This is a genomic window from Flavobacterium sp. LS1R10 (assembly GCF_003968825.1).
In the GTDB taxonomy this organism is placed as follows: domain Bacteria; phylum Bacteroidota; class Bacteroidia; order Flavobacteriales; family Flavobacteriaceae; genus Flavobacterium.
On the sequence record NZ_RYDH01000006.1, the window covers coordinates 57,672 to 173,014 of the forward strand.

96 protein-coding genes, 3 tRNA genes and 5 pseudogenes (1 of these 104 only partly in view) are annotated in these 115,343 nt (G+C 34.6%); 62 read left to right on the plus strand and 42 right to left on the minus strand.

The window, feature by feature from the left end:
* The first annotated feature begins 19 nt into the window (after positions 1 to 19).
* The 31 genes and pseudogenes from EKL96_RS11250 to EKL96_RS11395 all read left to right on the plus strand — a co-directional run bounded on the left by EKL96_RS11250 (position 20) and on the right by EKL96_RS11395 (position 28,930).
* The gene (locus EKL96_RS11250; protein WP_126462288.1) at positions 20 to 784 is read left to right on the plus strand and encodes a TIGR02757 family protein; all 765 of its coding nucleotides are present in this window, start codon (positions 20 to 22) and stop codon (positions 782 to 784) included.
* Positions 785 to 1,142: 358 nt separating this feature from the next.
* Positions 1,143 to 1,582: pseudogene (locus EKL96_RS11255) on the plus strand (IS1595 family transposase); the annotation flags it as partial.
* A 370-nt stretch (positions 1,583 to 1,952) separates the two neighbouring features.
* The gene (locus EKL96_RS11260; RefSeq protein WP_126462291.1) at positions 1,953 to 2,321 is read left to right on the plus strand and encodes a response regulator transcription factor; all 369 of its coding nucleotides are present in this window, start codon (positions 1,953 to 1,955) and stop codon (positions 2,319 to 2,321) included.
* Positions 2,322 to 2,353: 32 nt separating this feature from the next.
* Entirely contained in the window at positions 2,354 to 3,457 is a 1,104-nt protein-coding gene (locus EKL96_RS11265; protein WP_126462294.1) for a hypothetical protein, read from the plus strand.
* A 2-nt stretch (positions 3,458 to 3,459) separates the two neighbouring features.
* A complete protein-coding gene (locus EKL96_RS11270; RefSeq protein ID WP_126462297.1) occupies positions 3,460 to 4,896 on the plus strand; it encodes a glycosyltransferase family 2 protein in 1,437 nt (478 codons plus the stop codon).
* A 6-nt stretch (positions 4,897 to 4,902) separates the two neighbouring features.
* On the plus strand, positions 4,903 to 7,293 hold the full coding sequence (locus EKL96_RS11275; protein ID WP_126462300.1) for an LTA synthase family protein: 2,391 nt from the start codon (positions 4,903 to 4,905) through the stop codon (positions 7,291 to 7,293).
* Complete coding sequence (locus EKL96_RS11280) at positions 7,290 to 8,555, plus strand: YaiO family outer membrane beta-barrel protein (protein WP_126462303.1); 1,266 nt, start codon at positions 7,290 to 7,292, stop codon at positions 8,553 to 8,555. Before EKL96_RS11275 ends, EKL96_RS11280 begins: the two co-directional genes overlap by 4 nt.
* An 810-nt stretch (positions 8,556 to 9,365) precedes the next feature.
* A complete protein-coding gene (locus EKL96_RS11285; RefSeq protein ID WP_158615228.1) occupies positions 9,366 to 10,847 on the plus strand; it encodes a PAS domain S-box protein in 1,482 nt (493 codons plus the stop codon).
* 2 nt (positions 10,848 to 10,849) lie between these two features.
* On the plus strand, positions 10,850 to 12,241 hold the full coding sequence (locus EKL96_RS11290) for a sigma-54-dependent transcriptional regulator (RefSeq protein ID WP_126462309.1): 1,392 nt from the start codon (positions 10,850 to 10,852) through the stop codon (positions 12,239 to 12,241).
* A 649-nt stretch (positions 12,242 to 12,890) separates the two neighbouring features.
* The gene (gvpA, locus tag EKL96_RS11295) at positions 12,891 to 13,097 is read left to right on the plus strand and encodes a gas vesicle structural protein GvpA (protein ID WP_126462316.1); all 207 of its coding nucleotides are present in this window, start codon (positions 12,891 to 12,893) and stop codon (positions 13,095 to 13,097) included.
* Positions 13,098 to 13,227: 130 nt separating this feature from the next.
* The gene (locus EKL96_RS11300; RefSeq protein ID WP_126462319.1) at positions 13,228 to 13,857 is read left to right on the plus strand and encodes a hypothetical protein; all 630 of its coding nucleotides are present in this window, start codon (positions 13,228 to 13,230) and stop codon (positions 13,855 to 13,857) included.
* Positions 13,858 to 13,908: 51 nt separating this feature from the next.
* Positions 13,909 to 14,976: a hypothetical protein gene (locus tag EKL96_RS11305; protein WP_126462322.1), complete on the plus strand. Its 1,068-nt coding sequence runs from the start codon at positions 13,909 to 13,911 to the stop codon at positions 14,974 to 14,976.
* Positions 14,977 to 15,051: 75 nt separating this feature from the next.
* Positions 15,052 to 15,369 carry a hypothetical protein gene (locus EKL96_RS14225; RefSeq protein WP_158614853.1) on the plus strand — a complete coding sequence of 106 codons (318 nt, stop codon included), beginning with the start codon at positions 15,052 to 15,054 and terminating at the stop codon, positions 15,367 to 15,369.
* A gap of 56 nt (positions 15,370 to 15,425) precedes the next feature.
* Positions 15,426 to 15,551 (plus strand): hypothetical protein, encoded by a 126-nt coding sequence (locus tag EKL96_RS14590; protein ID WP_255416378.1) that lies wholly within the window; start codon positions 15,426 to 15,428, stop codon positions 15,549 to 15,551.
* Between the two features lie 22 nt (positions 15,552 to 15,573).
* Positions 15,574 to 16,500: a gas vesicle protein GvpN gene (gene gvpN, locus EKL96_RS11315; RefSeq protein WP_233579299.1), complete on the plus strand. Its 927-nt coding sequence runs from the start codon at positions 15,574 to 15,576 to the stop codon at positions 16,498 to 16,500.
* A 26-nt stretch (positions 16,501 to 16,526) separates the two neighbouring features.
* Entirely contained in the window at positions 16,527 to 16,841 is a 315-nt protein-coding gene (locus EKL96_RS11320; RefSeq protein ID WP_126462325.1) for a hypothetical protein, read from the plus strand.
* 16 nt (positions 16,842 to 16,857) lie between these two features.
* The gene (locus EKL96_RS11325) at positions 16,858 to 17,163 is read left to right on the plus strand and encodes a gas vesicle protein (protein WP_126462327.1); all 306 of its coding nucleotides are present in this window, start codon (positions 16,858 to 16,860) and stop codon (positions 17,161 to 17,163) included.
* 29 nt (positions 17,164 to 17,192) lie between these two features.
* A complete protein-coding gene (locus EKL96_RS11330) occupies positions 17,193 to 17,711 on the plus strand; it encodes an Hsp20/alpha crystallin family protein (RefSeq protein WP_126462330.1) in 519 nt (172 codons plus the stop codon).
* A 4-nt stretch (positions 17,712 to 17,715) separates the two neighbouring features.
* Entirely contained in the window at positions 17,716 to 18,651 is a 936-nt protein-coding gene (locus tag EKL96_RS11335; protein ID WP_126462333.1) for an ArsA family ATPase, read from the plus strand.
* 166 nt (positions 18,652 to 18,817) lie between these two features.
* Entirely contained in the window at positions 18,818 to 21,001 is a 2,184-nt protein-coding gene (locus EKL96_RS11340; RefSeq protein ID WP_126462337.1) for a CDC48 family AAA ATPase, read from the plus strand.
* Positions 21,002 to 21,102: 101 nt separating this feature from the next.
* Positions 21,103 to 22,143 carry a GvpL/GvpF family gas vesicle protein gene (locus tag EKL96_RS11345; RefSeq protein WP_126462340.1) on the plus strand — a complete coding sequence of 347 codons (1,041 nt, stop codon included), beginning with the start codon at positions 21,103 to 21,105 and terminating at the stop codon, positions 22,141 to 22,143.
* 1 nt (position 22,144) lies between these two features.
* A complete protein-coding gene (locus EKL96_RS11350) occupies positions 22,145 to 22,918 on the plus strand; it encodes a GvpL/GvpF family gas vesicle protein (protein ID WP_126462343.1) in 774 nt (257 codons plus the stop codon).
* Positions 22,919 to 22,985: 67 nt separating this feature from the next.
* On the plus strand, positions 22,986 to 23,768 hold the full coding sequence (locus EKL96_RS11355) for a GvpL/GvpF family gas vesicle protein (RefSeq protein ID WP_126462346.1): 783 nt from the start codon (positions 22,986 to 22,988) through the stop codon (positions 23,766 to 23,768).
* Between the two features lies 1 nt (position 23,769).
* Positions 23,770 to 23,997 (plus strand): gas vesicle protein GvpG, encoded by a 228-nt coding sequence (locus EKL96_RS11360; protein ID WP_126462349.1) that lies wholly within the window; start codon positions 23,770 to 23,772, stop codon positions 23,995 to 23,997.
* A gap of 12 nt (positions 23,998 to 24,009) precedes the next feature.
* Complete coding sequence (locus EKL96_RS11365; RefSeq protein ID WP_126462352.1) at positions 24,010 to 24,291, plus strand: gas vesicle protein GvpO; 282 nt, start codon at positions 24,010 to 24,012, stop codon at positions 24,289 to 24,291.
* A 12-nt stretch (positions 24,292 to 24,303) separates the two neighbouring features.
* Positions 24,304 to 25,098, plus strand: coding sequence for a GvpL/GvpF family gas vesicle protein (locus EKL96_RS11370; RefSeq protein ID WP_126462354.1), 795 nt, complete (start codon positions 24,304 to 24,306; stop codon positions 25,096 to 25,098).
* Positions 25,099 to 25,136: 38 nt separating this feature from the next.
* Positions 25,137 to 25,301, plus strand: coding sequence for a gas vesicle protein (locus EKL96_RS11375; RefSeq protein ID WP_231507445.1), 165 nt, complete (start codon positions 25,137 to 25,139; stop codon positions 25,299 to 25,301).
* A gap of 2 nt (positions 25,302 to 25,303) precedes the next feature.
* Positions 25,304 to 26,062, plus strand: a complete 759-nt coding sequence (locus tag EKL96_RS11380) for a GvpL/GvpF family gas vesicle protein (protein ID WP_126462360.1) — start codon at positions 25,304 to 25,306, stop codon at positions 26,060 to 26,062.
* Positions 26,063 to 26,067: 5 nt separating this feature from the next.
* On the plus strand, positions 26,068 to 26,415 hold the full coding sequence (locus tag EKL96_RS11385) for a gas vesicle protein K (protein ID WP_231507434.1): 348 nt from the start codon (positions 26,068 to 26,070) through the stop codon (positions 26,413 to 26,415).
* A 4-nt stretch (positions 26,416 to 26,419) separates the two neighbouring features.
* The gene (gene dnaK / locus EKL96_RS11390) at positions 26,420 to 28,225 is read left to right on the plus strand and encodes a molecular chaperone DnaK (RefSeq protein ID WP_126462363.1); all 1,806 of its coding nucleotides are present in this window, start codon (positions 26,420 to 26,422) and stop codon (positions 28,223 to 28,225) included.
* Between the two features lie 12 nt (positions 28,226 to 28,237).
* A complete protein-coding gene (locus EKL96_RS11395; protein ID WP_233579300.1) occupies positions 28,238 to 28,930 on the plus strand; it encodes a hypothetical protein in 693 nt (230 codons plus the stop codon).
* Between the two features lie 366 nt (positions 28,931 to 29,296).
* On the opposite strand, the gene EKL96_RS11400 is transcribed toward EKL96_RS11395, so the two are convergent.
* The 16 genes and pseudogenes from EKL96_RS11400 to sufB form a co-directional block, all read right to left on the minus strand.
* Positions 29,297 to 29,719 (minus strand): SufE family protein, encoded by a 423-nt coding sequence (locus EKL96_RS11400; RefSeq protein WP_126462366.1) that lies wholly within the window; start codon positions 29,717 to 29,719, stop codon positions 29,297 to 29,299.
* A 5-nt stretch (positions 29,720 to 29,724) separates the two neighbouring features.
* Entirely contained in the window at positions 29,725 to 30,981 is a 1,257-nt protein-coding gene (locus EKL96_RS11405) for an aminotransferase class V-fold PLP-dependent enzyme (RefSeq protein ID WP_126462369.1), read from the minus strand.
* Complete coding sequence (locus tag EKL96_RS11410) at positions 30,978 to 32,156, minus strand: stage 0 sporulation family protein (protein ID WP_126462372.1); 1,179 nt, start codon at positions 32,154 to 32,156, stop codon at positions 30,978 to 30,980. Before EKL96_RS11410 ends, EKL96_RS11405 begins: the two co-directional genes overlap by 4 nt.
* Before the next feature lie 5 nt (positions 32,157 to 32,161).
* Positions 32,162 to 32,314: a hypothetical protein gene (locus tag EKL96_RS14320; protein ID WP_197037242.1), complete on the minus strand. Its 153-nt coding sequence runs from the start codon at positions 32,312 to 32,314 to the stop codon at positions 32,162 to 32,164.
* Between the two features lie 21 nt (positions 32,315 to 32,335).
* Positions 32,336 to 32,881, minus strand: a pseudogene (locus EKL96_RS14695) (protein adenylyltransferase SelO family protein).
* 220 nt (positions 32,882 to 33,101) lie between these two features.
* Complete coding sequence (locus EKL96_RS11425; RefSeq protein ID WP_126462374.1) at positions 33,102 to 33,323, minus strand: CDGSH iron-sulfur domain-containing protein; 222 nt, start codon at positions 33,321 to 33,323, stop codon at positions 33,102 to 33,104.
* A gap of 41 nt (positions 33,324 to 33,364) precedes the next feature.
* Positions 33,365 to 34,234 (minus strand): lipoyl synthase, encoded by an 870-nt coding sequence (lipA, locus tag EKL96_RS11430; RefSeq protein ID WP_126462377.1) that lies wholly within the window; start codon positions 34,232 to 34,234, stop codon positions 33,365 to 33,367.
* Between the two features lie 36 nt (positions 34,235 to 34,270).
* Positions 34,271 to 35,212: a WD40 repeat domain-containing protein gene (locus EKL96_RS11435; protein WP_126462380.1), complete on the minus strand. Its 942-nt coding sequence runs from the start codon at positions 35,210 to 35,212 to the stop codon at positions 34,271 to 34,273.
* Entirely contained in the window at positions 35,209 to 35,562 is a 354-nt protein-coding gene (locus EKL96_RS11440) for a 4Fe-4S binding protein (protein WP_126462383.1), read from the minus strand. Before EKL96_RS11440 ends, EKL96_RS11435 begins: the two co-directional genes overlap by 4 nt.
* Before the next feature lie 38 nt (positions 35,563 to 35,600).
* Positions 35,601 to 36,065, minus strand: a complete 465-nt coding sequence (locus EKL96_RS11445; RefSeq protein WP_126462386.1) for an RrF2 family transcriptional regulator — start codon at positions 36,063 to 36,065, stop codon at positions 35,601 to 35,603.
* A gap of 127 nt (positions 36,066 to 36,192) precedes the next feature.
* Positions 36,193 to 36,744: a BrxA/BrxB family bacilliredoxin gene (locus EKL96_RS11450; protein ID WP_126462389.1), complete on the minus strand. Its 552-nt coding sequence runs from the start codon at positions 36,742 to 36,744 to the stop codon at positions 36,193 to 36,195.
* Between the two features lie 32 nt (positions 36,745 to 36,776).
* Positions 36,777 to 37,097, minus strand: coding sequence for an iron-sulfur cluster assembly protein (locus EKL96_RS11455; RefSeq protein ID WP_126462392.1), 321 nt, complete (start codon positions 37,095 to 37,097; stop codon positions 36,777 to 36,779).
* A gap of 10 nt (positions 37,098 to 37,107) precedes the next feature.
* A complete protein-coding gene (locus EKL96_RS11460) occupies positions 37,108 to 38,196 on the minus strand; it encodes an Mrp/NBP35 family ATP-binding protein (RefSeq protein ID WP_126462395.1) in 1,089 nt (362 codons plus the stop codon).
* Between the two features lie 20 nt (positions 38,197 to 38,216).
* Positions 38,217 to 39,581, minus strand: a complete 1,365-nt coding sequence (sufD, locus tag EKL96_RS11465; RefSeq protein WP_126462398.1) for a Fe-S cluster assembly protein SufD — start codon at positions 39,579 to 39,581, stop codon at positions 38,217 to 38,219.
* A 10-nt stretch (positions 39,582 to 39,591) separates the two neighbouring features.
* Positions 39,592 to 40,356, minus strand: coding sequence for a Fe-S cluster assembly ATPase SufC (gene sufC, locus EKL96_RS11470; protein WP_126462401.1), 765 nt, complete (start codon positions 40,354 to 40,356; stop codon positions 39,592 to 39,594).
* Positions 40,357 to 40,382: 26 nt separating this feature from the next.
* A complete protein-coding gene (gene sufB / locus EKL96_RS11475) occupies positions 40,383 to 41,834 on the minus strand; it encodes a Fe-S cluster assembly protein SufB (protein WP_126462404.1) in 1,452 nt (483 codons plus the stop codon).
* A gap of 444 nt (positions 41,835 to 42,278) precedes the next feature.
* Between sufB and EKL96_RS11480 the strand changes: the two genes are divergently transcribed.
* Positions 42,279 to 43,253 (plus strand): hypothetical protein, encoded by a 975-nt coding sequence (locus EKL96_RS11480; RefSeq protein WP_126462408.1) that lies wholly within the window; start codon positions 42,279 to 42,281, stop codon positions 43,251 to 43,253.
* Between the two features lie 146 nt (positions 43,254 to 43,399).
* Here the strand turns inward: EKL96_RS11480 and EKL96_RS11485 are convergent, their stop codons facing one another.
* From EKL96_RS11485 to EKL96_RS11545, 13 genes are all read right to left on the minus strand, one after another.
* Complete coding sequence (locus EKL96_RS11485) at positions 43,400 to 45,811, minus strand: outer membrane beta-barrel protein (protein ID WP_126462410.1); 2,412 nt, start codon at positions 45,809 to 45,811, stop codon at positions 43,400 to 43,402.
* Between the two features lie 65 nt (positions 45,812 to 45,876).
* The gene (locus EKL96_RS11490) at positions 45,877 to 47,145 is read right to left on the minus strand and encodes a sensor histidine kinase (RefSeq protein WP_126462413.1); all 1,269 of its coding nucleotides are present in this window, start codon (positions 47,143 to 47,145) and stop codon (positions 45,877 to 45,879) included.
* Positions 47,138 to 47,815 carry a response regulator transcription factor gene (locus EKL96_RS11495; RefSeq protein ID WP_126462416.1) on the minus strand — a complete coding sequence of 226 codons (678 nt, stop codon included), beginning with the start codon at positions 47,813 to 47,815 and terminating at the stop codon, positions 47,138 to 47,140. The genes EKL96_RS11490 and EKL96_RS11495 overlap by 8 nt, the downstream gene beginning before the upstream one ends.
* A 177-nt stretch (positions 47,816 to 47,992) precedes the next feature.
* Positions 47,993 to 49,120 (minus strand): efflux RND transporter periplasmic adaptor subunit, encoded by a 1,128-nt coding sequence (locus EKL96_RS11500; RefSeq protein WP_126462419.1) that lies wholly within the window; start codon positions 49,118 to 49,120, stop codon positions 47,993 to 47,995.
* Between the two features lie 182 nt (positions 49,121 to 49,302).
* Positions 49,303 to 53,643, minus strand: coding sequence for a CusA/CzcA family heavy metal efflux RND transporter (locus EKL96_RS11505; protein WP_126462422.1), 4,341 nt, complete (start codon positions 53,641 to 53,643; stop codon positions 49,303 to 49,305).
* A 29-nt stretch (positions 53,644 to 53,672) separates the two neighbouring features.
* Positions 53,673 to 54,296 carry a hypothetical protein gene (locus tag EKL96_RS11510; RefSeq protein WP_126462425.1) on the minus strand — a complete coding sequence of 208 codons (624 nt, stop codon included), beginning with the start codon at positions 54,294 to 54,296 and terminating at the stop codon, positions 53,673 to 53,675.
* A gap of 10 nt (positions 54,297 to 54,306) precedes the next feature.
* Complete coding sequence (locus tag EKL96_RS11515) at positions 54,307 to 54,990, minus strand: HupE/UreJ family protein (RefSeq protein WP_126462428.1); 684 nt, start codon at positions 54,988 to 54,990, stop codon at positions 54,307 to 54,309.
* A 71-nt stretch (positions 54,991 to 55,061) separates the two neighbouring features.
* Positions 55,062 to 55,277: a hypothetical protein gene (locus EKL96_RS11520; RefSeq protein ID WP_126462431.1), complete on the minus strand. Its 216-nt coding sequence runs from the start codon at positions 55,275 to 55,277 to the stop codon at positions 55,062 to 55,064.
* 38 nt (positions 55,278 to 55,315) lie between these two features.
* Positions 55,316 to 55,744: a hypothetical protein gene (locus EKL96_RS11525; protein ID WP_126462434.1), complete on the minus strand. Its 429-nt coding sequence runs from the start codon at positions 55,742 to 55,744 to the stop codon at positions 55,316 to 55,318.
* A gap of 967 nt (positions 55,745 to 56,711) precedes the next feature.
* A complete protein-coding gene (locus tag EKL96_RS14595; RefSeq protein ID WP_255416379.1) occupies positions 56,712 to 56,819 on the minus strand; it encodes a heavy metal-binding domain-containing protein in 108 nt (35 codons plus the stop codon).
* A gap of 320 nt (positions 56,820 to 57,139) precedes the next feature.
* Positions 57,140 to 57,213 (minus strand) — tRNA-Arg (locus tag EKL96_RS11535).
* A 20-nt stretch (positions 57,214 to 57,233) separates the two neighbouring features.
* A tRNA-Pro gene (locus EKL96_RS11540) sits at positions 57,234 to 57,308 on the minus strand.
* A 14-nt stretch (positions 57,309 to 57,322) separates the two neighbouring features.
* A tRNA-Ser gene (locus EKL96_RS11545) sits at positions 57,323 to 57,406 on the minus strand.
* 230 nt (positions 57,407 to 57,636) lie between these two features.
* Here EKL96_RS11545 and EKL96_RS11550 point away from each other — a divergent pair.
* Positions 57,637 to 58,815 (plus strand): acetyl-CoA C-acyltransferase, encoded by a 1,179-nt coding sequence (locus EKL96_RS11550; protein WP_126462440.1) that lies wholly within the window; start codon positions 57,637 to 57,639, stop codon positions 58,813 to 58,815.
* Between the two features lie 71 nt (positions 58,816 to 58,886).
* Complete coding sequence (locus tag EKL96_RS11555; RefSeq protein WP_126456224.1) at positions 58,887 to 59,648, plus strand: C40 family peptidase; 762 nt, start codon at positions 58,887 to 58,889, stop codon at positions 59,646 to 59,648.
* Between the two features lie 61 nt (positions 59,649 to 59,709).
* Here the strand turns inward: EKL96_RS11555 and EKL96_RS11560 are convergent, their stop codons facing one another.
* Positions 59,710 to 60,978, minus strand: coding sequence for a tetratricopeptide repeat protein (locus tag EKL96_RS11560; protein WP_126462443.1), 1,269 nt, complete (start codon positions 60,976 to 60,978; stop codon positions 59,710 to 59,712).
* Positions 60,979 to 61,085: 107 nt separating this feature from the next.
* Positions 61,086 to 63,707 carry a DNA gyrase subunit A gene (gyrA, locus tag EKL96_RS11565; RefSeq protein WP_126462446.1) on the minus strand — a complete coding sequence of 874 codons (2,622 nt, stop codon included), beginning with the start codon at positions 63,705 to 63,707 and terminating at the stop codon, positions 61,086 to 61,088.
* A 256-nt stretch (positions 63,708 to 63,963) separates the two neighbouring features.
* Between gyrA and EKL96_RS11570 the strand changes: the two genes are divergently transcribed.
* The 3 genes from EKL96_RS11570 to EKL96_RS11580 all read left to right on the plus strand — a co-directional run bounded on the left by EKL96_RS11570 (position 63,964) and on the right by EKL96_RS11580 (position 68,594).
* Positions 63,964 to 66,510, plus strand: coding sequence for an ATP-dependent Clp protease ATP-binding subunit (locus EKL96_RS11570; protein WP_126462449.1), 2,547 nt, complete (start codon positions 63,964 to 63,966; stop codon positions 66,508 to 66,510).
* 138 nt (positions 66,511 to 66,648) lie between these two features.
* Positions 66,649 to 68,019 carry a 30S ribosomal protein S6--L-glutamate ligase gene (gene rimK / locus EKL96_RS11575; RefSeq protein ID WP_126462452.1) on the plus strand — a complete coding sequence of 457 codons (1,371 nt, stop codon included), beginning with the start codon at positions 66,649 to 66,651 and terminating at the stop codon, positions 68,017 to 68,019.
* Positions 68,020 to 68,078: 59 nt separating this feature from the next.
* Positions 68,079 to 68,594, plus strand: a complete 516-nt coding sequence (locus EKL96_RS11580; protein ID WP_126462455.1) for a DUF421 domain-containing protein — start codon at positions 68,079 to 68,081, stop codon at positions 68,592 to 68,594.
* A gap of 229 nt (positions 68,595 to 68,823) precedes the next feature.
* Here EKL96_RS11580 and EKL96_RS11585 read toward each other — a convergent pair whose 3' ends face one another.
* From EKL96_RS11585 to hutH, 3 genes are read right to left on the minus strand one after another with little or no spacing between them, the layout of a single operon-like run.
* Positions 68,824 to 70,110: an inorganic phosphate transporter gene (locus EKL96_RS11585; RefSeq protein WP_126462458.1), complete on the minus strand. Its 1,287-nt coding sequence runs from the start codon at positions 70,108 to 70,110 to the stop codon at positions 68,824 to 68,826.
* 29 nt (positions 70,111 to 70,139) lie between these two features.
* On the minus strand, positions 70,140 to 70,784 hold the full coding sequence (locus EKL96_RS11590) for a DUF47 domain-containing protein (protein WP_126462461.1): 645 nt from the start codon (positions 70,782 to 70,784) through the stop codon (positions 70,140 to 70,142).
* Between the two features lie 49 nt (positions 70,785 to 70,833).
* Positions 70,834 to 72,348 (minus strand): histidine ammonia-lyase, encoded by a 1,515-nt coding sequence (gene hutH / locus EKL96_RS11595; RefSeq protein WP_126462464.1) that lies wholly within the window; start codon positions 72,346 to 72,348, stop codon positions 70,834 to 70,836.
* Positions 72,349 to 73,266: 918 nt separating this feature from the next.
* On the opposite strand from hutH, the gene thrA reads away from it, so the two are divergent.
* The 4 genes from thrA to EKL96_RS11615 all read left to right on the plus strand — a co-directional run bounded on the left by thrA (position 73,267) and on the right by EKL96_RS11615 (position 80,237).
* The gene (gene thrA / locus EKL96_RS11600) at positions 73,267 to 75,714 is read left to right on the plus strand and encodes a bifunctional aspartate kinase/homoserine dehydrogenase I (RefSeq protein ID WP_126462467.1); all 2,448 of its coding nucleotides are present in this window, start codon (positions 73,267 to 73,269) and stop codon (positions 75,712 to 75,714) included.
* Between the two features lie 107 nt (positions 75,715 to 75,821).
* Positions 75,822 to 76,748, plus strand: coding sequence for a homoserine kinase (locus EKL96_RS11605; RefSeq protein ID WP_126462470.1), 927 nt, complete (start codon positions 75,822 to 75,824; stop codon positions 76,746 to 76,748).
* Positions 76,749 to 76,874: 126 nt separating this feature from the next.
* Entirely contained in the window at positions 76,875 to 78,164 is a 1,290-nt protein-coding gene (gene thrC, locus EKL96_RS11610; protein WP_126462473.1) for a threonine synthase, read from the plus strand.
* A 663-nt stretch (positions 78,165 to 78,827) separates the two neighbouring features.
* Positions 78,828 to 80,237 carry a hypothetical protein gene (locus EKL96_RS11615; RefSeq protein ID WP_126462476.1) on the plus strand — a complete coding sequence of 470 codons (1,410 nt, stop codon included), beginning with the start codon at positions 78,828 to 78,830 and terminating at the stop codon, positions 80,235 to 80,237.
* A 102-nt stretch (positions 80,238 to 80,339) separates the two neighbouring features.
* Here the strand turns inward: EKL96_RS11615 and EKL96_RS11620 are convergent, their stop codons facing one another.
* On the minus strand, positions 80,340 to 81,248 hold the full coding sequence (locus tag EKL96_RS11620) for an SH3 domain-containing protein (RefSeq protein WP_126462479.1): 909 nt from the start codon (positions 81,246 to 81,248) through the stop codon (positions 80,340 to 80,342).
* 343 nt (positions 81,249 to 81,591) lie between these two features.
* Between EKL96_RS11620 and EKL96_RS14700 the strand changes: the two are divergent.
* The 7 genes and pseudogenes from EKL96_RS14700 to EKL96_RS11650 form a co-directional block, all read left to right on the plus strand.
* Positions 81,592 to 81,765: pseudogene (locus EKL96_RS14700) on the plus strand (IS3 family transposase); the annotation flags it as partial.
* Positions 81,766 to 82,275: 510 nt separating this feature from the next.
* A complete protein-coding gene (locus EKL96_RS11625; RefSeq protein ID WP_126462483.1) occupies positions 82,276 to 82,884 on the plus strand; it encodes an RNA polymerase sigma factor in 609 nt (202 codons plus the stop codon).
* Positions 82,885 to 83,071: 187 nt separating this feature from the next.
* Complete coding sequence (locus EKL96_RS11630) at positions 83,072 to 84,070, plus strand: FecR family protein (RefSeq protein ID WP_231507438.1); 999 nt, start codon at positions 83,072 to 83,074, stop codon at positions 84,068 to 84,070.
* A gap of 143 nt (positions 84,071 to 84,213) precedes the next feature.
* Positions 84,214 to 87,777, plus strand: a complete 3,564-nt coding sequence (locus EKL96_RS11635; protein WP_233579302.1) for a SusC/RagA family TonB-linked outer membrane protein — start codon at positions 84,214 to 84,216, stop codon at positions 87,775 to 87,777.
* A gap of 10 nt (positions 87,778 to 87,787) precedes the next feature.
* Positions 87,788 to 89,218 carry a SusD/RagB family nutrient-binding outer membrane lipoprotein gene (locus tag EKL96_RS11640; RefSeq protein ID WP_126462489.1) on the plus strand — a complete coding sequence of 477 codons (1,431 nt, stop codon included), beginning with the start codon at positions 87,788 to 87,790 and terminating at the stop codon, positions 89,216 to 89,218.
* A 16-nt stretch (positions 89,219 to 89,234) separates the two neighbouring features.
* Positions 89,235 to 90,917 (plus strand): gamma-glutamyltransferase, encoded by a 1,683-nt coding sequence (ggt, locus tag EKL96_RS11645; protein ID WP_126462492.1) that lies wholly within the window; start codon positions 89,235 to 89,237, stop codon positions 90,915 to 90,917.
* Between the two features lie 131 nt (positions 90,918 to 91,048).
* Positions 91,049 to 92,140, plus strand: a complete 1,092-nt coding sequence (locus EKL96_RS11650; RefSeq protein WP_126462497.1) for an alpha/beta fold hydrolase — start codon at positions 91,049 to 91,051, stop codon at positions 92,138 to 92,140.
* 231 nt (positions 92,141 to 92,371) lie between these two features.
* Here EKL96_RS11650 and EKL96_RS11655 read toward each other — a convergent pair whose 3' ends face one another.
* Positions 92,372 to 92,512, minus strand: coding sequence for a transposase (locus EKL96_RS11655; RefSeq protein WP_126462499.1), 141 nt, complete (start codon positions 92,510 to 92,512; stop codon positions 92,372 to 92,374).
* Between the two features lie 253 nt (positions 92,513 to 92,765).
* Positions 92,766 to 93,809, minus strand: a complete 1,044-nt coding sequence (locus EKL96_RS11660; protein ID WP_126462502.1) for an NAD(P)-dependent alcohol dehydrogenase — start codon at positions 93,807 to 93,809, stop codon at positions 92,766 to 92,768.
* A gap of 183 nt (positions 93,810 to 93,992) precedes the next feature.
* Between EKL96_RS11660 and EKL96_RS14480 the strand changes: the two are divergent.
* Both EKL96_RS14480 and EKL96_RS11670 read left to right on the plus strand, forming a co-directional pair.
* Positions 93,993 to 94,425, plus strand: a pseudogene (locus EKL96_RS14480) (DUF6526 family protein).
* Between the two features lie 101 nt (positions 94,426 to 94,526).
* Positions 94,527 to 95,096 carry a pentapeptide repeat-containing protein gene (locus EKL96_RS11670; RefSeq protein ID WP_126462505.1) on the plus strand — a complete coding sequence of 190 codons (570 nt, stop codon included), beginning with the start codon at positions 94,527 to 94,529 and terminating at the stop codon, positions 95,094 to 95,096.
* Here EKL96_RS11670 and EKL96_RS14640 read toward each other — a convergent pair.
* Positions 95,046 to 95,222 (minus strand): ATP-binding cassette domain-containing protein, encoded by a 177-nt coding sequence (locus EKL96_RS14640; protein ID WP_317125144.1) that lies wholly within the window; start codon positions 95,220 to 95,222, stop codon positions 95,046 to 95,048. The genes EKL96_RS11670 and EKL96_RS14640 overlap by 51 nt on opposite strands.
* 202 nt (positions 95,223 to 95,424) lie before the next feature.
* Positions 95,425 to 95,835, minus strand: a complete 411-nt coding sequence (locus tag EKL96_RS11680) for an OsmC family protein (protein ID WP_126462508.1) — start codon at positions 95,833 to 95,835, stop codon at positions 95,425 to 95,427.
* A gap of 241 nt (positions 95,836 to 96,076) precedes the next feature.
* Here EKL96_RS11680 and EKL96_RS11685 point away from each other — a divergent pair, with 241 nt between their 5' ends.
* Genes EKL96_RS11685 through EKL96_RS11695 form a run of 3 tightly spaced genes read left to right on the plus strand, consistent with a single transcriptional unit; the run spans position 96,077 to position 97,612 of the window.
* Positions 96,077 to 96,697 carry a hypothetical protein gene (locus EKL96_RS11685; RefSeq protein WP_126462510.1) on the plus strand — a complete coding sequence of 207 codons (621 nt, stop codon included), beginning with the start codon at positions 96,077 to 96,079 and terminating at the stop codon, positions 96,695 to 96,697.
* Between the two features lie 49 nt (positions 96,698 to 96,746).
* Positions 96,747 to 97,130, plus strand: coding sequence for a hypothetical protein (locus EKL96_RS11690; protein WP_126462513.1), 384 nt, complete (start codon positions 96,747 to 96,749; stop codon positions 97,128 to 97,130).
* A gap of 14 nt (positions 97,131 to 97,144) precedes the next feature.
* The gene (locus EKL96_RS11695; RefSeq protein WP_126462516.1) at positions 97,145 to 97,612 is read left to right on the plus strand and encodes a PEGA domain-containing protein; all 468 of its coding nucleotides are present in this window, start codon (positions 97,145 to 97,147) and stop codon (positions 97,610 to 97,612) included.
* A gap of 248 nt (positions 97,613 to 97,860) precedes the next feature.
* On the opposite strand, the gene EKL96_RS11700 is transcribed toward EKL96_RS11695, so the two are convergent.
* Entirely contained in the window at positions 97,861 to 98,919 is a 1,059-nt protein-coding gene (locus tag EKL96_RS11700) for a sensor histidine kinase (RefSeq protein ID WP_126462519.1), read from the minus strand.
* Between the two features lie 635 nt (positions 98,920 to 99,554).
* Here EKL96_RS11700 and panB point away from each other — a divergent pair.
* The 9 genes and pseudogenes from panB (at position 99,555) to EKL96_RS11750 (ending at position 111,280) form a co-directional block, all read left to right on the plus strand.
* Positions 99,555 to 100,373, plus strand: a complete 819-nt coding sequence (gene panB, locus EKL96_RS11710; protein ID WP_126462522.1) for a 3-methyl-2-oxobutanoate hydroxymethyltransferase — start codon at positions 99,555 to 99,557, stop codon at positions 100,371 to 100,373.
* Positions 100,374 to 100,464: 91 nt separating this feature from the next.
* Positions 100,465 to 101,154: an RluA family pseudouridine synthase gene (locus EKL96_RS11715; protein WP_197037243.1), complete on the plus strand. Its 690-nt coding sequence runs from the start codon at positions 100,465 to 100,467 to the stop codon at positions 101,152 to 101,154.
* Positions 101,155 to 101,225: 71 nt separating this feature from the next.
* Complete coding sequence (locus EKL96_RS11720; RefSeq protein ID WP_233579303.1) at positions 101,226 to 102,566, plus strand: hypothetical protein; 1,341 nt, start codon at positions 101,226 to 101,228, stop codon at positions 102,564 to 102,566.
* Between the two features lie 26 nt (positions 102,567 to 102,592).
* Positions 102,593 to 103,921: an aldehyde dehydrogenase gene (locus tag EKL96_RS11725; protein ID WP_126462528.1), complete on the plus strand. Its 1,329-nt coding sequence runs from the start codon at positions 102,593 to 102,595 to the stop codon at positions 103,919 to 103,921.
* 263 nt (positions 103,922 to 104,184) lie between these two features.
* The gene (locus EKL96_RS14485) at positions 104,185 to 104,439 is read left to right on the plus strand and encodes a nitroreductase family protein (RefSeq protein ID WP_255416381.1); all 255 of its coding nucleotides are present in this window, start codon (positions 104,185 to 104,187) and stop codon (positions 104,437 to 104,439) included.
* Between the two features lie 32 nt (positions 104,440 to 104,471).
* Positions 104,472 to 105,254 (plus strand): hypothetical protein, encoded by a 783-nt coding sequence (locus EKL96_RS11735; protein WP_233579304.1) that lies wholly within the window; start codon positions 104,472 to 104,474, stop codon positions 105,252 to 105,254.
* A gap of 751 nt (positions 105,255 to 106,005) precedes the next feature.
* Positions 106,006 to 109,386: a PAS domain S-box protein gene (locus tag EKL96_RS11740; protein ID WP_233579305.1), complete on the plus strand. Its 3,381-nt coding sequence runs from the start codon at positions 106,006 to 106,008 to the stop codon at positions 109,384 to 109,386.
* A 126-nt stretch (positions 109,387 to 109,512) separates the two neighbouring features.
* A pseudogene (locus tag EKL96_RS11745) lies at positions 109,513 to 109,773 on the plus strand (neutral zinc metallopeptidase); the annotation flags it as partial.
* A 226-nt stretch (positions 109,774 to 109,999) separates the two neighbouring features.
* Positions 110,000 to 111,280: a DEAD/DEAH box helicase gene (locus tag EKL96_RS11750; protein WP_126462534.1), complete on the plus strand. Its 1,281-nt coding sequence runs from the start codon at positions 110,000 to 110,002 to the stop codon at positions 111,278 to 111,280.
* A 627-nt stretch (positions 111,281 to 111,907) separates the two neighbouring features.
* Here EKL96_RS11750 and EKL96_RS11755 read toward each other — a convergent pair.
* Together EKL96_RS11755 and EKL96_RS11760 are read right to left on the minus strand one after the other, a co-directional pair.
* The gene (locus EKL96_RS11755) at positions 111,908 to 113,263 is read right to left on the minus strand and encodes a RagB/SusD family nutrient uptake outer membrane protein (protein WP_126462537.1); all 1,356 of its coding nucleotides are present in this window, start codon (positions 113,261 to 113,263) and stop codon (positions 111,908 to 111,910) included.
* Between the two features lie 11 nt (positions 113,264 to 113,274).
* Positions 113,275 to 115,343 carry the 3' portion of a SusC/RagA family TonB-linked outer membrane protein gene (locus tag EKL96_RS11760; protein ID WP_126462541.1) on the minus strand. It continues 952 nt past the right edge of the window, so only the last 2,069 of its 3,021 coding nucleotides appear in the window; the start codon falls outside the window, past its right edge; it ends in the stop codon at positions 113,275 to 113,277.

Here is a 115,343-nt window from a genome sequence, read left to right on the forward strand (position 1 = left end):
TCCAAAGTCATCCTCTATAATGAATCCATCAGAACTTAAAGATTTCCTCGACGAAAAAGTCCTACAATACAACACACTCGATTTCATAGAAAGTGATCCGGTACAAATCCCGCATTTGTTTTCACAAAAAGAAGACATTGAAATTGCCGGTTTTCTCAGCGCTACCATTGCTTGGGGAAACCGTAAGATGATTATCAAAAATTCACATCGCATGATGGGTTTAATGGGAAATGCACCGTATGATTTTGTCATGTCACATACAGAAAATGATTTGGAACAATTGGAATTGTTTGTACACCGCACTTTCAACGGACAGGATTTTGCTAGTTTCATCAGAAGTTTGCAGCACGTTTATGCCAATCATGGTGGTTTAGAAGTAGTTTTCAGCAAACATCAGGAAACTCATTCGATGCAAAAAAGCATCCATGAATTCAAGAAAATATTTTTTGAAATTCCGCATCCGCACAGGACCCAAAAGCACATCTCCGATCCGCTGAACAATTCAGCAGCAAAGAGAATTAACATGTACCTCAGGTGGATGATTCGTCAAGATAATAAGGGAGTCGATTTAGGAATCTGGAAAAGCATTTCTCCCGCTTCATTATCTTGTCCCTTGGATGTACATTCCGGTAATGTAGCCCGAAAATTAGGTCTCTTGACACGCAAACAAAATGATGGAAAAGCCTTGTCTGAATTAGATACAAACCTTCGTAAATTAGATGGTATAGATCCTGTTAAATATGATTTTGCTTTGTTTGGACTGGGGGTTTTCGAGGGATTTTAGCAGGGGTAAAAGTTAATTTAATTTTAGGGGATTTTTTTTCTATGGTGTAAAATAGTTTACATTAAAATAACCCGAAAATTTCATCTGTCATAAATAGTCTTAGAAAAATCGAACTTAAACTTGATGAAAACCTACTTGCGTATCTTCGCTTAAAATATTTATCCTTTACAATTGTGTTTTTAAAATTCTATTTATTGGATCTTGAAAGCCACCTATTCTTTTGTCTTCTTTTCGATTAAAATGATGGCTCCAAACCAAAAATTTTGACTTTAAAAAAAACAAAAAATTTGTTTGGATAAAAAAGTATTGAGGTCAGTATTAAATTTCATATATTTAAAGTCTATAAAAGACCGATAAAATGGTAATTCCCAAAGGTCAAAACCTTATAGAGTTTGCTGAACGCTTTAATAGTGATTAAATTTGTAGATAATACCTTTTAAAAATAAAATGCTCAGAGAAGTATGTTTGTAGAAACTGTAGTCATACTAAAAGTCAAATTCGCAAAGACTATACAAGAACCGAAAACATTTGTAATGATACTGAATAAACTATGGCTAATACGCTATTCCATAAAGTAAAATTTGGATTAAGAAAAGCATTTTTCATTTGCTTTGAAATGGCTACAACCACAAAAAGTTTTTCTGCATCTCAAATGGCTGTTCAATTTGGAGTTCAAAAAAAAATAGCAAGAATGTTTATGTAAAAAGTTCGAGAAGCAATGAAATCAAGTGAAGATTTTCCATGAAAGGGATTATAAATGTAGATGAATCCGTTGTTGGTGGTTTGGGGAAAGGTAGATAATATTTGTCATAAAGAAATAATATGCGGTTAGATACCGACCTCAAGAAACTAATTCATTAAAAATAAAAACTATTCAATATGCGATTGCGTATATAAGTAATAGGAACGATATATTGTTGCGTATTATAATGTCAAACCTATAATAAAGACTGAGGTTGAGTTAAAAACAAATACAACATTATTTTAATCTCATTACTTAATTAAATATTAATAATAATTTTAATTTAGATTTTCCAAATATAATCCATGAAACAAAAATTTATAACAGTACAAAAACTAAATAAAATGGACGAACTTATACTGTTTTTCCCCTTAAAAATAAAAGACAAAAACCGTACTTTATTCCCAAAATTAAAAACAGTAGACAATGAGTGATTTGAAAAAAATCGTCTTGGCTGAAGATAATTCTATTTTTTTATTATTATTAAAGTTTCGATTGGAAAAAGAGGGCTATAAAATCCTGACAGCTGTAAATGGAAAAGAAGCACTTGAAATAATAGAAGAACACAATCCTGACTTAATTTTGACTGATATCATGATGCCTTTTATTAGTGGTTTAGAAGTTATCAGCTATGTAAGAAATAAATTGAACCTACAAATCCCAATCATCGTTTTTTCATCGGCGGGACAAGAGGAAATTGTTCTTAAAGCATTTGATTTAGGCGCTACTGATTTTATGAGTAAGCCTTTAAGTCCTAACGAACTAGTGATTAGAGTAAAAAGATTATTGCGCTAACAAGTCCCTATAAAGAACCCTGGGGTTGCTATATGAATACAAATTATTACTTACTTGACTATTTCAATGGGTCACCACTTATCATTCAAGTGGCATGGATGATAAGTGGTCTTTTTATTCTTATTCTTCTTCCTCTAATACTATACTTGAAATATTTGAGAAGCCATCTGAGAAAAAAAGAACGGATTACGGCTGAATATGAAAGCAAATATGAAACGCTTCTAATCCGATATCTATATTCTGGAGATGAAGAACAAGAGATCAGTCCGGAACAGCAAGTGATAATAGATGAATTAAAAGACTCTCTAACGGATCTATTCAAACGAAAAATTTTAATTGCTGTTTTGCTAAAGTTAAAAAATGAGGTTTCAGGAGAAATTGATGAATCTATTCAAAAACTCTATTTTCAAACTGGTCTTATCAACTACACTTTATCGCGATTAAAGCATAAAAAATGGTATATTATTGCCAAAGTAATCCGGGAATTAAAGCAATTTAAGGTAAAGGAAGCACATGATGAAGTGATTGTTCACATAAACCATCCCCGAAGAGAGGTTCGAAAAGAAATGCAATTGTATATGGTCAATTTATTTTATTTTGAAGGACTGAATTTTTTAGACATTTTAGAAACACAACTGTCTGAATGGGATCAGATTCAATTATTAGAAGTCCTACAAAGACTGGAAAATCAGAATATCTCTAATATTAAATCCTGGTTGGGTTCCCCTAATGATTCAGTAGTCATATTTTCTTTGAAACTAGCAAAAACGTACAATCAGTTTGAAGCAAAAGAGGAACTAATCTATTTGTTGTACCACATTAATAAAAAAATAAGACTAGAGTCCATTCAAGTATTGAGTTATTTAAATGCCTCAGAAGCCAAAGAAATTTTGAAAATCAATATAGAGCAACGCAGTCCGGAGGAACAAATTGCTTTTTTTAAAATGATGGAAAATTTATATGAAACCAGTGACGAATTGTTTCTGATGCAATACATACATTATACAATTTTTGAAATTAAGGTTTCCTCATTAAAAATTTTAAAAATCCTTAATACCGAAAAATTTAATCTGCTTAAATTAGAATCTTCTGATCCACAATTTTTGAAAATTGTTAATTTTATTGAAAACAATTAAGTATGGGAAACAGTACCGAACAAATTATATTTGAAACAATCCATTATTTGTTTTTTATTTATAGCATGACGGCTATAGTGTCTTATCTCATACTTGCCGCCATTTCTGCTGTAGAAACAATAGAATACAAACGAAAAAACAGTTTTGTGAATTACATAGAAATATTATCTTCAAATAGCTCCCCTTCCATTTCAATTATAGCTCCAGCCTATAATGAAAGTTTAAATATCGTTGAAAACGTACGCTCTTTATTGTCAAACCACTACGTAAATTATGATGTAATTATAGTAAATGACGGTAGCAAAGATGACAGTTTAGAAAAACTCATTCTGGTGTATGAACTAGTGCCCGTATCCTTGCTTATTAACGAACAAATCCCAACCAGACCGCTCAGAAAAGGAATTTACAAATCAACAAATCCTGCATTTGAAAAATTAATTGTTGTTGACAAAGAAAACGGAGGAAAAGCAGATGCTTTGAATATGGGCCTTAATATAAGCAACAGTAAGTATGTTGCCTGCATAGACGTCGATTGTTTATTGCTTGAAGATTCACTCCAAAAAATGATTAAACCCTTTCTTGAAACTACTGACAGAAGAGTTATTGCTGCTGGAGGAGTCATTAGAATTTCGAATTCATGCATTGTCAAAGAAGGCAAGTTGCAAGATATCAATTTTCCTAAAAAATTACTAGAGCAAGGCCAGATCCTAGAATACATTCGTGCTTTTTTATTAGGAAGAATGGCCTGGAGCAGACTTAATGGGTTGTTAGTGATTTCCGGCGCTTTTGGCCTGTTTGACAAAAAAATTGCGATCAGGGTAGGCGGTTATGACATCCGTACGGTAGGAGAAGACATGGAACTTGTAGTACGAATGAGAGGCTACATGGAAGAACAGAAAAAAAAATACAAAGTTGCCTATATTCCTGATCCGCTGTGTTGGACGGAAGCACCTGATAATTATAAAACATTTATTTCACAAAGAAACAGATGGACTCGCGGAACTATTGAAACTTTGAGAAGACATCGAAAAGTTGGATTTAATCCAAAATACAAGGCGCTGGGAATGCTGAGTTATCCCTATTGGTTTTTTTTCGAAAGAATGGCTCCTATCATAGAAGTGGCAGGTCTGCTCTATTTTGGAATTCTTATTGTGTTTAATCAAGTACGCTGGGATTATTCACTTGCCTTTTTACTTTTAGCCTATTTATTTACCGTTTTTTTTTCTTTAATATCCTTAATTACAGAAGAACTCACCTATCATCAGTATAAAAAGAAAGGAACAGGCGTTCACTTATTGCTAATTGCTTTTTTAGAACCATTTGTCAATCATCCCTTTATTTTATATGCAGCGATTCAAGGGAATAGCGATTACTATTTTAATAAAAAGAAAAAATGGGGAGAAATGACCCGAAAAGGAATGACTAAAGCATCTAATTAAACGCAAATGAAAACGAAATTTACTTATAAAAAAAGTTTAGAATATATTTACGCTACGGTTTCGTTGATCCTTATATTTTGTCTGTTGAGTTTCATTGATGTATTCAAAAATTTTGAATTACTGTCATTTATTTATAAAGTATTTAATGATTTTTTTACGGGAATACTCCTCGGAATATTATTTTTTCCACTGTATTTAGGATTAGAATATATAAAAAATACTATTGGAATACTGGTTATCAGAATACTATTCTCCAGTATCGTACTCATCCAAGTTGGATTAACGGGATACAGCCTTACCACTCATATCAATCTTGGAGCAGACCTTCTAGGTTATTCATTGAGTGATATGTACACCACTGTTTCTGCATCTTTATCCTTATCCTTGCTGACATTTTTACCTTTTGTAGTTATACCTGCAATGTATTGGGGACTGAACTGGTTGTTCCATTTATTTGGACATAAAATCAACACAAAAATTTTACTTCTAGTGGTATTCTTTTTTGGAAGTTTGAATTTATTAATTGCCAATAGCAATAAAACTGCTTCTCAAAACAAATTAAATTTTTTGTTGAGTGATATTCTAAGAGCTAAAAATGACATCGCTTTAGCGTCTCAAGGCGACTTCTCTTTTAAGAAAGAATACCCATTAGAACGAGCCTCTGAAGAAACTAAAGATGTCCTGGCTTCGTTTTTTAACATTCAAAAAGAGAAACCAAACGTGGTTTTTATAATTGTTGAAGGACTTGGTAGCGATTTTACTAACAATGGCGATTATAAAGGTTTCACGCCTTACCTTGACGCCTTGGTATCAAAATCGCTTTACTGGGAGAATTTCGTGAGCAATGCAGGTCGAACATTTGGCGCACTCCCTTCATTAATAGGTTCGTTGCCGTTTGGAAAAAATGGCTTTATGGAATTGAATCCCTTACCCAAGCACAATTCACTAATCAGTATTTTGAAATCAAATGGATACACTACCAATTATTTTTGTGGTGATGACTCCAGTTTTGACAAAAAAAGTAATTTCCTGGAATACAATGGTATCGATAAAATTGTAGATATCGATAAATTTGGCCCAGGATATACAAAAACAAAGAAAAATGCAGGCGGTTTTTCCTGGGGCTATCCTGATGCGGAGATTTTTCGTAAAACATTATCTGAATTAAAAGATACTAAACAACCTCGCCTGGATATCATCATGACGCTTACCAATCACGAACCCTTTAATTTTCCTTCTAAAAAAGCGTATTTAGAAAAAGTAGAACGCATTTTAGAAACCAAATCATATTTTGAAAAAGACAAATGGAACGATTACAAAGATATTTTTGCGTGTTTGTTGTACACAGACAATGCGATACAGAATTTCATGCAAGCCTATGCTAAAAGACCCGAGTATGCAAACACCATTTTTATTATTACGGGGGATCACAGGTTAATTCCAGTTCCTCAAAAAGATAATTTATCCCGTTTTCATGTTCCTTTTTACATTTACAGCCCCATGTTGAAGAAAACGGCAACATTCAAATCTATTTCTTCCCATAGCGATGTTACTCCAAGTTTAATTTCTTTTTTGACAAATAATTATGAATTTAATCCATTAGAAAAAACGACCTGGCTTGGTCAGGGACTCGACACCGTGCGAGAATTCAGAAATATCCATAGCATTCCGCTGATGCGATACAAAGGAAGCATCAATGATTATATTTATAAGGACTATTTCTATTCTGATGGGACTGTATTTAAGATTGATAAAAATTTAAATCTTAGTGAAGCAAATAACGACATGACTGAAACGATAAGCAATTTTTTTACTGATTTCAAAAAATTAAATGCTTATTTAACTACAAAGAATAAAATCACAAAGGCTGCTACAAGCTTTAAGAAACCTGCTTATACGTTTACTGCTGAAGAATTTTTGACCATTAAAAAATTAACAAAAGGATTGAATCGTGATCAGGTTTTCTTTTTAGCCAGAGAATTAGCATTTACAAAAGAGCGTGAAAAATCCCGATTATTATGTGATTACATCTTGAATGAACTTCCTAATTATGGCGAAGTAAGAACACTCAAAGGCCGAACGTTAGCTTGGGATGGCGATTATAAAAACGCCGAAAAAGAATTATTGGAAGTTATCAACAGAACCCCTTTTTATAGCGATGCCTATTTAGCACTGATGGATGTGTATTGGTGGTTAGGGCAAAACAATAAAGGGGTCGCAATTGGCAAGCTAGCATTGGGTAATCAAATAAATGATGCAGAATTGGGTTATAAACTGGCACAAGCATACTATAGAATTCACAATCTAAAAAATTCAAACACACTGATTGATAGCCTATTGATACTATATCCTAAAAATAAAGAATACTCTAATTTTAAAAAAAATCTGAAAAAATGATTTCAAAAATAATGCTAAAACTACTTTTTCTAGCCCTGTTTTTTGGCGGCTTTCAAATGTCCGCACAAGAAACTAAATTTGAGGGAGATCCTGATGCTTCTTTTGAAATTGCTCGCAATTTAGCTTTTAATCAACAACGCAAGCAGGCACAAGACACCTTGTTATTCATTTTGACAACATATCCTAATTACCATGATATCCGCTCTTTTTTAGCGACAACCTATTCTTGGGACGGCGACTATAAAAAAGCAAGAAAAGAATTTAATTATGTCCTCGAAAAAGACATTGAGAATAAAACTACCTGGATTGCTGCCATAAAAAATGAATTGTGGGGAGATTTGCCATTTGCCGCATTAGAAATGACAAATAATGCTTTAAAAATATTTCCAAAAGACACTGAACTATTGTATTTGAAGGCGAGCGCACAAGAAAACAGCAATAATACATTAGAAGCATTAAGCACGATTCAGCTCCTATTAGATACAAATCCGGAGGATCAGAAAGCCAAAGACTACAAGGCGAATTTAAACAATGGCTTGAGCCAAAATGCCATAGGAATAACTTCCTCCGTAGACCTTTATTCCGATGTTTTTGATCCAATGCAATACCATGCGCTAATGTACAGGCGGCAAACGAAATACGGAAGCATCATAGGAAGAGTAAATTTCAACAGGAGATTCAACGAAAATGGAGTGCAATATGAAGTAGATTTATACCCAAAAATTACAAAAGGACTATATGCCTATGTGAATTTTGGCATCGCCAGTACTTTTTTGTTTCCAGATATAAAATATGGTGCTGAATTATTTAAATCACTACCTAAAAGCTTTGAAATTTCCCTAGGATTCCGCACCTTGAAATACAATACTACCACCAATATTTATACTGGATCTCTGGGCTGGTATACCGGAAACAGTTATTTATCTTTCCGTCCTTACTTTACTCCCGGAGTAACAGGAACCAGTATATCCGGGACTTTTACCTATAGAAAATACCGAAGTGACGCTGATAATTATTTAGGAGTAGCCGTTAGTATGGGTTTCTCTCCGGAAATTAATCAGTTCGCTATTGATGAAAATGCAGCTAAATTTGTCGCCTTAGAAGCCCAAAGAATTAATCTTGGGTATTATTTTACCTCATCTAATAAGCAAAATGCCTGGGGAACACAATTAGCGGTTACACACCAAGAAATAATATTTGACCAAGGAAATTTCTTTTGGATTTATTCTCTAGTACTTTCATGGGAATTAAAATTCAAATAACCGATTCCCATTTCTAATTTAATTTTCCAAATCTTTTTTTGCTTCAAAAGAAGGATTCTTCATGTATAAAAAATCGAACTCACTGTTTCTAAAAACCAATAAAACAAATGCTGAAAAACTGCTTTTTGTTAAAAACGATTCTGCTTTTTTAAGATTATGTGTTTTGAAGCATTTTAATGCAATACATCAAAAATATTTTTTTTTGATGTATTTTATATGTTATATTATAGTGCAAAATATTAATAATTAAATACCTATTAAAAAAAATTCCACTTGACAAACATTAATTTAAGTAAATGATTGAAAATAGTATGATTCGCTTTAAACGCAGTTTAAAAGGAAAAACATCCGAGCAAATCAATATTTTTTATCAAGCACTATAACTTGATAAATATTCAGCTGGTTTAATTCTTCATTTCAGAAGCTTTTACAGATGCCAAAATTTTTATCTTTATCCAATTTGTTATTGAGTAAAGTCGAAATAAATAGTATAAACGATATTCAGGATTAATTTAAATGTATAGATTTGCAGTAGGATTTTTAATCAATAAGTGTATTTTTTTTTCAGGACGAGACACGGCTATGTAAGAAAAGAACTTTTAATACAATTAGTTCTCATGATTCATCCGCCCAAACGCTGCGATGAAATAGACGGAATTGCTTGTGAAATATTAAACGGAGCGCCAGATTTTTGTTCTGTACCATTTATTGTAAAGTCCGGCATACAATTTTTTGTGGAAACTAAGGTATCACAGAGTGTTTGGCATGGTAAACGGATCATTTTCAGAGTCAGCTAAAGATATATCTCAAATGAAACTATCAGAAAAAAAATTTTTAAAAAAATTTTATCTCAATCCATCTGCTTGTAGTTTAAGCGATTTGGTTACAGGAGAATATATTGAAGTGAATGACGCATTTTGCAATTTGCTCGGATTTGATAAAAATGAAGTCATAGGTAAAGCACCTGTGGAATTTGGTATTTTAACACTTGAAAGTCTAAATACCCTATACCTGAAGATAGATACCAATCAAAAAATATCTAACCTGGAAGCAAATCTGATAGCGAAGAATGGAGATGTGAAGCATGTGCTGTTATCGGCAGATAATGTATATATCCGGAATAAAAAATGCCGTTTTACTGTTGTCCATGACATTACCAATCACATACAGGCCAAGCAGGCGCTGGAAGTAAGCGAAGGAAAATACAAAACCTTGCTAAATGCATCTCCCGATGGTATTTTATTAATCAATATGAAAGGAGTCATTACTGAGGTTTCTGAAATCGGGCTTGAATTATTTGGCACCGATACCAAAGATGATTTGGTAGGCAAAAAAATTTTCCGATTCATTCCATTTGATGAAAAAAATACGATAAGAAAAATCATTGAAAAGACAATGAATGAAGGACTATCACAAAATATTGAATTAAAAATTAGAAAGCTAAATCAATCGTTATTTGCCGGTGAAACGAGTGTCACTTTAATACAGGACCCGGATGGGGTGTCCTTATCATTCATGATCATCATCCGTGATATTTCACAACGTAAGAAGATAGAGGCAAAACAACTTCATGCCGACCGGATGGCCAACCTTGGAGAAATGGCTACAGGTATTGCACATGAGATCAACCAGCCATTAAATATCATTTCTATGGTAATGGATAAGATTTTATTTGAGTCTGCCAAAACCGAAACTATCAACATTGAATTCCTTGAAAATAAATCCAGCAAAATTTTTGAAAATATAATCCGGATCAGGAACATTATAGATCATATCAGGGCATTTTCAAGAAACGACAGCGATTACATATTGACAGCTTTCGATATTAATTCAAGCATCGAAAATGCCGTTACTATATCAATAGAACAGTTGAAACACCTTGGAATCAACCTGAACCTCCAACTTGATAAACAAATTCCTCATATAGTTGGCAATACCTACAAATTTGAGCAGGTTATTATTAATCTGCTGGCCAATGCCAAAGATGCAATAGAAGAAAAGCAAAGCATACAGGAAGATTATTTTGAAACACTCATTGGGATCAGAACGTATCAGCAGAATCAATTTCTAATCGTAGAAGTTACAGATAATGGTATTGGCATTGGAAATAACGATATCAATAATATTTTACTTCCTTTTTATACTACAAAAGATGAAGGAAAGGGAACCGGAGTTGGATTATCAATCTGTTATCAGATAATCAAGGAAATGAACGGAACCATAGACATAACGAGCGATCATTTTTATGGAACGAAAATAAAACTAGTTTTGGATACTCAAAAGAAAAAGTAAAAATGGAAAAAAAAGAGAAAATAAAAATCTTGATCATTGATGATGAGAAGCAATTCACAGAAGAATTGATTGGTTTTTTTCTGGATTCAGACTTTGAATTTTATGAGGCCAACACAGCCGCAGAAGGGAAAAAAGTATTAAAAAATAATAAAATTGATCTTTTAATCCTTGACGTGCGGTTGCCTGGTGTGAATGGGCTTGATATTCTGAAAGAGGTAAAAATCCAATACGCTGAGATGGAAGTCATCGTCATTTCGGCTCATGGCGATATGGATACGGTGATCAAAGCCATGCGATTTGGGGCATTCGATTATTTGCGCAAACCTTTCCGGTTTATTGACATTCAGATTGCGATTGAGCGTACCCGAAAATATCTTCAGATGCAACGAAGGCTGAAGCAGATGGAAGAAAAGAACTCATTAATATCCAAAACCCTCGAAGATAAAATCAACCGACAGTTTATCGGAGTCAGCCCACAGATTTTGAATGTATTTGAACAAGCCATCATCGCCGCAAATTATCCCGATGCTAATGTGCTGATAACCGGCGAAAGTGGAACCGGAAAAGAAAATATTGCCAGAATCATACATTATTCGAGCGAAAAGAAGGATCCTGTTTTTTGTGCCGTTAATAGTAGTGCCATTACAGAATCACTTTTGGAAAGCGAATTTTTTGGCCATAAAAAGGGATCGTTTACCGGTGCCATCTCCGATAAAATGGGTTACTTTGAAGTGTGTAACGGCGGTACCCTATTTCTTGACGAAATCGCAGATATGCCATTAAATCTACAGGCGAAAATTCTGCGTGCCACGGAAGAAAAGGTAATCACCCGGGTGGGGGATACAAACCCGATACATACTGACTTCCGGATTATTTCTGCCACCAATCATGATATTTATAAAAAAGTGGAGCAAAAAAAATTCAGGCTCGATCTGCTTCACCGGCTCAATACACTGCATATACATATTCCGCCCCTTAGGGAAAGGCCAGAAGATATCAAACCTCTGTTGATCCATTATGTTGATGACTATGCAACGAAATTTAAAAAACCAAACATTCATATCTCCAAAGAGGTTTTTGATGCGCTCCTAAAATATGATTTTCCTGGAAATGTCAGAGAATTGAGAAATATGACCGAAAGGGCCCTCATTCTTTGCAAAGGCAACCTGCTCGGGATAAATGACTTCCCTGTAAAATCGCAAAAAATATCCTCATCGGAAGCTCATTCTGATTCAGTCAATCTGAGAACCCACGAAATTAAAATGGTACGTAAAGCTCTACAAAATTGTAAATGCAATCAGACGGCTGCAGCTGATATGCTGGGAATTACCCGCGATGCTCTCTTGCGAAAAATGAAAAAGTACAATATATCTGTTAATAAAAACGAAGAGTAAAAAACGATAACCAACAATACTTCTGATATAAAAAGTATCGTTCTATTCAGGAGATCTCAGATCAGGTCCGGGAAGGCTCAATGTCATTATCAGATTCGGGAAGGACGGTCGGGTTAGGAATGCTCCTTGACTCAGGAAGTCTCGGACTTACAAATTTACCTATCCGTTTTGTAAGTTGAATTCGTTAACCTTTTTGTGGATAATGTAACTGACGAAGTTAATTGCACTTAACCATTTGTTGAGAGCCTGCCTACCAGATGAAGTTCTCCCATTTCCGCACATGTGTGCGATAATTTCAATTATTATCCATTTTTACTAATCTTTTCGTAAAAAATATATTAATATAATTTATTTTTTTTATAAAAAATCACAATTAATTAATGATATTGAAATAATGTCTTGTTTGTTTTTAACTCAACCCCAGTCTTTACTGAAGGTTTGACATTATAATATGCAACAATATATCGTTCCTATTACTTATATAAACACCTATATACCTCAATTACAGCATACTGTACTGTATAATACAATGCAATATTCCTGTTTACTTACTTTTCGGCACACTACTTGTAATACGCTCAGGACAAGAGGTAAGCCGTCCCTCTAATTTGTAAAGCACGGTTTTATTAATAACTTAATTTAATAAAAAATGGCAGTAGAAAAAACAATTGGATCATCTAGCCTCGTAGAGGTTATTGATCGTATCTTGGACAAGGGTGTTGTAGTTGATGCCTGGGTAAGAGTTTCGTTGGTAGGTATTGAGTTACTTGCTATTGAAGCAAGAATCGTTGTTGCCTCAGTTGAAACATACTTAAAGTATGCAGAAGCAATTGGATTAACTGCTAAAGCCGCTTAGGCATTTGTAGTTAAAAAATAGGTGTTCTTGCTAAATCATCCTTACGGATTAATGCTCGGAAGCATGATTTACCAAGAATTTCTATTTCAAACTCATCAATCCCTATTTTTCATCAACCTATTCAACCACAATGAATACTCAACCTGAATTAAATATAGATGGTTTTTTCGACAATATTATAACATCTTATGAAAGCCGGATTCAAAAAATTCAAACTGTCTTTCAATCATCCGAAAATATTACAGAATCATCTTATTCCTTGTTCGGGAATGTCAATAATTCTCTAAACGAACTTACAAAGGAAATAGAGATATTAAATTCCAGACTTAGCGAAACTCTGGCAAAAAATGGCTCCCTGCGAAAAAAAGATTACAATACAATAATGTCGTGTATTTTTGATATAATCGATGAAAAGAGAAGCGAAGCCGAAAGCCAGTTTTTGAATTTTGTTGAAACCCAGAAAGAAACTGCCCAATCGCTTAAGAATGGTCTGTTAGGTCTTAAAGACATTACCTCACCAGATGCGCTGGAAAGAATAAGCATCATCAAAGAGCAGCTTTCTCAAATCCCCAAACTACAGGAAATGAGAAAGGAAAAGGTAATGAAAACATTCTTGAATTTTCAGAAAATACATAACAGTATGATAGAATGCCTTGAAAACTTACTTAAAAAAGGCGATAATATTCTGGTAAAGGATATAAAAAAAGTTAAAGATCAAATAATTAAAGAGAATCAAGGCCTTATGTCAAGTATCCAATAGGGTAAATAACCATAGGGAATTAAATATTCATTAATAATTAAAAAATAAAAAATGAGACTATCATCAGAAATGAAAAATTTAAGCGAAGACATACTTGCTTCATTCAAAAAAAGAAACAAGGAAAATGAAGAGCTTGTAATTGAAGTACAAAAAACCCTTGATGGATTTCAAAAGGATCATCAAGAGATGTCAGTGGCTTTAAATGCCAATGCTGTAGCTTTAAGAGTAAAACTTGAAAAGGACGAACAAAAACGGTTAAAAGATTCAGATATTTCCTTGAAAAAAATTAGTAAAGAAAATAAGAATATGGCAACAGCTCTAAGAGCAGGGTTAAATGAGGGTGAAAAAAATAGAATGAAAGAATTTGTTGCTCTTATGAAAAGTATCAACAATAAGATTTCAGAGATTTTTACTTACACGGATAATTTGCTTGAAACTAACGAAACAGAAAGGCTCAAGGAATTTGCTAGTCTTATGAAAAACATAAATACAGAAGTTTCAGATATTTTTACATATACCCATAGTTTGCTTGAGAAAAGCGAAACGGACAGGCTTGAAGAATTTTCCATCCTTATGAAAGGTATAAATGGAGAGATTTTAAGGATTTTCACATATACTCATAATTTGCTTTCTAACGGCGAAATAGCAAGGCTTAAGGAATTTGATGTAGTAATGAAAGGGATCCAAAATGATGTAAAAAACCTTAAAAAAGCAATTAAAGCGCTACTTGGTGATTATGCGAAAGACAGAGGTGATGCATCAGCATCATGGAAAAAAATGTCGGAAATTCTTACTCAATTACGAAATAAAGTTGTTGCTCAGCCTAAGGAAGTAGCTAAAAAAATTGAAAAAAAAGAAGTTAAAATAGAAACTCCAGTTAAAGAAGTAAAGGTAATTCAGGTTGAAGTACAGCAAAAAGTGGAAACCAAAGCAGTAATCCCAATAACTTTGGAAGAGAAAGTAACGGATTATATCAACAACCATCCACAAGGTGTAAGAATTTCAGAAATGGAAGAGCCACTGGGAGAAACACGCATGAAGCTTGGGTTTGTAGCTAAAAATTTATTAGATGAGGGGAAAGTTCAAAAAGTTGAAAATATTTACTTCCCGATAAAATAATATCCTGTACTGAGCAAGAGTTGTGGGGCATTTTCTTCAACTCAGCATTTTTAATTTATAATTGATATAAAAACCATGTCAAAAACAATCAGTTGCACATTTTGTAATGGTCTTGGAAAGGATCCTTATGATTTACTCTCACCAATGTCGGGTTGTCAGGTTTGTAAAGGAACTGGACAGGTTGAAGTGGAGAATCCTGCAATAGCCTGTGTTTTTTGTTCGGGTACAGGTAAAAATCCGCTGGGAGCCAGAGTCCCTTGTATTGTATGTGGTGGAAAGGGAAGTAATTATTGCCAAAGCAATACAAAATGTTCGCAATGTAAGGGTACAGGAAAATCAAATGACGGCTTGCCTTGTACACGTTGTAAAGGCAAAGGATATGAAGGTAATTAATAATGAACAATACCAGCAACACAATAAGGAAAGGTCTTACGAAAAGATTAGAGGCCATGGCTAAGCATTATGCCCGCAAGGAAGAATTTGTAAAAACAAGGGCAAGAATGATACAAGACATTGAAGAGGCGAGGAACATTTGGAAATTGACTCTGGAACAATTACCTAAACAGGAGTTTTAATCAAATAATAAAGGTGAAAATTATGGAGAATAAAATAATGAACAATGAAACTAACACGGTCCTTGAACCTAAGCCCATGTCGGATTTTGTTGAGACAGCGTACATTAAAGATATTACAGAGCGTAGTCTTACCTACATAAAAGCAGGATTTCCAGTACATTTCAGAGGCCCATCTGGAACTGGAAAAACAACTGTGGCTATGCATTTAGCAAGTAAAATTGGAAGACCAGTAGTCATTATTCATGGCGATGCGGAGTATAAAACATCCGATCTGGTTGGTAGCGAGTCTGGATATAGATTTAAAAAATTAGACGATAGATTTATACATAGTGTTCACAAAGTTGAGGAAGACATGGAAAAAAAATGGGTGAATAATCGTTTAACAATAGCAGTTAAAAATGGTTTCACACTTATTTATGATGAATTTACCCGCTCACGTGCCGAAGCAAATAATATATTACTGCCCATCCTTCAGGAAAAAATGATGAGCACCTCGGCAGGAAAAGAAGAGGATTATTATATGAAAGTACATCCAGAATTTCGTGCCATCTTTACTTCAAATCCTGAAGAATATGCGGGTGTTAACCGGACTCAGGACGCATTGCGCGACAGGATGGTAACCATGGATCTCGATCATTTTGATTACGAAACTGAGTTACAGATTACCAGGGCTAAATCAAACCTTACATTGGACGATGCTGAAAAAATCATAAAGATTGTGAGAGGCTTACGCGAATCTGGGAAAACAGAATTTGACCCAACCGTTCGTGGCTCTATTATGATTGCAAAAACTTTGGCAACCATAAATGCAACTCCTTCTAAAAACAACGAAATGTTTAGATTAATATGTCAGGATATACTTACTTCTGAAACCAGCAGGGTTGGCTCAAAAACCAATCAGGAAAAGGTTAGATTAATTGTTAATGAACTGATCGAAAAAAATTGCTAATTACCCATCAACTAATATAATATATTATGCCAACTTCAAATGCAGTAAAAGGGATTGGAAGTATCAAAACAATGTACAATACAAAAAAATCAGCCATTTCAAATAATGAAGGTTCTGATTTTTTAAAAATGTATATGCTTGAAAAGGAAAGAACTCGTTTGCGAAGCGAAGAAATATTGATTTCGCGAAGACTTAATATCATTCAAATTAGGCTAAACGAAATTCAAGAGTTTTATAATGGACAATCTATACTGCTCCAAAATCCAGATAGGACAGAAAGCTATCAAACAAACAAAGATGAGGAGAAACCGAATTTTAAAACCATGTCGATAGACTATTAAAAACAATACGCTTATTATGTCACAAACACAACCCACCCATTCAATTAATGCGACTGGCCTTGCTGATATTCTTGAAAGAGTACTCGATAAAGGGATTGTAATAGCAGGTGATATTAAGATACAAATAGCTGATATTGATTTACTTACTATAAAAATCAGACTACTGGTTTGTTCAGTTGACAAGGCCATGGAGATGGGTATCAACTGGTGGCAGGAAGATACTTACCTGTCCACTAAAGCTAGAGAAAAAGAGCTGATGCAACAACATGAAACTTTAGAGGCTCGTCTGGAAAAGCTTGAAGCTATTAGTAAACCATTATAATTTACAGAACCTAATAAATTATCAATAAAATGGAAAACGATAAAAATAAAGGAAAAAGAGACGAAGCTGATTTTGAAATTTTCGGGCTTGGCGGTTTGTTCAAAGGCATCGAAAAATTGGTTGACCTTGCGGGAAAGCTCGAAGAAAAGGCCGGAATAAGTAAGGAAGGGGAGATCAATTTTGATCATATCAAAAAAGGCATGAAAGGCGTTTATGGCTTTACCATCAACACGGCAGGTGGTGGTACCCCAAAAGTGGAAACTTTCGGGAACATAAAAAAAACACCCGAAGGGCCTAAAGTAGATGAAGAGCGGGAACCGATAACAGACATCTTTGATGAAGAGAATGAAATTGTTGTCATTGCCGAAATGCCTGGAATAGAGGAAAATGACCTTATAATCGACTTGAAGGAAGACATTCTTGAAATTTCTGCGATCAGCAAAAGCCGAACATACCGAAAAGAATTACTGCTTCCGGTAAAAGTCATTAAAGAAAATTTAAGTCACAAATTCATCAACGGTATCCTTGAAATCAATATTAAAAAATAAAATCATGGCACTTGAGTGCTTAGAAAACAAGGACTTAAAACTCATTATTTTCGGAGGAAAAGGTGGTGTTGGAAAAAGTGTTTGTGCCATAGCTACTGCCCTGGCATTATCTAAAAATTTTAAAACGCTACTTATATCTACCGATCCGGCTCATTCCGTATCGGATTGTCTCGAACAAGAAATTGGTTTTAAAGTAGTAAATGTTGACGGTACAGCTAACATGTCGGCCCTTGAAGTAGATGCCGACAAAGCACTTTCCAATTTTAAAACAGAACACCGGAATGAGCTGAAAAAACTTTTTGATACCTCTACAAATCTTGACAGCGAGGACATCGATGAAATGCTGGACTTATCAATACCCGGCATTGATGAGATGATGAGTTTTAAAACCATCATTGATTTTATTGAAGAAGGTGGATACGATAAATATGTGGTGGATACAGCACCCACCGGGCATGCATTGCGATTGATTTCATCTCCAAAGTTATTGGATGATTGGATAAAAGTTGCAGCCAGAATGAGATGGAAATACCGCTATATGGTTACCAGTTTTTCGGGGTCCTATCAACAGGATGAGGTGGACGCATTGTTATTCAGCCTGAAAAAAATAGTAAAAAGAATCCAAAACCTGTTGCGGGATAAAACCAAATGTGAATTTATTCCTGTATGTATCCCCGAAGCGATGGCTACCATGGAAACAGACAGACTGCTTGCTGATCTTAGCGCATCCGGAATAATTGCGAGGCAGATTATCGTGAACAATGTAATGGTTTCGGATGATGGTGATTTTTGCAAAAGAGTAAAGGCTAATCAATTACCTTATTTACAAGAGATTAAAAAAACGTTTAGCAATTTAAATATAGTTCAAGTGCCAAAATTTGCTGAAGAAATTAAAGGACTGGAAGCGTTGGATAAATTGAGACAAGTATTGACAAGTTAATAAAGCGGTTGAAGAGTTTATGAAATGTCCCTTTGAAAATTTTGAAGTTTGGAAAACGCCAATGAAACTGGTAAATATCGAGCAAATAAACTTATAAATCAATAAACCTATCAACAAATAAATAACCCAACATATTAACTTTTTCACCAACCTTTTATCAACGAAAATGAAAGACGAAATAATATTACGTGTAAAAGAAGCCCCGGTAAAGGATGTTGGAAGGGCAATTGCTAGGATTGACCCAAAAGACATGAAGTTGATGGGTTTGGAAAGTGGCGATGTGATTGTTATAGAAGGCAAACGTGCCACGCCTGTTAAGATTATGCCTTGTTTTCCAGAAGACAGGGACAAACGTATTATTCAGATTGATGGCATTACCAGAGAAAATGCTCAGGCTGGGATTGATGAAAAAGTGAAGATCATTAAAACTACCTGCCGCCAGGCTTCAAAGATAAAACTCAAACCTGATACAAACTCTGGTTCTTTATTTAAGGCCGATGACGCAAAATATATTGGTTCGCTCATCAATGGTCTTTCGGTAACAAAAGGAGATAAAGTGAGAGCCACCCTTTTTGGTTCCCGTGCGGTTAATTATACCGTAACCGGCACCAACCCTGATGGGGTGGTACTGATACACCCAAATACCACGTTTCAGCTTGAATTGACCAAGCAAGAAGGGGAAAATAAAAGTAAGGTTTCGTACGAAGACATCGGCGGACTTGGAAATCAGGTACAGCGCATTCGGGAGATGATAGAACTGCCCTTGAAGTATCCTGAAATTTTTGAACGTCTTGGTGTTCAGGCTCCCAAAGGTGTATTTCTGTATGGCCCTCCTGGAACAGGGAAAACGCTCATCGTTAGAGCGGTGGCTCATGAAACAGATGCTTATTTTATCAACATCTCCGGTCCGGAGATCATGGGGAAATTTTATGGGGAAAGCGAAGGCCGGATAAGGAAAATTTTTGAAGAGGCTCAGGCACATGCACCATCCATCATTTTTATTGATGAAATTGATGCTATTGCGCCCAAGCGGGAAGATATGGGTGGCGAAAAACAGGTTGAAAAGCGTGTTGTAGCCCAACTATTATCACTTATGGACGGATTGGAATCAAGGGGGAAGGTCATTGTAATTGGCGCAACCAACATTCCTAATTCCATTGATCCGGCATTGAGAAGGCCGGGACGTTTTGATCGCGAAATTTCTATCTCTATTCCCGATAAAATAGGCAGGCTGGAAATTCTTCACATCCATACTAGGGGAATTCCTTTGTCGCTGGATGTAGATATGGAAAAACTAGCAGAAATTACCCATGGTTTTGTGGGTGCTGATTTGGAAGCTTTAGCCAGGGAAGCCGCCATGACTGCTTTGCGGAAAATACTCCCACAAATCGATTTCGAGATGGCCGAAATCCCTTACGAACTTTTGATGTCGCTCGAAGTAACCATGGATAACTTTTTTGACGCGATGAAAGAAGTAGAGCCTTCGGCCATAAGGGAGGTTTTTGTGGAGGTACCCAATGTGAAATGGGATGATGTTGGCGGCCTCGATGAAATAAAAGAGGCTTTAAAGGAAACCGTAGAGTGGCCACTGATATATGACGACCTGTTTAAAAAAGCCGATACCAAACCTCCCAAGGGAATTATCCTTCACGGGAAACCTGGCACAGGTAAAACCTACCTGGCAAAAGCGCTGGCAAGCGAGAGCGGAGTTAATTTTATCTCTGTAAAAGGGCCACAAATTTTAAGCCGCTACATCGGTGAATCGGAAAAAGGGGTAAGAGAATTATTCAGGATGGCAAAACAGGCATCGCCTTGTATCTTGTTTCTGGATGAAATAGATAGCCTAACCCCCAGACGCAGTAGTGACGGTTCAGGTTCCGGGGTAATCGAAAGAGTGATTGGCCAGTTCCTTACCGAAATGGATGGTATTGAAGACCTGAAAGGAGTGATTGTGCTGGCCGCTACCAACAGAATCGATTTAATTGATCCAGCTTTGCTAAGAAGTGGCCGGTTCGATCTGATATTTGAATTGCCGTTCCCAGATGTAAAAACAAGGGAAAAAATATTCGGTATTCATACCCGGAATAAACCACTTGGAAAAAAAGTAAGCCTAAATAAACTGGCCCTGAAAACAGAAAGCCTCACCGGATCAGATATCGAATTTATTTGTCGTAAAGCGGCCATGCTTGCTATTCGCGAATTGATTGATAAAAGCAAAGGAAAATCGAAGGAAGTTACCGGAGAAATCATCATCATGGAGAATCATTTCGAAGAAGCGATCGGGCTGGTATTACAACAAAATTCAACAAAATTCAACGAAAAAAGGTTGATAGAAAAGTTGATAAGTTAAGTCGTTTATGAAATATTCATTTGAAAATATGGAAGTTTGGCAAACGTCAAGGAAACTAGTTAATATCAACAAATAAACCAATCAACCAATAAACTAATAAAATGACAACAAAAGGAATATACATCTATGGAATAGTGCCGAATTTTTACAGTACGGATATATTTAAATCATTTGAAAATTCAGGGATTTATGCCATCCCCTTGCAAAATATATCTGCCATTGTTTCCGACAGGGAGAGTGCACACATTGATTATTTAGATAGGGAAAGCTTGGGATACTTGCTGGTTCATCATCAAAAAACCATAGAAGAACTCATGGAGAAAGGATTCAACATGCTTATCCCTATGCGGCTCGGTACGATTGTAAACTCAAAGGAAGAGGTTATTAAAATACTTGCAAATGGCCATGATTTAGTTATTGATACCCTAAATAAAATTGAAACCCTGACAGAAATTGACTTAGTGGTTACTTGGGCTGATTTTTCTAATACCCTCATAGAGATTGGAAACCACCCCGAGATCATCGCAATAAGAGATGATATTCTAAAAAAGACAGATACGCTTTCACAAATCGACCAGATAAAAATAGGGATGCTAGTTCAGGAAAAAGTAAAAGCTAAAAACACAAAGGTTGAAACGAATATTTTGGATTCGCTGTCATCAATCAGTCTCGATATAAAATCACATGAGGTGATGAATGACGAAATGGTGACCAACTCTGCTTTTCTCATTAACAGGAATAAAAAAGAAAAATTTGAACAGATAATTGACCAACTTGATGAAGAATACAAAGGCTTGTTGAACTTCAAATTGGTTGGACCCTTGCCCTGCTATAGTTTTTATACTATTGAAGTTAAAGAATTAAATCAGGAGAATGTGGCACAGGCAAAAATAGAACTTGGCTTAACAATAGAAACTTCTGACTCTGAAATAAAAAGGGCATATCAAGAAAAAGCAAAAAAATTTCATCCCGATGCAAATCAGAATAATCATAATAAGGAAAATTTCAATAGGATTAATAAAGCCTATCATACATTGCTCGAATATTCAGAAGCGGAAAGGCAATCTTCAAAAGAGAGTTTAACCTTTAAGGGAAAACAAAAAGTGAATGAAAATTTGATTTTGATAAAAATAAAGGAATAATATGCAACGTGACGGGAAATATATTTATTGCATCATTGCAACGGATTACGACATCAATCTGGGTCCGATAGGAATAGGCGGACGCGGCGACCTAGTCTCCACTATCAGTTTCGATGGCTTGTGTATGGTGGTGAGTGATCATCCCCTTAACACGGTAGTGGCTAATCCAGAAAACATGCTTGCACACCAAAAGGTTATAGAAGTGGTGATGCAGGAATTTAAGAGCATACTTCCCATTAGGTTTGGCACCATTGCGGCAACTCCTAACGAAATACGAAATCTACTTAACCGGCGATACAACGAATTTATGGAATTGCTCAAACAGTTTGAAAATAAAGTGGAGCTTAATGTGAGAGGAACATGGAAAAACATGCGAATGATATACAAAGAGATCGACAAGGAACACGTTGAGCTACAAAAAATAATGACCGAAATTGAAAAACTACATGATCAGGAAAGGAAGAACATGGAAATTGCAGATGCCGGAAATCTAGTAGCAGATGCACTGATTGAAAAGAAAGTAGAGGAAACTGAAACGATTATCGATGCTTTGCGCAGATCAGCATTCGAGTATAAACATAACAAAACAAATGGTGATGCCATGTTTATGAATACTGCATTCTTGGTGAATAGTGGCAGGGAGATCGAATTTGACCACATAATGGCCGACCTTGGTGCCAGATACGAGGACCGAAGTGATTTTGTATATACAGCTGCCTTACCTATTTATAATTTTATTGACCTGAAAATATTTCCAGAGAAATGGGAATTGTAATAGAAAAACAAAACGCTGATGACGCAGATTAATTAATAAAATAGTAACAACATATCTGAAGGATTTTATGGAAAAAGAAGTTGATATACCGAAAGAAGGAAAATATATTTATGGGATTATCAGGCATTCAGATCCATTAGACTATGGTCCGATTGGTATGGGTAAACGGGCGGACCTGGTTTATGGGATAAATTTTAAAGATATTAGTGCTATCGTCAGTAATTCGCCGATCATCGAATACGAAGTCCGTAGAATAAACATGATCACTCACGAAAGAGTACTTGAAGAGGTTATGAAACAATTTACGGTTCTTCCTGTTCGGTTTTCAACTATTTCCGAACATAACGATGACTCTGGTATCCTGAGAATTCTTGAGAAAGATTACAAAAAATTTGATGACTTACTTACTAAAATGGAAGGCAAGAAAGAACTGGGTCTCAAAGTACTGACAAAGGAAGCTGTGATATATGAAAGTATCATTGAAAAATATGACGAAATTAGGTTACTCAGGGGAAAATTGATGAGTCTTCCGGCCGATAAAAGCCATTACCAGCGCATGAAAATAGGCGAAATGGTAGCAGAAGCACTCAAAAAGGAGACGGAAAATTACAAAAATAGCATTCTCGATATTTTAAATCCACTTTCTGTTGATGTAAAAATAAACAATAGCTACGGAGAAATGATGATTATCAATGTTGCCTTTCTTGTTAAAAACTTAGCTGAATCTGCATTTGATAAAGCTGTGAATGATTTAGAGGAGAAATTTGGCCGCTTTATGACCTTCAAATATGTAGGAACATTACCACTCTATAATTTTGTCACCCTTGTAATAAACACTAAAGGAATATAATATGTTTTTAATCGATAGCATACTGTTAGCACCCCTAAAAGGAGTAGTTTTTATCGCTAATAAAATCAATGAGATTGTTGAGAAAGAAACGTCGGATGAAGGCTCCGTCAAAGAAAAACTGATGCGACTACAGTTGAAATTTGAATTGGATGAAATTGATGAAGAAGAATATGACAGAAGAGAAGATGAATTGTTGAAATTACTGGAAAATATAAGGAAAGATAAATAAGGAGTGAAAAATATGAGCAACATTATTGAAGTTAAAAAAGTAGTGATTAAGTTCCTGAGAGAGAACATCAAAAGTTATGATGTAACGGTCATAAAAATTGAAAAAGTGAAAGAAATCTGGAATGCTGTGGCAGAGGTATATGAAGACGATTCATTTCTAAAATCAATGGATCTTCCGTCAAAAAAAGTGCGGCTTTTCTATGCGGTCAAACTGGATGAAAATCTTGAAATTACATCCTTCGAACGGCATGGTTCCTTGGAAGGAATAGATAGCACTGACGAATATATTAATTAACAAATTTCTGTCATGATAAATGATCTGATATATGTTTATTGCATATCACGTACTCCTCCCCGGCTTATACCGGGCATGGGGTATAGTACAGTGGAATCACTTATGTTCGATGATTTTCACGTGATCGTTAAATATGTTTCCAAAAGTGAATTCTCTGAAGAAAATTTCAAAAAGAATTTATCAGATATTCAGTGGGCGGAATTAAACGCACGGAATCATATCAGGGTAATCAGCATGATTATGGAACAGAGTACTGTGATTCCTTTTAAATTTGGCACCATCTATCATACTAAAGCCAGTTTGAAAACCTTCATTATTGATTATGCTGACTCATTGATTGAAAGCTTCAATCATATCGAGGGAAAGGAAGAATGGTCGATTAAAATTTATTGCGATCGTAAAACACTGTGCGAGCAAATTGACGAATTAAGCGAGGAAGCTGCTGCGCTTGAAAAGCAGATTATGGAAAGTTCGCCTGGGAAAGCCTTTTTGCTGGGAAGAAAAAAAACTGACCTAATCGAAAATGAGATGGACAGAATTTGTAAGAACTACGGACAGAAATATTATGATGAATTTAAAAAACTGAGCGAATCAACCAGCCTCAACAATCTACTCCCGAAAGCGTTTACCGGAAGAGAAGAGACCATGATCCTCAATACCACCTTTCTTGTAAGTAAAAACAAAGTTGCTGATTTTATAAGTACAGTTGAAACATTGAAAAAAAAAGAAGGGGATTCCGGCTTTATTATTGAAGCAACCGGTCCCTGGCCACCATTTAGTTTTATTTCCATTAAAGAAAAACAATAATGCACAATAATGTAATCGACCGGTCTAAAGACATTACCATGCTTGAATTGCTTGACAGAGTATTGAACAAAGGGGTTATCCTCAGTGGGGATATTATAATTTCAGTAGCAGATATCGACCTGGTATATGTAGGAGTGAAATTGCTTCTAAGCTCTGTTGAAACCATGGAGCAGTTAAAGTCTGGAAAGCCAATAATTTTGTAGAAATGAAAAAAATGATTTATTCCATATTATCCGTAAAAAGAAATCCAGAGAAGTTAAATGCTCTGCTGGTTGGGATGAAGGGCATTTCTGGTTCTGACTTATGTGCTGTTTCTTTTGGTGAAATTACTGCTGTAGTAAGCGATGTAAAAAGAGCTGAATTAATTGCAGATAGATCCAATGCTATTGAATATGCAGGTGTGATCGAAAACCTTGCGCAACAATTTACAGTTCTTCCCATGCGATATGGCTCAATAATGGAATCAGCCGAATTAATTAATAAAATGCTCGAAAGAAACTACCATGAATTTCAACAAAATCTCCAGGAAGTTGAAAATAAGTATGAATTTGGGCTAAAGATTTTTTGTGATTCCGAAAAATTAAAATCAGAACTGAAGATAAAATCAGAGGCAGATACCCAAACAACCGAGAATTCTGCGACGGAAATCAAAAATTCAGTTTACAAGGATTATCTGGATAAAAAACTTAAAGAGCACAGGCTTGAGGAATTGATGCTAACTTATGTTAATTCGGTCATTGAAATGATCACTGGATACCTTTTCCGGTTAAACACCGTCAATAAATTCAAAAAAAGGGCAATAACAACAACAGCTATCATTGATGCCGTTTTCTTACTTGATATGGAGCGGAAAGATGGACTAATTCATGTAATTGGGGATTTGCAAAACCAATATCCAAGGCTTAACTTTGTCCTGACTGGACCTTGGCCTCCGTATAATTTTGTTGAAATCGCCATAAAATAATCGGTATGATAAGTGAAAATAAAATACTGTTTAATACCGGATCGCTTGATGAGCTTTCGGAGGAGATCGGGAAACTAACAAACAATGAAGAATCCAGGCTAAAGCTAGGCCCAGACAATGCTGATTCCGGCTTGGCAAAACTGGTACTAACCCTGGTTGAACTCATTCGTAAACTGGTTGAAAAGCAAGCTATGCGCAGAGTTGACGGGGGATCATTGACTGAAGATGAGATTGAACGGCTTGGTGAAACCCTTATGAAACTTGAACTAAAAATGGAAGAGCTGAAAAAGCACTTTAATCTTACCGACAGGGATTTAAACATCAATCTTGGCCCATTAGGCAATTTAATGTAATATAATGAGTAAAATTTTAGGTATAGATTTAGGAACCACAAATTCCTGTATAGCTGTTATGGAAGGTAATGAACCGGTCGTAATCCTTAACAGTGAAGGTAACAGAACAACGCCTTCTGTAGTAGGATTTACTGACAGTGGTGAGCGTAAAGTTGGTGACCCGGCAAAACGTCAGGCCATTAGCAATCCAGTAAACACGATTTTTTCCATTAAACGGTTTATTGGTGAATCATACGATCTGGTTGAGAAAGAGATTAGCAGATTGCCATATCAGGTTTCAAAAGGCGAAAATAATACACCCCGTGTAAACATTTCCGGGGAACTGTATTCGGCTCAGGAGATTTCGGCTATGATTCTTCAGAAAATGAAAAAAACAGCTGAAGACTACCTTGGACAAGAGATCAAGGAGGCGGTGATTACCGTTCCTGCCTATTTCAGCGATTCACAGCGGCAGGCAACCAAAGAGGCTGGTGAGATTGCAGGGTTTACAGTCAGACGTATTATTAACGAACCTACGGCGGCAGCTCTTGCCTATGGATTGGATAAAAGGCATACAGATATTAAGGTTGCAGTATATGACCTTGGTGGCGGAACTTTCGATATTTCGATACTCGAACTCGGAAATGGTATTTTTGAAGTGAAATCTACCAACGGGAACACTCACCTTGGTGGCGATGATTTTAATCAGCTGATCATTGACTGGTTGGTTGATGAATTCAGAAAAGACGAAGGTATAGATCTCCTTAGAGATTCTATGGTACTTCTGCGGTTGAAAGAGGCGGCCGAAAACGCAAAGATCGAATTGTCTGGATTGATGGAAACTGAAATTAACCTACCCTATATTATGCTGGTTCAAGGCATACCCAAGCACTTGGTAAAGAAGCTTACCCGTGCCAAATTTGAACAGTTGGTTGATAACCTGTTGCAGTCAACTATTCTATCTTGTCAGCAGGCACTTAAGAATGCCCGATTGAAGGTCTCCGATTTAGATGAAATCATCCTCGTTGGCGGATCAACCAGAATACCTGCTGTTCAAAAAATTGTGCGTGACTTTTTCGAGAAAGAACCTTCCAAAGGTGTTAACCCAGATGAAGTTGTCGCTATTGGCGCTGCCATCCAGGGTGGAGTTCTTGCTGGCGAAGTAAAAGATGTATTGCTACTTGATGTTACACCGCTTTCATTAGGTATCGAAACCCGGGGTGGTGTGATGACACGGCTGATCGAAGCCAATACAACCATTCCTACTCAGCAATCAGAAGTCTTTTCTACGGCTGCTGATAGCCAACCCTCTGTAGAAATACACATATTACAAGGAGAACGGCCAATGGCTAACCATAACAAGAGCATCGGGAGGTTTCATTTTGATGGAATTCCGCCATTCCATAGGGGTATTCCTAAAATCGAAGTTACCTTTGATATTGATGCTAATGGCATTCTTCATGTGACTGCCAAAGATCAGTTAACTGACAAATCGCAGCAGATTCGCATTGAGGCCTCTACCGGACTTTCGCATGAGGATATTCACCGGATGAAGGAGGAAGCCAGGCAACACGCTGTTTCGGATAGAGAGACAAAAGAAAAGGTGGTTCAAAGTAATCAAGCCGACACTCAGATCTTCCAAACGGAAAAACAGTTAAAGGAATTTGGGGATACAATTCCAGGTAACAAAAAGGCTGCTATTGAAAATGCACTTGAAGAGTTGAAATCCGCGATTAAAAACCGAAGTTTTACCGATATTGAACAGGCTATGGAAACTCTGAGTACCGTATGCCAATTGGCTAGTGAAGAGTTGAGTATAGATCAAAGCTAAAAACCTTTCACAATGAAGACACTAATATATGTTCCCATCATTCATACAAGTGCCGACATGGGATCCATGGCAGCCGAGCTAACCCAGAAGGGTATTGATGAATTTGGGAGAGAATTTTGGGAAACACATGTTGATACCGTTAACAAATACTGGGAGATAATAAGCCAATATTGTGATACTATTGGGCTTGGCGGAAAAGTTGTAAAAATATACCAGGATGGAATGGTTGCGGATGGAGAGATCGCAATAAAAATCATGGAAGATAGCATAAAGGCCGGAAGTAAGAACTATGAAATTATTTCAAGACTGGTCAAACGGGGAGCTATTATCGTGCAAACCGAGGATATTTCGATGGTTAAAAAAGAATTGGAAATGCTAAAATTGATACCCTCTTCCGGCCCATTAATCATGAAACTGATCAGGATTATTAGGTTTAAAATTAGCCGATCCAAACTGTTGAATCAACGGGATGAGTATATTGCTGGCAGGATTTCGGCAACACTCGGCCCAAATGAAACGGGTATAATCTTTCTTGGGGCTTATCATAATATTTTAGATAAACTGCCGAAAGATATAAGAATAAATGAACAAAAAGAAATCCATAAAGTAAGGGAATACCAAAAACTCCTTCCGTTCTATGCTATAAAAAAACAACGTTTTGAAGAACTCTCTCAGTACCTCATAAAACCTATAGTGAGCAAGTGACAGCAGGGTATTAACAAAGCCCTTATTTAGTATCTGATGGTGGAGAGAACAAATCAAAATTCTGGGTTTGGCTCTCCACTTTTTTATCAATAGTTATTACATTTATTTGTTATGTTGTATAAATAACCTTTATTTACCCAAGGTTGTTGCACTAAATTGTATGTTGTTCCTGATGTTGGGTTTGAAGCTCCTACCCCATCTTGTCATTCCGTCCACATATTCCAAGTATCTAAAGCTACTCCAACAAAAGGTTATCCTTTTCCCTAAGATGAAAAATATTATACTACACCAATACTTCCTACAAAACTTTTTGTTTCCAATAATTTCAGGATTTAATTCAATTCTTTATTAGGTTAAGAAAGTAGCTCAATCCTTGGCTTTGTAAACCACCGCATCAAGTTTCATTTGCTTTATCATGCTCTCCAATCCTCCGGCACGTTTCATCGAAAGCATGCTTTTAAATCCTATCCTTTCAATAAAATTAAGCGGGGCTTTAATAATTTCATCAGGTGTATGCCCCGAAAGTACATGAATCAACATGGCAACAAGCCCTTTAGCATAATCGGCATTTGCATCTGCATAAAAAATAATTTTACCATCTTTTAATTCACTATATAACCACACATGTGCCTGGCATCCTTTTATCATACAGTTATCCGTTTTCAATGAAACGTCTAATGGTTTTAGATTTTTACCTAAATCAATCAGGTATCCGAATTTATCAAACAGGTCCTCAAACTCCGAGAATTCTTCCACGAGTTCCTGCTCTATATTTTCTATTGTTTTCATCTCTATCATTTTTGGTTTATTCGTTTAATTGATTTCACAATTGCGTTTGCAAAAACATCTATTTCCTCCTTTGTATTATAAAATGAAAAACTTGCACGCACAGTCCCCGGAATTTGATAATGTGCCATTAGTGGTTGCGTACAGTGGTGCCCTGTTCGTACTGCTATTCCCTGCGCATCCAGGAGCATGCCTAAGTCAAGCGGATGGATCCCATCCACAACAAACGAAATTACACTTGCTTTTTCTTTTGCCGTGCCGATAATTCGCAAATTATCAATCGCTGAAAGTTTTTCTGTAGCATACCCAAGCAGTTCGTGTTCATAAGTAGCAATATTTTCAAGACCGAGTACGTTGATGTAGTCCAGTGCCACTGCAAGACCAATTCCTCCTTCGATATTCGGAGTTCCTGCCTCAAATCGAAGAGGGGATTCTGCGTATTCTGATTTATCGAATGAAACTGTTTTAATGGTTCCGCCACCTACTTGATAATTCGGGAGTTTATTAAGCCATTCTTCTTTTCCGTAAAGTATTCCTACTCCTGTGGGAGCATAAACTTTGTGCCCGCTAAAACAATAAAAATCAGCATCTAAATCTTGCACATCCACTTTTATATGAGGGATTGATTGGGCTCCATCCACAAGCACAGGAATATTTTTCGAGTGAGCGATAGCAATCATCTCTTTTACGGGATTTACCGTACCAAGTGTGTTTGATACGTGTGTAATGGCGATCAGTTTTGTTTTTGCAGAAAGTAGTTTTTTATATTCGTCCATACACAATTCTCCGCTATCAGTGATTGGGATAACTTTAAGTACTGCATTTTTTTCTTCGCATAACTGTTGCCAAGGAAGAATATTACTGTGATGCTCCATCTCACTAACAACAATCTCGTCTCCGGAATTCACATACTTTTTCCCAAACACAGTGGCTATAAAGTTGATGCTATCAGTAGTTCCGCTTGTAAAAATTATTTCGTGTTCCTGTTTAGCACCTATATGTTTTTGAACAGTAATTCGGGCATTCTCATATTCATCAGTTACATCCTGACTCATTCGATGAACTCCACGGTGAATGTTAGCGTTCTGCACCGTGTAATATTTTATGAGGGCATCAATCACTTGTTGCGATTTCTGTGTAGTAGCACCGTTATCAAAATAAATCAATGGCTTATTATTCACCATCCTTGAAAGGATAGGGAAATCTTTTCGGATTTTATGAACATCAAAAAGAATTACTTTTTCTAAGTTTTTTGGCAGTTTCATTTATTCCTTTTTATATGTTTATTTGTTCTTTTTTTTTCGAATCTTGTTAGACTATCTTGACCTACAACATTTACATAACCCAAGAAGTTATCAATAGCCGGTTCCTCAATTATGATTTCTATCTCTTCCTTTAAATCTTTCAGAATCATGCCTTCTTTAATTAGTGTTTGAATTTCTTTAACCCTTGAGATTTTTATAGGTATTAAATCATCTTCATTCGGGTAACTAAACCACATTATATTTTTTTCAATATCTGTTTTTTGACGGCTGGCGATACCTTTAAGCGTTTTAATTCTATTGAGATCATTGTCCTTCAAAGAAGATTTGTTGTTTTCTCGATCTTCTATTAAGCAACATTTGAATTCAGTCCATTGTTTATCTTTATTCCTGCCGTATAATGTAGCCCTAGTATTAAAATCTGTTAACCAGGCAGTATGACAAAACTCTCTTCCACAAGTACCGATACCACCTAAACGGGCGGCTTCCTCGAACAGGCTAATCTGACGCATTACTATTTTGATATGAAACGCTGTAGCCATTACCAGAATTAGTTCCCGGAAATCTACCCGTCCTTCAGCGGTATAATAGAAGGTGGCACTTGACTTATCCCCTTGATAATCAACATCACATATTTTCATCTTCAAGTCCAAATCTTTAGCTAAAATTCGGGCTTTATACATCGTTTCAGATTCCAAACCCTTCGCTGTTTTCCATTTTTCAATATCAGCTGATGTTGCCTTTCTATAGATTTTTTTAATGACTTCTTCCGTCTGGATATTGTGTTTTTTTAATTGCAACCTAACCAGTTCTCCTGTTAATGAAACATGACCTGTATCGTGTCCTCCAATGGTTTCAACAACTACTATATCTGTTTGTTTAAGAGATATATTTTCATGCTTCAAATAAAAATCTTTACGCCCTCCTTTAAATTTTACTTCAACAATGTTGAATGTTTGTTGATTGGGTGGCAATGGTATATCGGCAAGCCAATCATATATATTTAATTGACTATAACCACTGATTAGGGATGGTACATCATTTTTGTGTTTTGTAGTAGTATCCATAGCTATTGTATAAATTCCTTTTTCATGTTTGTCAATATATACTGTTTTGTTCCTTTTGCTGAGCATATTAAACTTTAATTTTTTATCTAAAATTAATTCACCTTTGCTCAATTACTTTAATAAACCGGTTCAACAATTATCTCTGTTAAAACCGAATTGGCTATAAAACATTCCCGGTGAGCACGGTGGTGCATTGCATTAATTATTGTTTTATCGGGTATATTATCTCCTTTGTTTTTCCAGTTTAAATAAACTTTATGTTCTGACATGTTTTTATGTTTTAAATTATTTTACACTATTTTATTTTTTTGCAAGAACTTAAGATGAACAGGAAACACTATAATTTTCTTTTCTGTAGGCGTTGGTTTTGAATACGATTCATATTCTGGATGTTCGGCAAATGGCGAATACAAAATTTCTAACCATTTTTTTAATTTTTCATTCCCTCCTTTTTCTACCTCCTCAATTATTTCCTGAGCAATATAATTTCTTAATACATACTTTGGATTTACGCGTTTCATTTCCATCTGGCGTTTCATTTCGTCAGATAATTCTCTTTTCAATCTTTGGTCATAAAGTGAAAGCCATAGTATCACTCTTGAGGCAGGAATTCCTAAACCGTACATGGTTTCTAAGCAAAGATATTCTCTGACTGATGAACGAATTACGGCTTTGCCATCTCCCATTCTGGAAAAAGAAGTTTTGCCTGATCCTTTAGTTTGTATTTCCCATCGCTTTCCATCAGAAGTTAAAATTTCGCACTAGGAAATTGCCCTGCCATCGCCTAACTGTCCGGCATAGCTCCCAAATTGATGACCGGTATAACGGGTAGCAATTCTCTACTCATTACTAATCTTGATTTAGCCATTTAACCATTTTTGTAAAATGGAATCACTAAGTGAATCAAGACCAAGTTCTTTTTTTAACACCGTTACATGAATAAGAGTAGGATCTTTTAATGGGGTAAGCGCAACATGTTCATGCAAAAATGCAGGAAGTTTTTGGAAAGAATTATCAAATTAATAGCAACGTCGAACATGATGTTTGTTTAATATATTATTTTTTTGGAGGCAATCCAAATGCAACAGCCTCATGTTCAAAGTGCCCGTTATGAGCACCATCACAAAAAGGTTTATTTTTAGAAAGACCACAACGGCAAAGTGAAAGCATCTCTCGTCCTGCTAAATCATATACATTCCCATTTTTATCTACAATCTCAAAGTCATTTTCTATTCTCAGGGAACCATTATTGTTTACTGTAATTTTTGTTTTAGCCATAATTATTTTTGTGAGCGTAAATATTAAATCTATTTTATTTATTAAAACAAGTGTCTTTCTGCATGATAAGATGATCTTATTAATGGTCCGCTTTCAACAAAACGAAAACCCTTGTTCATGCCTATTTCTTTATACTTTGCAAATATTTCTGGCTTAATAAATTCTATAACGAGTAAATGGTTTTTAGTAGGCTGCATATACTGGCCAATAGTTAATATATCAACACCAACGCTTCTCAAGTCGTCCATAGTTTCATATATTTCTTCTTCTGTTTCACCTAAACCCAACATGATACCTGATTTAGTTTTCATCCCTGCTTCCTTTAATCTTTTGAGAACCTCTAGGCTTCTGTCATACTTTGCCTGTACCCTAACTTCTTTCGTTAATCTGCGTACGGTTTCAAGATTATGTGAAACTATTTCGGGATGCGCATTAATAATTCGTTGGAGATTTTCCCATTTACCCTGAAAATCCCCAATAAGCGTTTCCATGGTAATTCCCGGGCATGCTTTTCTTACTTCATTTACGGTTTCTTCCCATATCATAGAACCACCATCTTTCAAGTCATCTCTATCAACCGAAGTTATTACGGCATGTTTCAACTTCATTAGGCGAATAGATTCGGCTACCATTTTAGGTTCCTCCGGATCAGCAGGCAGAGGTTTACCAGTATGTACATTACAAAATCCGCAGGATCTTGTACAGGTATTCCCCAATATCATAAAGGTAGCCGTTCCATTTCCCCAACATTCGCCCATGTTAGGACAACTGCCGCTTTCACATATCGTATGTAGTTTATGTTCGGATACTATTTGTCTTACTTCGGCATATTCTTTTCCTGTGGGTAGTTTTACACGAAGCCAATCTGGTTTTTTAGTATATTTACTTTCTTCTTCAATTATTTCTGACATAATCTAAATTTTAACCAATATTAATTTTTTATTTTATTACATTGGTATTATAATTCCCCATAGCATGATAGTTTTATCATCACCAGTTGAAATCAAATAATTATTAAAATCACTCCATAAAAGTTTATTTACCGAATGGGTATGGCCTCCGTGTTGAGACTTATCTATTCGATAGGGTAGTTCAAAGTTTTCTGCATCCCATATTTTAATTGTTTTATCTCTGCTACCCGTAGCAAAAAACTTTTTATCAGGACTGAAAACGATGCTGTAAATAGCGTAATTATGGGCAGGAATATGATGGATCAACGCATAATTGTTTTCAATATCCCATACATTCAAATAGGCATCTCTAGAACCAGACAAAAGGTATTTCCCGTTTGGATGATAGCGTACTGTATTTACCGAAAAATCATCAAGATGCCCCTTAAGGATTTTCTTTTCTTCATAGGTTTCAAAATCAAAAATTCGAATAGACCCATCACCGCATCCAATAGCTGCTTCTTTCAAAATAATATTAAAATCGATGCTACGGATATTTTTATCACAAAGTTTTAGAGCTGTTATCAATGAGAAATCATTGATTGACCAAACTGAAAGTGTACCGTCACCAGCTAAAACCCAAAAGCATTCTGTTTCTGGTAAATATTGGATATCAAAAATGTATTCCTTATGAAGCTGTAATAGTTTTATTTCCTTATTTTCTTTTAAGTCAATAACATGAATACCTCCTAATGACTGACCGATAAGTAATATATTTCTATCGGGAACATATTTCAATGCCATGGCTTTGGCAGGTAATTTCGCAACAACTTTGTTTTGTTCCTGGTCTTTCATATTCCATTCTACCACAAGGTTATCACTGCTGCCAGAGTAAAAAAGATGAGCTTCATGAGCAAATTCTAATGTGTAAATAGCACCTCCGTGTCCATTAAATTGACCTGTTTTTTCTATTTGTATTTTTGTAAGTGCAGTTATCATATAAGATGCATAAATTCTTTTTTGTGTAGTAATTCTTCTATTGTTTCTCTGTAATCCGGATCATCTACGCAGCAATCTACCGGACAAACTGCGGCACATTGTGGTTCATCATGAAAACCGACACACTCGGTACATTTATCAGTTACGATATAATAAAAATCCATAGAAACAGGCGTATTGGGAGTATCAACATCAACGGTATTACCTGAATTTTGTCCTGTGTAAAAGCCTTTGAGTGCGGTGCCGTCTGCATATCTCCATTCATCACCACCTTCATAAATTGCATTATTGGGGCATTCAGGCTCGCATGCTCCACAATTTATACACTCCTCTGTTATCATTATTGCCATAGTAATGAATTTTAGTAATCAAGATTTAATTTAATAATTTATTTAGCGCTTCCTTCTATAATATTTTGTAACACTCCAGAAACATCTTTTTCATTTTTCATCATGTCTGCCATAGTTACCTTATCTAGTAATTTATCCAGTGTAGCCTGCATCATTGACCAAAGCGAACGGATGGAACAATCTACAGAATTAGTGCATAACGCAAGTATTCCTGCATGACTATCACAGAATTTTTTATCGAAAAACCTTCCACCCAAAGCTTTCAATGTATCATTTATTGTTATGGAAGCAGCAGGTTTTGCGAGTACATATCCGCCCATGTGGCCTCTTGTACTGTTAATTAATCCCTTTATGCGAAGTAGTCGGGTTAATTTAGCAACATAGTTAATAGATAATCCTTCTGCTTCACTTAGCTGACGAATGCTTAGTCCTTTCTCATCTGTGCATCGGGTTATCCTTACCATTATTCTTAATCCATATTCTACCTGAGCTGTTATTTTCATAATTGTATTATTTAATTAGTTTGTGTATTTAATTTACTATTACAGACAAAGTTCGCAAATAAAAAAGTAGCTTACTATTGCAAATTTATTATAAACCATAAACACAAACTAAATAGACACAAACTATTTAGTTTTTATCCTTACCTAAATCAGTATAACAACCGTATTTGCCTTGAGTAATATTTTCAAAATCTTTTGCAGAAATTGACGGCCCTGTATTACTGCATTCGTTGTTAAAAATAACTACCAATTGGCTGGCAATACTTTCTGCTGTATGTCCGTCAATATCGGAACGTTTAAAAATTGCAACTGGCTCACCATTTCTAAAAAGGGCAATGTGGGGTGAAGAGGTGTGATGATTTGCAAGATATTTATTCCTGTACCAGTCAATTGCATCTTTTTCCATTCCACCAAACAGCGTGTAAAGCTCATCAGGGATAATACTATTTTGCAACGCCATCATTACTCCTGGTCGTCCACTACCTGCCGAACAACCGCATACAGAGTTGATTACAACAAGTATCGTTTTGTCATCATTTCTGTCTAATGCCTTATCTACATCTTCTGGGGTTAATAATTCTTTGCAACCTACAGCTGTTAGTTCCTCTCTCATGGGCTGAACATAAACGGCATCATAGCTGGGTTGTTGCGTGATTTTGGTTAAATTAGATTGTTCCATTTTTTTAATGATTAATTTTGTTATTGTTTAATTTACATCATTCCAGTTTCAAATTTAGCCGTCTCGCTCATCATGTCTTTTGACCAAGCGGGATCCCAAGTTACTTCTACATTAGAGCTGCTAACTCCAGGAATATTCCTAATCTTTTCTTCCACTTCTGGAGGAAGTGTTCCCGCTACCGGACATGAAGGGGAGGTTAGTGTCATTATGGTATGCACATTGGCTTCATCATCAATGTTGATTCCATATACCAATCCTAAATCATAAATATTGGTAGGTATTTCTGGGTCGAAACAGGTTGTTAGAACCTCTATGACTTTTATTTCCAATGCTATTTTAGCTGCTATTTCCATTTTTTAATTGTTAGTTGTTAGTCTTTACAGCTTTAATGTCTTTTACGCATTCCATTACTTTTAGGGCTAAGTCTTTAAATATTTTGCTTTCAATCGTATTTTCATTTAATGCTGCTGGCGCTCCAACATCTCCTGCTTCCCGTATTCTTGTTATTAAAGGGATTTGACCCAATAGTGGAACATTCATTTCATCCGCCAATTTTTTTGCACCATCCTTTCCAAATATGTACTCTTTTTTATCAGGATTACCTTCCGGTATATAGTATGCCATATTTTCAACCAATCCAAGCACCGGAACATTAACCATTGGCATCCTGAACATATCGATACCTTTTCTGGCATCAGCCAAAGCTACTTCCTGTGGTGTACTAACTACAATAGCACCTGTAAGCGGAATTTTATCTACCAGCGTAAGATGAATATCACCTGTGCCTGGCGGAAGATCCACAAGCAGATAATCTAAATTACCCCAATCGGCGTCCTGAAATAATTGAATAAGAGCTTTGGAAACCATAGGTCCACGCCATGGAAGTGCCTGCGATGCTTCCGTAAAAAAACCAATAGATAAAACTCCTATTCCATGAGATACAATTGGTTCTATTAGATTTCGACCAGAATCATTAGAAACTACAGGCTTTCTATTCACTAAGTCAAACATAAGTGGCATTGATGGCCCATAAATATCGGCATCTAATAAGCCCACTTTTGCACCTAATTGGCTTAATCCCACTGCAAGATTGGCGGAAACGGTAGATTTACCTACACCGCCTTTCCCGGAGGCAATAGCAATAATATGTTTAACACCAGGCAATATTGTTCTAAGTTCAGGAGCTCTATCCTTAAAACCAGGTAGGGCTTGCATATCTATATCCACCTTAATATCCGTACCTAATGCTTGCAAAAGGCTATCCATACAAGCCTCTTTTACTATCTTTTTACTATTCATAGTAGGGCTGCTAATCTTAACGATAAAGCTGATGATGTTCCCTTCAACATGAATATCATTCACTAATCCTAATTCAACAATACTTCTCTTGAGGTCAGGCTCAACGACGTTAGTCAGTATTTTTAGAATATCCTCTTTAGTTATTTCAGGCATGTCATTTATCAATTTAATAGTTAATTGTTTGTTTCCGTAAATTGCTTAAATTTATCAACAAGCAGCTGTTCTACTTTTCCCCTTACAGGTTCAATTTTAATTAACTCCGTTATTTCTGTTAAAAAAGCTTGTTTTAAAACTGATATAGCTTCTTTTTCAGATAAGCCTCTGGAACGCATATAATATAATGCCTCTTTATTTAATTGTCCAATGGTTGCCCCGTGACTGCATTTAACATCATCCGCAAAAATTTCCAACTGGGGTTTGCTATTCATCGAGGCGGTTTTTGATAATACAAGGCTATGGTTTTTCTGAAAAGCATTTGTTTTTTGAGCATCGGGTCGTACTATTATTTTACCATTAAATACTCCTTTAGCTTTATCTGCAAGAATTCCTTTGTACAATTCGTTGCTGTTACAATTCGGATACGCATGGTCTATAAAAGTTTGGTTGTCTATATGCTGCTTATTTATACCAACATAAAGTCCATAAAAATTAGTCATTGTTCCACTATCCTTTAAAATGGAGCTTAGGTTGTTCCTTACTAATTTTCCACCCAAATCAACTACATAAGAGCTGTAGGTACTATCACGCATCTGCTCAACTTCTGTATTATTGATAAAAAATGCATTCTCACCTTCATCTTGAATTCTATAATGATCAACAATCGCATTTCTTTTTAGAACCAACTGTGTAACCGTATTCGTGAAATACGTTTGTTGGGAATTAGTGAGATGATGATACGTTTCAATAACCGTTAATTTACTATTTTCTCCGGCTACGATTATTTTTTGCGGACTGATAACTGTTGGCTCTTCTTCTGTATGTGCTATATTTAGTATATGAACAGGGCGATCCAGCACTAATCCATCAGGCACATAAATATAAATTCCATTGTGAGCGAAGGCAGTATTTAATACAACGAAGGAATTCATTTCTTTAATTGCCCATTTCGACAGGTATTCAGAAACCGTTTCTTTTGTAAGCCTATCTTCTCTCAAACTAGAAGGAATATCCTGCACTATGATTTTTTGCGATAATTCATCTTTTGATGAAAGTAATTTATTGTATTTACCGTTCACAAAAACTAGCAGGTATGCATCCAACCCTTCAAAAAGAAAAGGCTTAATATCTTCTGTTGTAATGTCAACCAGTTTTGGCTGCTGGTATGTTGGCTGAAGTAACTCGGCAACATTGGTATATTTCCAATCCTCATTTCTTCTGGTTGGAAAATCTACGTTATTGCCAAATCGTTGAATAGCAACTTTCTGGAGACTATGCATTACATTATTTTTCTGTCCATTTAATGAATTTTCATAAAGACGGAATAGTTCAATAAACTTCCCCCTGTTATCATTTTTATCTGGTGTATTTTGAATTTTCATGCTTATCTTTTTAAGATATTGTTAATGTTGCTACTTCTTCTTTAATCCAGTCGTAACCCTTTTCTTCCAGCTGTAATGCTAAATTTTTGTCGCCCGATTTAACGATTTGTCCATTGTATAACACATGCACAAAATCAGGGATAATGTAATCGAGTAAACGTTGGTAGTGTGTAATTACTATAAAAGCATTGTCCTTTGTTTTTAGTTGATTAACACCATTGGCAACTATTTTAAGCGCATCAATATCAAGCCCTGAATCAGTTTCATCCAACACGGCAAGTCTTGGTTCTAAAACAGCCATTTGTAAAATTTCATTGCGCTTTTTTTCTCCGCCCGAAAATCCCTGATTTAGAGAACGGCTTAAAAAACCATCTTCCATCTCCACCATTTTTGCCTTCTCTTTAATATATTTTAGCATTTCGGTTGCACTCAAATCCGTCTTTTCTTGATGTTTTCTAACAGCATTAATGGTATGTTTAAGAAAGTTTGCAGTGCTTACACCCGGTATTTCTATCGGGTATTGAAATGCCTGAAATATACCTTCCTTGGCACGTTCATCAACTGATAATTCGAGGAGGTCTTTTCCCATATAGGTAACACTGCCCTCAGTGATTTCATACCCTTCTCGACCTGCTAAAACGTGTGCCAGCGTACTTTTACCACCACCGTTTGGTCCCATTATAGCGTGTACTTCGCCAGCATTTATTTGAAGGTTAATACCATTCAATATTTTTTTTCCTTCAATTTCTGCGTGTAAATTTTTTATTATTAACATGAGTTCTGTTTTTTTATTTAATTATTTTATCCAACACTACCTTCTAAACTTACAGCAAGCAATTTTTGTGCTTCCACTGCAAATTCCATTGGTAATTCTTTAAACACATCCTTGCAATACCCATTAACAATAAGATTAATGGCATCCTCCATTTTTAATCCTCTTTGCATACAGTAATAAAGTTGATCTTCACCTACTTTAGAAGTTGTGGCTTCGTGTTCAATTTGAGCTGTATCATTGTCAATTTCGAGATAAGGGAAAGTATGCGCACCACATTTATCTCCCATTAATAAGGAATCACATTGTGAAAAATTCTTGGCATTTTCCGCATTTTTTCCTACTTTAACCAAACCTCTGTACGAGTTATTGCTTTGACCTGCTGAGATACCTTTGGAAATAATAGTACTGCTGGTGTTTTTACCAATATGCCACATCTTAGTTCCTGTATCCGCTTGTTGTAAATTATTTGTAACTGCAACAGAATAAAACTCACCCGTTGAATAGTCACCTTTTAAAATGCAACTTGGATATTTCCAAGTAATGGAAGAACCTGCTTCTACTTGTGTCCAACTGATTTTTGATCTTACACCTGCGCACAATCCTCTTTTAGTTACGAAGTTATAAATGCCTCCTTTTCCGTCTTTATCTCCCGGATACCAGTTTTGGATAGTGGAATATTTGATTTGAGCATCGTCAAACGCTATGAGTTCAACCACTGCAGCATGCAATTGATTTTCATCTCTTGTAGGAGCAGTGCATCCTTCCAAATAGCTAACATAACTGCCTGCTTCGGCCACAATTAATGTTCTTTCAAATTGGCCTGATCCCTCGGCATTGATACGGAAGTAAGTTGAAAGTTCCATCGGACACCTAACGCCTTTTGGAATGTAACAAAACGAACCGTCAGTAAACACCGCTGAATTAAGTGCAGCATAAAAATTATCAGTAGAAGGAACAACCATTCCTAAATATTTTTTTATTAGCTCAGGATGTTCTTTTACGGCATCACCAAACGAGCAAAAGATAATTCCTAATTTGGATAATTCTTCTTTGAAGGTAGTTATCACAGATACACTGTCAATTACGATATCAACGGCAACACCTGTTAATCGTTTTTGTTCTCCTATTGAAATACCTAATTTCTCAAACGTTTTCAATAATTCAGGATCTGCCTCATCCAAGCTGTTGAGTATTTTTTTTTGTTTTGGAGCAGCATAATAAATGATGTCCTGATAATTTACTGGTGGATATTTCACTTTCGGCCATTTGGGTTCTGTCAGGGTCTCCCAATGCCTAAATGCTTCTAAACGCCAGTCAAGTAGCCATTGCGGCTCCTCTTTTTTAAAAGATATTAATCGAATAGTATCTTCATTTAAACCTTTTGGAATAAGTTCAGTATCAATATTACTGGTAAATCCATATTTGTAATCACTCTTGGTGTAATCTTCAAGAGTTTCTGTGGACGCTTCTTTGCTCATGATTTTAGCTATTAAATTTAAATCTTCTCTGCAAAGATAAACGAAGTTATTTATTATGTACTAAAAAGTATAAATTAATTTATACTAAAAAGTATAATAATATATTACATGACTATAAATATGAGTTTATTAGGTTTTTAGGTAACATAAGAATAGCTACTTTATTTGAACATTCAACCGTTTTTTGGTATAAACAAAAAATATATGAAGGAGTGTGATTTGGATTTCAAAATGGATATATTGCAGCCTTACCTATTTTAGGAAAAGCTGGACTGAAAACTCTGGGTCGTAATAATCAACATTGTTAAAACCTGCATTTAAACGAAGGTTTTACGGTACTGTCCAAAATTTGAGATTTTTCATTCTATAATAAATTAGGCAAAGAAAATAATAATTTATGGCTACATTTGGAAAAAAATTAAAACTTAATATTTCTGAATATTGATGACACATACGCTTTTTAATCCTTTTAAGGATTTAAATTTTGACGAACATTTTTGCTTCCTTTCAGGAGCTTTGACAAATGAAAACATGACCGTTTTTCCAGTATGGCTGATGGATCATTTTAAATTAGGTAATGAAAGAATTGAGATGATGGATAAAACCAAATCTTATAATTATTCAGATCTTAAATTACCGTGTTCTTCCGAAGTGAAAACAGCTTTTGAGGAGCTGGATGTAAAAGTTGAGGCTGCGTATAAAAAAGGTTTTGAAGGCATGGCGTCACTCGATCAAGAGTTGCTTTTTCAATGGACAGGCAGAATGGTCTATGGTATGCTATACTACGAAATGCTTTATGAAAGAGACAGGCTGCTAAGGCAAGGTGAAGATTTTGAGCTTTCCGTCACTCTCAGGAAACGCTTTGGTTACTTCCATTTAATGCTACAATCCTTAATAGAACCGATTTCCTTCGTTGGAAAAAAACCATGGAGCATCGCCGTATTTCCACTTAAATATTCTGCCGATATTTTTAGCTATCGCAACGATGCAGTTAATTTAATGTTCTCATTTGGAGTCAATGAATTTGGTTTTATTGCATGTTTACAAGATAACGGGGTAATTGGGGAGAAGCAAAAAGAGATCCTCGATAAAATGGAAGGTCATGTTTTACATCCCATCCAGTTTGAAGAGTTGTACGCTAGGTTTCATTATTCAGATTATATATTACAGTACAAACCTGAATACAAAATTGAAAACCAAGACAATGGGATTGCTATAGAAGTTGAAACGGCTGGTAAGCAACCTCATTTCGGATTTTGGGATGAGGATATATATGCCCAATTGCTATCCAATTATTGGCAGGTTTACGGTATTGAAAAAGAGGATATTCTTAAATTTCAAATGCCGCCACTTAGCTTTCTTGAAAATCCGTATACCAAAGATTTTATTAATCCAGAATCTATTGACTTACCATTTTAACGGCTTAACAGCAAAAATTAGTTGCCAACGCATAACCAATATTTAATGCCATTAAAAGTAAGTTTTCAGCTGTTTCTCTAAAGTAGTTGCACAAATTCTCATTATCTAAAATACAATCGGGATTTCCGGTAATTTTTTTATTTGAGTTAAAATTTATAATTATAACCTAATCGAACTACCTGTGTTTCATTATAGTCAGTGCTGTTATAATTAAAATTCAGACCTTGAATTTGTTTCCTGATTACTAATGTATTTAAAATGTCGGTTGCATTTAGAAAGAATTCACCTTTGCCATTTTGGACTGATTTTTTAATCCCTAAATCAATTGAAAATCGAGAAGCAATTTTTCCTTGCGGAATAATATCTGGCGCCAAATATATAGCGGTTACTTGAGCATCCACTTTTTTGGATAAGTGCAAGATATTGTTCCATTTAATATTTCCAGAAAAGATGCCTTGCTTCTCTGCCGAAAAAGTATTGGGAATTGGATATTTATTTTCAACAGCAAAAGCATTAATTTGATTGTGATACGCAATTAAGTTGAAGTTAAACGAGTACCATTTTGCAATCTCTTGTGAAAAGATCATTTCAATCCCTGTATTGAAACTTTTATTTGCATTTTGGAAAATAGCATAGATTAAATTGCTGTCTGGAACTGTCGATGCTATTCGAGTAATGGTAGCATTTGCAAAACGGTGGTACACGGCCGAATAGAAATATCCTTTTTTTAAGTTCGTTTTATAACCCAGTTCTAACAAATTGGTGAACTGCGGACGAAGTGCAGGATTCCCAACCTTTATTATTTCTGCATCATCGTATTTTGGAAATATTCTAATATCGACTTCATTTGGCCTGTCTACTCTACGATTGTAAAATAATGATATTTTATTGCTGTCATCAATTTTGTATGCCAATCGCACATTTGGAAAAGGTTGGGTATAGTTGTACCCGTCACTTTTATAGGTATTATGATCTGGATTGATATTGTATTGCAAATCGACATATTCTACTCGCAAACCCAGTTCTGCCTCAATTTTATTGTTTTCAAAAATATAATTTCCGTACACGGCCGGAATAATTTCTTTGTAAGTTGCTTGACCGCCAGCACCGCTATCTATGGGAGAATTTGCGCCGGGAAAGAACTGCATATTAGTTGGAATATCCCTTTTTCTGAATTTAAAACCGGTTTCAAATCTTCCGTATTTTAAGGGTTTGATATAATCAATATTAAAGTCGGCTACTTTCTCCTCTGATAACAATTTGAAAGCATCTTTTCCGGTGTAGGTTGGCAGAATATTGTCAAAAAAATATTTTTCATCCTCTCTGTGAAAAGTATAATTTAAACCAATATTTAATAACCGTCCTGCTTCTTTAAACTTGTGCTGGTATGCCGCAGTAGCCATAGCGGTGGTTTTTAATTCATCTTCCAAAAATTGCCAAAGTCGCAATCGTTCCGAATAATTTTCATTGAAAAAGGGCTGATCTCCATTGTCAATGATTTTTTCGGTTCCAAACAGACCAGAAACGGTTAATGAATTTCGGTCATTAATATTCCAGTCAATTCCAGTTTTTAAAGTAGTAAAGTGCGTATTCCGATTTCTTTTGGTTTGTTGATTAATAATAGTTCCATCAGTGTAGGTTCGCATTACAAACTCATTTTTATTGAGTGTTTCTGTATAAAGATAATCACCCTGAAAAAAAGCATTGATTTTGTTTTTACGATAATTAAGTGATAACGTCGGATTAATTTTTGGTGTTAATGAGTATTGCGGACGAATAGTTGGTAAATTTTCTTTTCTTTCCCACAGCGCACCTAATCCAGAGGTAAAACCCACTTTTCCGTTGAATCCCTCTTTTTTATTTTTCTTGTAAATAATATTGATAATTCCAGCGTTTCCGTTGGCATCGTATTTTGCAGAAGGATTGTTAATGATTTCAATTTTTTCTATCGCAGATGCGGGTATATTATCTAAGCCCGATTGGTTTCCAAATCCTGTTAATGCAGTTTGTTTTCCATCAATTAAAACGGTGACTTTATCATTGCCTCTAATTTGTACTTTCCCGTCTTGCACAGAAACACCAGGCAAATTTTGCATTGTTTGTAAAACAGAACCACCACTCTGACTGATATTATCTGCGACAGAGAAGGTTTTTTTGTCCATTTTCTGATTAATAAGTTCTTCCTTTGAAACGACCACAACTTCATTTAAAATAGTAGCATTATCCTCCAATTCAATGCTTCCCTCATCTAGAAATTCAGAAAGTGAACCTACATAAATAGGTTGGTTTTTTGTTTTGTATCCATCAAGTGTAAACTCTAGAAAGTAATTTCCAGGAACTACATTCGAAAATGAAAACCTACCCTCTTCATTGGTAACAGTTCCCGTAATCAAAACGTTATCCTTTGTGTTTTTCAAGAGTACATTTACATAAAGCAAAGTCTCTTTTGAGGTTTTATCTTTTGTAATTCCGGATAGTGTGACCGCTTTGTTTTGTCCTAATAAATCTGAAATTGATAGTATTAGAAATGATACTAATAATATTGTTTTTATTGGCATATCTTAATTTTTATTCTTTATTTAAACGACAAAATTGCGATTGGAGTTTGAAGAAATATTGAATTTTAGAATTGAATTTCGAAAATGTGTAACTTATCTTTGTAACTATAAATAACTTCCCAATTGTTGTTCTCTACAATTTTATTAATTATTGATAAACCCAAACCGTTCCCTTTCGAGGATGGATTTACTTTAGAAAAACGTTCAAATAATTTATCTGTTTCGAGCGATTTTAATATACCCGTATTGGAAAAAACTAAAGCATTCTTATGCAATACAACATTTATGCTTCCATTAGCCACATTATGATTAATTGCATTCAGAAACAAATTACTGATCAAAACTTCAGATAAAAACATGTTCGTTTGAACGAATGTATCCGCTTCTAAATCTGTGTTGATGCTTATATTTTTTGCTAATGCCTGTTCGTTAAAAAAATCTAATTGATTTGTGATAACCTCATTCAAAAGAACCTCTTCAGGAATGTTATATTGTTTGCTTTCTATTTTTGATAAAAGCAACAGGTTTTTATTTAATCGGTTGAGCCTTGTTGTTGTATCATTTAATTTATCCAGTATTTCAAATTGTTCTTCCGATACATCGTCTCTTTGCAATAATGTTTCCAATTTTCCTTTAAAAATAGCAATTGGTGTTTGCAATTCGTGTGCCGCGTTCTCAATAAATTCTTTTTGGCTTTTATAAATGCGTGTGTTTTTTTCAATCAATTTATTTATTGCCTGATTGAGTCGATTGAATTCCTCAATAGTATTTACAACTAATTTTGGATGGGAACTTTTATCGATTTCAAATTTCTCAATTTGCTCGAGAGTGTCATAAAATGGTTTCCAAAGCCTAAGAGATAGCCTTTTAGTAATGATAAATAATCCAAATAAAAGAATTAAAATAATGATGGTAAACACCATTAAAATACTGACAATAAAATCCTTATTGTCAACTAGGTTTATTCTGGCAGAAAAAAGGTAGTGTTTATTATTAATTGTAACTGGAGCATTTAGCACCCGATAGGGTTCGTTTTCTTTATCCAAATTATTATAATAACTATTGCTGAATAGTGTGTCTCTAGAAATTATTTTCTGAACTTTCTCTATTTTTATATCCCTATTCCATTTATTCCAAACTGCAACATCCTTGTCTTGTAATTGCGGCGCATACAATAACTCGAATTCCTCTTTTTGAAGTAGCAAGGCTTCATCTGTTTCATGTAGATACAGTAATTGAGTTATATAAAAGAATAATGGAGCTGCTGAAAGCATCACTATTAAAGAAAATAAAACATAATATTTTAGAGTAGTATGTAATAATTTTTTATTCATTGTTCCATTTGTAACCAATTCCGTAAACTGATTTTATGTAATCATTGCTTCCGGCATCGTTTAGCTTTTTTTTCAAATTCTTGATGTGGGCATAAACAAAATCATGATTGTCCAGCATGTCCGCCATATCACCCGAAAGGTGTTCAGCTATGGCACTTTTAGACAAAACCTTGTTTTTATTTCCAATTAAAAACAATAATAAATCAATTTCTTTCTTGGTGCATTCTATTTTCTTCTCTCCAATTTTTACCGATTTTGCTAAAGTATCAATTTCTATTTCATTGAATTCAATTTTATTGTTTCCGTCGTATTTTTTTCTTCTAACCAAGGCCTGAATTCTGACCAACAACTCTGAAAGATGAAAGGGTTTCGTCAAATAATCATCTGCGCCAAGATTGAATCCCTCGATTTTGGTCTCTAACGTTTCTTTAGCCGAAATTATAATAATCCCCTCTGATTTGTTTAGTATTTTCAATTTCTTCAAAATGCTAAATCCATCACCATCCGGAAGCATTAGATCTACTAAAATACAATCATAATCATACATAATAATTTTGTCTAAAGCCGTTTGATACTTGCTTGCGGTTTCGCAATGAATATCATTTGTTTTTAGATAACTTTTTATGCTATTAGCAATATCGATTTCGTCTTCGATGATTAGAATTTTCATATTGCAAATTAACAATTCAATTTTGAATGAAATTTGAATTTAGGTATTAAATTGTTTTTTCTAAATTTAACTGAGTTATTCACTTATAAAATTCTGACAACTAATGCAACTACCTAAATATGACAGCGTGATTGATTTTAAAAATTATTTTCTGTCATTACTGTAAATTTATGTTTTTTATTCTTCTACATTTTTCATTTTCATCAAAAGGGAATAAGAACCTTTAATCACAATAGTTGCCTCTTTTAAATCGTCTGAAAGAATTTCAGTGAATTCATTTTCTGTCGCTCCTATTGTGACTTCTTTCATTTCAAATTGTTTATTTTGTTTGGCAACAAAAATATAATTCTTGTTTTCATAATTTACAATAGCATCAGATGGCAGTACATTTGATTGCTGACTTTTTAATTCTATTTCGGCATTCATATACATGCCCGGTAAAAGTGTTTTATCATAATTTATAAAATGGCAGTGTATTTCAGTGCTGCGGTTTTCTGAAAAATCTTTACCTATCAAAATAATTTGGCAAGGATATTTTTTCTCGGGATCGGTATTAGTATAAGCCAATACCGATTGACCAATAGCCAATTTATTGATGTCTTTTTCAAATACGGTTAAGGCCAAATGAATATCCGATGGATTTACAATCTCGAATAAAACATCGCTCGGGTTTACATACTTGCCAATATTTACATTTACCTTAGCTACATAACCACTTATTGGCGAGTATACATTGATGCTTTTTGAAATGTTTTTTGTTGAAACATTATTCGGATTTATCCCTGCAAATTTTAATTTCTCGCCATACGATTGCACCATTACAAATAGTGAGTTGTATTCTGATTGTGCTTGTTGATACACTTTATCGCTGCTGGCTTTGCTTTGGTTGAGTTCTTTTTGTCTTTCAAATTCGGCTTTTGCATACCCAATTTTTGCTTTCGCCAAAAGGTAATCTTCCTGCAGTTGAATGTATTGTTGGTCTTCTACAACGCACAAAACCTGCCCTTTGGTAACATGCATTCCTTCTAACAATTTGGTGTATTTTAAATAACCGCCCATTGGAACACTAATGGAAACTAAGCTTTGAGGCGGCACATCTATTTTACCATTTAATTTTAAGGTAGATGAAATTTGTTTTTGTGTGATTTTTCCAGTTTCAATACCTGCATTTTTTATTTGTGCATCGGTAAGAGTTGTCGTGTTTTCGATAGTTGGATTAGCTTCGGTTTCGCTTTCCGTTTTCTTGTTTCCACAAGAAGAAAGGAATACTATTGCCAATATTGTAATAATTGTATTTTTAATCATGATAGTATTTTTATTTTGGTATTTGTGAATTTTCGATTCTTTTTCATAATTTAAAATTAAGGTTTTTATTCTTAACTTTTTATGCGGGTAAAGTTAGCAAGTCCAGTCATATGTAATTCGCATATCATCATTGGCGCTTGCGACCCTAATTACGATCATGCTCCTTTCATAATTAAACTATTTTAATTAGTTAAAGCATTGATTTCAATAACAGCGGTGTTTAATTTTTTAACTGCTTCGATGTATCTGCTTTGAATTTCGGTACCTTGATTAATAAGCATTACCCATTCCATATAATTAATGTCACCATTGATAAATTTATCATTAGCAGCTTTAGTTACTAAATCAACATTTTTTAAAGCTTGACTCTCGTAATAGGCGATAGTTTCTTTGTGTTTTTTATATTCCTGGACTAATTCCTGATTCTTGCTTTCCAGTTTTAGTTTTTCATTATTTAAATTATTTTCGGCTATTTGCGTATTTATCTCTAAAGCCTTTTTCCTGTTATTTATTGCTGTATTAAATAATGGAAGCGCCACTCCTAATTGTCCGTAAACACCATTATTACTGTCTTGAAATACAGTATTTGTTTTGAAAGTCTGGTAATAAACACCACCAATTAATTCCGGTAATTTTTTAGATTTTTCAAGTGAAACTTCTGCTTTACTGCTATTCACTTCTTGCTCAAATAATTTCACACTGGGTTGATTGCTAATAGCATTTGTATCTGAATTTTTGATGAAATCCATTTTAAATTTATTTGAAACTGGGACAAAGTCTTTATCCGTATTAAGTAAATACTTGAATTGTGATTGAATTATTTTGTAATCACTTTGTAATTCCAAAAGTTGAATTTTTATTTGTCCGGATTGGTTTTCAGCGGTTGCTTTTTCTAATATATTGCTTTCGCCTTTAACAAAACGAAGTGTTGAGATCCGTAAAAAATCAGAATATATACTATCGCTTTTTAGCAACAGCTTTTCCTTTTCTTTTAAATACAACATTTCGTAAAACACGATTGTTACCTGTCTGGTCAATTGCTTTCTTTGCAAAGCTTCGTTCCATTGTCCTTTTTTGGCTTCTTCTATTAAAAGTTGTTTCTGTCTTTTATAAACGGTTGGGAATTTTATGCTTTGCGAAATACCAATTTTCACATCATTTACAGTGCTGTTAAACTGACCATATTCGCTTATAATTCCCGTGTTGGAAATATCATAACCTGTGTTTTCCATTTTTTGCAAGTACTCTGAATTCAGTTTTTCATTTTTAATTTTGATATTGTTTAAAAGAGCTGTTTCAATCGCGCGCTCTATTGAAATTTTTTCCTGAGCATTGGCACTTTGGAAAGAAAAGAACAATCCCAATACCAGGATAGTCGTAATTGATTTTATCTTTTTTGGTTTTAATTTAATTCCTTTTTCAAACATTATATATAAAATTGGTAAAACAAATAGAGTTAAAAATGTTGCAACCAACAGACCTCCGATGACAACAGTTGCCAATGGTTTTTGTACTTCTGCACCAGAACCATTGCTCAATGCCATGGGTAAAAAACCTAATGATGCTACAAATGCAGTCATTAAAACGGGGCGTAATCGTATTCTAGTTCCTTGCAAAACAATCGCTTTTAAATCGGTTTCCCCCGATTTTCGAATGCTGTTGAATTCTGCAATTAACACCAATCCATTCAGAACCGCTACACCAAATAAGGCTATAAAACCAACTCCGGCACTGATACTAAACGGCATTCCTCGCAATGCTAAAAAGAAAATACCTCCAATTGCCGATAGTGGAATTGCCGAATAAATCAACAGTCCTTGTCTTACGGAATTGAACGCAAAATAGAGCAAAATAAATATTAATAGTAATGAAACTGGAACCGCAATCATCAAACGATTTTTGGCTTCGTTTAAGTTTTCAAAAGCACCGCCATACGTAGGATAGTAACCCGCAGGAAATTTTATTTGAGCTTCGACTTTACCTTGCAGTTCTTTTACAATACTTTGTACATCACGGCCTCGTACATTAAATCCAACTACAATTCTACGTTTGGCATCTTCCCTTTGTATTTGATTCGGTCCTTCGATAATTTCAACTTTAGCTAATTGAGATAAAGGAATTTGCAAACCAGTTGCCGTTGGAATTAATAAATTTTGAACATCTGCCAAATCCTGACGTTTTTCGCCTTCTAAGCGAACTACTAAATCAAATCGTTTTTCACCTTCATAAACAACCCCTGTGCTTTGTCCTGCAAATGCGGTATTTACAACTCGATTAATATCCTGAATGTTTAATCCGTATTGTGCAATGGAAGCTCTGTTGTAGTCAATTACTACTTGTGGCATTCCGGTAACGGTTTCTACATAAAGATCTGAAGTTCCTTCAACTGTATTTACAATTTTACCTAATTTATTGGCGTATAACGCCAACGTATCTAAGTTTTCTCCAAATATTTTACAGACCACATCTTGCCTAGCACCAGTCATCAATTCATTAAAACGCATTTGAACCGGATATTGAAAACCAAAGGAAACTCCAGGAACAGCTTCCAATTCCTTGGCCATTTTTGCTGATAATTCGTCAAAAGTTGTGGCAGAAGTCCATTCACTTTTGTTCTTTAAAATGATCATCATATCGCTTGCATCAATTGGCATTGGATCGGTAGGCACTTCGCTACTTCCTGTTTTGCCTACAATTTTCTCCACTTCGGGAAATTTTTCTATTAATATTTTTGCACCTTGTGAAATAGCTGTCATTGAAGTTTGCAAATTACTTCCCGGCAAAACCCTAGTTTCTACTGCAAAATCTCCTTCTTCTAACGAGGGCATAAATTCACCACCCATAAACGAAAGTGTAATCAGCGCTAAAACAAACAATCCTAATGTTACAGCAATAATTGTTTTTGGAATTCCCAATGCTTTGTTCAAAATGGGTTGATAAAAATTTTCTAATTTTTCCATCATTCTATCTGAAAAAGTTTTTTTGTGGGATATTTTTTTATTTAAAAATAGAGCGGTCATCATCGGAACATAAGTCAATGACAATATAAAAGCGCCAAACAGAGCAAATGCAATGGTTTGTGCCATTGGTAAAAACATTTTCCCTTCGATACCGCGCAACGTAAAAATGGGAATGTACACGATCAATATAATCAATTCCCCAAAAACGGAAACATTACGCATTTTTATTGACGTTTTTAGTACGGTGTTGTCCATTTCTTGTTGTGAAATTTGAGCAGTTTTCCTGCTGTGCAAACTAAACAAACACGCTTCAACAATAATAACAGCACCATCTACAATCAATCCAAAATCTAATGCCCCTAAACTCATCAAATTACCGCTCACCCCAAATATGTTCATCAATATGACCGCTATCAACATTGCCAAAGGGATAACTGACGCCACAATTAATCCTGCTCGTATGTTTCCTAAAAAGAAAATAAGAACAAAGAGAACTATTAATGCACCTTCTAATAAATTTTTTTCGACCGTCGAAATAGAATTATTTACCATTTTGGTGCGGTCTAGAAAAGGTTCCAGTATAACACCTTCGGGTAATGTTTTTTCAATTTGTGCAATACGATCCTTAATGTTTTTAATAACCACATTACTGTTGGCTCCTTTTAACATCATTACTACTGCACCCGAAACTTCACCAGATTGAACCTCTTTTTTGTGAAATGTCATTGCTCCGTAACGGATAGCACTACCAATGCGAACTTCAGCTACATCACGAATAAACAAAGGACTACCGCTATTAGTGTTTTTAATAGCAATATCTTTTATGTTTTCGATAGTATTAATTAATCCCTCACTGCGGATGTATAAAACTTTAGGCCCTTTTTCAATGTAAGCACCACCCGTATTTTGATTGTTTTTTTCTAAAGCAGTGAAAACATCTGTAATAGTGATATTATAGGATTGCAATTTATTTGGGTCAACGGCTATTTCAAATTGTTTCAATTTTCCACCAAAACTGCTCACTTCCGCCACACCTTCAACGCTCAATAACTGCCGGCGAACAATCCAATCTTGAATGGTTCTTAACTCCGTGATATCGTATTTTTTTTCATAACCGGGTTTGGTTCGTACCGCATATTGATAAATTTCACCTAGTCCTGTTGTCACCGGTGCAAGAACTGGATCTCCAATACCGGTGGGAATTTGGTCTTTAACAGCACTTAATCGTTCTGTTACTTGCTGTCTTGCCCAGTACACATCGGTTGCATCGTTAAAAACAATGGTAACCACTGATAAACCAAAACGAGAAAAACTACGAATTTCTTTCAGTCCAGGAATATTACTATTGGCTTGTTCTATTGGAAAAGTAATCAGTCGTTCAATATCGGTCGCACCCAGTGATGGTGCTGAAGTAATTACCTGAACTTGATTATCTGTAATATCAGGAACGGCATCAATTGGTAATTTGGTAAATTGATAACTCCCATATCCGATGAGAGCTAAAATAAACAGTCCAATAATGAGTTTGTTTTTGATTGAAAACTCAATAATTTTATTTAGCATAATTTGTTATATTAAGGAATGTTCACTACTTATATTGAATACTGACCTTTTAATTTTATTGTAACTGTAATGGCTGTCTTTTCATTATTTCTGAAAAACCAACCGTGTTTTCCTTCATACGGAGCATAAAAAGTCCCAACCATATTATTGGAATAGGCAAGCGTGTAACTTTCAAAATAAACGTCATTCGTTTCTTTAGCTTGTTTTACTTCCCCGTGAAAATCAAAATAAACGATTCCTTTATTAGTCGTCCATTCGTATTTCATTTTGCCATATTTCAGCATATAAATTTTATATTCAATTCCTTTTCCTGCCGGTACGATTACTTCAACCGTGTCTTCTCTTTCTGCATATTGTTTTTCAGGTGCAGGATTATTTGCTTCGATAGGTCTTTTTACTTCAGGTCCAGAACCTGCTTTTTCCATTTTAATTAATGGGAATGTTTTTCCTGTTATTGTAGCTAATCCATCATCAGCATTCGCTGGTACATAAAGCTTACTGAACCCGAACAGTTTGCCTGTTCCTATTGGATCCATTCCATATTCGGCAGGTAAAACTGCGCTTACTAAAATTAGTACAGAAAGTAGTAACGCGAAGATAACTGCTTTGATAATTTGTTTTTTATTTACTATTTGATGATTTATTTCTGACATTTTTTAATTTTTAAGATGTAAAATAACCCGTTAACTGATATCCTATTAATACAAATCCAGCAGCCATAAGCAGCGTATTTGTTATTGTTGAAAATTTCATAAAGCTGGAATGTCTGCGCCATAAAGTAATCAAGATTAGCACAAAAGTCAATGCTATGAACTGACCTATTTCGACACCAATATTGAATCCAAGCAGATTGGTAAACAATCCTTCTTTTTCAAATTTGAAATCTTGCAATTTGCTGGCAAGCCCGAAACCATGAAATAATCCGAAAATCAAAACAGCTGCTTTTGTATTGGGTTGCCTTCCGAAAAATTTCTTGAAACCACCTAAATTATCAAAACCTTTATACACTATTGACAGTGCGATAATGGCATCAATTAAATACGAATTAATTGATATAGTACTCATAACTCCAAACAATAATGTTGCGCTATGACCAATTGTAAAGAAACTTACATAAAGTAGCACTTCTTTCGGACGATAAAGGAAAAAGATAACGCCAACTAAAAAAAGCAGATGATCGTAACCCGTAAGCATGTGTTTTGCACCAATATAGAGAAATGGGCCAAAAGCAACGCCATCATTTCCTGACAAAAAAGTTTGCGTATTTTCATCTACACCATGAGCAAAAACGCCTGTGATGCCGACAAAAAAAAGTATAACAAGAAATATTATTTTTTTTGAATTCATAATTTTATTTTTCTTTTAAAAACTACTTCTCTCCTGAAATTTTCGCAAGAGAAGCAGCCTGTTAAATTATACTAATGCGTGTGACCATGAGCCGCGTCAACTTTATCTTGCTCCACTTGATTAATACTGTCCGTACGTACTTGATCCGTAGAATCTGTGACCACTTGAACTTGTTCTACTGTTTCAGTAGATTGACTTTCAGTGTTTTCAGTTTCGTTATTTGCTTTGTTGTTGCAAGAAGTTAACATTCCGATTGCGATAGTCGCTACGATTAAAAAATTTTTCATAATTGTAATTTTAATTGGGTTTATAAAGAATAATAAAATTAATGTTGGTGTCCATGATTAATATCTTGTTCAGAAACTTGGCTATTTTTAAATTTGGAAGAGATTGTTTTTCCATTGACAAGTAATGTGATGGTACAATAAGCATATATGCTTGCTTTAGGAACTTGTACAAATAAAGCATTGTTGGTGTCTAAAAAAACTGGATTCGTTGCTTTTGTTTTATTAAAAAATTCAAAAACAGCCAAGCCAGTAATTTTTTTATTTGAAACCGTTTTTCCTTTCGCATTCAGTACGTAAAAACTAATATTGTTTTCTCTTTCGACCCTTTCAATTTTGTAGTCGCCTGAATTTTGTATTATTCCACCGTGCGGCGTTTTGGATTGATTTTCGTTTACTTGTGCATTAGAAATTGTTGTGCCTGCAATAGTTATCAGTATCGCAACTGCAATGGATTTAATTGTTTTCATTTTTGATGTTGTAGTGTTAAGAATAATTGAGCATGTCTTCGACATTACTAAAAAGTCAATTCATAGCGTATGCGACTAAAAAAGGATTCTAGTTATTCAGATGCATTAACTCACTAAAAAACTTATTTTTTAATACAAAATAGTAGTGAAATTGATACAAAGAAACATTCGCTATAAGTATATAGCAAAGTACTTTTTAATACCTAATTAGAAATATTCACAATATTATTAATTAAGCATTGAAAAATTAATTTAACTCAATTTGGGTGGAAGCCAGATGCATGCAAAAACATCGGAATTGTAAAATTCTGGAGGAAACGGGACAGTACTATTTACAGAAATAGTATTTGGTTTGCGAAAGGAAAACTCTGTTTGGTTTTCAAATGCAAGGGCTGTATTAACAGATTGGTTAATAGTCTTAAAAGGTAAACTTTGATGGTTGTCTTTTTCCTGATCAGAATGATGCTGAGTATCATTGTAATGAATTGCTATGAAATCAAGTAATGAAATATTCTGGTTACTGTAATCCTTTTGATGATTTGAAAAGTGTTGTAGTAAGTTAGGTAATTTCAATAATTGCCCCATCTCTGTGTTAGCACACAAAAAAACAAAAAGGAATGATATGGTAATTATTTTCTTCAAGATTGTAAAAGTAATAAATTTTATTGATTACCAATAATTTTAAAAAAAATATTAAGTAAATCTTAACTCACCAAAACTTCTAAGCCAATTTTGATGATGGCGCATCAATTTTTCGGATTTTTAGATTGTGATCTTTTCTGTCAACCAATCAACAGATACTGTTTAATGTGGTATTAAAAACTCAAGCGAAATGATGGAACACCAAGAGCAACATCACATCATTTTTGGATTCTTAAGTTCCATAAAGTATTATGTTTTTTGGTGAACCTGTAACTACTTTTGTGGGTACTACTTTATTTTGAACCGTTAGTTGCTAATAGAATTTTCACTCTATTTTCTCCACTAAATTCATTCCGCATTTGGGACATTTTCCAGGTTTATCCAACGTAACTTCTGGATGCATTGGGCAGTTGTACGTTTTTTGAGTTTCCATTTTTTTTCACTACTACCCGACTAAATAAATTCAAGACAAAGGGCCACTTTTAACAGTAAGCCCTTTTTTTCATAACTTTTGGTTACCAAATCAAAAAAACATTACAGCGGAATGAGCGTAATCAGAAACAACAGCCGAGAAGATACACCGCCCGACGCAATAATAATTGATTTTACAGATTAATCAAAAAAGCCCCGATAAACTAAAATGTTATCGGGGCTTTTTGTCTAGTAAAAAGTTATCAACATGTACAAAAGGCAACTAAACTGGCAACTAGAAATAAAAAACCCTTATAAATCAAACGTTTATAAGGGTTTTTGTGAAGGCAGAAGGATTCGAACCTTCGACCGCCTGCTTAGAAGGCAGGTGCTCTATCCAGCTGAGCTATGCCTCCATTGCTCATGTAAAAACTAGTCGGGGTGGCAGGATTCGAACCTGCGGCCTCCTGCTCCCAAAGCAGGCGCGATAACCGAGCTACGCTACACCCCGAAAAAAATATAAAGCGGAGGGACAGGGACTCGAACCCTGGCACCGATTGCTCGATGACAGTTTAGCAAACTGCTCCATTACCACTCTGGCACCCCTCCAAGCTCAAAGAAACGTGTCTTGTTTTGCGGTTGCAAATTTAACACATCTTTACGTTCCTCACAACTATTTAGACCTTTTTTTTAAATATTTTTTATCCTAATTCTAAAAAGACTTCACAATCAAACATATAGAATATAAATAAATTTTTAAAAGAGATTATCCCAACATCAAAATACGAAATTGTTTAAAAAAGATTAAATTTGCTACATAAACCAACATTATATAAATCATGAACAAAAGAGTTGTTATCGTTTCTGCCGTTAGAACACCTATCGGTAGTTTTATGGGAGGATTATCTACAGTTACCGCTCCTAGATTAGGTGCTGTGGCTATAAAAGGAGCTTTGGACAAAATAAAATTGGATCCAAATTTAATTGATGAAGTATTTATGGGTAATGTAGTTCAAGCTGGTGTAGGACAAGCTCCTGCTCGCCAAGCTGCACTATATGCTGGTTTACCTAATTCTGTTGCTTGTACTACAGTCAACAAAGTATGTGCCTCTGGAATGAAAGCTGTAATGCTAGGTACTCAAGCCATTTTATGTGGTGATGCTGAAATTGTTGTTGCGGGTGGAATGGAAAACATGAGTTTAATTCCTCACTATATGAATTTGAGAACAGGAACTAAATTTGGTCCAGCAACATTTATTGATGGTTTACAAAAAGATGGACTTGTTGATGCTTACGACAACAACGCAATGGGCGTTTGTGCGGACTTATGTGCTGCTGAATATAATTTTACCCGAGAAGACCAAGACAACGCCGCAATTCAATCCTACGAGCGAAGTGCAAAAGCTTGGGAGACCGGAAAATTTGATAATGAAATTGTCTCTGTAGCCGTTCCTCAAAGAAAAGGAGATCCTATTATAATTTCTAAAGACGAAGAGTTTTCTAATGTAAAATTAGACAAAATACCTTCATTAAATCCTGTTTTCACAAAAGACGGTACAGTTACCGCAGCAAACGCTTCTACAATAAACGATGGAGCAGCAGCTGTGATATTAATGAGCGAAGAAAAAGCAATCTCTTTAGGATTGAAACCTCTGGCGTATATAAAAGGGTATGCAGATGCCGCACAAGAACCAAAATGGTTTACAACAAGTCCATCAAAAGCAATTCCTAAAGCATTAGAAAAAGCAGGAATAGCCATTACTGATGTTGATTATTTTGAATTCAATGAAGCTTTTGCTGTAGTTGGCCTAGCCAATGCCAAAATTTTAGGACTAGAGAGCAGCACGATTAATGTGAATGGTGGTGCTGTATCATTAGGACATCCTTTAGGTTGCTCCGGAGTAAGAATTATTGTTACTTTGATCAACGTATTAGAACAAAATAATGGTAAAATTGGAGCTGCTGCAATCTGTAATGGTGGTGGTGGTGCTTCAGCAATTGTTATTGAAAGAGCTTAAAATAATTATAAATTAGGAGTTGTATATTAAAAACATATAACTCCTAATTCTAAACTCATAAATTACCCTAAATGTTCGGAATTTGTAATCTAGCAATGATACCACTTCGGTTTGAACCCAGTGATAAAAGCGAAATTGTTTCTCAAATTTTATTTGGAGAACATTTTGAAATTTTAGAGCAAATGAAACAATGGTCTCGCATCAAAGTACAGTACGACGAGTATGAAGGCTGGATCGATTCTAAACAATTACAGTTGATTTCAGAATCAAATTTTAATCAATTATCCGCAGAAACGATCATATTGAATTCCGATTTAATTGAATATATCACTACTCCAGATAATCAATTAATTCCTATTCCGCTCGGATCCTCGGTTTCATTTATAAATAACAGTGAGATAAACATTTCGAATTTTGAGTTTGATGGAACAAAAACAAGTGGCAAAAAAACAAAAGAGCATTTGATAAAAACTGCCTTTATGTATTTAAACGCTCCTTATCTTTGGGGAGGGAAAACTCCTTTTGGAATTGATTGTTCAGGATTTACTCAAATGGTGTATAAACTGAACGGATATAAATTGCTTCGTGATGCCTCTCAACAATCAAAACAAGGGGAAGCTTTAAGTTTTATAGAAGAAAGTGAACCAGGAGATCTCGCTTTTTTTGATAACGAAGAAGGCAACATAATCCATGTAGGAATAATTATGGATGATAATTACATCATTCATGCCAGTGGAAAAGTACGAATTGACAGGCTTGATCATTTAGGAATATTTAATGCCGAAACCAATAAGCATACACACAAATTAAGAGTCATTAAAAAAATCATATAAAAAAAACCTCTCTCAAAACAGTAATTCGAGAGAGGTTATTTTTAAATTTAAAAATCTAGCATTAATTCTTTGCCTTCAATGCCTTGTATTCAGCTGTCATTTCTAAAGCGCTATATACGCCTAAAAGTGTTTTTGAAACATCCTCATTTTTAGGATCTAGTTCAACTGCTTTTGCAAGAAAAGGAATTGTAGCTTTGAATAAATTTTCTCTTTTCTTTTTCAATTCATCATAGCGCTTCATATCCTTAGTAGAAGTTCCTAATTTATTCATTTCATCGATAATTACCTTTTCATCCTCTAACTTCATGGCCGCTAAATTGATGTAAGCATTAATGTATTTAGGATTAATTTCAATAACTTTTAAATAGTACTTTTCAGCGTCTACCTGATTTTTTGCATTAGCACTAAGAACTCCTAAATTAAAAACTAAATCAGCATCATTAGGATTTTTCTCTAATACTTGAGCGATCAGCTTTTTATACATTTCAAAATCTTTTGTTTCTAAATAAAGATTTGCTTCTGTCAAAACCAATGAAGTATCTTCCGGATTTGCTTGTCTTGCATCCGATATTGCTTTTTTAGCCTCTTCAATTTTTCCGTTTTGCACTAAAATTAAAGCTATGTTTTTATAGATCTCTCCTCTTTTAGAAGGAATAGCTTCTGTTCTTGGTTTTTCGTGAGTCCCTATTTTCACTACTCTGTCTCTTTCCGGAGCCGTTGTAAAAAGATCTTCTTCATTAGTGATTTTATTCACCGCAAAAAAACTGGTTCCTTTTCCAGAATAATTTAAGTTTTTCAAATCATCATACAACTTAAGTGCTGTGTCATATTCTGCTGCATTCACATAAGTAGAGGCCGCATAATACAAATTGATAGTGTCTTTTTTATCTAATAAATATGCATCATACAGTTTTTTTGCACTATTTGAATGCTTATTGATTTTTGAATCCGCTATGGCAGCATTAATCAATTTATATTTAATTTCTGTAATTGAAGCTGCAGCTTCTGTAGAAAATTTCAATTTACCGGAAACTTTTTCAGCATCAATTAAATCTTGATATGCTTTTGCCGCAAGCGAAAGATTAGCATCTGCATCCACTTTTTTATTGGCTAAATCCAATAAAGCTTTTCCTTTTACAAAGAAAAATTGTGCTTTCTCCGCCTCTTTAGCATTAGCGATGAGAGATTCGGCTTCCATCAAAATGGTTACTGCTTCTTGAGATTTACCCCCTTTTAATGCTTTTTCAGCGGCTTTAATTTGATCTTTTTGAGCAAAAGTGGCTACTGAAATCACTAACGCTGATGCTAGTACTACATATTTACTTTTCATGGTATTCGATTTTGTTTAATAGTTCTTTTTTAATCTACACTTATTTAATTTCAAAACTTCCAATCCAATTGGATTGGAAGTTTTGAAACCAGTTATTAGTATTCATACTAAGCTTCGTCATCTGAATCGTCTTCGTCTTCAGTGTCTTCGTCTTCACTTTCAGAATCGTCCTCTTCATCCTCCTCTTCAGCTACACCATCCTCTTCAAGAACTTCAAGAACAGGTTTTACTCTTTCGATAGCTTCCGACTCAATAATATTTCCGTCTTCATCAACAACTACTTCCGCCACATCGTCTTTCATTACTTTAGTGACTGCAGCTATGGAATCGTTTCCTTTTATATTGATCAGTTTTACACCTTGCGTAGCACGTCCCATTACTCTCAAATCCTCTACAGCCATTCTGATAGTCAATCCAGATTTATTAATAATCATTAAATCATCCGCATCAGTAACGGCATTAATAGAAATCAGCTTCCCAGTTTTCTCCGTAATATTCAAGGTTTTTACTCCTTTACCCCCACGATTTGTAATTCTGTATTCGTCAAGGCTTGACCGTTTTCCATAACCGTTTTCAGCAACTACTAATATTTCGCTGCTCATATCGTTTACAGTGACCATGCCAATTACTTCATCCGTATCATCCTTAAGTGTAATTCCGCGAACTCCTGAAGCTGTTCTTCCCATTGGACGGGTTTTAGTTTCTTCAAAACGAACTAATTTACCAGATTTCACAGCTAAAATAATTTGGCTTTGCCCGTTCGTTAATTTTGCTTCTAATAACTCATCCCCTTCTTTAATGGTAATTGCAGCAACTCCATTCACTCTGGGTTTAGAATATTTCTCTAAAGATGTTTTCTTAACCTGCCCTTTTTTAGTCACCATAATAAGGTTGTGACTTTTGATGTAATCTTGATCTTTTAAATCCTGAGTACAAATAAATGCTTTTACTTTATCGTCGCTTTCTATATTTACCAAGTTTTGGATTGCTCTTCCTTTGGCCGTTTTACTTCCTTCTGGTATTTCGTAAACACGCATCCAGAAACATTTCCCTTTTTGGGTAAAGAACATCATATATTGGTGATTCGTAGCCACAAACATGTGCTCTAAGAAATCCTGATCCCGTGTTCCTGCACTTTTTTGTCCAACTCCGCCTCTGTTTTGAGTTTTGTATTCCGTAAGATTTGTACGTTTAATATATCCTGCATGTGAAATCGTGATAACTACATTTTCATCGGCAATTAAATCTTCAATACTTACATCTCCTCCTGAATATTCAATTACAGAACGGCGTTCATCTCCATATTTATCACGAATTTCAGTTAGTTCTTCTTTAATCAAGGCTATTCTTAAGTTTACATCTGCTAATAAAGCTTTTAGATGCTCGATTAACTTCATGATTTCATCGTATTCTGTTCTTAACTTATCTTGTTCAAGACCTGTTAATTGACGCAAACGCATTTCAACAATGGCTCGAGATTGAATATCGGATAAATTGAATCTTTCGATTAATTTTTCTCTTGCTTCTTCGGTGCTTTTTGAAGCTTTAATTAAAGCAATTACTTCGTCAATATTATCCGAAGCGATAATCAAACCTTCTAAAATATGGGCTCTTGCTTCTGCTTTTTTCAATTCAAATTGCGTTCTGCGAGTCACTACATCATGACGGTGCTCTATAAAATAATGAATCAGATCTTTCAGATTCAACATTTGCGGACGCCCTTTTACAATGGCAATATTGTTTACACTGAAAGAAGACTGTAATTGTGTAAACTTATAAAGTGTATTCAAAACTACGTTTGGCGTAGCATCTCGTTTCAAGATATAAACGATACGCATCCCGTTTCTATCCGATTCATCTCGGATATTCGCAATTCCATCAATTTTTTTATCGTTAACCAAATCAGCCGTACGCTTAATCATATCGGCCTTGTTAACTTGATAAGGAATTTCGGTAACGATAATACATTCTCTTCCGTCCACTTCTTCAAAACCTACTTTGGCACGCATTACAATACGTCCTCTACCTGTTTTGAATGCTTCACGAACGCCTTCATATCCATATATAACACCTCCTGTAGGAAAATCCGGGGCTTTGATATGCGTCATCAACTCATCAATCTCAATATCGCTATTGTCCATGAAAGCCAATGTCCCATTTATCACCTCAGTCAAGTTATGAGGGGGCATATTAGTGGCCATACCCACTGCAATTCCTGTTGCCCCATTTATTAATAAGGTAGGAACACGCGTTGGCATAACTGTTGGCTCCTCCAGCGTATCGTCAAAATTTAATTTAAAATCAACAGTTTCTTTATCTATATCCGCCAAGATTTCTTCTGAAATTTTACGCATTCTAGCCTCTGTATAACGCATTGCTGCAGGACTATCGCCATCTACTGACCCAAAATTACCCTGGCCATCAATCAATAAGTAACGCATACTCCATTCTTGTGCCATACGAACCATTGCATCATAAACTGAGGTATCACCGTGTGGGTGATACTTACCAAGAACTTCCCCAACAATTCTTGCGGACTTTTTGTGGGCAGATCTAGAATTTACACCCAAATCATGCATTCCAAATAGGACTCTTCGATGTACTGGTTTCAAGCCATCTCTAACATCTGGAAGTGCTCTTGATACAATTACCGACATCGAGTAATCGATGTAGGCCGTTTTCATTTCATCTTCAATGTTAATAGGAATTAACTTTTCTCCTTCAGACATAAGTTGTTATATTAAAAAATTATATTAGTTTCAAAACGTGCCAATATACATCTTTTTGAAATTTTTAAACCTATTTTAAAACACTAATTTCAATGATTTATTAACAAATAAAACTTCGCTTTTAGTTGATAATTTAAGGTAAATTTAACTTTAATATCTTGATAATTTTTGTCACTTAGCTGACACGACTTCATATAGGAATGGTTTTTGTTTTTCTATCACTAATTCACTAAATTTACGATATCAAATATATATTATGGATGATAATTTTTCACCAAGAGTAAAAGACGTTATTACTTACAGCAAAGAAGAAGCTTTGCGACTAGGACATGACTTTATAGGAACAGAACACTTAATGCTGGGAATTCTAAGAGACGGTAACGGAAAAGCAATTCAAATATTGAATAACCTTGACGTCGATTTAGACCATTTACGCAGAAAAGTAGAGATCTTAAGCCCCGCAAGTCCTAGTGTAGAAGTAAATGTTGAGAAGAAAAACCTGCACCTGACACGCCAGGCAGAACGGGCTTTGAAAACCACTTTTCTAGAAGCTAAGGTTTTTCAGAGTTCCTCTATCAGCACCGCACATTTATTGTTATGCATATTAAGAAATGAAAATGATCCAACAACCAAGCTATTGAATAAACTGAAAATTGATTATGATATAGCTAAAGAACAATATCTAAACATGACTCCAAACGAAGAAGAATTTATAGAGAAATTGCCAAGAAACGAATCGTATAATGACGATTCAGGACAAGATGACAGTCTAAAAGAAGGCACCTTTAACAATCCAGCCAACAAATCCAATAAAAAATCGAAAACCCCTGTTTTAGATAATTTTGGAAGGGATTTAACAGAAATGGCCGAAGAAGGAAAACTGGATCCTGTTGTAGGGCGTGAAAAAGAAATCGAACGCGTTTCGCAAATTTTGAGTCGTAGAAAAAAGAACAATCCATTACTAATAGGAGAACCAGGTGTGGGAAAATCAGCCATTGCCGAAGGTCTAGCGTTGCGAATTATTCAGAAAAAAGTATCACGTACTTTATTCAACAAACGTGTTGTTACCTTGGATTTAGCCAGTCTTGTTGCCGGAACAAAATACCGTGGGCAGTTTGAAGAGCGTATGAAAGCAGTGATGAATGAATTGGAAAAAAATGATGATATCATTCTTTTTATAGATGAAATTCACACCATTGTAGGTGCTGGTGGTGCAACTGGATCTCTGGATGCATCCAATATGTTTAAACCGGCATTAGCGCGCGGTGAGATTCAATGTATTGGCGCTACAACATTAGACGAATACAGACAATACATAGAAAAAGATGGTGCATTAGAGAGACGTTTTCAAAAGATAATTGTAGAACCTACATCCGTCACTGAAACGATTACAATTTTGAATAACATCAAAAATAAATATGAAGACCACCATAATGTTACTTATACACAAGAAGCTATTGAAGCTTGTGTAAAATTAACTGACAGGTACATGTCTGAGCGCTTCTTACCGGACAAAGCCATCGATGCTTTAGATGAAGCAGGCTCCAGAGTTCATATTACCAATATTGAAGTTCCAAAACAAATTTTAGATTTAGAGCGTCAATTAGAAGATGTTCGAGAACTGAAGAATGTTGTGGTAAAAAAACAAAAATATGAAGAGGCCGCTAAACTTCGTGATGACGAAAAACGTATTGAAAAAGATTTAGCTATTGCACAGGAGCAATGGGAAGAAGATTCAAAAAACAACAGAATAGAAGTTACGGAAGACAATGTAGCCGATGTTGTATCGATGATGACCGGAATACCTGTGAACCGAATAGCACAAACCGAAAGCAATAAATTGGCTAAATTACCAGAACTTATTGAAGGAAAAGTTATTGGACAAAGAGAGGCCGTCATGAAGATTGCACGTTCGATACAACGAAATCGCGCCGGGTTAAAAGACCCAAATCGACCTATTGGATCCTTTATCTTTCTAGGACAAACCGGTGTTGGTAAAACACAACTTGCTAAAGTATTGGCTAAAGAGTTATTCGACTCTGAAGATGCTTTGGTACGCATTGACATGAGTGAATACATGGAGAAATTTGCTATCTCTCGTTTAGTTGGTGCACCTCCGGGATATGTAGGGTATGAAGAAGGCGGTCAACTGACTGAAAAAGTGCGAAGAAAACCCTATTGTGTGGTCTTATTGGATGAGATCGAAAAAGCGCATCCTGATGTTTTCAATATGTTATTACAAGTGCTGGATGACGGATATTTAACGGATAGTTTAGGCCGAAAAATTGATTTCAAAAATACCATAATAATCATGACTTCGAATGTTGGTGCCAGACAATTAAAAGATTTTGGACAAGGAGTCGGTTTTGGAACTGCTGCCAAAGTAGCGCAGGCTGATGATAATTCAAAAAGTATTATTGAAAACGCCTTAAAGAAAACTTTTGCTCCTGAATTCCTTAATAGAATTGATGATGTAATTGTATTCAATGCTTTAGAAAAACATGATATTGATTTAATTATCGAAATCGAATTAAAAAAATTATTCGCCCGTGTTGCCGAATTAGGGTATCAATTGAGTCTTTCTGACAAAGCAAAAGCATTTATAGCTGAGAAAGGTTTCGACAGGCAATTTGGCGCAAGACCACTAAAAAGAGCCATTCAGAAATATGTTGAAGATACCCTTGCAGAAGAAATTATCACTTCGAAAATAACAACCGGAGATGAAATCTTCATGGATATCGAAGAAGGGGCACAAGAATTAACGGTTCAGGTTCATAAAGCCGGCGAAGCCACAAATCCTTAAATAATTCCTTTGAATCTTAACCATAACCCGTTACGTTTTTATAACGTAACGGGTTTTTTCTTTATGATAAAATACACTTTTTTTGAAAACAAATATTTACATTTGGTTTTTATAACATTGATCCATTAAAATTACTTTATGTCTGAAAACAAAGTTATCCTAGGTAGTGAAGAATGGTGCTCATTCCCTGAAATAGGGATTCCAACCATTAAAGCACGTGTTGATTCCGGTGCTAAAACATCTGCGCTACACGCTATAAATATTGCTCCATTTATTAAAGACGAAAGCAATTGGGTGAAATTTGACATTAACCCAATCCAAAATAATTTAAAAACAATAATTCATTGTGAAGCGCCTTTAATTGATAAACGCATCGTTAAAAGTTCAAGTGGCTTTAGAGAACAACGCTATGTAATTCAAACAAATCTACAAATAGGAAGTTCAAAATGGCCTATTGAGATGACATTGACCAATCGAGATTCCATGGGTTTCAGAATGCTTTTAGGCCGTGAAGCCATGAGCGGAAGAGTATTGGTTGATCCGGAGCAAAAATATCTTTTAGGACAACCCACACCCGACAGTCTAAAAGAATTGTATAAAAATTCCGAGAAAGCAAGTTCCGGATTACGCATCGGACTTTTGGCCAGTAATCCTGAATTGTACAGCAACAAGCGTATAATGGAGGCTGGCGAAATGCGTGGTCACGAAATGCACTTTCTGAACATCAAGGAATGTTATATGAAACTGGATGCAAAAACGCCAGAAATTCATTATCGTGGCGGTAAGATACTAAATCAATTTGATGCCATTATACCCAGAATCAGACCTAGCATTACATTTTACGGTTGCGCTTTGACCAGACAATTTGAAGCATTAAAAGTATATTGCTTAAATTCATCGAATGCTATTACGCAATCACGAGATAAATTATACTCTTTGCAATTACTATTGAATCATGGGGTTGAAATTCCTACCACTGGTTTTGCTAATTCCCCTTTGGATACGGATGATTTGATAAAAATGGTGGGCGGTTCTCCACTAATCGTGAAATTACTAGAAGGAACACAAGGAAAAGGAGTCGTGTTGGCAGAAACAAAAAAAGCCGCAGAAAGTGTCATAAATGCTTTCAAAAGCTTAAATGCCAACATATTAGTTCAAGAATTCATCAAAGAAGCCAATGGAAAAGACATTCGTTGTTTTGTAATTGATGGAAAAGTAGTGGCTGCTATTCAGCGTGAAGCAATGCCGGGCGAATTCAGGGCTAACATTCATCTTGGAGGAACAGCATCTATTATAAAAGTAACCGCTGAAGAAAAACGTATTGCCATCAAAGCAACCAAAGCAATGGACCTCAAAGTGGCAGGTGTAGACATTATTCGTTCCGCTAAAGGCCCGTTGTTATTAGAAGTAAATTCATCGCCAGGACTAGAAGGAATTGAAGGAGCTACCAATAAAGATATTGCCGGCGAAATGATCAAAGCAATCGAGAAAAATTTTAAAATAAAATAGCAGTCAGTAGCCGTTTACAGTCTATTGAAAACTTTTAAAATTACTTTAAAACTAAAAAAATGAACGAATATCTTGATATAATTCTTCGAAGTATTTTCGTTTATTTTTTTATGGTTATTGCCTTGAGACTTTTTGGCAAGAAAGAATTGTCTCAACTAAACACTGCTGATGTAATATTAATTCTGCTAATCAGTAACTCTGTTCAAAATGCAATGGTAGGAAACGACACCAGTTTATCGGGAGGTTTAGCTGCGGCAACTGTATTGTTTACCATCAATTTTATTTTAAAAAAATTGATGTTTAAGTACCCAAGATTCAGTGATTTCATGCAAGAAAAACCAGAAATCCTTATACACAACGGCAATTTGGATTTTAAGACTCTTAGCAAATTAAACATCACTTCTGATGAATTAAAAGAAGCCATGCATGAACATGGAGTCGAATATTTTAAAGATGTAAAATTAGCAATCCTAGAAATAGACGGAAATATTAGCATTATATCCGGAGATGCTAATTTAAAACAGACCCATTACAAACGAAGACGCATTCATAAAAATTTGAGTGGAATAAATTAGACATAAAAAACTCAATATATATTCACGAAATTTATTTTCTTGAAATAAAGTGCTGTTAAAAAATTAAACACACCTATAAAATCACAAAATTTGACCTTAACGCCTTTTAATAAAAAACATATTTAACGAAAGAAAGACAAGATCTTCTGTTTTAAACAAATATATTTTTGGAGCATAAAAAAACCATTCTCAGTAAGAATGGTTTTTTATTATGATTTTTCTTTTAGTATTAAATAAAAATACTAAAAATATAGTAAATGATTGCTGCTAATATTGCTGAAATTGGAATGGTTAAAACCCAAGCCCATAATAAACTTACGGTCATTCCCCATCGCACGGCTGAAACTCTTTTAGTAAGTCCAACTCCAATTATAGATCCAGTAATTGTATGCGTTGTACTTACGGGCACTTTAAAATGCTCTGTAAAATATAAGGTCAGTGCCCCGGCAGTTTCTGCGGCAACACCTTCAAAAGAGGTCACTTTTGTTATTTTAGAACCCATTGTTTTCACGATCTTCCAACCGCCGCTTAAAGTCCCTGCTGCAATAGCAGAATAACAGGCAAGTGGAATCCAAGTTGGCATTTTAAAGGCTCCTTCGTCATTAGGAAGCACCACATCTAACCAAGCTGGAAGCGATTCCTGAGCAACACCACTGGTGTGAATATAAACCGCAACCGCTGCTGCAATAATACCCATTACTTTTTGGGAGTCATTCCCTCCATGCCCTAAACTAAAGGCTGCTGAAGACAGTAATTGCATTTTTTTTAACCAGGCCGTAGCTTGATTTAAATTTAAACTACTAAATATCAAACAGAAGGCGCTTATGGACAGAACGATGAATGCCACTAAAAACCATTTGATATTATGGGATTCAAACGCAACACTCCAAAAAGTAGACGATGGAAAACGAGGGTCTTTAATCTGGTCGTAATAGATCATTTGACTTTCTACAAACCAGATGGTCAAAATCATTAAAGAAGCTGTAAATATTTTAGGATAAATACTTTTTTTAGAGGCATTTAGCAACCAAATTGATATTAAATAAGACATTAAAGCGCCTAACAAAGGTGCCAATATAATAAATGCAATGATGATCAAAACACCCGAAGGCATTCCTCCATCTTTTCCAACATTGTACCAAGAAACTACTCCAAATCCGGCATGAGCGATAGCTGCTCCGGCAAAACCACCAATTAAGGTATGTGAAGAACTAGAAGGAATTCCTTGCCACCAAGTGAATAAATTCCAAATGATAGCGGCGATTACACCCGCTAAAATAACGACTAAATTAATATCCATCGTATTGGCTGTTTTTGCCACAGTATCTGCAACACCAAAACCAAAAACCCAATACGCCAAAAAGTTAAAAAAAGCGGCCCAAACAACTGCTTGAAAAGGAGTTAATACTTTTGTGGCAACAACGGTTGCTATAGCATTGGCAGCATCATGAAAACCATTAATGTAATCAAAAATTAAAGCCAGGACTATAATAACTATAAGTAGAGTAAATTCCATAATTATAATTTCAGAATAAAACGAATGAATTAAGAATGTTTTACAGAAATGGATTCTAAAACACTCGCTACACTTTTACATTTATCAGTAGCCGTCTCTAAAACTGACAATACTTCTTTGTACTTGATAATGTTTTTTGCATCCGTTTCATTTTCGAATAAATCAAGAACTGCTTTATCATAAACATTATCTGATTTATTTTCTAATTTGTTAATTCTGACGCAGGCATCCGTGATGTTCTTCATATTTTTTAAATCTCTCAATTCTCTTACCGCTACATCAATATTTTGACATGCTTCAAGATTGATTTCAGTCAATTTTCTAATGGATTTCGTGATTTTATCAACTTGATACAATTTCATCCTGCTCGCTGCACCATGAAGATTATCCGCTACATTATCAATTGAAGTGATTAGAGAGTGTATGTCCTCTCTGTCAAATGGAGTAATAAAATTTCTACTCAACTCTAAACTTGTTTGACGTGTTATATCCTCTCCTTTTTGTTCTAATGCATCAATTTTTCGAAAAAGATCCTCACGCTCCTTTAATGGAAGGTTTACAGCTTCGTGCAAATTTGTAGCAATTTCAATTAAATTACTTGATGCTTGTTCAAAAAGCGGAAAAAACTTTTTGTCTTTAGGAACCAAAAATTGGAAAAAATTATTTATGTTCATTTCATTAAAATTTAGTCCGGCAAAATTAATTCATTATTAATTGTTAATGTTAAGCTATTGTTAACAAATCATTTTCTATTTGAAAACTGTTCAAAAAAGAAACCGTCTTTTCAATATCATAATGCAAAATTCGATCTTCTTTAATCAAAGGAACTTCTTCACGATAGGCCTGTAAAAACATTTCAATAAAATCACTTGACAGCATTGGCCGTCTGTATTCAATGGCTTGCGAAGCATTCATCAATTCTATTGCTAAAATGCGTTCCAGATTATCCAAAACCCGCAATGCTTTAGTAGCAGCATTTGCCCCCATGCTCACATGATCTTCCTGCCCGTTGCTGGAAACAATACTATCTACACTGGCGGGAGTTGCTAGTTGTTTATTTTGGCTGGCAATACTGGCAGCTGTATACTGAGGAATCATCAAACCAGAATTCAAACCGGGATTATCTACTAAAAATGCCGGAAGATTTCTAGTTCCGGAGATCAATTGATACGTTCTTCGTTCAGAAATACTTCCCAACTCAGCCAAAGCGATTGCCATAAAATCTAAGGCTAAAGCCAAAGGTTGTCCGTGAAAATTACCTCCGGAAATGATTTGGTCACTTTCAATAAAAATATTAGGATTATCAGTAACGGAATTGATTTCAGTCTTGAACACTTTTTTTACATAATCAATTGCATCTTTTGAAGCCCCATGCACTTGTGGCATACATCGGAACGAATATGGATCTTGGACATGATTTTTTTCCTGTTCGATAATTTCGCTCCCTTCCAAAAATCCTTTTATGCGGTTAGCAGTTACAATTTGCCCTTTGTGAGGCCTTATAAAATGGATCAATTCATTAAAAGGTTCTATTCTTCCATCAAATCCTTCAAGTGAAATAGCACCTATTAAATCTGCTAAATAAGAAAATTTGCTGACTTTCATTAAGATATGTACTCCATAAGCACTCATAAATTGTGTTCCGTTCAATAAGGCCAATCCTTCCTTAGACTGCAGTACTATTGGCTCCCAGCCAAAATGTTTTAGAACTTCGCTGGAATGCACTTTCTTACCTTCAAAATACACATCACCTTCACCTAATAAAGGCAATGATAAATGCGCCAAAGGAGCCAAATCTCCCGAAGCGCCAAGCGATCCTTGGGTATAAATTACCGGAAGAATATCATTGTTATAAAAGGCAATCAATCGTTCCACTGTTTGTAATTGAATGCCGGAATGACCATAACTCAACGATTGAATTTTTAGCAACAACATCAGTTTCACAATCTGAGTTGGCACTTCCTCTCCCGTTCCGCAGGAATGCGATTTGACTAAATTTTCCTGAAGTTTTGATAAATTTTCATTCGAAATCTTAACATTACAAAGCGACCCAAAACCTGTATTTATACCGTAAATGGGATCCGAATGTGAAGCCATTTTTTTATCTAGATAATCGCGACATTTTTGAATATTTATTTTTGCTTCATCGGACAAAGCCAATGATTTATGATGTGAGACAATTTCCTCTAGCGTTTCCAGGCTAAGTAACTCAGTACTAATGTAATGCGTATTATCCATTTTGATAGTGTTTAAAAGGTAAAATTGAATAAATCTTTATAAATACACAACATTTATTGCTAATAATTTACATTTCATAACCCGTTGGGTTCAATTAATTTTTGATGATAATTTTCGTCAGTTCGAGTGATCCCGCTTTTGGGCGGGATTATATCGAGAACTAGAAAATTAGTATTAAAAACGGTTCTCGATACATTTTTTGTTCCGTTTTTACTACACAAAAAAACACTCGAACTGACGTTTTGAATAATTACACCCAACGGGTATTTTATAGTTAAACAAAAACCAAATAATAGCTTTCAGATAACGATAACTATATGACTTTAACAGATCAAATTTTGATTGTTCCTTTCCTTTTCCTTAGAACATTAAAGCACTAATTCATAAAAACACAAACCCATTAACCTGCTTGGAATGCAAATTAAGGAGAATTAAATTCTTTAAGCACTACAAAAAACAGAACTTCAGCTGCACACAATTTTTATAAAATTTAGAGATTTATACGAATAGTTTTATCTGAGACTTGATATATAACACAATATTTCATAATCCGCAAATAGCTTCTCCTATATTAAAATATTCGCAAAAACACTGTCAAACGCTTTGTTTTTTATAAAAAACTGTACTTTTGAAAGATCAAAATGGAAAACAACAAAGCTACATATCACGCTTCGATAACAACTCAAATCAGGGTTAGCACTGCTGTTACGTTTACTACAACAACTACAACTACCCCCTTGGGGTAAATTTTCAACATATAATCCTATTTATCATATTTTTTTCACAAGAAAGAAAGACCTTGAGTGTATAACAAACATTACATTTTTCAAAAAAAACAACACACACCATTAGATCTCCTGCAGGCAATTAATCCTGAAAATGGCGACTCCCCATTACATTAAAAACAAATAACTTGCTATGAAAGTATTAAAATTTGGCGGAACTTCGGTTGCCAATGCACAAAATATAAAACTGGTTTTAGCTATCGTTAGCGATAAAGCAAAAGAAGAAAAATTAATCGTTGTGGTTTCTGCTTTCAGTAAAGTTACTGATTTGCTTCAAATTGCCTCCCAAAAAGCGGCCGCTGGAGACGAAAATTTCAAAGTTATCCTTGCCGATATAGAAAAAAAACACTTAGATACCTTAAAAGAACTTATACCAGTAAGCGAACAAAGCAGTCTTTTGAGCCATATCAAAAGAATCATCAATCACCTGGAAACCTTATTGGATGGATGTTACCTTTTAGGCGAATTATCTCCCAGAACTTCAGATACTATTTTGAGTTTTGGTGAATTACTGTCCTCGTATATCATTGCTGAAGCATTAAAACAAAACCTAAAAAACAGCTGTTATAAAGACAGCCGAGAATTAATAAAAACCAATAACCATTTTGGAAAAGCAATTGTTAATTTTGATGCTTCCAATGAATTAATTGTTGCTTTTTTTACTTCGAATGAAAGTCAGGTAGTAGTTATGCCCGGATTTATTGCTGCCTCTTTAGACGGAATCAATACTACTTTAGGGCGCGGTGGATCTGATTATACAGGCGCTATTCTTGCAGGCGCTCTTGATGCAACTGACTTGGAGATTTGGACTGACGTCAACGGAATGTATACTGCAAATCCAAAAATTGTAAAACAAGCACAACCTATAGCTTACATTTCTTACCAAGAAGCCATGGAGTTGTCACATTTTGGTGCCAAAGTCTTATATCCGCCAACAATTCAACCGGTATTAAGAAAGAATATCCCAATTCTGATCAAAAACACTTTTGAACCTAAGGCTGAAGGAACCTATATTTCAAATCAGGTTTTTGCGCAATCCAATCCTGTAAAAGGAATCACACATATTGATGCTATTACCTTAATTACGCTTGAAGGCTCAGGAATGATTGGTGTTTCCGGTTCATCCAAAAGACTTTTTGAAGTATTATCCAATAAAAATATCAACGTAATTTTCATCACTCAAGCCTCCTCAGAGCACTCGATTTGTATTGGAATTCTAAATTCGGATGCCTATGTGGCGCAAGAGGCCATCAACAAAGCTTTTGAAGTGGAAATTTTACAAAATAAAATAGATCCATGCATTGTTGAAAATAACCTTTGCATCATTGCTTTGGTAGGCGAAAACATGAAAAACCACCAAGGATTGAGCGGTCGAATGTTCAGTACTTTGGGTAAAAACAACGTCAACATCCGAGCGATTGCTCAAGGTGCTTCCGAAAGAAATATTTCGGCAGTAATCAACGAAAGAGATGTGAAAAAAGCATTGAATTCATTGCACGAAAACTTTTTTGAAGAAAATACCAAACAGTTAAACCTATTTGTAATGGGCGTTGGAAATGTGGGGGAGAAATTCATCGAACAAATTCACCAACAAAAGAAATTCCTAAAAGAGAAGCTCAAGATAAACCTGCGCGTCATTGCGTTGTCAAATTCCCGAAAAATGCATTTTGATGAAGACGGAATCTCCTTAAAAGAATGGAAATTTGCTTTAGAAACTGGAGAACCTGCGGATAAAGAACAGTTTATTGCAAATGTAAAAGAGCTCAATTTACGCAATAGTATTTTTGTGGATATCACGGCAAATGAAAGTGTGTCTAAAACCTACGAACAGTATTTAAAAAGAAATATTGCCGTAGTAACCTGCAACAAAATTGCCTGCGCCTCCGAATACGACAATTATAAAAAACTGAAAAAATTATCCAGACAGTTCAATGCGCCTTTCCTATTTGAAACCAATGTGGGAGCTGGATTACCAATCATTGATACGGTAAAAAATCTCGTTGCCTCCGGCGATAAAGTCAATAAAATCCAAGCCGTTTTATCTGGAAGTTTGAACTTTATTTTTAATAATTTTGATGAAAATAACACTTTTCATGATGTTGTTAAAGAAGCTGGTGTACAAGGATTTACAGAACCTGACCCGAAGATTGATTTGAGCGGAATTGACGTTGCCAGAAAGATATTGATTCTGATACGAGAAAGCGGTTACAAAATGGAAATCGATGAAATCACAAACGAATCGTTCCTGCCAGCAGAATGTTTGAATACGACTTCAAATGAAGCATTTTTTGAATCTTTACAGACACATGCCGCTCATTTTGAAACTATTTATAAAGAAGCGTTAAGCAAAGAATCTCGTTTGAAATACGTAGCGCAATTCGAAAACGGGAAAGCAAATGTTGGGTTGCGATTCATTCCTAAAGACCATCCCTTTTACAATTTGGAAGGAAAGGACAACATCGTATTATTCTTCACAGATCGTTACGTAGACCAACCTTTATTAATAAAAGGTGCCGGTGCTGGAGCTGCAGTTACCGCATCAGGAATATTTGCAGATGTAATTAGAATAGGAAACGTATAAATTAGTCGTAAAGTCAAATGTCGTAAAGTCTGAAAGTTAGCCACTTGATTTTATGTTCATTCCTAAGACTTTACCACTTTATGACTTTAGAATTTAAGACTATTATTATGAACGAAATAAAAATATTTTGCCCTGCCACAATCGCCAATCTTTCTTGCGGGTTTGATGTCCTTGGTCTGTGTTTAGAAACTGCTGGTGACGAAATGATTATTCGGAAATCAGACATAAAAGGGATTCGCATCACTAAAATTGTGGGTGCCGACTTGCCTTTAGAAACCGAAAAAAATGTGGCTGGAGTATCCGCTTTGGCTATGCTGGAAGCTGTTGAAACGGAATTTGGATTCGAAATCGAAATCTACAAACACATCAAAGCCGGTAGTGGAATTGGCAGCAGTGCCGCCAGTTCAGCGGGAGCAGTTTTTGGAATCAATGAATTATTAGGGCGTCCATTTACACGCAAAGAGTTGGTTTTATTTGCCATGCAGGGCGAAAAACTAGCCAGTGGAAATGCTCATGCGGATAACGTTGCTCCTGCCCTTTTGGGTGGATTCACGCTAGTAAGAAGTTCCAATCCATTAGATATTATCAAAATAGAAAGTCCCTCTGAATTGTATGCCATCGTGGTTCATCCTCAAATTGAGTTGAAGACTTCGGATGCGCGATCGGTGTTGAAGCAAACAGTTTCCTTGAAAAGTGCGATTATGCAATGGGGAAATGTAGGCGGATTAATCGCTGGATTGTACACCAAAGATTATGACTTAATTGGTCGATCATTGCATGATGAAATCGTAGAACCGTTGCGTAGCGTTTTGATTCCGGGATTTGATTTAATCAAGCAAACTGCTTTAGAAAACGGAGCTTTAGGTTCCGGAATATCAGGTTCTGGTCCTTCTATTTTTGCTTTAAGCAAAGGAAAGGAAACTGCCGATAAAATTGCCAAAGCCATGAGTGTTATTTACGAAGAAATGTATTTACCATATGAAATTCACGTTTCTAAAGTGAATGATGAAGGAATTAAAATAATAGCCCCCTAACCCCCTAAAGAGGAATAAAAAAAAACACAGCGATTTTAAAATTACAATAAATACATTCTAAATCCAGTTTCGTCTCCCTTCCCTTTGGGGAGGGTTGGGGTGGGGATTCTATAAATACTATACACAATGAAATATTACAGTTTAAACCATAACGCACCAAAAGTTTCTTTCAGAGAAGCCGTAGTACAAGGATTAGCCACAGATAAAGGATTGTATTTTCCGGAAACAATTACCCCATTAGCACCTGCTTTTTTTGATACCATCGAAAACTTAAGCCATGAGGAAATTGCTTTTGAGGCGATTAAACAATTTATAGGTGACGAAATTCCCACAGACACTTTAAAACAAATCATTGCCGAAACCCTGTGTTTTGACTTCCCCGTGGTCGAAGTCGAAAAAGATATTTATTCCCTTGAATTATTTCATGGACCAACAATGGCTTTCAAGGACGTAGGCGCGCGATTCATGTCGCGTTGTTTGGGGTATTTCAATAAAGATAACGCCGACAGTAAAAACACGGTTCTTGTTGCCACTTCCGGTGATACGGGAGGTGCTGTCGCCAGTGGTTTCCTTGATGTAAAAGGTGTGGAAGTGATTATCCTTTATCCATCAGGAAAAGTGAGCGACATCCAGGAGCGACAATTGACTACTTTAGGACAGAATATTAAAGCGCTTGAAGTGGACGGCGTTTTTGATGATTGTCAGGATATGGTAAAGAAAGCGTTCTTGGACGAAAGTCTAAAACATAAAAACTTAACATCAGCGAATTCAATAAATATTGCGCGCTGGTTGCCACAGATGTTTTATTTTTTCTTTGCGTACAAAGCATTAAAAAAACGAAACAAACCGTTAGTTTTCTCTTGCCCAAGTGGGAATTTTGGGAATATCTGTGCGGGGATCATTGCTAAGAAAATGGGCTTGCCTGTTCAACATTTTGTAGCGGCTACGAATGTAAATGATACGGTTCCTCGCTTTTTAGAAAACGGAATTTACTCCCCAAAACCTTCTATAGCTACTATTTCGAATGCGATGGATGTGGGGAATCCAAGTAATTTTATCCGAATTCAGGAAATGTATCACAATGACTTAGAGCAATTCAAAAAAGATTTCTCTTCGTTTACTTTTTCTGATAAAGAGACTTTAGAAGCCATGAATACCATCTATAATATATCCGGCTATATTGCTGAACCTCACGGAGCAGTGGGTTATTTAGGATTGAAAAAAGAATTACAAAATTACCCAAATGCTATTGGTATTTTCTTAGAAACCGCCCACCCCATTAAATTTTTGAATACGGTTGAACCAACATTAAACGTAAAACTGCCAATTCCTACCCAAATTGAAAGTGTTTTAGGAAAGGACAAAGTAAGCGTAAAAATTAAAACCTATCAGGAATTGAAAACATTTTTGGAATAAAATTTTCTCAAAACAATTAAACTACTATGGCTTAAATATCCATAGATTTGGTTTGCCAGACTAAAGTCTGCAAGGTTAAAATGGGAACAAAAAAATCAAACCGCAGATTCGCAAATTAAACACATCAAAGCTGAATAAATAATTCGCAAGTTCTTGGTAAAATTTTTAGAAGCGAAAGGGAAATGTACCAAAGTGCATAGTTTTAACTATATTCTGTATGAAATAATAAAAAACGACTTAGAATTCAATTTTAGTCATTTTTTATATCCAAATAAATCTGGTCTTAAGATGGTTCTAAACTTTTGTTTTAGAACACAAAAAAAACAATTCTACCAATTTTACGCATCAATTTTAAATATATAATTATGAGTAATTTACAGGAAAACAAAGCGATAAATTCTGTCACAGAAAAATAAAATTCAAGATCTAAAAATATAGCTTGAATATGACTTATTTAATACTTACTTTTGCAAAAAAATTGAGTTGTCTTCTTTAGGCCTTGTATGGGTATAAAAAACAACATCAACCCCATTAAAAAAACGAAGTATTTAAGAATCTGTTTAAATATAACTAAAACAACAGATAAAAACACTCCAAAAAAACTACCTGATAAAGTAGCTTCCCATATCAACATAATTTATTAAAAAAAGGAGAAAAAAGTGTATGACGGATCATAGCATGAATGCTGTTAGTTTTGAAATTGAATTATTGGATAAACACAAAGACTATAGAAATCATTACAGATCAAATGATTTGTATTGGGGCGTAGGAATCGAAAATGAATGCTATTTAGAGTTTGAAAACCATCGTGTGGTGGACAAAGATTTTTTGCTTACTAAAGGACTTCATGAAAAGTATAGTGTTAATCATTTTAAGAATTACAAAGAAAACATATACCAGAATTCATTGCTGAAAATATTATCCGATAAAGAATATTATTTGCCGGTACTGATGAATTCCCATTCGTTTACAAAAACGGACATTAACAACCAACATAAGACTTTTGATCCCATAGATAATGAACCAAATCCTGACTATTCAGGGGAAAGTATCTTTGAAATACTACAAAAAAACAATCCTTATTTTATAGACGAGCTTCAAAAAGAATTCATTTTTGATGGTGACACAGTTGAATTTGTTACGCAAAAATTTTACAAAACAGATGTTGACTCGGTTATTGCTGAATTAGCTACAATAAAACAAGGTTTCATACACCATTTACAAAACGCTTTTGATAAAGACAAAATCTTTACGGAATACGGCCCTGTAAAAATATGTGCTGTAAACCATCCCTTTGCCATATTTATTTCAAACGATACGAATTATTCTGTTTTTAATAATATGACCTATCACTTCAATTTAACTATTCCAACTGAGTTAAATAGTGATGGAGAAATTAAGGACAAATTAGGTTTTATAAAAAAACACCAGAGGGCTATTCGATTATTCCAATGGCTGAGCCCCTTGTTTATGATAAAATTTGGTTCTTCTGATTATTTGTCGCACAATGACAGCAGCGTCAATTTGACAAAAGCATCACAACGATGTGCTATGTCAAGATACATTGGCGTGGGCACTTATGACACCTGTGTGATGAAAACCGGGAAGATTGTCCAGATGAATTTTGACGAACATCCCATGCATGAAAATCCAATGTGGTGGGTGAACCGTTATTCTGAAATATCAGATTACGAAAAGATTGATAAAATTGGCCTAGACATCAATTTTCATAAGCACAAAAATCATGGTATTGAATTCCGAATATTTGACTATTTCGACGAAAAACACCTACAAGAGGTTTTGAATTTTCTTGTTTTTATTCTGGATCATGCCTTATTAAACGAAATAGAAAATCCTATTTGCGATTTAGAATGGAATAACTTTGTTTATGAATCTATTATACACGGCAAAGAAACAGATGTACCAGCAAACCTTATCGCACTTTTAGAAAACATATTGTCTATTACAATTGAATCAAATGATCCTTTAGCAATTTACGAACAAATATACAACAGTTTACACGCTCGTTATTACGAAAATGGCTTTTGCAGTTCTTTACTAATTAAAAAGTAAGTACTGCAAATGCACTAGTGTCTTTATAGAAAAACCTGAAAGTATGTATACTTCTTAGTGACTTAACCCCACAAGAAGTAAACTATTTACAAGAGATTTTAATTAATCATGATAATAAAAAATAGCAGAAGCATACCCACTTTCAGGATCATTATTACTCCACCAATCTTCTCTTATTTCTGAAAAATAATTATAATTATCAGCTCCTGCCTGAGACTGCAGCGGATAAATAACTTTGCCCTCTTTCCTGTAGGCTTTATCAGTATCTGTTTCTGGCACCACTACTACTATATGCCCGGATTTATTCAAAACAATTCTTTTGGCACAGATGATTCCTACACCACCATTAGCATTTACTTTCTCTTGAAGTTCATTAACATCAGCGATTCTTTCCCATCCAAACTCATTTCCGGATTGTAAAAACCAATCATAGATGTAATTTGAATAAAAAGGCCTTACCGTTTCATCAAAAATAACAGCCACTTCGTTCCCTTTCTCCAGTTGCTCAATTGCCTTATCCGTCCATCTCAATCTGGGAATATAGACCTTGGCAAAAAAGCAATAATCAAAAGTATAAATATTACAATAGGTATCCGATGCGTCTTTCTGATACCGAAAACTTTTTGAAACATCCAGTGCAGTGATGATGTTGCGAATTGACGTCAGTTTAGACTCAAGACTAGTTAAATCCCTAAAAGGAATTGAAGGATCACCAATAGGTTTGTACGTTTCCTCTTTACTGTCCAGACTTGCTCGTGCACCCAGTTCAAAATTAGGCACTTCAATATCCGTACTTTTTTCAGTGGTTTCATCTACGAGCTCAATATCTTTTGATAATACAAAACCCTCTTTTTCAGTGTTCAAAAGCTTTACTTTCCACCAATCTGATGCAGTTTTTTCAATTAATTTAACGGTATGTCTAAACGGTATTTTTATTAAAATTTTGGAATTATCATGCGTTGCCGGAAAATCTCTTAGATTTAATGACGGGGTAGCTACTCTATATTTCATACTAATCAGTTTCTTATAAATGATTCTACTGCCAAAATACTAAAAACAACTAAGAAAGTATCACCAGAAGCCGTTAATTTAAGATTTTTTTTAGAAACTAATAGTCTCCAATAACAATAAGGAGAGCTATCTAGCCTGTAATAAAGAGTGTGCACATTCTGGACATGCTAACTTTACTAGCATAAAAAGCTAAGAATAAAAACCTTAATTTTAACTTATGAAACAAGTGCGAAAAATTTATGACCGAGTTCTTAAAGAGAAAGCAGTTCAATTGAGTTATGAGAGACATAATATCTCCGAACTTGCCAGAGAATTAGGTATAACTGCTTAACAGTTATATAAGTGGCGAAAAGAGTATGAAGAGTTCGGACAAGGAAGTTTTCCAGGTAACGGCAATTTAAAGCAAACGCCAGAACAGGAACGAATTTCTGAACTTGAAAGAAAACTAAAAGATGCGGAACTAGAGCGAGATATATTAAAAAAAGCAATTGGCATCTTTTCCAAAAACGGTCGATGATTTATACTTTCATCAGAAACAATGAAAAGATATTTCCGATTGAAAAGATGTGTAAAGTATTGCAAGTTGGTCAAAGAAGTTATTATCAATGGAAAAGTTTTATGAATGTAAAATTAAAAACAAACAATTATTCTTTTAAAACATTTTTTTAATTAAGTTATTATTAAGAGTTTTGTTAATAAAAAATTAATATTTAATTAAATTAATAAAATAATCAAACAATCTTAATAATGTAAAAGTATATGTTTTTTCTTAAAAAAATTATAACAAAAACTTATTTTTTTATTTAAAATGATACCCGTACTATTAATTAACCGTCTTGCAAAGAATATTTATAACATACAAAAAGTCATATTACAGTCATTTATAAATGTAGTTTTTAGGCAACCAATAATTAATTACGGCTTACTACTTATTAACTATCTTATTACCAAGACCTAAAAGCTGATTTAACAAAAACCTATGTTATAATTTTTATATAAAAACAATACTCTAACGCCAAAATTAATTTTGAATAGCCAAAAACTACTTGTTGATAATTTAGATGATTCTGTCCTTTGGAAAGCTTTAAAATCAGGAGACGAAAAGGCTTTTTCATCACTTTTTAAAAAGTATTACAGTCATTTAGTGCGATATGGGAATTCGTTTACTCCTTTTCCTGAAAAGGTACAAGATTGTGTGCAGGACGTATTTACAGACGTATGGGTTTACAAAAATTCCCTTAATGATAATGTTGTCGTAAAAGCTTATTTGTTATCAAGTGTCCGAAAACGTATTGCCAGACTTCACGAAAGAGACCATATTTTCAGAAAGTCCACTACTGTAGATTTGATTCCGTTTACTTTTGATTTTACCATCGAGGATATTCTTATCGCTGATGAATCTATGGCTATCAAAGTTTTAACACTCAACCAGCTCATCAATAATTTACCAGCACGACAGAAAGAGGCTTTATATCTGCGATACCATCAAGGACTAAGCGTTGAACAAATTGCAGAACTACTCGGAGTTAATTATCAGTCAGCAAACAATTTGATTCACAGGTCTTTACTAAATATTCGTAAAAATTGGAAAGAAAATAAGTCTCTTCTTTTTTTATTGTTATCTCAAGTATTTTAAATTTTTTGAAAAAATTTAGAATTAAGTGAGTATCAATTTAAAAAAATGTCCTCTTTCCTTTTATAACCCATTTTTATTCATGCAAAACCGTAATAATTATATTGAAATAGGCGAATTTTTGGCCGATGAATCCTTCAAAAGATGGGTACTACAACAAAACGACCAACAAAATTGGGAGCTTTGGACTTTGGAAAACCCCGTAAGAGCTAAATTAGTTGAAGAAGCGCGCGTATTGATTTTTGCAATGAAAGTTCCCGCAGACGATTTATCAGCTGATGCAGTTCAGACTGCTTTGGAAGCTACTTGGCATAAAATTGAGAATAAAAAGAAAACCACTCGCAAAACCAAAGTGTTGTTTTTAAGAAACAATTGGATTAAAGGCATTGCAGCAACACTTGTATTTGGGCTGATATCAACTTGGTTTTATCATAATTTTTTTAATGCCAATGATGGAGAGCTTAATTATAATGAATTAATTAAAGAGAATTCCGATGGCCTGTTAGAGCAAACAAACAACTCCAATAAGTCCCAAGTTATAATCTTGTCAGATGGCAGTTCGGTTTTATTACAACCAAAAAGTAAATTGAGTTATCCTAAAATATTTGTCGGAAACGAACGGAAAGTTTATCTGTCTGGTGAAGGTTTTTTTGAAATAAGCAAAGATGCTAAAAAACCGTTTTTGGTTTATTCAAATGAAATAATAACTAAAGTTATAGGAACAAGTTTTAGAATAAAATCCTATGAAAACGATTCTAATGTGGAGGTAATAGTTAGAACAGGTATTGTCAAAATCCATTCCAATAAATCTGCTTTTAATTCAACAAAGAAAGAAGTGATTTTATTGCCTAATCAAGCACTTCGTTATGGTAGAAAAACCCTTATATTCAATAAAATTACCAATATAACACAAGATGAATCATTAACTAGTGCTCTTGGTGACGTAGAAAAATTAAGTTTTGAATTTACCGATATTCCAGTAGTCCAAATTTTTAGAACTATAGAGCAAGCGTATTTAGTAGATATTGATTTTCCAGAAAATAAGTTAAAAGAATGTCATATTACTACTTCACTAACTGACCAGCCCTTATCTGAAAAATTAAAAATAATCTGTGAAAGTATTGGAAATAACACAACGTATCAAATGAATGGTAACCAAATTAGTATTCAATCAATTGGTTGCAACTAAATTACAATTTATATTAAATTAAAAAAAGCGCCGAAAATGCTGTAACATTTACGACGCCGTAAAAAATCAATTGATCTCCTGTAAAAGACAATTGTAATGTTTCGCTAATAACCAATTAAAGTATTAACCAAAAAACCAAAATTATGAAAAAAACTGTAGTAAAACAACGACGACGCTATCGTATCATAAAGTTAACATTATTCCAATTTGTTTTAGCTCTCATTTTTTCTAATGTAGTATTGGCAGATAGTGGTAAAGAACAAAGAAAACTTGACACTAAGGTGACAATTAGCTTGACGAATGTGAGTCTGGATGATGCTTTATTTAAACTTGAGAAATCAATACACGTTAAGTTTTCTTATAATTCAAGAATGACTCAGTTAAAACAAAAAGTGGACATAGAAGCCACTAATGAATTATTATCCAGCGTACTTTCACGCATTTTAAAACCACTTAGCATTAAGTATGACGAAATAAACAATCTGATTGTACTACAAAGAGAGAGCATTTCGATGATAAATACAGCGACAGAAAGTTTGGATCAGACAGAAATTAAAGCAATAGCTGCTATTATAATAAAAGGAAAGGTAGTTGATGAAAAAGGATTAACGATCCCAGGAGCTAATGTTCACGTTAAAGGATCTACTATTTCGGTTCAAACAGACATTGATGGAAGTTTTGTTATTGAAGTGCCTTCTGTAAGATCCGTTTTAGTAATATCATTTATTGGGATGGAAACCAAAGAAGTTAATTTAGGAAGTGGTTTTCTTACTGTCGTTTTAAAAGAGGAAGGACAAAGCCTTAATGAAGTTGTAGTTACCGCTTTTGGTATTCGACGCAAAAAAAACACGCTTCCTTATGCGGCTCAACAAATAAGTGGTGATGATGTCAATAAAACGCAAGTAGGAAACGTTGCAAGTGGACTATCCGGAAAGATTTCAGGTTTACAAATAACTCAAGGTAACTCTGTAGGAGGATCAGTAAATGTTGTAGTTAGAGGAAATAAATCATTGACAGGAAACAATCAAGCATTATTTGTAGTAGATGGAGTTCCGGTGGATAATTCGAATACAAATTCAGCGTCGCAAAGATCAGGGGCAGGCGGTTATGATTATGGTAATGCAGCGGCTGATATTAATCCAAATGATATCTTATCGATTAACGTGTTAAAAGGAGCCGCAGCCTCAGCACTTTATGGTTCAAGAGCAGCAAATGGGGTAATAATGATTACCACCAAAAAACCAAAAAACGGGCTTGGAATTTCTGTAAATAGCGGAGTTACGGTTGGCAATATAGATAAAACAACATTTGTAAAATACCAACAAGAATATGGCGCTGGGCGTTCAATTCCTCAGGATAAAGATGGGTTTCTATTTTTTGATGCTAATGCTGATGGAATTAAAGACTTGGTAGTACCTACATTTGCGCCACGTTCATGGGGTCCACGTTATGACCCAAATTTATTAGTATATGATTGGGAAGCATTTGATCAGGCATCACCAAATTATCAAAAACCAAAACCTTGGATTGCACCTAAAAACGGACCGGACAGTTTTTATCAAACCGCTATTTCTACGAATCATAATGTTATGATTGATGGATTAGTTGCTGACAAAGGTTCTTTTAAAATTGGATATTCCAGAAATGATGAAAGAGGCGTATTACCAAATGCAAGTGTTTTAAAAAACATTGTAAATCTTAGTGCTAGTTATAATATAACAAACAAACTGGTGGTAAGTGGATTAGTAAATTATTCCCAAGTTGATGGCAAAGGAAGATATGGAACAGGTTATGATAGTGGAAGGAATGTGAATAGTAATTTCAGACATTTTAATCAGACTAATGTTGATGTTTTAGAATTAAAAGATGCCTATTTTAGAAATAGAAAAAATATTACTTGGAACTGGGCTGATCCTACAAAACTTACCAATTTAACTCCCGGTTTTTCAGATAATCCATATTGGGTTGTTTATGAGAATTATCAAAACGATACTAGAAACAGGGTCATTGGAAACGCAACAATCACCTATAAGGTTACCGACTGGTTAGACCTTTTAGGCCGAGTTTCTGTAGATACCTATTCAGAAATGCAACAGGAAAGAAGAGCCGTGGGAAGTGCTGGAATTTCATCTTATTCTCGTTTTGATAGAAATTTTAATGAAACTAATTACGATTTATTGGCAACAATAAATAAAAAATTAAATGACGATTTCAGTCTTAATGCCTTAGCTGGTCTCAATATTAGAAGAAATACAATAAGTTCAATTTTTTCTCAAACTGCAGGAGGTTTAGTTGTTCCAAAACTTTATGCCGTTTCTAATTCAAAAGGAACTGTCCCTGCAGCGATTGAATCGTATCAACCAAAAGCAGTAGATGGTGTATTTGGTGGCGTAACAATAAATTACAAGGAATTACTTCTTTTAGATGCAACCTTGCGTAGGGATAAATCTTCAACCTTGCCTGAAGAAGCAAATGCATATAATTATTATGCCGTTTCCGGCAGTTATATTTTTTATAATCATCTTCAAAATTTACCCTGGTTATCTTCTGGAAAGCTTAGACTAAATTATGCTACTGTTGGAAATGATGCCGCTTGGGGAAGTCTAAGAGATGTGTATGATAAGCCAAATCCTTTTGATAGCACATTGCTTTTTTCTTTACCTAATACTAAAAACAATAGTGCATTAAAACCTGAGAATACAATCAGTAAAGAAATTGGCTTAGAAATGTCCTTTTTTAATAACAGAATAGGTTTTGATGCCTCTTATTATCATACTAACACAGTAGATCAAATTATTCCTGTAGCTGTTTCTACTGCTATAGGTTACTCCAGCAAATTTATTAATGCCGGTGATATTGAAAACAAAGGTATCGAAGTTTCTATATTTGCAACTCCGGTAAAAGGCGCCGATTTCTCTTGGAATGTGAATTTAAATTTCACAAGAAATCGTAATAAAGTTTTATCCTTATACAACGACAGTAAAAACTTGCAATTAGGAACTTTCCAAGGTGGAGTTAGCTTAAATGCTTCGTTAGGTAAACCTTATGGCGAATTACAATCGGTGACTTATGAAATGTTAAATGGGGAACGACTTATAAAGGATAACGGTTTATATCAATTTACAACTACTACCTCAAATGTAATTGGAAATGTTAATCCAGATTGGATTGGTGGCTTGAGTAATAGTTTCAGATATAAAAATTTTAACTTAAGTTTTTTAATTGATGTAAAAAAAGGAGGTCAATTATTTTCTTTAGACATGTACTACGGTACAATGTCGGGTATTTTACCCGAAACTGTTGGGCTTAATGATCTTGGAAACCCAAAACGAGATGCTGTTGCCAATGGAGGAGGTATAATTTTGGCAGGAGTTACAGCGAATGGAGAACCTAACACAAAAAGAGTTACTATAGTTTCAGGCACTAGTGGATATCTTCCTCAATCAAATTTTGTATATGATGCGAGTTTTGTTAAACTTCGCGAGGTAGCGATTTCATATTCTCTTCCAAAAAAAATAATGTCAAGAATTAAATCTATAAATGAAATAGAATTTTCGTTGACTGGAAGAAACTTATGGTTAATCCATAAAAATGTTCCCTACGCTGACCCTGAAGAAAACTTATCTTCAGGCAACATACAAGGCTATCAAAGTGGATCTTACCCTACAGTACGTGCTATTGGGTTAAACGTAAAAGTAAAATTATAAACTTACAATCATGAAAAAAAGATTTATTTCAATAGTAGTATTGGTGTTACTAATTAGCGCCTGTACAGACGACATTACTCGTTTTAATGATGAAACTAAACGGGCTAGTGAAGTCCCTCCGGGTAGTTTATTCTCAAATGCCGTTAAAACATTGTCAGATGGCTTAGCCTCAGCCAGTGTAAATGTTAACATCTTTCGACACTTTGTAAATCATTGGGCTCAGGCTGTTATTCAGGAAGAGGCACAATTTAATTATGTCACAAGGTCGATTAATGATACATGGTGGACTAGAATGTATAGAGATGTTTTGAATGATTTAAAAGAAAGCTCCCGTATTATAACAAATGATGTTACTTTAAATCCAATTATAAAAACAAATCAATTAGCAATTATCGATATCATGCAAGTGTACACCTTTAACATTTTGGTGACTACTTATGGCGATATTCCTTACTCCAAGTCGTTAGATGATCAGCTACTTTTCCCAGTTTATGATGACGCCAAAACTGTTAACAAAGAATTAATGATCCGATTGGAAAATGACATAGCCAAATTAAGTATTAGTGCTCCTGGCTTCACATCGTCAGAAGATATTATTTTTCAAGGTTCTGTAGCAAAGTGGATTTCTTTTGCAAACTCTTTACAGGTAAGAATGGCTATGACAATATCTGACGTAGATAATTCATTAGCGAAAACAGCCTTTGAAAAAGCCAATCCAAATGCTATTAACGCGATATCTAATAATGGTTTTGTTAAATATTTTACCGCAATACCTAATAATAATCCGTTGTATGATCAACTGGTGTTGGCCAATCGCACCGATTATATTGCAGCAAAAGATTTAATGGATGTTCTGAATAGCTTTGAAGATCCACGTAAACCAGGTTTTTTTGGAGTGAATAATGTAGGCTTATACGTTGGAGGCATAATGGGCATCCCAAGTGATTATCCAAAAATGTCAAAGCCAAGTACTCGTGTAGCTGACCCTAGCGCGCCAAACGTATTAATAGATTACGTGGAAATGGAATTTTATAGAGCTGAAGCAAAAGAGCGTGGCTACAACGTAACTGGTTCTGCAGAATCTCATTATAATAATGCCATTAAAGCTTCAATACTATATTGGGGCGGTACTGAGGCAAATGCTGATAAATACTTATTAAGATCGGACGTTGCTTACACGACCGCTGCAGGTGGATGGAAACAAAAAATAGGTTTCCAAAAATGGATTGCATTATACAATCGCCCATTTGAAGGATGGTTGGAAGTTCGCAGATTAGATTTCCCAAAATTAACAATACCCGTAAATGCTTTTTCAGGTTATCCAAACCGGATGAAATATCCAGCAAATGAGCAACAGTTAAATGGAACTAATTACACGAACGCGGCTACAAAAATAGGTGGTGACAAAAGCGAAACTAAATTATATTGGGATATAAACTAATTAAAATCATACACAAATGAAAAATCGATTCCTCTTTTTGTTGCTGATATCAACAACATTTATACTTGCTCAAGACCGGTTAACGGGCAGGAATTTTGCTTCAAGATCTGAAGTTATTGGGCAACACGGAATGGTAGCATCTAGCCAGCCCTTAGCAACACAAATAGGAATCGATATTTTAAAAAAAGGAGGTACAGCAGTGGATGCCGCAATAGCTGTAAATGCCGCATTAGGCTTGATGGAGCCAACAGGTAGCGGCATTGGTGGTGATCTTTTTGCGATAGTGTGGGATGCAAAAACCAAAAAACTCTATGGCTTGAATGCCAGCGGACGATCTCCAAAAGCACTAACTTTAGATTACTTCACTAAAAATAACATTACACACATTCCACCAAGTGGTCCCCTGCCGGTATCGGTTCCAGGTTGTGTTGATGGTTGGTTCGAATTACATAATAAATTTGGAAAACTCCCTATGCAGGACATCTTAAATCCAAGTATAAAATATGCTGAAGAAGGTTTCCCAACTACAGAATTAATTGCTTATTATCTGCAAGTCACGATAAATAAATATATGAAACAGTACCCTAATATCAAGGAAACTTATACTGTAGATGGCAAATTACCTCAAAAAGGAGATATTATTAAAAACCAATTTTTAGCTAATACCTATAAAAAAATTGCCAAAGGAGGAAGAGATGCTTTTTATAAAGGAGATATTGCCAGAGAATCTGCTAAATTTATTCAAGCTCAAGGCGGATTTTTAGCGTATGAAGATTTTGCAACACACCATTCGGATTGGATTGAACCTGTCGCAACAAATTACAGGGGTTATGACGTATGGGAATTACCCCCAAACGGACAAGGAATGGCTACTTTGCAAATGCTTAATATTATAGAAGGTTATGATTTTAGTAAAATACCCTTTGGTAGCGCTCAACATTTGCACATTGTAAACGAAGCAAAAAAACTTGTTTTTGAAGATCGCGCTAAATATTATGCGGACTCAGATTTTATGAAAGTTTCTGTAAATGATTTATTATCTAAAGAGTACGCAACTGAAAGAAGGGATTTAATTAATCCTGACCGCGCAGGGACTTTTAAAGCTGGAAAAGAAAGCAATGGCGGTACAATTTATTTGACTGTCGCCGATAAAGAAGGAAACATGATTTCTTTAATTCAAAGTAATTATAGAGGCATGGGATCTGGAATGGTTCCGCCAAAATTAGGTTTTATGCTTCAGGATCGAGGCGAATGCTTCAATTTGGCTGAAGGAACGCCAAATTCGTATGCCCCTCAGAAAAGACCTTTTCATACTATTATTCCGGGTTTTGTTACTAAAGATGGACAACCATTTATGAGTTTTGGTGTAATGGGAGGCGATTTTCAACCTCAAGGTCATGTTCAAATATTAATGAACCTGATTGATTTTGGTATGAATTTACAGGAAGCAGGAGATGCTCCAAGGTTTGAACACATTGGTTCAACTGATTTTACGGGCGAGCTGTCAACAGGCAAAGGCGAAATACTAATTGAAAGTGGTTTTGATTTTGAAGAAATAAAAAAACTGATCCAGAAGGGACATAAAATTGGCTTTGGAGGGTATTATGGAGGGTATCAAGCAATCATGTATGACGCAATAAGAAAAGTGTATTTTGGAGCCTCAGAAAGTAGAAAAGATGGTGCGGCCGCAGGATATTAACTGTCTGTTTTTAAGTAATATAATGTTTGAAAGAACTTTTCTTTATTCGAATAGTCTCATCAAAATAAAAGAACAAATAATATAATTTATCCTGATCTTATTCCAAAATTATTAATTTAAATTTTAATGAAATGTTAATAAAAAACACATGTGCTTTTATTTTATTTTATATTTTATCTGTCCAATATGTTACTGCACAGACAGATTTTCCAGCACCAATTGAGGGAGATTATCTAATAAAAGATTTTACTTTTAAAAGTGGAGAATATTTAGACCAACTAAAACTACATTACACAACCATTGGGAAACCAACAAAAAATAAGAAAGGTCAAATTAACAATGCTGTTTTAATTATGCATGGCACTACCGGAAGCGGAAGCGCCTTTTTGAGCAAACAGTTTGGAGGCAATTTATTTGGAAAGGGTCAATTGTTAGACGCCACAAAGTATTTTATTGTTTTAACAGATGATATTGGACACGGAAAATCGAGCAAACCTAGCAATGGCTTAAAGATGGCATTTCCTAAATACAATTATGACGATATGGTTTTGGCAAACTATAAATTACTGACTGAACATTTGAAAATAGATCATCTTCGATTGGTAATGGGAACATCAATGGGCGGCATGCACACTTGGGTTTGGGGTTACACCTACCCTGATTTTATGGATGCACTAATGCCTTTGGCAAGCTTACCAGCAGAAATAGCCGGTAGAAACCGCATTCAAAGAAAAATGGCGATTAAATTAATCGAAATGGATCCTGAGTGGAAAGAGGGTAATTATATTCAACAGCCACAACAAGGAATGACTGGCGCTATATTATCTCTGATGTTTATGGTGAGTAGTCCGTTACAATGGCAAATTGCAGCCCCAACCAGAGAGAAAGCAGAAATAATGATGGAAAATACTTTAGCCCGATATTCATCAACATTAGATGCTAATGATCTGATTTATGCTTTTGATTCCTCAAGAGATTACAATCCGCAACCTTACTTGTCAAAAATTAAAGCCCCTTTAATTGCTATAAATTCTGCCGATGATCAAGTAAACCCTCCTGAACTCGGATTGATGGAGAAAGAAATTAAAAACGTTAAAAACGGAAAATATATCTTATTACCTATTACAGATAAAACCACTGGCCATGGCACACATTCCAATCCAAAAATATGGGGTAAATATCTTAAAGAATTACTTAAAAAATCTGAACCCAAAATTAAGTAAAATTCAAGCTTATAATATTGTTTTCCAGAAATCAAAACTTACTAAGGTAGATTTTAAGTTTACGATTTATGTTTCTTAACGGAAAACAGGAAAACACTTTTATGTTGCCTCCAAATTAGCCATATTGATTTCAAGTGAGTGAGTGCATTTGTTAATAGTAAATTTTGTTAACTACTGAAAAAACAATACAAAATTTCCATTCCCAGAAAAACTTCTTTGTCAGAACTCTTCTTATTCTTTTCGCCATCTATACAACTGGGGAGCGGTAACTTCCAATTCTCTGGCTAGTTCAGAGATCTTATGTCTATCATAACTCAATTGAACGGCTTTCTCTTTAAAAGCTCGGTCATAAATTTTACGCACTTGTTTCATAAGTTAAATTAAGGTTTTTGTTCTTAACTTTTTATGCTGGTAAAGTTAGCAAGTCCAATATATCATCGGCAACGGCAAAAAGGGGGGCGCATTGAATCTCTTTGAAATCGTAGGAACTCTGAACAAAACAAAATACCTGATAAAATAATTATTGTCAACACTACTGTAGCATTCCTATTTACACATAAAAAAAGCCCCTAAAAAAGCCGAAATGTATCAGTTTTTTTTAGGGGCTTGGTTTTTAAACTTATTTTTACAATGTAGCCATGTCTATTACAAAACGATACCGGACATCTCCTTTTGTCATTCGGTCATATGCTTCATGAACATTTTTGATATCAATCATTTCTATTTCAGAAACAATACCATGTTCCGCACAATAATCTAACATTTCCTGAGTTTCAGGCAAGCCGCCTATAAGCGAACCTGCAAGACTTCTTCGTCCGCCTATGAGACTAAAAGCTTGAATTTCATAAGGTGTTGGTGGTACGCCCACACAAATATGCACGCCGTTTACTCTCAATAATGACAAATACAAATTTAAGTCGTGTGGTGCAGAAACAGTATCCAGAATAAAATCAAAAGAACCAGCTACACTTTCGAGTTGTTTGGCATCTTTAGTAACGATAAAATTATGTGCTCCTAATTTTCTGGCATCGGCTTCTTTATTTGCTGATGTACTTAACACGGTAACTTCAGCTCCAAAAGAAACTCCAAATTTAACCGCCATATGTCCCAAACCACCCAAACCAAGAACGGCTAATTTATGCCCTTTCCCAACTTTCCAGTGTCTCAATGGAGAATAGGTCGTGATTCCGGCACATAATAAAGGCGCTACAGCAGCCAAAGGCAATTTATCTGAAACTTGCAAAACAAAATCTTCATGTACTACAATGGTATTCGAATAACCGCCATAAGTAGGTGTTTTTCCGTCTTGTCCTAAAGCATTATACGTGTCGGTTCTTCCTTTCAAACAAAATTGTTCTAATCCCTCTTTACAGTTTTCACAACTTCTACAAGAGTCTACCAAGCAACCTGTCCCTGCTATATCTCCTATTTTAAACTTCTTTACATGACTTCCTACCTTTACCACTTTACCTACAATCTCATGTCCCGGAACCATTGGGTAAATCGATCCTCCCCAATCGTCTTTAATTTGGTGTAAATCACTGTGACAAACACCACAAAACAGGATGTCAAATTGTACATCATGTGGTCCAACTTCTCTTCTTTCGAAATCCCAAGGTGCTAAATCTGTCTTAGCATCTTGTACTGCGTATCCTTTTGTAGCTATCATTTTTTTTATATTTTCAATAAAATTATTGAATTTATCTTGAAAAACGAGTTATCGAAATGTTAAAGAAATCTAAAGAAATTATAAAGGTCTACTCCGTTAAAAAAAACCTCATAGTAATTGCATAGCCTTTAATGCTTTAAATCCATAGTTTAATTTATATTTAATTTTTTTTAAACTACATTAATGAAAGCACAATCTTATAAAAATCACATTCGGTACTATCCGCCTCATCATTTTATTCATTATCCAATAATCATGACATTGCTGCCTTCAGTATTTATTTTAGTTGTACCAAAAGAAGATTCTTTAATCTGGATATTTATTAGTGTACTCTTTGTCGTGCTTTTGCCTTGTTTTTATGTTGCGTCAACATTATGCGTTGATCCTACAAAACCGAATTGTCTATTTAGAACTTCGGTACCGTTATTTTTCTCTTACCGGAAAAATATTGGAAGATTTTTAACGTCATTTAAATGACGATCAGCTATTTGCGTTACGTTTTGCCTCAGATGATGAATTTCAAGCGTTAACTCTAAGAGCGCTGAATGAAAATCTTTCGGCAAAGGAAATTAAAAAAGCGATTCAGCACTGGAAAGCGGATTACGAAAGAGTTTAAAATTCCAAAAATAATAAGACTAATTTATCCAATTTAACAATTTCGAATTTTGTTTCTTTGTGATGAAAAGATAGCAATAAAACTGAATTTAAAACCACTAAATGCCCGAATATTTTCTAGATATTGAATACAAAGACATTACGTACAAGGAAGAGGAAGTCAATTTTAAGGAATTTGAATGCTGTACTTTTACAAATTGTAATTTCTCCCAATGCGTTTTTTTAGCGGTTACTTTCATTGATTGTACCTTCAATGACTGCACTTTTAGCAATGCTAAAATTAATTATGTGGCCTTTAGAACCGTAACTTTTAATCGGTGTGAAATCAAAGATGTCAATTTTGCCATGTGCGATAAATTAATTTTCGAAATCGCTTTTAAGGATTGTATTTTGGATTTCTCTAAATTTTACACTTTAAAAATCAAAGGAACCTCCTTCTCCAATTGTAGTCTTATTGCCGTTGATTTTATGAGCACTGATTTGACCGAAGTTGTTTTTGAAAACTGCGATTTATACCGTTCTGAGTTTGCTAAAGCAATTGCCAACAAAGCTAGTTTCAAAACAAGCTATAATTATACAATTGATCCCAAAACAACAAAATTAAAAAAAGCCGTTTTCGCTTTAGAAGGATTGAAAGGATTGCTCTATAAACATGAAATCATAGTAAAATAGTGCTTTATGAATCAATATCTGATCGTCATACTCCGTATCCATAGTAGAAAGCAAATACAACAACGTCGATTTTCCACAGCCAGATTTTCCTATGATTGAAACAAACTCTCCATGTTTGACACGCATATCCAGTGATAATTATTTAATGAAAGTAACATTAGTTTTATTTACAAGTTTTTAAATAGTTATTTTACTGATAATCAAAGAGTAATTATACGTTCATTAAGTAAAAAAATTTGTATTACTATTTTTTTGAAACATTCCTTTTACAGACATCAAAAAGGCTCGATTTAAAATTAAATCGAACCTTTTTGATGTCTGTATATTTTTAAACTAAGGAAGCAGTCGAAGAAATTGCAGCATTCAAAACTTTAGAAATAGGACAATTTTTTTCTGCTTTAGTTACTAATTGTTGAAAAGCATCTTCTGTTATTCCGCTAATTTTTGCTTGAAGCATCAGGTGCGAGGTAACAATGGTTCCATCAACTAAATCAATGTCGCATTTGGTTTCGATACTTTCGATTTCAAACCCTTCTTCACTAATGTAGGCCGAAAGTTGCATCGTAAAACAGCCTGCGTGTGCTGCGGCGATAAGTTCTTCAGGATTAGTCCCCACTCCTTCTTCAAAACGAGATTTGAATGAATATTGGGTATCTTTTAGTGTGGTACTTTGTGTAGTTAGTTTTCCGGCTCCTTCTTTGAGTGAACCATTCCAGACTGCGGTTGCATTTCTTTTCATAATTATAAATTTTCTGTTTTCTCAAATTTAGTTCTTTTTAAAAAAAGAGTATAGTATATCCACTATTTTTAACTAAAATTTAAAATTAAATCAAAAAAAATTAACAAAAACGTGGTTAAAATAAATACTGTTTAATTTTAATAGTATCAGTAAATTCTTTATGTTTGCTTTTTGAAAAAGTATACTTTACTTACAAAAAAAACTAATTGACAACCAATAAAAAAAACTAATTAATCAGCAAATGAAATTAACTACAATTATTTTTTTATTATCGATTGTAATTTTACTAAATAGTTGTGCTTCAGGATACAAACCAATACAACCCGCTTCACTTAATTATATTTCGAACAACACACTTCATGGAGTAACGCTGGAATACAAATATGATTTATTAAATAAGAAATACGCAAAGAAAGAGACTAAAAAAGGGCTTCGACTAGTGGCTGTTAAAGTAAAAAACAACACTGAAAAAGATTTGGTTTTTGGAAAAGATATAAAATTAAATTTTGAAAGCGGAAATGAATTGTATCTATTGGAGAATGAAAAAACATTCAAATCTTTAAAACAAAGCCCAGCCTCCTATTTGTTTTATTTATTACTATCTCCAATTCAATTGTTTACCACAAAAACCAATTCAAACGGAATGACGGAGCAAACCAGCTCGACACCAATAGGACTGATTATTGGACCCGGATTAGCCTTAGGAAATATGATTGTTGCGAGTAATGCCAATAAAAAGTTCAAAACTGAGCTGAACGATTACTCCATTAATGGCAAAATAATAAAAAAAGGAGAAACTGTTTTTGGACTTATTACTTTTCAGTCTGATAATTATGGTGCTATTAAAGTTAGAGTAGAATAAAAATTACCCATATAATAATAATAATAATAATAACCAATTCCATCTGACAATGAAAAAATTATCTCTTCTCGTTTTTGTATTTTTAGCTTTTAGCTGTAGTCCAAAAATCACTTCTAATTTTGAATCTTCAGAAAAACCACTAACAATTGAAGACCCCGTAGCCTTTCTTGATGTTCATCATGCAATTCCTGAAGGTGCCAAAAAAATAGGAAATGCCAGATATCAGGACAGTGGTTTCACAACCGATTGTGATTTTAACTCACACCTGACAAAAGCCCGAAAATTAGCCCGAGAAAAAGGCGCTAATCTTGTAAAAGTAACCGAAAAGAGAACTCCCGATATATGGAGTCTTTGTTATCGCATCAAAGTAGATTTCTATTATTATGACGGAGACGTAACCACAATCCCCCAATATAAATTACAACTTAATTAATTATACACACTCTAATGAAAAAAACAATCCTTATTTCTACATTATCCCTAGCGCTACTAATGAGTAGTTGTGCTACAATTGTTTCCGGCTCTAAACAAAAAGTAAATTTTAGAAGCAACCCTGCTGCTGCCTCTATTTTTATTGATGAAATCGAAGTAGGAAAAACGCCTTTTGAAATCAAACTGGAACGAAAAAAAGAACATCATGTGATGATTAAATTAGAAGGATACCAAACTTTTGAAACTAACTTGACCAAAAAATTCAATGCTTGGTATATTGGAAATATTTTATTTGGTGGCTTGATTGGTATCATTGTAGATCCTATTACTGGAGCAATTTACAACTTAACACCTAAAGAAGTCAATGCTGAAATGAATAAAGGAACTGCTTTCAAAGTAAATAAAAGTGAAGTGTACATCGCTGTCGCTTTAAATATAGATCCAAACTGGAAAAAAGTAGGTCAATTAGAAAAAATAAACTAATACTAAGTATTTACACCAAAAGCTAAGGTGGCAAAAATATGGTATTAGGTGTACTAAAAAGCACCGGTTTTGCCGTTCTATTTTTATCCCTGTCATAAACTAAAAGCTGTAACGCTATTCCAAATCAAGAATAGAATTACAGCTTTTTTTTATATTGCACCTAGTAATCTTGTTGTTTACAGTGCTTAAAATATTTTCTCAGATTTCGTACGCCCTAAGAAGAACAAAAACACATTAGAAAACTATTTTTAGCCCTTTTTTGTATCAAAAACAATTGAAAAAGTAGCCCCTTTATTTGTCCCACTGCTTTGTGCATAAATTACACCGTTGTGTCGTTCTACTATGTTTTTGCACAAATACAATCCAATTCCTGTAGAAGGCTCATTTGAAGTGCCAGACATACTCATTTTAGTGAATTTTTTAAATAATTCGTCACTCTGTTTTTGAACAAAACCTACTCCTGTATCCTTCACTTTTAAATACAGTTTAGTGCCATCAAGATACACATGAACCTCAATTTCACTATTTGGGTAGGAGAATTTTATAGCATTATCAATTACGTTGACTAAAACTCGAATCAACAACTCGTCGTCAATTGATAAAAGTGCTTCCTGAACGTCAATTGATAAAACTAATTTAATATTTTTGACCACTAATACCTGATCTAATTGTTTTGCCACCATAGAAAAAACAGGTGAAAATTGAATTAGGGAGTCCTGAGAATTTCTTTTTATAATTTGATCTTGTTCCTTTAATAATGTGATAAAACTTTCAATATAATGAAATTGTTCACCACTGGATTGAACTATTAACTCCGCTAATTCTTTTATATAATCCGAAGAATCCTCTTCTAAAATAAGCAATGCGGCCGATTTTGAATTTCCTACAAAATTTCTTAGATCATGCGAAAGCAAATAAACTAAATCTTGTTTTTCAGTAATGAAATTTTCGTTATCAGCTATTGATTCTTGAATATTACTCATTAACAACCCTGCTTCATCCGAAAAATTAGTTGGCAAAGAAGGTATTGTTCTGTCTTTTCTATAGGCAATTAATGACCTGGAAGCTACCTCAATTGGTTTAATTAGTTTTTTTAAAAAAAATAAAGTGACCGCTGTTGCTAATAAAGTAATAATCAGCGCAAAAATTAAAATAGAATCGGCTGAAATTGTTTTACTTGCATAAAGCACAAAAAATAACAATCCAATTAATGGAATGTGAATGCCTATAAATGCAACAAACAGGAATTTGAAGGCATAACTATTTTTGAGAAAACCAATCCGAGACAATTTTTCATACAACTGCATAAATTTATTTTTTTAAAATGCAAATGTATTAGTAAAAAATTACAGAACCCAAAAATTACAATTAATTTTTATCTTATTTGTAACACACAATGAATATTCTAAAAATAACTCATCAAACTACTTTCTTCGAGTGTCAATAAGATAAATAATTTTCCAGTGGTTGTCTTTTTTGAAAAGTGTAAACGTATTTACCTCAGTATGACTTAGTGTACCATTAACATAAAACTCATACGTTGTCCAGACATGCTCCATGGCTCCGTTTATTTGAATGGAATACCTGAGAATTTTTTCTTGAAATTTTAAGCTATAGATTTATAAAATGCCCCCTGGTTTTTCATGAGAAAGCAAAGTGCCTTTTTCATTCTCAGCAATGGATTGCAATATCTTTGTATCATCACAAAGTAAATGCAATTGAGGTGAATCTCTGGCATGGAAGGCTTGAAAAAAAGTGTCAATTACGCTTTGAACTTCTTGATATTGAGCCTTCTAATATACTGAGGAGAGCAATAAAGTCAGTACTAGAATTTTTCGTATGATTACTTTTTTGATTAATTTGTATCCGATATAATATAAGTGCTACATTTTCAACCTAAAATTATACATTTTAGTACCTTTACACTCTCAAAAAAGGAAATATGTCTGTCGCAAAAAAAGATTATAAAAGAATTACAACAAAGTCATTGATTGAAATGAAGGCTAATGGAGAAAAAATTTCGATGCTCACCGCATACGATTACACCATGGCAAAAATCGTTGATACGGCAGGAGTTGATGTAATATTAGTGGGAGACTCCGCTTCAAATGTTATGGCTGGTCATGAAACTACATTACCTATTACGCTGGATCAAATGATTTATCACGCCTCCTCTGTGGTAAGAGCCATTGAAAGAGCTTTGGTAGTGGTGGATTTACCCTTTGGAAGTTACCAATCCGATCCTAAAGAAGCCTTGCGCTCTGCCATCCGAATCATGAAAGAAAGCGGTGGTCATGCCGTAAAACTAGAAGGTGGTAAAGAAATTAAAGACTCTATCAAGAAAATATTAAACGCCGGAATTCCAGTTATGGGACATCTAGGTTTAACACCACAATCCATTTATAAATTTGGAACCTACACCGTTCGTGCCAAAGAAGAGGAAGAAGCACATAAGTTAATCGAAGATGCTAAATTACTAGAAATACTAGGCTGTTTTGCCTTAGTTTTAGAAAAAATTCCAGCTCATCTAGCCGAAAAAGTAGCCCAAAGCATCTCGATTCCAGTTATTGGTATTGGTGCTGGGGGTGGTGTTGACGGACAAGTATTAGTAATTCATGATCTGTTAGGAATGAACAACGAATTCAGTCCTCGTTTCTTAAGAAGGTATATGAATTTATATGACGGAATGACAACGGCCATTGGCCAATATGTTGCAGATGTAAAATCAAGTGATTTCCCTAATGCAAATGAACAATATTAAATTTGACTTCTTAGATGAGTAGCCTTTAAGAGAATTTGATTATTGTCGAATACTCTAAGAGTATTGGAAATCCAACAATCTAAAAATCCAAATGAAAATAATTTCTACTAAAAACAACCTTCAAATCCTTCACGAAGACAATCATCTTATTGTAATTAACAAACGTGTAGGAGATATTGTTCAAGGGGACAAAACGGGTGATAAACCCTTATCAGATGTGGTTAAAGAATACATCAAAGACAAATACAACAAACCCGGGGAGGTTTTCCTGGGTGTTGTACATCGCTTAGATCGGCCAACAACCGGAATAGTTGTATTTGCCCGAACCAGTAAAGCTCTGACTCGAATGAATGAATTATTCAGTACCCGTGAAACTCAAAAAACATATTGGGCCATTGTCAAAAACAAACCTGCCAAGCCCACTGATACACTCGTTCATTATTTAAAAAGAAACGAAAAAAACAATAGTTCAAAAGCGCACGAAAAAGAAGTCCCTGAAAGCAAATTAGCCAGTTTAGAGTATACAATTATCAAAGAACTAAACAACTACTATGCGCTTGAGATCAATCTTCATACTGGAAGACACCATCAAATAAGGGCTCAACTTTCAGCGATTGGATTACCTATAAAAGGGGATTTAAAATATGGTTTTGACCGAAGCAATCCGGACGGAGGAATCCATTTGCATGCTAGAAAATTAATGTTCATCCATCCTGTTACAAAGGAAAATATAAAAATAATTGCTCCTGCTCCAAATGATGTGATCTGGAATGCCATTTAATACTAAAAAAACAGTATTTTACTTTCAACCTTTCAATAACTCAATAATAAATATTCACAAAAACAAATTGTATGAAAAAACTACCTATTATTTTTTGTTTCATTTCGTTCTTAAACATGACCGCTCAAGACCATTTTTCAGGAATCAATATGTCTACTAGAGTCGGAATACTTAATGCCGGTATGAATCCTGCGGAACTGTCTAATTTAAGTTCAAAATATGAAATAAATATTTTTTCGGCCAGCGTAAATGCTTCTAATAATAAAATAGGATTTAGTGATATTGTTAATGGTGAAAACTTAGAAAATTTGTTATTTACAGGAAATACCCCTGTAAATATGCGCGTAGATGCTGAAATATACGGCCCAGGTTTTGCTATGAAAATGGATAAATGGGCTTTTGGTTTTACTACAAAAGCTGCTGCAAAATTAAATTTAATTGATATTGACCCACAACTTGGTGCGGCGATCAATACCGGAAATCTTATTGGTTCTTCATCAATAAGCAATGATTACAACCAACGTTTAAATGGAACAAGCTGGGGAGAAATAGGAATTTCAGCAGCCAGAAACGTATTTGAAAATGAAAACCATAAATTTAATGCGGGTGCTACCTTGAAATTATTATTTCCAGGCTCGTACACCAACTTAGGCCTGGATCAATTTCAGGGAACCATTAATACTATTGGTGCCGAAGCGTATTTAAATAATACTCAAGCGTCAATGAATATTGCGTATTCCGGGAACTTCAATGATGGTTTTACTGATTTTAATAATTACTCTGAATCCGTTTTTGGAAAACTAAACGGAGTTGCAGCTGATTTTGGTGTAAATTACCAATGGAAAGACCAAGACGGTTACAAAATAAATGCGGGTATCGCAGTGCGAAATATTGGTACGATGACCTTCAAGGATGATGCAAATTCCTCTACTAATTATGCATTAAACATACAGTCTACTTTTTCTAACCCAAATGGTTTGGCATTAAGCCAATTTCAAAACACTACTACTTTAAAGGAAGTAGAAACCATTTTAGTAAACGACGGATACTTAACTAAAACCACATCCAGCAAAAACTTCAAAGTAACCTTACCTACTGTTTTCTCCGCCTATGCAGATATAAAAGTAATACCTAAATTTTTTGTTGCGCTTTACACACAACAAAAATTAAAGGATGACACCAGCGATAATCAGGTGACAACACAAAATGTGGTTTCTATTACACCTCGATTTTCTTTGAAAAATTATGAAATTTATTCCTCTTGGTCAGATAACGAAATTTCCGGAATTACTGGTGGTGTCGGGTTAAGAGTGTATGGCTTTTATATGGGATCCAGTTCTATAGTGACTGCTTTGGCCAGCGACAGTAAACAAGCTGATTTTTATGTAGGCTACCGACTTGGGTTAAAATAATAAATCTGTACCTTTAAAATCATAATATGAAAAATGAAAATAGTGTAGACTACCGAAAAGAATCTTTAAAAAAACTATTGCATACCATCATAAAACAGGAACAAGCAATTATTAAAGCGCTCTACGATGATTTTAAAAAACCAGCCTTTGAAGCCGTTTTAACAGAAACAAATTATGTCATAAGTGATTTAAAAGAAACCATTAAAAACATTGATTCTTGGGCTAAACCCAAAAAAGTTCTCGCTTCTTTTTTGAATTTTCCATCGTCAGATTACATATATAGTGAGCCTTACGGAAATGTATTGATCCTTTCGCCTTGGAATTATCCGTTTCAATTGGCCTTATGCCCTCTGATTGCTGCTGTTGCTGCCGGAAATAAAGTAACCCTAAAACCCTCTGAACTTACCCCAAATACGTCTACTATAATAGCGAAAATTATAAATGAAACTTTCCCTGTAAAAGATGTCGTCGTCATTACCGGAGACGCGACTGTTGCTCAGGAATTATTAAAAAAACGTTGGGATTATATTTTTTTTACAGGAAGTGTTGCCGTTGGCAGAATTGTAGCAAAAGCTGCAGCCGAAAACCTAACTCCAGTTACGCTGGAATTAGGCGGGAAAAGTCCTTGTATTGTTGATGAAACTGCCAATTTAGAATTGAGTGCCCGCCGCATTGTCTGGGGAAAAATTATAAATGCCGGACAAACATGTGTTGCCCCTGATTACATAGTGGTGCACCATAAAATGAAAGCTACTTTCATAACTTTACTAATTCTGGAAATTGAAAAGGCACTAGGTCCAAATCCGGAAGAATCCCCTGATTACGCCAGAATTATCAATTTGAAAAACTGGCAACGCCAATTGCATCTATTGGAAAACCAAAAAATACTTTTTGGAGGTCAATACAATAAAGACACTTTATTCCTTGCTCCTACGCTATTGGACGAGCCAAAAATGGACAGTCCGGTGATGACCGAAGAAATTTTCGGCCCCATACTTCCTATACTCTCATACCATTCAGAGGCAGATATTGAAAAAATAATTTTAAGTTTCGAAAAACCATTATCGTTGTATTTATTCTCTCAAAACAAATCTTTTATTGCAGAAGTTTTACAAAAATATTCTTTTGGCGGTGGCTGTATCAATGATACCGTAATCCATTTAGCGAATAATCGCTTGCCTTTTGGCGGTGTTGGTACTTCAGGAATGGGAGCCTATCACGGAAAACGGAGTTTTGATACTTTTTCGCATAAAAAAGCCATTGTAAAAAGGGGGACATGGCTGGATTTACCCCTTCGGTATGCGCCTTACAAAGACAAATTAAAGACCTTTCAAAAAATATTAAAATGGATGTAACCCATGAAAAAACCGTCAGTGCATCCATAAAATACCGACGCTCAGTTCGGGTTTTTATAAATGAAACTATTGTGCGAAAAAAGTAAAAAAGTGTATTTACTTAGCCACAATATGGCAACAAGCTGGAAGCAGAATATTCAAAAAGAGAACAATTTGCTTTTCATTATTATCAAAAAATCGTTCCGTTGTTTTAATTTGATATCACAGGAATTATTGGAATAATCAAATTTATTGCATTTCAATTCATTGGGTTATTCAAACCCATATATGGACAGGTAAGACAAAGTGACATGCACATTGTAGCCCATAAAAGTGCCAGACTTACGGCACAAAATTTCATGATCAACATGACTGCTATAAACTATGATACGTGCCAAATGGAAGGTTTTGATTCGCTACGAATAAAAATATTACATTTACCAGCATCATCCGAAATTAATATGCTACTGGGTAGCGGAAAAGGAGTGTACGGAAAACGATTCAGAGTTCCTTTTGAATACGTTTATTTTGAAAAATAACAGAATAATTAACCCACTAAAACGACCAACAAATGTTGAAAACTACACAAAACCGAATACACGAAATAGAAAAAAATGGATATCCTTTAGATTTTGGAATCGTTTTTAACCATGCTTTTGAAAATTATAAAAAAATTGCGATTTATGCCGGTTTAATTATTTTTGTGTTTTTTATACTGCTGATTGTTTTTGTATCAGTAATACTTGTTGCCTTTTTTGATTCTGCCATGATACTGGAAAAAATGAAACCGGAAAATTTACAACCGGAAAATTTAAGTTTAAACTTTATTTTAATTGTATCCGGGGTTTCTGTTTTACTATCGAGTTTATTTAGTCCTATTAGCGCCGGTTTAATCAAAATGGCGTATTGTGCTGAAAGAGATGAAGAATTTCATGTATCAACCATGTTTGAATACTATAAAATATCGTATTTCAAAGAACTCTTCATTGCTACTTTACTAATTTCAATTTTTAGCACCTTACTATCATCATTGATTGACTATGCACAAATACCCTTCATCGGATTTATTATCACAGTAACTATAACATTATTCACGATACTGACCATTCCACTTATTATTTTTGGAAACTTAAATGCTATTGAAGCTTTAAAATCAAGCATACTAATCGTGGTAAAACAACCGCTTATTTTGCTGGGTTTATTGGTAGTAGGTGCCATTTCTACATTAGTGGGACTCATTGGGTGTTGCATTGGTATAGTATTTACAGTACCCTTTATGTATTCTTTATACTATGCGATTTATAGTGAAATTATTGGTTTTGAAACTACACTAGAACCGGAACAAATGTTCTAATAAAACCGCTTTTTACTAAAAGCCAGAACATAATTACAAGCTGATTTTGGCTTTTTGTAAAAAATAATCTTATATTTATTTTTTACAAAAAGCCAAATCTAGTCTTTAAACCTAACAAACAGTTTCTATGGTGTTATACTGTAGCTTATTATTTACCATTGACTCAGAGTCAATTTTATTCAGCGTTTATAATTTTTTTGCAATCAATAATTTTTTGTGGATTGTAATTCCTGTTTTATTTGTTTTTCTAGTCTGTAAAATTTTTAAAATAAAAATACTATTAAGCAATTCCTTTATTAAATACTATAATGAAGAGGATAGTAAAAACATAGAAAACCAGCGCTATCTTTTATATTTGGGCATACTAATTCCGGTACTTGAAACCCTATTTGAAATTTTCAAAATAAGACCTGTAAGCTTACTGATTTCAAATCTTGGTATAGGCACTTTTTTACTGATTCTCTATTTTATCAGCAAAAAATCAGCTGTTGTGTTTCAAAACCTGGGAAAAATATTTATGATAGTGTATGTAATCTGTTTTAGTTACATATCAATAAATTTGATTTTCACACCCTCTGACAGCATACCTATAGCCGCTTTTGTACTAGCTTTATTCTTTTCGTATACCATCATCAAACCCACCAAACTATATTGGATTTTCCTTATGTGCGTATTTATCTTTTTATTTATACTGTATTTTTTTGAAATAATACCCTTACGATCAATCATTATTTTATCAAATTTTTCATTAATGATCCTAATTATAAACTACATACGGTACACCTCTTTATTAAAAATTACTGATAAACTACGTTTTACTAATGAAATTGTAAATAAAGGCAACTCTCTCATTCTTGCTACCAATAAAAAAGGAGAAATTGTATTTTGCAGTGAAAATGTAAAGACTATTTTAGGTTATTCAGTAAATGAAGTTATGGGATTGGGCTACTGGAAAGTTACTGAGGACAAAGAATTTTATGGTGAAGAGTATCATATTAATTTTAAGGATGATCAGTTGTTTACCAGCAAAGTAAAATGTAAAAATGGAGCATACAAACACATTCAATGGAATGATAAAAAATTCTCAGATGATTTGATCATTGGGATAGGACAGGATGTAACAAATGAAATTAAAATACAAAACCAATATAAAAATTTAATTGAAAATGCTATTGATCTAATTTTTGAAGTCGATAATGAAGGAGATTTTATATTTGTCAATGATTATACTATTAAATCTTTGGGATACAAAATAGATGAAATCATAAATCGAAATTATTCAGAATTTATACGAGAAGATTACCTTATCAGTATCAAAGATCTCTACCAGAATTTATTAATAAATGAAAATTATTTTTCTACCATTGAATTTCCATTGATAAAAAAGGATGGGCAAGAATTGTGGGTTTCCCAGAAAGTGATTATCCGGAGAAATGAATTTGGAGAAGTGGTAGCTTATTCTAGTATTGCCAGAGATATCACTAAGTTTAAAGACATAGAAAACGATATTAAAATACGTCAGGAAAAAGTAGAGGAATACAATGAAGCTGTAAAAAAACTATCAACAACCAACTTTAGTAATTACAAAAACCTGGATGTTAGTGTGATGAAAATAATTGAATTAGCTGCTAAAGTATCAAAGTGCAATCGGGTAAGTTATTGGAAATATACCGAAGATACAATTACCTGTGAAAATTTATATGACTTGGACCATAATTCTTATTCTAAGGGCTCCGTTTTAGAAAAGAAAAATTATCCTATTTATTTTGAGTCCATCAAAAACAAAACACAAATCAGTGCTCCTGATGTTTTTAATAAATATGAAATATCAGAATTTATAAATGACTATTTTTTAAAAAACGATATCAAATCACAACTTGCCATTCCCATTTTCATAAATGGAGATTTATCTGGAACCATTAGCTTTGAAACAGTAAAAACACAACGATACTGGGACAACGAGGACATTATTTTTGCCCGAACCATCTCGGATATTATATCGTTGACTATGATTTCTCACAGTCGGTATGAAACAGAGAAGAAATTAGAATACAAGAGTGAACTTTTATCTGCTATGGCACTTTGTACAGAGAAATTTTTGAACAGCAATGACATCAACGATATTTTCTCAGATGTACTCATTATTATGGGTAAAACTACAAAATCCCATAGAGCGTATTACTACGAAAATGATAGTAATACAGGTTTTATTAGCCAAAAATACAGATGGATAATTAACAATCATAAAATAACGGAAAACAATATTAAACTTCAAAATCTACCACATGTGTTTTTTGAAGAATTGTTGATCCCGCTTTTAAACAACAAAGTTTACGATGCAATAATTTCAAAAATTGAGAATCCTTCCTTAAGGAATAAATTAGAAAATCTTGATGTTGTATCAATAATCCTTTTTCCAATTTTTATCAAAAATAGGTTTCATGGCTTTTTGGGATTTGATGATACTCAAAATGAGAGATGTTGGTCCGAAGATGAGGTCAATATTTTACAAACATTAGCTAGGAATATAGCCTCATCAATAGAACGTATTACGAACGAGACCGCGATATATGAAAGTGAAGAGAAATTTAGATTATTAGCCAATAATATTCCAGGAACCGTTTATTTATCAAATTATGATGAAAACAACACAAAGATCTACATTAATGATGAGATTGAAAAGCTTACCGGATATCCAAAAAATGATTTTCTAACGAACCATTTATCCTTTATTGATTTAATTCATCCCGAAGACAAATTAAAAACCATTGCTACTCAAAAAAATGCAATAGATACTAAAATTCCGATTCATATTGTTTACCGGATTATACACAAGAACAAAACGGTTGTATGGGTGGAAGAATTTGGTGATACCATATACAAAGATGGGAAAATTGCATTCTTGGAAGGTATTTTTATTGATATTACAGCAAGGAAACAAACAGAAACCATAGTCAAAGAAAAAGAACTAGCAGAAGCTGCCAATAAAGCAAAATCAGAATTTTTGGCCAATATGAGTCATGAAATAAGAACACCGTTAAATGGGATTATTGGATTCACAGATTTGTTAATGAAAACACAACTTGGCTCAACCCAAGAAAAATACATCAATACAGTAAAACAATCCGCATATTCCTTGCTGGATATCGTAAATGACATTCTTGATTTTTCAAAGATTGAAGCCGGAAAACTAGATTTACACATTGAAAAATATAACGTAAAAGATGTTCTGGGTCAGATTATTGATTTAATATTATACGAATCCAACCAAAAAAATCTAAGTTTAAAACTAAATATATCGTCTGAAATTCCTGAATATTTTTGGATAGACATTGTCCGATTAAGACAAATTTTAATTAATTTATTGTCAAATGCTGTAAAATTCACAGAAAAGGGTTCCATTAAATTAAATGTTTCTGTGATTGAAAAAATTGATGCGTCGCATGTTAAGATTCGATTTGCAGTGATCGATACAGGAATTGGAATATTAGAAAAAAACAAATATAAAATTTTTCAGGCTTTTTCACAAGAAGACAGTTCTACGACAAGAAAATATGGAGGAACAGGATTAGGCCTGACAATTTCAAACCAATTACTTGGTATAATGAACAGTACCCTGCAACTGGAAAGCACCATCGAACTGGGAAGTACTTTTTATTTTGATTTAGATTTAAAAACCAGCAACGAAACTCCAAAAAATAGTACTGATCCTGAAATAGATCTAGATAAAAAAATACCCATTACAACCGTCAAAAATGCTAAAAAAATAAGCCTTATGATTGTAGAGGATAACAAAGTAAACATGTTACTGCTTAAAACCATTATCAAAAATTTATTTGTAAATCCAATAATTTTCGAAATAGTCAACGGCAAAGAAGCTATCGAAAAATTTGAAATACTCCGGCCTGATCTTATTTTTATGGACATTCAAATGCCCGAAATGAATGGTTACGAAGCAACAAAAATAATAAGAAGCTTGAGTTCGGGTAAAAACCTGCCTATTATTGCAATAACTGCGGGCACCGAAAAAGAAGAGAAAGAAAAATGTCTCGCTGCAGGAATGAATGATTATATTTCAAAACCTATAGTCAAAGGAGTCATTGAGGAAACAATTGCTAAATGGATACTGTAGCCAACTATTTTTTTTTTAATTTATGTACATTTTATTTAAGTACATGACAAAAAGCTAAACAGATTGTTTTCTAAAGACTTAAATCCTGTCAAAAGAAATTTTGACAAGTAATCTAATCCGATAGCGGATTTGCAAACTGATTTTTATGCGGGCGTATGAACACATTACAATCAAAAAATGAATGATTTACAGGAGGAAGGTGATATTGATGAAGCTTTAAGTGCAGCACATGCAGTTGGTGATGATGCGATTCAAGCTAAAATTCAAGGACACATTGTTCCGGAATCCTTTACACACGGAAGTTCCGCACAACGGAAAGTCTGGTTTATGAAAGGGTATCAATCTGGAGATATTACTCAAGGCGATACTTTTGTAGGAATTAATTAAAAAAGTGTTTAGTCTAATATGAATACTGAACTTTACATTATTTTCCTTTTTTAACTTAGATAATTGGTACCACCAAAGCTTTAGTATAGGAACGGATTAAAAATAACGTACTCGCTTTAAGTAAACAAAGTTAAACAATAAAACCATAACAGGGAAATTAGCAGTACCTTTGCGCCAAATTAAAGGAGTAAACTAAATAATAGTGTTTGCTTCATAAACACCATTTATGTCATTTAACTCATTAGGCTTATCGGATGCTTTACTTAAAGCCATCAGCAAAAAAGGATACACAACCCCTTCTCCAATACAACAAAAAGCAATTCCACCCATTTTAGAAGGCAAAGATGTATTAGCATCCGCACAAACGGGAACAGGAAAAACGGCTGGTTTTACACTGCCTATTTTACAATTATTATCGCAAGGGCAACAGTTGCGACAAAGGCCCATTCGTGCTTTAATATTAACGCCAACCAGAGAATTAGCCGCACAAATATTAGCCAATATAAAAGAATACAGTGCGTTTTTAGACTTAAGCAGTACCGTTATTTTTGGAGGTGTAAACCAAAATCCACAAGTAACACAACTGCGTCAGGGTGTCGATATTTTAGTCGCCACACCAGGTCGGTTAATCGATTTGCAAAACCAAGGATTAATATCGCTTGCCAAAGTTGAAATCTTAGTTTTAGATGAAGCGGATCGCATGCTAGATATGGGTTTTGTGCGAGACATTGAGCGCATTATAAAAGTATTACCTGCAAAAAGGCAAAATTTGATGTTTTCGGCAACCTTTTCAACAGATATAAAGAAATTGGCCATGGGCATTTTGCATCATCCCGTTCATGTGGAAGCAACCCCAGAAAATACAACCGTGGATGCTATTACTCAAATAGTGTATCCTGTTGCCAAAGAGAAAAAAACAGAACTCATCATTAAATTGATTACAGAGGGAAACTGGAAACAAATTTTGGTTTTCACCCGTACGAAACAAGGCGCTAATAAGCTGACGGAAAGCATGATTAGTGCCGGAATTAAAGCAGCTGCTATTCACGGAAATAAAGGCCAGGGCGCACGTACCAAAGCCTTGGCGGGCTTCAAAGACGGAAGCCTGACCGCGTTGGTCGCTACAGATATTGCGGCCAGAGGTCTGGATATACCATTATTACCACATGTGGTCAATTTTGAATTACCCAACATTCCAGAAGATTACGTTCACCGCATAGGCCGTACAGGAAGAGCTGGAGCTAATGGAGAAGCTATTTCATTATTCAGTCCGGACGAAACAGTCTTTCTACGTGATATAGAAAAATTAGTGGGTTTGAAATTACCTAAAGAAAACATCAAAGGTTTCGAGCCAGATCCTAACGCTTCCAAAGAACCTATCAAACAAGGACAAGGAAGACAACAACGCGATTCAACTCCGCGAAAACCAAAAACAGAGACCACAAACCGCACCAGCAATAACAGTTTTGGTCCAAGACGCCCGAGTCAAAATAATGATCGACGTTAAACTAAATAATAGTTTAAGAAAATACATTTTTTTTAGGAGCAGAACGAGTTCGTTTTTTAAGAACGTATTTCCCGCTATACATTAAAATCCTTATTAGGGCTGAACACCAGCCCTAACAAGGATTTTCATTTCTATCGGGGCTATTTAGATCGTTTTTATTTTTATCATAGCATTTTGTATTCAACTCTTTGAAAAACAAAATCGAGCTCGTTTCCCGCTGCCCGCTACGCAAAGTCTCCGACTTTGAGTATGTGTTTTTCAGTCTCCGACTGATCTTAAAACCCCGATAGGCGGATTTGCAATGGGGCTATTCAAACCGCTTAATCGGGGCTCAAAACTACTCTTGTTGGTTTCAACTATATCCAAAAGCACAGCTATCATTGACCATCAGCAGATTGTTTTTCTTATAAGACAATAACTATTTATAAAAATTCTGCAAAATCAGAAAATGTTTAAAGAACTTTTATTAAAAGAATGGCTGAATGATATTTATTTCTATTAATAGTTAATTTTATATTAGCATTCAAAACACAATACTTGATCCAATTAATTTAAAATTTTAAATGTAAAAAAGGAGCTCTGCTATACAAACAGAACTCCTTTTTAACTTTAAAACTAAATTTTTATTTAATACCCATCATTTTGAGTTAAGTTTTTATTTACATCTATTTCTCTTCTCGGAATAGGTAAAATTAAATTATTGGCATCGTAAGGAAGAGATCCAATATTTTGTTTTAATCGTTTTGCATCAAATAAAGCAAATCCTTCAAAAGATAATTCTCTTTTTCTTTCCATTAAAATAGTAGCCAAATCAATAGTGATAAATAGAGCTGCACCCGAACGTTGGCGTAGTATATTAACATCATTAACAGGAGAAAGCCCTGTAACCGTTCCTAGTCTAAAATTAGACTCAGCCCTTGTTAAATACATTTCAGCTAGACGTAGCATTGGTATATTCGCAAATTGGCTTTTCCATTTTGTTGTACACCACCATTTTGCTTTGTAAAAGAAATCGGCTCTCTTATCATTCGGATCATCATAAATATCCCAATGCTGTGATAAAATTTCCACATCTGGATTTCCCACGCGACCTCCAAAAGCAGAACCGGCCCAAAACACATTAAAATCATTAGAGCTAGCATCCTGACTCGTTATTTGCCAAGCAAATAAATCTTCATTTGAATTTTCTAAATTATTAAATGCTTGTGCAAAAGTAGTCGTTAAAGTCGCGGAACTTTCATTAATAACGATATCAGCCATATTTCGGGCATTGGCATAGTCTCCTTTTTGCAAATAAACTCTAGCAAGAAGTGCCGCTGCACTGTATTTTGTTGCAAAAATATCATTCGATGCTGGTAACAAAGTGTAAGCATCTTTTAAATCCGCAATAACCTGAGTGTATACTTCTTCTAAAGTGTTCCTTTTAGGAAATTCAATCTGACTAGGATCCAGCACCCCTCTAAGAACAATAGGAACTCCAAGCTGACTATTTACGGATCCCGAAACATAGGGTTTCGCAAATAATCGTGCCAAATCAAAATATACCAGACCTCTAAGGAATTTTGCTTCTCCTTCGGTAACATCTTTATCAGCCACGTCGGTGATTACAGCTAAATTATCAAGTACGATATTAACGTGATTACTAATTCCATATCCGTTTAGCCAAATACTTGCAACAAAACTATTGTCCGTTAAAATAGCTTTCTCATTATATTCTCCTGGTTGAATATAAGTTCCGTTCCAATAAAGATCACCATCATTGGCCAGTAATTCTGAAGCTAGTGCGATTCCACCGCCATAACTAGAACTGGACCTCGCAACACCGTAAGCATTGATTAAAATCTTATGTATGTTCTCTGGAGTTGAAATGGCTACCTCTTTTGAAATGGCTTGTTCCGGCTTAATATCCAAGTTATCATCACAACCCACAAAGAAGATAGTAAGTAATGACATTAAAATTATTATGTAGTTATACTTTTTCATAAATGTTTTATTTATAGATCAATATTTAATCCAATAGTAATTGTTTTAGCAGGAGGAGCGGAATAAAATGCAATTCCTTTTTGAATATTAGAATCGCCATTATTATCAAAAGAGGCTTCTGGATCATATCCACTATAATTAGTAAAGGTTAGCAGATTGACTCCTGTTAAGTAAAGTCGCACCCTGTCGACAGACAATTTTTGAATGAGTGTTTTAGGAAGCGTATATCCTAAAGATAAATTTCTTAATCGAACAAAATCAGTTTTTTCTAAATAACGTGTTGAGGCTTGTTGCCCGTTTGTAGAATACATTCTGGCTTGAGGTACCATAGTAATATCCCCCGGATTTTGCCATCTATTTAACTGATCCGTTGTTTGATTGTCTTCATATCGGGCATTCCCTGATTGGAATTTCCCACCTTCATTATACATAGAAGATCCCCATTCGCCTTGAAAAGTAAAAGAAAAATCAAAATTTCTAAAAGATACCGTATTGGTCATTCCTGTCATAAACGTAGGATATGGACTTCCTGAAATTACTCTTTGTGCTTCACTATAATTATTAGTTGTTGATTTATCTAAACTACCATCTGGATTTGCCGTATTTCGATAAAATAAAGCATCTCCATTTGCGGGGTCAACCCCAGCATATTCCACTATATAAAAAGAGGAAATGGTTTCACCTACCCTAACAATATTATGTCCAGCTACAATATCTCCACCAGGCAAAGCAGTCACTTTATTATCTAAAGTCGAAAGGTTTAAAGACGTTTTCCAATTAAAATTAGTTGTTTTGATATTGGTAGTATTCAATACAAATTCAAACCCTTTATTAGTCAAAGATCCTACATTACGAGTTAAAGAACTCCAGCCTGAAGTTCCCGGAAGTGGTTCATTTAATAAAAGATCATTTGTTTTTTTAACGTAATAATCAATTTCACCGCTTACTCTGCTATTCAATATTCCAAAATCAATTCCCACATCAAATTGATTTGTCTTTTCCCATTTTAAATCTTGATTTACCAATTGAACTGGATTAATTGCTGATCGTTGATTATAGGAGGATCCTTCAAAAAGACCTAAACTAGCAAAGTTGCCAATACCTGCATTTCCCGTTACTCCAAAACTTCCTCTAACTTTTAATAAGTTGATGACACCACTGTCTTTCAAAAAATCTTCTTCAGAAATAATCCAACCTGCAGAAGCAGCAGGAAATACTCCGTATCGGTTTGATACTCCAAATCGCGAAGAACCGTCATAACGTATGCTTCCTTTTAAGAGGTATTTATCCATAAATGAAAAAGTAGCTCTACCAAAATAGGAAAGAAAATTATACTTTGTTCTACTTGAAGATCCAGCTATTATTTCAGAAGCACTTTCTATAGTTTGCAGCGCATCTGACGGAAATCCTGTTCCCGCAACATATTGCCTGCTTCGAGAACTTTCTTCAAAGCTCATTCCTCCAACAAACTCTACGTCATAATCCTCATTAAATGTTTTAGCATAAGTAAAATAATTATTAATACTGTACTTATCTGACTGAACTGCATTGGCATCTGCATAACCATTAGTAGAAACAGATTCCGTCAGACTTCCTGAAAAATATTCTTCCGTTTGATTGTTATTATCATAGCCTAACTCTGTTTTAAAAGTCAATTCAGGCAAAATTTTATATTCCAAATAACTATTCATTAAAGTTCTAAAAATATTTACTCCCCAACTTCCATTGAATTCTTGCATTAAAAAATTATAATAGATGGTAGATTGATTGTTAGGTGTCACCCCATCGTCTAAATAAGCGGGAGATAAAGGGGATTGTGCCACCGCTTGCAATGGAGTTGCAAAAGAATTATCTGCTCCAATTCTTGCAATATTTGTTTTACTTAAACTCGTATTAAGTCCCACTCTTAATCTATCGGAAACTTTATGATCTAAATTCCCTCTAAAAGAATAACGCTCCATACTGTTCCCTCTAATAATTCCTTGCGTGTTATTATAACCACCTGAAATAAAGAATACCGTTTTTTCATCACCTCCTGATATAGAAAAGGTATGGTCTTGAACTGATCCTTTTACCAAGG

Bases quoted from the DNA above. Each gene is read 5' to 3' on its own strand.
- EKL96_RS11395 (WP_233579300.1), top strand. From the start codon at position 28,238: ATGAAGACACTAATATATGTTCCCATCATTCATACAAGTGCCGACATG.
- EKL96_RS11660 (WP_126462502.1), bottom strand. From the start codon at position 93,809: ATGATAGCTACAAAAGGATACGCAGTACAAGATGCTAAGACAGATTTA.
- EKL96_RS11335 (WP_126462333.1), top strand. From the start codon at position 17,716: ATGGCACTTGAGTGCTTAGAAAACAAGGACTTAAAACTCATTATTTTC.
- EKL96_RS11355 (WP_126462346.1), top strand. From the start codon at position 22,986: ATGGAAAAAGAAGTTGATATACCGAAAGAAGGAAAATATATTTATGGG.
- EKL96_RS11345 (WP_126462340.1), top strand. From the start codon at position 21,103: ATGACAACAAAAGGAATATACATCTATGGAATAGTGCCGAATTTTTAC.
- panB (WP_126462522.1), top strand. From the start codon at position 99,555: ATGTCTGTCGCAAAAAAAGATTATAAAAGAATTACAACAAAGTCATTG.
- EKL96_RS11510 (WP_126462425.1), bottom strand. From the start codon at position 54,296: ATGTCAGAAATAAATCATCAAATAGTAAATAAAAAACAAATTATCAAA.
- sufB (WP_126462404.1), bottom strand. From the start codon at position 41,834: ATGAGCAAAGAAGCGTCCACAGAAACTCTTGAAGATTACACCAAGAGT.
- EKL96_RS11300 (WP_126462319.1), top strand. From the start codon at position 13,228: ATGAATACTCAACCTGAATTAAATATAGATGGTTTTTTCGACAATATT.
- EKL96_RS11405 (WP_126462369.1), bottom strand. From the start codon at position 30,981: ATGAAACTGCCAAAAAACTTAGAAAAAGTAATTCTTTTTGATGTTCAT.
- EKL96_RS11505 (WP_126462422.1), bottom strand. From the start codon at position 53,643: ATGCTAAATAAAATTATTGAGTTTTCAATCAAAAACAAACTCATTATT.
- EKL96_RS11480 (WP_126462408.1), top strand. From the start codon at position 42,279: ATGACACATACGCTTTTTAATCCTTTTAAGGATTTAAATTTTGACGAA.
- EKL96_RS11375 (WP_231507445.1), top strand. From the start codon at position 25,137: ATGCTTGAATTGCTTGACAGAGTATTGAACAAAGGGGTTATCCTCAGT.
- EKL96_RS11285 (WP_158615228.1), top strand. From the start codon at position 9,366: ATGAAACTATCAGAAAAAAAATTTTTAAAAAAATTTTATCTCAATCCA.
- thrC (WP_126462473.1), top strand. From the start codon at position 76,875: ATGAAATATTACAGTTTAAACCATAACGCACCAAAAGTTTCTTTCAGA.
- EKL96_RS11280 (WP_126462303.1), top strand. From the start codon at position 7,290: ATGATTTCAAAAATAATGCTAAAACTACTTTTTCTAGCCCTGTTTTTT.
- EKL96_RS11500 (WP_126462419.1), bottom strand. From the start codon at position 49,120: ATGATTAAAAATACAATTATTACAATATTGGCAATAGTATTCCTTTCT.
- EKL96_RS11435 (WP_126462380.1), bottom strand. From the start codon at position 35,212: ATGATAACTGCACTTACAAAAATACAAATAGAAAAAACAGGTCAATTT.
- EKL96_RS11555 (WP_126456224.1), top strand. From the start codon at position 58,887: ATGTTCGGAATTTGTAATCTAGCAATGATACCACTTCGGTTTGAACCC.
- EKL96_RS11715 (WP_197037243.1), top strand. From the start codon at position 100,465: ATGAAAATAATTTCTACTAAAAACAACCTTCAAATCCTTCACGAAGAC.
- EKL96_RS11635 (WP_233579302.1), top strand. From the start codon at position 84,214: ATGAAAAAAACTGTAGTAAAACAACGACGACGCTATCGTATCATAAAG.
- EKL96_RS11495 (WP_126462416.1), bottom strand. From the start codon at position 47,815: ATGAAAATTCTAATCATCGAAGACGAAATCGATATTGCTAATAGCATA.
- EKL96_RS11260 (WP_126462291.1), top strand. From the start codon at position 1,953: ATGAGTGATTTGAAAAAAATCGTCTTGGCTGAAGATAATTCTATTTTT.
- EKL96_RS11680 (WP_126462508.1), bottom strand. From the start codon at position 95,835: ATGAAAAGAAATGCAACCGCAGTCTGGAATGGTTCACTCAAAGAAGGA.
- EKL96_RS11360 (WP_126462349.1), top strand. From the start codon at position 23,770: ATGTTTTTAATCGATAGCATACTGTTAGCACCCCTAAAAGGAGTAGTT.
- EKL96_RS11290 (WP_126462309.1), top strand. From the start codon at position 10,850: ATGGAAAAAAAAGAGAAAATAAAAATCTTGATCATTGATGATGAGAAG.
- EKL96_RS11365 (WP_126462352.1), top strand. From the start codon at position 24,010: ATGAGCAACATTATTGAAGTTAAAAAAGTAGTGATTAAGTTCCTGAGA.
- lipA (WP_126462377.1), bottom strand. From the start codon at position 34,234: ATGTCAGAAATAATTGAAGAAGAAAGTAAATATACTAAAAAACCAGAT.
- EKL96_RS11460 (WP_126462395.1), bottom strand. From the start codon at position 38,196: ATGCCTGAAATAACTAAAGAGGATATTCTAAAAATACTGACTAACGTC.
- EKL96_RS11605 (WP_126462470.1), top strand. From the start codon at position 75,822: ATGAACGAAATAAAAATATTTTGCCCTGCCACAATCGCCAATCTTTCT.
- EKL96_RS11485 (WP_126462410.1), bottom strand. From the start codon at position 45,811: ATGCCAATAAAAACAATATTATTAGTATCATTTCTAATACTATCAATT.
- EKL96_RS11620 (WP_126462479.1), bottom strand. From the start codon at position 81,248: ATGAAATATAGAGTAGCTACCCCGTCATTAAATCTAAGAGATTTTCCG.
- EKL96_RS11320 (WP_126462325.1), top strand. From the start codon at position 16,527: ATGCCAACTTCAAATGCAGTAAAAGGGATTGGAAGTATCAAAACAATG.
- gvpA (WP_126462316.1), top strand. From the start codon at position 12,891: ATGGCAGTAGAAAAAACAATTGGATCATCTAGCCTCGTAGAGGTTATT.
- EKL96_RS11725 (WP_126462528.1), top strand. From the start codon at position 102,593: ATGAAAAATGAAAATAGTGTAGACTACCGAAAAGAATCTTTAAAAAAA.
- EKL96_RS11740 (WP_233579305.1), top strand. From the start codon at position 106,006: ATGATCCTAATTATAAACTACATACGGTACACCTCTTTATTAAAAATT.
- EKL96_RS11585 (WP_126462458.1), bottom strand. From the start codon at position 70,110: ATGGAATTTACTCTACTTATAGTTATTATAGTCCTGGCTTTAATTTTT.
- EKL96_RS11385 (WP_231507434.1), top strand. From the start codon at position 26,068: ATGATAAGTGAAAATAAAATACTGTTTAATACCGGATCGCTTGATGAG.
- EKL96_RS11370 (WP_126462354.1), top strand. From the start codon at position 24,304: ATGATAAATGATCTGATATATGTTTATTGCATATCACGTACTCCTCCC.
- EKL96_RS11400 (WP_126462366.1), bottom strand. From the start codon at position 29,719: ATGAAAACAATAGAAAATATAGAGCAGGAACTCGTGGAAGAATTCTCG.
- EKL96_RS11685 (WP_126462510.1), top strand. From the start codon at position 96,077: ATGAAATTAACTACAATTATTTTTTTATTATCGATTGTAATTTTACTA.
- EKL96_RS11350 (WP_126462343.1), top strand. From the start codon at position 22,145: ATGCAACGTGACGGGAAATATATTTATTGCATCATTGCAACGGATTAC.
- EKL96_RS14225 (WP_158614853.1), top strand. From the start codon at position 15,052: ATGTCAAAAACAATCAGTTGCACATTTTGTAATGGTCTTGGAAAGGAT.
- EKL96_RS11305 (WP_126462322.1), top strand. From the start codon at position 13,909: ATGAGACTATCATCAGAAATGAAAAATTTAAGCGAAGACATACTTGCT.
- EKL96_RS14590 (WP_255416378.1), top strand. From the start codon at position 15,426: ATGGCTAAGCATTATGCCCGCAAGGAAGAATTTGTAAAAACAAGGGCA.
- sufD (WP_126462398.1), bottom strand. From the start codon at position 39,581: ATGAAAATTCAAAATACACCAGATAAAAATGATAACAGGGGGAAGTTT.
- EKL96_RS11580 (WP_126462455.1), top strand. From the start codon at position 68,079: ATGAACGAATATCTTGATATAATTCTTCGAAGTATTTTCGTTTATTTT.
- EKL96_RS11270 (WP_126462297.1), top strand. From the start codon at position 3,460: ATGGGAAACAGTACCGAACAAATTATATTTGAAACAATCCATTATTTG.
- EKL96_RS11265 (WP_126462294.1), top strand. From the start codon at position 2,354: ATGAATACAAATTATTACTTACTTGACTATTTCAATGGGTCACCACTT.
- EKL96_RS11515 (WP_126462428.1), bottom strand. From the start codon at position 54,990: ATGAATTCAAAAAAAATAATATTTCTTGTTATACTTTTTTTTGTCGGC.
- EKL96_RS11670 (WP_126462505.1), top strand. From the start codon at position 94,527: ATGCCCGAATATTTTCTAGATATTGAATACAAAGACATTACGTACAAG.
- EKL96_RS11450 (WP_126462389.1), bottom strand. From the start codon at position 36,744: ATGGAACAATCTAATTTAACCAAAATCACGCAACAACCCAGCTATGAT.
- EKL96_RS11640 (WP_126462489.1), top strand. From the start codon at position 87,788: ATGAAAAAAAGATTTATTTCAATAGTAGTATTGGTGTTACTAATTAGC.
- EKL96_RS14640 (WP_317125144.1), bottom strand. From the start codon at position 95,222: ATGCGTGTCAAACATGGAGAGTTTGTTTCAATCATAGGAAAATCTGGC.
- EKL96_RS11735 (WP_233579304.1), top strand. From the start codon at position 104,472: ATGTTGAAAACTACACAAAACCGAATACACGAAATAGAAAAAAATGGA.
- EKL96_RS11380 (WP_126462360.1), top strand. From the start codon at position 25,304: ATGAAAAAAATGATTTATTCCATATTATCCGTAAAAAGAAATCCAGAG.
- EKL96_RS11445 (WP_126462386.1), bottom strand. From the start codon at position 36,065: ATGAAAATAACAGCTCAGGTAGAATATGGATTAAGAATAATGGTAAGG.
- hutH (WP_126462464.1), bottom strand. From the start codon at position 72,348: ATGGATAATACGCATTACATTAGTACTGAGTTACTTAGCCTGGAAACG.
- EKL96_RS11330 (WP_126462330.1), top strand. From the start codon at position 17,193: ATGGAAAACGATAAAAATAAAGGAAAAAGAGACGAAGCTGATTTTGAA.
- EKL96_RS14595 (WP_255416379.1), bottom strand. From the start codon at position 56,819: ATGGAAACTCAAAAAACGTACAACTGCCCAATGCATCCAGAAGTTACG.
- EKL96_RS11455 (WP_126462392.1), bottom strand. From the start codon at position 37,097: ATGGAAATAGCAGCTAAAATAGCATTGGAAATAAAAGTCATAGAGGTT.
- EKL96_RS11250 (WP_126462288.1), top strand. From the start codon at position 20: ATGAATCCATCAGAACTTAAAGATTTCCTCGACGAAAAAGTCCTACAA.
- EKL96_RS11695 (WP_126462516.1), top strand. From the start codon at position 97,145: ATGAAAAAAACAATCCTTATTTCTACATTATCCCTAGCGCTACTAATG.
- EKL96_RS11755 (WP_126462537.1), bottom strand. From the start codon at position 113,263: ATGAAAAAGTATAACTACATAATAATTTTAATGTCATTACTTACTATC.
- EKL96_RS11720 (WP_233579303.1), top strand. From the start codon at position 101,226: ATGAAAAAACTACCTATTATTTTTTGTTTCATTTCGTTCTTAAACATG.
- sufC (WP_126462401.1), bottom strand. From the start codon at position 40,356: ATGTTAATAATAAAAAATTTACACGCAGAAATTGAAGGAAAAAAAATA.
- EKL96_RS11560 (WP_126462443.1), bottom strand. From the start codon at position 60,978: ATGAAAAGTAAATATGTAGTACTAGCATCAGCGTTAGTGATTTCAGTA.
- EKL96_RS11590 (WP_126462461.1), bottom strand. From the start codon at position 70,784: ATGAACATAAATAATTTTTTCCAATTTTTGGTTCCTAAAGACAAAAAG.
- EKL96_RS11655 (WP_126462499.1), bottom strand. From the start codon at position 92,512: ATGAAACAAGTGCGTAAAATTTATGACCGAGCTTTTAAAGAGAAAGCC.
- EKL96_RS11650 (WP_126462497.1), top strand. From the start codon at position 91,049: ATGTTAATAAAAAACACATGTGCTTTTATTTTATTTTATATTTTATCT.
- thrA (WP_126462467.1), top strand. From the start codon at position 73,267: ATGAAAGTATTAAAATTTGGCGGAACTTCGGTTGCCAATGCACAAAAT.
- rimK (WP_126462452.1), top strand. From the start codon at position 66,649: ATGTCTGAAAACAAAGTTATCCTAGGTAGTGAAGAATGGTGCTCATTC.
- ggt (WP_126462492.1), top strand. From the start codon at position 89,235: ATGAAAAATCGATTCCTCTTTTTGTTGCTGATATCAACAACATTTATA.
- EKL96_RS14320 (WP_197037242.1), bottom strand. From the start codon at position 32,314: ATGTCAGAACATAAAGTTTATTTAAACTGGAAAAACAAAGGAGATAAT.
- EKL96_RS11525 (WP_126462434.1), bottom strand. From the start codon at position 55,744: ATGAAAACAATTAAATCCATTGCAGTTGCGATACTGATAACTATTGCA.
- EKL96_RS11690 (WP_126462513.1), top strand. From the start codon at position 96,747: ATGAAAAAATTATCTCTTCTCGTTTTTGTATTTTTAGCTTTTAGCTGT.
- EKL96_RS11440 (WP_126462383.1), bottom strand. From the start codon at position 35,562: ATGGCAATAATGATAACAGAGGAGTGTATAAATTGTGGAGCATGCGAG.
- EKL96_RS11550 (WP_126462440.1), top strand. From the start codon at position 57,637: ATGAACAAAAGAGTTGTTATCGTTTCTGCCGTTAGAACACCTATCGGT.
- EKL96_RS11490 (WP_126462413.1), bottom strand. From the start codon at position 47,145: ATGAATAAAAAATTATTACATACTACTCTAAAATATTATGTTTTATTT.
- dnaK (WP_126462363.1), top strand. From the start codon at position 26,420: ATGAGTAAAATTTTAGGTATAGATTTAGGAACCACAAATTCCTGTATA.
- gyrA (WP_126462446.1), bottom strand. From the start codon at position 63,707: ATGTCTGAAGGAGAAAAGTTAATTCCTATTAACATTGAAGATGAAATG.
- EKL96_RS11520 (WP_126462431.1), bottom strand. From the start codon at position 55,277: ATGAAAAATTTTTTAATCGTAGCGACTATCGCAATCGGAATGTTAACT.
- EKL96_RS11425 (WP_126462374.1), bottom strand. From the start codon at position 33,323: ATGGCTAAAACAAAAATTACAGTAAACAATAATGGTTCCCTGAGAATA.
- gvpN (WP_233579299.1), top strand. From the start codon at position 15,574: ATGGAGAATAAAATAATGAACAATGAAACTAACACGGTCCTTGAACCT.
- EKL96_RS11570 (WP_126462449.1), top strand. From the start codon at position 63,964: ATGGATGATAATTTTTCACCAAGAGTAAAAGACGTTATTACTTACAGC.
- EKL96_RS11275 (WP_126462300.1), top strand. From the start codon at position 4,903: ATGAAAACGAAATTTACTTATAAAAAAAGTTTAGAATATATTTACGCT.
- EKL96_RS11325 (WP_126462327.1), top strand. From the start codon at position 16,858: ATGTCACAAACACAACCCACCCATTCAATTAATGCGACTGGCCTTGCT.
- EKL96_RS11700 (WP_126462519.1), bottom strand. From the start codon at position 98,919: ATGCAGTTGTATGAAAAATTGTCTCGGATTGGTTTTCTCAAAAATAGT.
- EKL96_RS11750 (WP_126462534.1), top strand. From the start codon at position 110,000: ATGTCATTTAACTCATTAGGCTTATCGGATGCTTTACTTAAAGCCATC.
- EKL96_RS11340 (WP_126462337.1), top strand. From the start codon at position 18,818: ATGAAAGACGAAATAATATTACGTGTAAAAGAAGCCCCGGTAAAGGAT.
- EKL96_RS11615 (WP_126462476.1), top strand. From the start codon at position 78,828: ATGACGGATCATAGCATGAATGCTGTTAGTTTTGAAATTGAATTATTG.